The organism is Bacillus silvicola (assembly GCF_050524305.1).
GTDB classification, from domain to species: domain Bacteria; phylum Bacillota; class Bacilli; order Bacillales; family Bacillaceae_G; genus Bacillus_A; species Bacillus_A cereus_AT.
This window is the reverse complement of sequence record NZ_JBNGVC010000002.1, coordinates 287,126-374,934: the sequence shown is the minus strand read 5'-3', so window position 1 is coordinate 374,934 and position 87,809 is coordinate 287,126. Positions and strand designations below refer to the sequence as shown.

Genomic DNA, 87,809 nt, shown 5'->3' with positions numbered 1-87,809 from the left:
CCATATGAACAATGGACTGAACTGTTACATAACACAATAAAGCTGGAACTAGCCAAATACGATTAATTTTCACTTTACGTTCTTTACCTTGCATTAAAACGATAATAAGAATAACAACGATAATATCCAATTAAATTCCCCCTATTTACACGTTTCCCTTTAAAAATTATATTCTCCTTTCTTTATTCCATACTTGAAATGCAATAGCCACTTTTAATTGTAAAATATGGAATGTAATCTTTCATCAGTCTTAAGCATTATTTATAAAAGTCAAAAGACGTACTTTTTACTCGTACGCCTTTTAATACCTTTATTCAAAACAAGTATATCCATGAACTCGTTTAAACTTTTAGTTATCAATAGATTCTACACCTTTAGAATTAGCCTTATCTAATACTTGAATGTTAAATTTAGCAGCTATTTTTAAAGCCATTTTATAAATAATAAATCCAAGAATAGAACCTAGAACATTACAGGTTACATCATCAATATCAGTAATGCGACCCCATCCACTAAATAACGACTCAATTAATTGTAATAATTCAATACAAACTGATATAACAAAACCTAATAAAATTATATTTTTGCTCTTTTTACATGTATCCCATATTATTGGTGCTAAAAATCCTAAAGGCATTAATAATAAAATATTCCCGCCTACATTCCTTACGATTAAACTAGTCATAAATAGGACATCACCATCATAAGCACTCCCTATTTGACCAATATCTTTAATAATTGATGCAAAGGGGATAATATTGACTGAACGACTAAGATTTTCAATCCTAGAAGGAAAGCCAATTGGTAAAGGGAATAAAGTTACTGCAACAAGCATACAAATGTATACTACAAATAGAAAACTAATTAATTCTTTCCACCAATTTACATGCTTTTTATTTTTCATCCCAATTAAAATACTTCGTACAATCAAATAACAGATAACTCCCAAAACAATAAACACACTACCGCTGATCATATACAAACTGCTAACACATCCCTTCAGATCAATATCAAAACTGTATATCATCATTTTTATATATAACCATACGAATTACAACTTAAATATTCAACTGAAAAATTTACGTGCGTATAATTTGATTTTTATCTGTATAGAATTACAGTCCATTAAAGAAAACCTTCATTTTGTAAATTTAACGAAGGTTTTTAATTTATTGCTTATCACGCATTAACTAAAATATTTTTCAAAGCAGATACAATCATGAACCCGTTTAAACTTTTGCCTTATCTCTTCTTTATTTTCACCTGTGTAATGAGCAAATGTTTGAACCGGATATAACTGTTTTATATTACTATTTATTACACCTTTTATTTCGTCTGTATGATCGGAATAAACATGTAAATATGAATCTACGTTTACAAATTCGTTCTTTTCATACCATCCATGTACCCATAGATCGTCCCTAGTCCATGCTTCCAGTCGATTTAGCTTAAGTTCTTTAGCTATCTTTTCTGCTTCATGTAATAGTTGATCACCAATTTTCATTCTACGGAAATCTGGATGAACTGCAATATGCCAAATCATACCGCCAAGACCAGTTCCTCTTGAGCAAACAGTACGTTCTTCTAATTCGTATTCAATATCTATCAAACCCACTATTTGATTTTCGTGTACAGCTACTAATTCAATAGCAGGATTTTCATATTTTTCTTTCTCTCTAAATACGTTATCATAATATGCTGTATCTAAAAACGATAACGCACGGCAACGTACCCAGCCTATTTCGTCTTCTTTTTTATATGCTCTAATTTTTATATCCATGTAATTAAAAAGCTCCTTCTATTTCTGTCATTAATTTTTCGGGTCCTACTCCTTTATTTGATGGAATAACTAATGTAATTCCTAAGTCTGGATATATGGCCGAGCGAAAACTAACGCCTGGATCATATCCCATTACATGATATTTAAAAATGGTATTCTGTTTTTTCTCAATCCATATTCCATAACCGTAAGACTGGCTATTATTCACCGAAATATGAGGAGTTAAAAGTAAATTTGTAAATTGGTGGCTTAATATTTCATTGTTAAATAGAGCCTTCCAAAATTTCAACATGTCTGGTGCGGTAACGTAGGCACCGCCATCAGCACCTCCCTTAATAGGTATAGAGTATGCATTTGTTCTCCATTTTTGATTATTCCCATCTTTTATATATCCAAGGGCTGTATCTTTAGGTAAACTATCTAAAGAAAAATAACCCGAATCATTCATGACAACTGGAACAAATATATTCTTTTCTATATATTCCGTAAATTCAAGTCCTGACTGTTGTTCTATAATTAATCCAAGTATGATAAAACCTGCATTGTTGTAGTGAAACTTACTTCCTGGGGCAAACATCATATTACTGTTTTGGAATAATGGTAAAAAGTCTCTTAAACCTTTTAATAGATACATAGGCGTTTTCTCCCAAAGATCCTCGAAATTATCCATAACACTTTCATCAAAATAATCCGGAATACCAGAGCTATGCGTTAAAAGTTGATGTATTGTAATGTCTTTATCGAAGTTTGGAAATTCAATACTTAAACAATCTGTTAACTTTGTATGAAAAGAAAGTAAACCTTTCTCAACGAGTTGACATATGCCGATTGCAGTGAATATTTTACATCCTGAAGCGATTCCAAATCTTGTTTGTAGTGTATTGGTTATACCTTCACTTCGGTTAGCGTATCCAAACGAATTTTCGTAGATAATGTCATTTTCTCTTTTTATTAAGATTGCCCCGGAAAACTCTAATTCTTGGTGTAATTCTTTGACAATTTTCGCAACCACATCATTTGTATTGATCATGACAACCACCCTTATCATCCAATAATGTTCTTCCACCTAATTATTTTTCAATATATAGATGGAAGAACCCTCTTATTACGTGCCATCAATTGTAAAAAAAAGAAAAATTATTTCGAATCTATTGATTCTGTTGAATATACCTTGGACCTTGAAGATAATAAGGTAAACGCACACAATATAATAGTAATAAGTAGCATTACCAATACTCCTACAATGACTACAAGTTGTATAGAAATGAATTGAGTTGCAACGCCGAACAGAATCGTTATAAAAATGGTTATTGCCGCAATAACAAGCCCATATATACTTCCGATCCGTCCCATCATATGAACAGGAACATTATTTTGATAAAATGTATAAAATCCTGTATTTGCATATGCCATAGAGAAAGATAAAATAAAGAATCCGATAGCAGCCATTAAAAACTCATTTGAAAAGGCATAAATCAAATATCCGATTGCAATGAATAATGATCCGATTCCAATTAGAAATGAAGGTACTAATTTTTTTGATAAAATTGTATTTGTTATGGCTCCTAAAATAAAACCCGCTCCAGCGATACTAACTAAAAAGCCATACTCACTATCTGTTAACAATAAAATTTCTTTCGCAAATGATAGTTCAAGTGAATCATTTGCGGTAGCTAATACCATCATCCCTTGGAATAAGAAGTAAACACATACTATATACACAGATTTTTTGCTAAAACTTAAAACTATGTTCCAATCTTTTTTTAGTAAAGCTAGAGACAATTTATCACTTGATGTATTAGAATCGTATTCTTTATCAAGATTAGGTAAAAGTAATGTAATGAACCCTGATAACAGAAATGCTATAGCATTCATATATATTGCAAAATTTGGTGTATTCGCTATTAAAAATATTCCCGCTACCGCTGGACCAATTAAAGATGCACCAGACCCTATTAAACTACGTAGTGAGTTGAAACGTTGTCTTTGCTCTACTGGAATTAATTTCGTCATATATGTCATAGCAGTTGGTTCATAAATCGCACTGGACATACTTATAAAAAATACTAAGAGGTAGACAATCCAAAGGGATGGAACTAAAGGTAAAATAGCAATAAATACTGCTCGATATATATCGAGGTGAATCATTAACTTTCGTTTATTTAAACGATCAATCATACTTCCTGACCAAGCGTTTGTAAATAACGTGGCTAATGGCTTTATCACATATAAAGTAGCAACAGCTAAGGCTGATCCGCCCATATTATAGACAAGTACATTAAGTGCTATTAGGTAAATCCATGCACCTAAATTTGCAATACCAACTCCGGACAGTAGTAATAAAGGATATTTCCAATCTTCAAGTATTTTTTTCACTTTAGGCACCCGCTTTCTAAATTGTTTTAAAACAATAAAAAAATCCCACCCCCCAAGACTTTTTAGTCTTAGGGACGAGATTTATCATCGCGGTGCCACCCTAGTTTGTTAATATGTCACCATATTAACCTTATCAGGTACTGCATTGCATTCATGCTTATACCTTAGCTCTATAACGGGAGCTACCGTCACACCATCCCCACATAAAAGGTTCCGATGTGCTGCTCAGAGGCTTGGTTCAATAAAGAATTTTTACTCCTTTTCAGCTAAATGGAGCTCTCTGTGAAAAATTCATTTTATTTACTCTTCTCTTCACTGCATTTAATGTTTTCCATATTATCACAAGTTTATTTAACTGTAAATAAAAAATAATCAGTCTTTTAAAGAGGTGTCTTTTTTGATTTTCGTCCAATTTGATAAATGTTTTATTTAATATTTTTCTAAAAAATACGGTGCGTGAAATTGCTTGGAATTGTATCAAAAAGAGCCTATTATCTACAGGCTCTTTCAAAATCCCTATTAATTTGTATTAGCTTCTGCTAATGGTTGTAACGGCGGTTCTAAGTCTAGCATTAAAGTATCTCCTTCTTGTAAGTCTTGTCCTTTTTCAATACTTTGACTTGTTACATATCCTGTACCGGTCGTTTTTAAATCTAATTTAAATAATTTTGATAAATACATAACATCGCGCATTGACCAACCTTTTAGGCTAGGCATTTTCACATTATTTCCTACTAGAAATATACGATCTCCTTCCCTCATTATTTCACCAGTCTGTGGATATTGTTTTATTATCTTTCCTTCTCCTAATAATACTGGCTGAAGTTTATCTTTTTCTGCCATATCCTTTATTACGTTTATCGATTGGTTCACATAATTTTGTACTTTTATTTCAGTTTGTTTAGTTGCATCTGCCATTTGTTTTTCTGTATATGGTTTCACTTTTAAATATTCTAGACTATTTTTCATAACTGGTTTAAAAATTTCAGCAAGAGGCTGGGCACCGTACTCATCGCCCTTTAATTTCGGTTGTTTAATAGCTAAATATACGACTAGCTGCGGATCATCAATTGGAGCCATTCCTAAGAAAGAAAAAATATAATTTTCTTTTCCTTCCATATATCGTCCATTTTCAGGATTGGGGATTTGCGCTGTTCCTGTTTTACCGCCAATTGAATAACCATCAATTTTATACATCGTTCCCGTTCCTTTTGACGAAGTTATTACTCGCTCCATTAAGCCTCTTACCTTTTCTGAGGTTTCTTTTTTTATCGGATTCCCAATTTCTTTAGGTTGATTTTCCATAATAACTTGTTTATTTGTTGGATTTACAACCTTATCAACAATATATGGTTGCATCATTTTTCCGTCATTTGCTATAGCTGTGGCTGCTTGTACTATTTGAATAGGAGTTACAGTAGAGCCTTGGCCGAAAGAAGTAGTAACTTGTTGGATTTGAGTATTTAACAATAATGTATTTTTACTTTCTCCAGGCAAATCTATACCTGTTTTTTGATTGAAACCAAATTTATTCATATATTGCTTGAATTTATTTGGTTTCAGTAATTGGTCTTCTAAAATAGAAAAGGCGACGTTCGATGACCTTTCAAACCCTTCATCAAATGTAATTGAGCCCCATCCATATCCACCATTATGATCTTTGATTTCTGCTGAACCAACTGCGTATTTTCCTGATTGGAAATATTCTTTGCCATTATATACACCTTCATTAATTGCGGCAGCTAATGTGAATACTTTCATTGTAGATCCTGGTTCGTATGCATTCGCAATTGGATCATTTAAAAAATATTCAATGTCTCCTTTGTTAGGATTATAACTAGGCTTACTAGACATTGCTAAAATTTGCCCGGTTTTTGGATCCGCTATAATACCTATTAACATAGAAGGCTCATAGTGTTGTTGCGTTTTATTCATTGCTTCTTCTAAAAAACTATCAATTTGTTTATCTAATGTGAGATATACGTTGTTCCCATTTTTAGCGGGTTCTACTTTTCCTATGTCATTTGTAAGTGGGATTCCTTTTCGTGAACCTACATATGAAACATTACCATTTGTAGAGCGCAAATATTTATCTAAACTTTTTTCGAGCCCAAATTTCCCCTCCGCATTACCTTTATCGTCTGGTCTTGCAAAACCAAGTATATACGAGGCGAAATCTTCATTTGGATATACTCTCGCTTTTTCTGTTGTGAAAGATACACCTGGTATTTTCAAATTATTAATTTCTTCCTTCGTTTCTCTAGACAAGTTACGTCCAATTTTACCAATTTCAACTTGTGTACGTCCTTCATGAAAATTTTTCATGATCTCTTCTTTATCAACCTCAAGCGCATCTGCTAAACGTTGTGCAGTATCTTCTTTATCTTTTAATTTATCTGTTCCTTTTAAATTTACAACGATGCGATATGTTGTTGAGTCTTGGACTAATACTTTACCGTTTTGATCATAAATCGTCCCGCGATTTGCCTCCAAAACTCCATTTTTGTTTTGTTGATCATTTGCAAGATCCTTTACATTAACATTATGTACGACTCCTACTGCTTGAATATAAAATATACGTAAAAGCATAATAAGAAACAAAACAATAAAAGCAATCATCATATATCGAGCGCCTTTATTCGTTTGAAGTTTATGCATATTTATCTCCTTTCTTTTCCAATGTATTAATGTAAAGCTGTATTTCTAAATATGTTCTTTATTGTATTAGATACTATATTTTTCGAAGTTTTTTTAGTAATTCCTCTATAACAATAAGAAAACTAGCTATGTTGTTATCTGTTTTTTCGTATTTTATATTTTTAACATAAAAATACGGTAAGTGAAATTTAAGAATCTTCAAATAAAAAGAACCTACAAAAAGTAGGTTCTTTTTATTAAGCTATATGGTTATATTTCGCTAAAAAAGGAATTCGTTTTGCTACTAGTGCATACATTTTGAAAATAAAACTTGCTAACGGTTCAAATATACGTGCGCCTTGCATTACTAATCCACTTGTAATAAATGTTAAGAACGCAGCACCAATTATATCTAGAGGATAATGAACGCCTACGTACATGCGTGATACACCGACTAATATTGCCCATATTAACGCGATATACTTAAGTTTTTCTCCTCTAAGAATAAATACGAAAGCAATCGAAAATACGAGTACAGAATGATCACTTACAAATGATGAATCTGCTGCATGTGGTACTAATTGATTTACATGATGTGTTATAAAAGGACGCGGATGATAATAAACCGCATGTATAAGAACATTTACTAACAATGCAATACTAACTGAAATTGTCGTATATAACACTGTATATTGTTTTCTAATTGCATTTTCTTTCTTTCCATTATTGAACCATAGGATAAGCATGAATAGAATGGCTACATATGGAACACTATTTGTAATAGCAATCATTAGCGAATCTAATAGCTTGGATGATCCAGCAAAGTTATTAATCCATTGAAATACTGTGTAATTCATATTACTCTCTCCTTATTATTTCTCATTGTACTTTAAATAAAGATACAAGTTCTTGATTTACACAGTATACAACATCAATATGAAAATGGGCTTAAACTTTTCTCATCTAATTCTCATGTTATTACTATTCATTTGACAATCGTGTAACTATTTACAAGAGCTAAGTATGTATAAAGGTTGTAAAACATTTTAAATAGTATGGTAAACACTTTATGCATGAATATAATATTTAACATGTTCATTTAAATATAATTTCTCTGAAATCATATTTTTACTCCATACGAAGGGCAATATTACCGAATTGTTCTCCTTGCTGCATTCGATTTAAAGCTTGAATTGCTTCTTCTAATGGATATACTTTATCAATGATGGGTTTAATATTATGTTCCTCTATAAAATGAATCATCTCATTAAATTCTTCACTGCTCCCCATTGATGTTCCCATAATATCGATTTGATTATAAAATAATGCTCGTAACGGTAATTCAATTTTATCTCCTGAACTTGCACCAAAATTAACAATTCTTCCGTTTGGTTTTAATACATCAAAATATTTCGAGAAAGTCGCCGGACCTATACTATCTATAATTAAATCTACTTTTTCTCCATGTAAGCACTCTTCCCAATTACCAGAACTATTAAAAGAAAAGTCTGCTCCATATTTTTCTGCAGTCTTTCTTTTGCTCTCTATCCTTGAAGTAACACTCACCTTTGCTCCAATTGCTTTAGCAAATAACATAGCAAAAGTTGCTACACCACCGCCGATTCCTGGAATTAGAACATGTTCTCCAGATTTCAATTTCCCTTTTGTAAAAAGTGCTCTATATGCAGTTAATGCCGATAAAGATAACACACCAGATTCTTCCCACGTAAGATATGATGGCTTTTTCATTACATTTTCAGCTGGCACAATAACATATTCGGCAAACGTTCCATCTGCTGGTCCACCTAACACTTCAGGTAACGCTGGTATTTCGTGAGTATTATTCCATCCAATACTAGGATTTATAATAACCTCTGTATGTAGTGTGATATTTGAAACACCTTCTCCTAATTCCGTAACAATACCTGCACCATCTGATCCTAAAATTAATGGTAATTCCATTTCTTTTCTATTATTCATAATAAATAAATCACGATGATTTAAACCTGCTGTTTTTAATTTCACTTTAACTTCCCCAACATTAGGTGTTATCTCAGCTGATAATTTAAATTCTAAACCTTCTAATCCTGTTTTATGTTGATGTACAATAGCTTTCATTAATTATTCCCCCTTAATACTTTCAATGTACTAGAAATATCGAAATAAATAAATTTTTTTGATTTCTAAGCATCAAAAAAGGAGGAAATACAAATGTATTCCTCCTTTTAAAGAGTTTTTTCAAAAAGAATTTTATAAACTTAGCTATTAATGAGTAGTATAAGGAAATGTAATCGTAACAATTGTTCCTTCATTTTCTTTACTCTCTAATTGAATAGTTCCGTTATATTTTTCTACAAGCCGTTTTGCAATTGATAATCCTAGTCCATTGCCACCTTGTTTACGACTTCTCGCTTTATCAACTCGATAAAAGCGGTTAAGAACAAAAGGTAAATCTGCTTCAGGTATGCCCGCTCCGTGATCTATTATACTAATTTTAATTTTGCCCGATTGTATACTTGATTCGATGCAAATATACTTATTAGCTTCTTTCGTATACTTGACCGCATTATCCATTACAATAATAATAATTTGTTCTAAGTAAGATGATGGGATTGAAACATAAGCTTCATCTGTATCCAATTTCAGATCAAATTGAAAGTCAGTTTGCAGTACTGCAAAGTTTTGCGTAACTTGTTTCAATACGCTATTAACATGGACTCGTTCGGCTGCTACTGGATGCATCTGTTCTGATTCAGCCCTTGATAGCTCTAGCAGTTCTGAAACTAATTTATTTAATCGATCTACTTCTTTTAAACTGGATTGAAGGGATTTATCCAATACTGCTGGATCATTTTTCCCCCATCGATTTAGCATCGATAAGTGCCCTTGAATAATTGTTAATGGTGTTCTTAATTCATGCGATGCGTCTTCTACAAACTGCTTTTGCTGTGTAAATGAGGTTTCTACTTCATCCATCATTTCGTTAAAAAGAATTGATAATTTTGCGAGTTCATCATTATTTTCTCGTACTGGAACCCTTTCATTTAGTCCGTTTTTCTTAATACGCTTCATCGTTTCTGTTATGTTTTGAACACTCGATAAAAGCTTTTTCGTTATAAGTATTCCACCTAAAAAACTAAACACTAATCCACATAGTCCCGCAACAACCATTACCACTAAAATTATTTTTAATAAATGATCAAATGTCTCTAAGTTTTTCGCAAGCTCAATAGTTCCAGTGAATTTTTTTGTTTGAATGGGTATGCGCTCAACTAATATTCGATCCTCTATATGTCTTTTTATAAATGATTCATCTTGCGTAACCATTTTGGGCTCTATCCATGCTTCATTAAAGTCTCGTGAAACAGTAACAATAGGTTTTCCATCTCTTCCTATAATACGAATCATTTGATGCTTATCGATCATGTTGTTTAGAAATTCTTTACTATTTTCAAATGTTTTGCTCGAGAGCGTATCATTTTTATCTTGAAAATATGCCGCTATTTCTGTCACTTGTCTGTTTATTTGTTTCTGTTCATAATCTATAGTCCACTTATTAATTACAATGAATTGTAATGCGCTATACAAAATAAACAAAATAAACACTAGTGTAGTGGACCAAAGTGTTAATTTCCACTTTATAGGTAAATTTCTAATTCGGTACATAATGTTTTTTATCATTTCATTATATATCCAGCACCGCGGACTGTTTGGATATACTCCTCCTTATCTACACTATGTAACTTATTACGTAAATAACGAACGTACACATCAACGATATTTGTCTCAACCATTGCATCATATCCCCATACTTGGTCCAGTAAAATATCACGGGTAAGAACTCGATTAATATTTTTCATAAACATAAGCAGTAGCTCGAATTCTTTATTTGTAAGTTCAATTTCTTCATTTCCTTTAGTTATAGTTCGAGATTCAATCTGAAGCTGTAAATCTTTAAACGTAAGAAATGATGTGTGCTTTTGCTCTGTAGTTTCTTCTCTTCTAAAAATAACCCTCATACGTGCTAAAAGTTCTTCAATCGCAAATGGTTTTGGAAGATAATCATCCGCTCCACTATCTAAGCCTGTCACACGGTCCATAATACTATCACGAGCAGTCAACATAATAATAGGTGTATTTTTAGTTGCCCTTAGTCGACGACATACTTCCAGTCCATTTAATCCTGGTAACATTAAATCAAGTAAAATGAGATCATAACTTTTTTCAAGTGCAGCTTCTAATCCCTTTCTTCCATCAAGTTGTATATCTACTTTATATCCTTCATACTTTAATTCTAGTTCTAAAAAATCTGCCAAGCTTTCCTCATCTTCAATAATTAATATATGTTGCAACGGTACTTCCTCCTATACGATTAAATGAATAAGTAATCCTATTCCGAATATAATTGCGATGATTTGATGTACTTTTCGATACATCATCAATTTTGTTTTCTGATTAGATTTCTGTAAAGTAAAGCCTGCAACCCCTAATGCTACTAAGGATAAAAGAGAAAATATACCACTATATATTAGTATTATATGACGACTTCCTTTTATTAAAAAGTAAATGCCGTGAGTAGTCGTAACAGCTATTACAGCGTATCCAATTAATACGTGAAACTGTTTTATGAAAAGGTATAGCTCTTTAATCATTTTAAATCCGTGCATATTTTTTTTCTTTAAAAATAACCATATTTGACGTAAGAACCATAATGATGCAGCTATAATTGCCCCGTATTCACCTAAAGAACCTAATTTCTTATTTAGCCATTGTACATTTAATACATTCCCGTACAAAACATTAATAAATAGCAATTCTACACTGCAAACAATAATAGTAATACCAATTATTTTAACATACATATGAACATATTTATTTCTTAGTATCTTCTCCATTTTTAAATCCCCTTACTTATAAAGGCTCTGTAACAAGCAGTGTATCAAATAAAAAAGAAAGGAACATGAGAGAATGATTAAAATAAAATGAGAATTTCAAAATGACTTACATCTTGTATTAATCCTTTTTAGCTAAAACTATTATTTTTTGAATAAACGGGGCTTTTGCAGTTGTATATGAAACACGATCAAAAGGATATGTAGTAGCAAGTCTTACTTTTAATTCGCTATATTCTTTTCGTGCCCATTCATGTTTTATGAGAAAATCTCGAAATAATAGGTTGTTCCTCCATTCTTCACTATTATAAATATAAACATGTAAATGGTGAGTACCAGCTCTCCATTTCCCTTTTCTAAAAAAACGCCAATTCGGTGTTTCTTTTGGGACATATTCATATCCAATTTCTGCAAGGTTTTCAGTCCAATTTTCAGTAATTTGTAAATTAGTTACGCCAATCATCATATCAATAAGAGGTTTAGCTCCTAATTCTTCTACTGCTGTACTTCCTATATGCTCAATAGCAATAATTTCTTCCCGCAACAAAGAAATGAATTTCTCTTTTTCTGTTACATATTCTTCATGCCATTCGTTTTGATATGGTTTAATTAAAATTTGTTGTTCCATTTTATTCTCCTCCTAATAGTATTTATCATTATATTTATAAAATTTCACGTTATTAACATAGGGATTCCGCAAAAATGTGTCGAATAATGCAATATACAACTTAATTATAGTAAATACGAGGTGAATAATGAAAGATATTCCAGTTGAAATTCAGTTAAATAATGTAACATTCCAATTAAAAGAACATCATAATTTTGATTGGCTTATGAAATTAGGAACAGTATTTACCGTTTTTGATCAGCAAGATTCAGGGTATATAAGTTTCGGTGTTGAAAAGAATGGGGAAAAGAAATTTATTAAATATGCAGGAGCATCAACTGTTGCATATGAAGGAACTTCAGATGCAGCTATTATTAGGTTGAAAAATTCAGTTACTATATACCATGAATTAAAACACAATTCTCTTATAAATTTAATTGAACACTACCCTGTACAACAAGGATATGTTTTAATTTTTGATTGGTTTGATGGTGAATGTCTTCACCCGCACTGGAGTTTCCCACCTCCAGCGAAATATATTAATCCTAGCTCACCATTTTATAAATTTAAGCATTTATCTATTAAGGAACGCATCGTATCATTGAATTCTATTTTTTCTTTCCACACTTACGTAGAACACAAAAACTATGTAGCTATTGATTTTTATGACGGTAGTATTTTGTACAACTTTAAAACGAATGAAACAAAAATTTGTGATATTGATTTATACAGTAACAAACCGTATGTAAATAAGATGGGGCGACTGTGGGGGTCCTCGCGTTTTATGTCACCTGAAGAGTTTCAACTTAATGCTATAATAGACGGGAAAACTAATGTATTTAATATGGGGGCTATGGCTTTCGCACTATTAGGTGGCGGGCAAGATCGTTCCTTTATGAAATGGGAAGCTAGTGAAGGCCTATATGAAGTAGCATACCGTGCTGTAAATGAAAATCGTAGTGAGCGCTATGCGTCAATGGAAGAGTTTAATAATGTATGGTTAAAAGTCTATAACGCTGAAAAGTTTTAAAAACTACATACATTATAAAATGAGTATATAAAACTTGTACTTTTATAATGTATAATACATATGGGATTGAAATTCAGGATAACGGGGCATGTATTATGAACTTTGTTTACATTAATCAAAATGTTTTAAATAATCTTCTATATATTTTAAGTAGTATATTTGTTTTTTATTTTATTTATGATAGTGGATACTTTAGGAAGAAATATAAGAAATTGCTTATCATTCTTTGTACGAGCATCCCACTAATTTTATGTATGCGGTACCCCATCTATATGGATGAAAATTGTATTCACGATTTAAGACAAATCCCCTTTTTAATTGGTACACTTTATGGTGGATTTCCTGTCGGTATTGCATTACTCATGATTTTATTAATAACACGTTTTATGTTTTATGGTTTTAGCCTGTTAACAATCATTGTGTATGGAATGATGTTAATAATTACAGTATTCGCATCATCAAAATTTAATACATACAATAGAAAAATGAAAGTAGCTTCATCCATATTTTTAACTTTTTTCCTTGCATTGTTTACAACAGTAATTGTTTTAACTCTATCGGATTTTGAAGTGAATAATTTGTACATTATTTATTTCATTCTATTACCAACTATTTTAATATTATTTATGGTCTATTTTAATGAAGTTTTAAAAGATGCAATATGCATGCGATCAAAATTAATAAAAGTTGAAAAAATGGAGATTGTCAGTCAACTCGCTGCAAGTATTTCACATGAAGTACGGAACCCTTTGACGGTTGTAAAAGGATTTACACAACTTTTAAAAACACCCAATATAACTCAACAATCCAGAGATGAATATATTGAACATATACTTGAAGAGTTAAATCGTGCACAGGCAATTATTGATGATTACTTAACTTTTGCCAAACCTGCTTCAGAAAAACTAGATCGTATTTCAGTTGAGCACGAGTTACATCGAGTTATTAAAATGATATTGCCTTTATGTAATATGAATAATATTAATATTACACAAGAGTTCTCTGAGGGAATAATTATTGGTAATACACAGCACTTCCATCAATGTTTTTTAAATTTAATAAAAAACAGTATAGAAGCAATGCCAAGTGGCGGTAATCTAATTATATCTGCAACTGTTAATAATAATAAGGTCATAATACGGATTCAAGATAGTGGAATTGGAATGTCGCAAGAGCAAATTAACCGATTTGGCGAACCATATTTTAGTACAAAAACGAAAGGTACTGGTTTAGGAACAATGGTTGCTGTAAAAATTATCGAAACGATGCGAGGCACATTGAAAATCCGAAGTGTTATAAATAAAGGAACTACTTTAACAATCACATTACCTAAATGTAGTAATGAGGAGATTTCGTATAATAAATGAAAAAGGAGCTATTAAGCTCCTTTTTCATTTATTACGATACAAAAAGTACCTACTATGTTTTTTAAGTTTACATTTTGTAGAGACTAATTAGAAATTAGTATCCTCAGCCCCAACAGCTGCATCCAACAATTATTAATAAAATAAATAACACAACTAATAAAGCGAAACCTCCACCAAAACCACAAGAACCACCGAAACTCATGTTTTTTCCTCCTTTTGGTTTGAAAACTAATAGGTAGTTGATTTTTTTAACTGGTTCGTATTATACAGTATGTGTATCTCCCATTTTTGAGCATGTCTTCATAAAAATTAGTAAAAGCACTTTATTGAGAGTGCTTTAAAATGGGTACCAGAAACTTTGGAATACATTCAGCTTTAAGTAAATTGCAATAACCAAAATGATAATACCAACAAAAAGTGTGATGTAATCCTCCTTTTGTGCGTTCTTTGCATAGTACCACGTTCGTTTATCCTTTTTTCCAAAACCTCTTAAATCCATTGCATTTGAAACAGTATCAATCCTTTCTAATGAATGAATAATAAGTGGCCAAAAAATTAAAACACGGTTTTTCATACGAATCCACAAGCTCGCTTCTCCTTTTTCAAAAGGTACGCCTCTTGCTTCCTGTGCGTGTCTAATGATTATATATTCAGATTGAATGCTTGGTATATAACGCAGTGCAATATTTATTGCATATGTAATTTTATAAGGAACAGCAAATTTATTTAAGCTGCTCACAAATTCACTTGGATGAGTTGTATAAATAAAGAGAAGTGTAAATGGTAATAACGTAAAATATTTCAATGAAAGTGTAGCTGCATAAAATAAAGTTTCATATGTAATTGTTGCATAACCTATATAAAAAAAAGAGGTATACGATCCCGTTAATTCCGATCCATGGGTGGGCGTAATAAAAAGAATCATAACGGAATTTAATAAACTAAATGTAAATATAACGCTGAAAATAACTATTATTTTACGCAATTGAATTTTTGCAATTAAGAGGCCGATACATCCAACAATAAATAAAATTAGCAATATACGAAAATCAAAAAATAAAAAAGTAAGTGTCATACAAAATATAAATATAGATAATTTAATTGCACCATCCATACGATAAAAATACGTATTATGCATATTCCTCCCTCCTATTAGCCTCAATATAGAGTTTCACAAATGTTTCTGGAGTTGGAATTCCGCTTAATTTAGCTAGTTTTATTAATGAAATCTCCCGTAGATTAGCTCTTTGTAACATTTCTTGATCCCCTAAAACAGCAGATACAGTATTGTCCGCAATAATTTTCCCTTCATGCAGAACTACCGCTCGATCTGCATATTCTAAAGCAAGATTCATATCGTGTGTGATAATAATAAAGGATATGCCCCTTCCAGCCAATTTTCTAATAAACGACATAAACTGTTTGTAATGGTAATAATCTTGTCCAGCTGTCGGTTCATCTAATACAATAATTTTTGGGTTTGTTATAAGTACAGATGCAATAGTAAGCCTCTTTTTTTGTCCATAGCTTAATGCCTGAATTGGCCAGTTACGAAATGGATATAATCCACAAATTCTTAAAGCTTTTTCGACTCTTGTCTCAATCTCATCTTTAGAAACCTTTTTTAATTTTAATGAATATGAAACCTCTTCTAAAACAGTAGGCTGTGTAATCATTTGATTTGGATTTTGCATAACGTAAGAAATAACTTCCCCGCGTTTACGAATAGACCAAGAATTAATATTTTCTCCATCGAATGTTATTCTCCCATTCTTTGTTTTATTTATTCCTATAAGAGTATGAGCTAATGTCGATTTCCCTGCTCCATTATGACCCAATAACGCTACTATTTCTCCCTCTCCTATTGAAAGGTTGATATCTTCTAAGGCTGTATGTTTGTTATTGTACGTAAATGATAAATTTTCTATCTTGCATAAAGCTTTTTTAATATATTTATTTTTTGATGAAACTTGCTTCTGCATCCAGTTTTTTAATAGGCTATGAACGCCTGCATTACGAAGATTTTCAATTGGAAATACCCTAACATTATTACTGTCAAAATTTAATTTCTTTAGCGCCTCTATATAAATAGGTTCTCTTAGTCCGATATTTGGTAATATATTAGAATTTAAAATACTATCCGGTGAACCAATGGCAATAACTTCTCCCTCGTCTATTAAAATAATTTTATCTAAATCAAGGTTTAAAATTTCTTCTATTCGATGTTCAATAATTACAATTGTTTTATTATATTTCTCATGTATATTTTTAATAAGTTCTATTGTATTCAAACTACATGCAGGATCCAAATTAGCTAACGGTTCATCAAATAATAATATATCTGTATTTGTCGTTAGCAGACCTGCAAGAGAGACTGTCTGTTTTTGGCCTCCTGATAATTCATGTGGACTTTGTGTATGAAAGTCCTGCATGCTTACCTTGTTTAAAGAATCCGTAACAATCTTTCTCATTTCTATTTGATTTACACAATCGTTTTCTAATGCAAATGCTACATCCTCTTCGACAGTAAGACCTATAAATTGTGAATCTTGATCTTGTAATATTGTCCCTACGTGTTTACTCTGTTCAAAAACACTACCTTTTCTCGGGTCCTTTCCAGCTATTAAAATGTTACCGGTACTTATCCCTTCGTAAGAAAATGGGATTAGCCCATTTATACAATGCGCTAATGTTGACTTACCTGAACCACTTCGTCCAGCGATAAGTACCTTTTCCCCAGGATATATTTGAAATGTAATATTTTTTAAAGTAGGCTGCATGGCATGCCTATATTGAAAGGTAAATTGTTCAAAAGAAATAATTGGTTGCATGTATTCATCCCTACTTTTCAATTTTTAAATGTGTATGTTTCTTATTTGATTTCGCTAATCCGATCGTGATTGGTAAGCCAAGAACTAAAAATACGATAACGTCTGCAATTGTTGCGCCTAGTACTTGTATAACTATTTTGTCAAACGGTTCTCCCATCCCAATAATATCGAATGCTCCAGCAAATATAATAGCAATGACAATACCAATTAACCCTGCAATTGCAAAATAAGAAATATCACGGTTATTATACGTTCCATGTTTTACACTAAAACCAACTCTTTTTTGTATGAGTCCCATTGCAAAACCAATAATACCTGAACTAATAACCCATCCCCACCAAATACCCCAACCAGCGATCGTATCTGTAACGGTATGACCGATGAGTCCTATTAAAAGTCCTGCTACCGGGCCAAATAACGCTCCAAAAACTGTTAAAATAGCCAATGCGGGTTTAATAAATGTATTCGGTGCGATAGAAAATCCCCAAAGCCCTAATACCCCGTATAAAGCTGCTCCAATTCCAATAGCTACTACTAGCTTTGTCGTTAATTTGTTCATTACAATTCCCCTCTCGTATTATTCAACTTTTAATACTCTATATTTCTTTTGAAAATAAATTATGCATCGACACTTCCTTTCTATACAACAAAAAATGACCTCTTAAATAAGAGGTCATTTTCTTTCACGTACAAGAATCCCCTTATCTTTCAAAAGACACATAATGTCCTCTGCGGAATTAGCACCTTCCTATGTAATTACATAGGGGTTGCTGAGGCTTCATAGGGCCGTTCCCTCTACCTCTCTGGATAAGTATTAATTTGTAATTCGTATTATGGCACTAAGAAAGATAAATTTCAACACTTTTCTAATTATTTTTATTTTTTATTAAATAGTGCATTCAAATCATTGTATTCTTATCGGAATTATGAAATAATAAATTCAAAATTGTTACAGGGGGGAATGTATGATGAAAGTAATTGGTTTAATTGGTGGGTTAAGCTGGGAATCTACATCACTATACTATAAACATATTAATACTCTAACACTCTCTCAATACGATCAAAATGCGAAGCTAGTTTTATATAGTATGGATTTTGGAGAAGTAACTACTTTATTACAAAACCATCAATATGAAGAAGTGAAAAACAAATTAGTCACAGTTGCTAAAAAGGTTGAAAAGTCCGGGGCGGAATGTTTACTAATGTGTTCAAATACGGTCCATTTATTTGCTGAGGAAGTAGAACAAGCAATATCAATCCCACTTCTTCATATCGGTGATGTAAGTGCTAAAGAAATGGTAGAACAGAATATAAAACGTATCGGACTATTAGGAACAAAACAAACGATGGAACAAGATTTCTATACATCAAGACTAGCAAAATATAACATTGAGACAATTATCCCAAATGACGAAGAAAGAACTTTTATCCATCACGTCATATTAAACGAATTAAGTAGAGGCATTATTTCAGGAACTTCAAGAGAGAAACTAATACAAATTACCAATTCATTAATTCAAAACGGTGCGGAAGGTATATTACTAGGCTGTACTGAAATACCATTGCTTATTTCCCAAAATGACCTTACTGTTCCTGTTTTTGATACTGCTTTTTTACATGCAAATACTGCTGTACAATTTGCTGGATAATAATATAAAAGCATAAAGGTAGATCCTCTATGCTTTTATATTGTCCGAACTATTTATTTAAAAGAGCATCAATAACTGCAATGGCTCTTTTGGAACCGCCACACTCTAAAAAACTTTCATTCAGTTTTCGAATGCCATGTTTATACTTTTTATTTGAAAGAACATCTGTTACCGCCTCTTTTAAAGTTTGCACATTAACATGCTCTTTCAATAATCTATGTGCTGCCTCAAGCTCAGTTAATCTTTGCGCTATCATAGGTTGATCTTTATCATGTGGTATTATCACAAATGGGACATTGTAATAAATTGCATCGTGCACACTATTCATTCCACCATGTGTAATAAAAACATCTGCTTCACTTAATATTTCTGATTGAGGTACGTAAGGGGCTATAATAAAGTTGTCTGGTGCTTGCTTAATTTTTGAAATATCATTTCTATCACCGATCGCCATTACTACAATCCCTTCGAAATTTGAAAAAGCATCAATACAAGTATTAAAAAATGGTTCGAGCCCTTCAAGAAGTGTTCCCATTGAAATATAAATAACTTTCTTTTTTGAAAGCAATTCAAGTGGAAACTTTGCATTTGTTTTGCGCTTTATAATACTCGGTCCAATAAAAACATTGTTTTCTCCGAACGAATCGCTATTAGGTTGAAAATAACGACTTGTATACACGAGACTAATATCTCCCTTATTATGCATAAATTGAAGATTATTTTTGGGCTTTACTCCAAATTCATGTTCCATTTGATACAGTAACTTTTCAGAGAGTTCATCGGGTTGGAATTGTATTTCTGCATTTGGATGAAAAGGCAAGGTTTCCAATAATTCTGGTGGAATTAAAAATATAGGAGAGGAAACTATGCCTGGAACTTGTAAATATTCCTTTACTAACTCTCCGGCACCAAATATATCATAAACTACGAAATCAAAATTTATGCTTTTACATAATTCTTTCGTAATTTCTAATATATATAAAGAAGTTTGAACATGTACATGAAAGAAAGATTTTAATCCATATGAAGTTTCATTATCAATAGAAATCTCCTTTAATAAATCCGGATGAGTATGTACAATAGCCCCCAAAACTTCAAGCCTTTCCTTAAAGTTTTCCGTTGTAATATAGTGTACGTTATCTCCTCTTTCAGTAAAGGCCTTTACTAAACTTAATGTAGGATTTACATGTCCCTCTGCAGGAAAATTAATTATTAAAATATTCAACACGTATTTCTCACTCCTTACAATTCAATGTTCTTATTAATCGTACTGTTATTATTACAAGCAATCTTCCTCTAATAGTCCCAATATGCTTACTACTTTAGGTTGATAAATAATTATCAGTCATCGGAAAAGGCATCTACATAAGTAGATGCCTAACTGTGATAAGGAGTGTTCTGTGAGGTTAGGATAAGCTTTTCTGCTTGTCCTATGCTATCAATATATGAATTATTTTATAAAACGTGAATAGTTAATAGAATTATTTTAACCATTTTATTTGATCAAATGGATAATATACCATTTTCACTTTACCTATTACATGTGACTCATCGATAAGTCCAAGTGTATTCCTACTATCTTTACTATGATTTCGATTATCACCTAATACAAATAATTTATGCGAGGGAACTTTCATTTCTCTAAAGTTTGAAAAATGATTTGATACTTGTGACATATCTAACTGTATATACAACTCATCTCGCTTTTTACCGTTAATATATACCACATCGTTTCTTAATTGTATGTTATCCCCTGGTAATCCAATAATTCGTTTCACGTAGTATGTAGGCTCGTCTTCTTTTTTTATTATTACAACATCACCATGATGAAAAGAAGAAAAATAAACACTAGCCTTATTAACTAGTATGCGATTATTTTCATTCAAAGTAGGTTGCATCGAAATTCCCTCTACCATACAAAATAAAAATGACTTATTAATAATAATAATTCCTATTATAATTAAAATATAGCTACATATTTTTCTCCAATCTTTTAGAATCAATTGCTTCATATATACCTCATTTCTAATCTATTCGTATGTAAAAACGTCTCTAGTTCATATAAATGCCAGAGACGTTTCGTATATTTTAATTCTCCTTAGAGTCATCTATTTTTGGTGCTTCGCCAGTTAATCGCTTATTTTTTAAATCAAAATAAGCATCTAAAACTTCTTTTCCAATATCAGAGTTAATACCAGACTTATCATTTATAACCCATGGTACTACAACGGAAAATGCTACTTCTGGATCATCATATGGCGCATATCCTGCTAATGTTAAATTATAGCATTCTCTACGATTGCCTTTCTCATTTCTCCCAATATCACTTTCTCCACCGTATACAGTCTGTGCAGTTCCTGTTTTTCCAGCTGGTTTATAGGGTGCTTTTTGGAACGCCCTTACTCCCGTTCCATCCCCTTCTTGGAATACTTTCCTAAAGCCTTCTTTTACTTGATTGATATATTCTTCTTTCATATCAATTCTATTTAAAACAACGGGTTCTATTGATTGTACTACTTTACCGACCTCATCTTTTTGAACGGTTTGTTCTCTAATTTCTTGAAGAATTTGTGGTTTCATACGATACCCGCCATTTGCAATAGTTGAAATATATTGTGCAAGCTGAAGTGGTGTATACGTATCATACTGACCAATAGAAAAGTCTAATAAGAAACCTGGCTGATTATCTTTTCTCCCAATTTGCCCCGCTGTTTCATTCGGTAAATCAATACCTGTTGGAACACCTAAACCAAATTGTCTGAAATAATATCTCATCTTATCAAAGTATTCTTGTTTAATATCTAGTGAACTGTTCTTTACATAATCCACACCGGCAATTTTTAATGCTGTGTTAAACATATAAACGTTAGAGGAAACTTGTAAAGCTCTTAGGTCATCTATATCTCCAAAATCTTTCCATGACTTTTTCTCCTTAGTTCCTTTAAACTTCATAGGTGCATCATAAAAATGTGTTCCCGGTGTTATAGCTTTTGTTTCAAATCCGGTTAATACTGTAGCACCTTTAACAGTTGATCCAAGCTCGTATGAACTTGTCAGCGTACCTAAAGCGTAATCTTCTACTTCCATTTTCCCATCTTTTTCTACAAGTCTTTTCCCAGCCATCGATAATACTTGGCCGTTTTTCGGATTCATCATTACAACGAAAGCACGGTCTAACATTGATTCTGAACCTTTATATGCCTTTAATATTTTTTCTATACTCTCTTCTACTTTTTTCTGTAATTCCATATCAATTGTTAACGTTAAATTCTTGCCGCTTTTCCCTTCAGAAACTGTCTCCGTTCTAATTGTATTACCTTGTTTATCAGCAATACTTCTTACTTTTTCTTTCGTGCCATGAAGTACATCTTCGTATTGCTGTTCGATGTAACTTTTCCCGACCCGGTCATTCCGGCTATACTCCCGCACTAAATAATAATCTAATCGTTCACGTGGTAATCCCTCATCAGCATTCGAAACATTTCCAAGGACTGAACGGAATAAGCCATCATTTACATAGAGCCGTTCCCAATCAACTGATGCGTCAACCCCAGGGAGATTTGCTAAATTTTCGCTAACCACAGCATATTCCTTTTCACTAACATCTTTTTTTATAATTTGAGGTACCATTTGATAACCTGAAGTCATTTTACTTTTAATAGCTAACACTTCTATGTCTTTTGCTGTTAATTCTTGAAGATTTTTTTCTGTAACTCGCTTTCTTTTTAACTCTTCTATTTTTTTGTCTAACTCTTTTCCGTTAATATCCTTTACTCTAAACTTATCTATTTCTTTTTTAGATACTAAATCTTGAGTAAGTTTTGGATTTAACTGCATCCAAAAATCTTTCTTATCCGTCTCGGTTAACTTATCTATATCTTCTTGCGGCATTTCAATTATTTCTGCAAGTTGTCTTGCAGTTTTTAGCATTTCTTCCGATTTTACACCTTTCACCTTTGTATATGTAATCGTACGTAAAGACTTATTGTCCACCACTGAATTCCCTTCACGGTCATAAATTTTGCCGCGTGGTACTGTAAGACTAACAGTTGCATTCTCTCTTTTTTCTACTTCATTCTTATATGTTTCTCCATCGAAAATTTGTACTTTACCTAACTGGATTATAATTCCAGAAAATAATAAAAATACGCAAAAGAATAAAATATTTAACCGTATAGGTAGGGCTCTACCACTCTTTTTCTCTTTCTTTTTCACCCTGTCATAATCTCCTCCTTACAACATTTTTAATATTTTTTAGCTCTCTATATTAAAAGTAATGTACAATTTCCACACATTACTTTGTACGTATATTAATATAACGTTTAAAACTTAATAGAAATTAAAACAAATATAAAGAAAAAGTAAAGTTTACTAAATTAAATATAAAAATACCCAAGAACAAAAGCTTAGCTTTGTTCTTGGGTATTAAGTATTTTAGGAGTTAATATTAGAACGTATTGAAATACATCTATCATCACAATTTGATAGAGATTGTTTACTCTGAATTTTCGGCAAGTAAATAGTTACAGTTGTCCCGACGCCAACCTCACTCATTATACTTATTGTTCCTTGATGACTTTCAATAATTTTATAACTTAACATCAATCCAATACCGGTACCCTTTTCTTTCGTACTATAAAAAGGTTCACCTAATCTTTTAATTCTTTCTTCAGGTATTCCTATTCCTTCATCTATTACACTAATAATGACACCATTTTTATGTATTTCTTTTATATGGATTGAAATTTTCCCACCATCTAGCATTGCTTCAATTGAATTTTGCAAAATATTAATAAATACTTGTTTCAATTGATTTTCTGAGCATTCAATGATTATCTCCTTGGAATCTGTAAATAGTTCAACTTGAATATTTGTCATGATTGCTTTTGTATTAATTAGTGATACGACATTTTTAAAAATTTGATAAATATTTTTCTTTTCTGTATTTATTTCATCAGTTTTAGCAATCGACAAAAACTCTTGGAGGATTGCTTCTATTCTTTCTATTTCGGAAAGCATAAGGTCAAAATATTTTTCTTGATCTTCTTTATTAATTTGGAATAACTGTATAAATCCTTTAATTACAGTTAATGGGTTTCTCACTTCATGAGCTACACCGGCTGCCAATTGACCAATTGCCGCAAGTGTATCTGATTTATTTAGCAATTCTTCTGCCTTTTTCCGCTCTGTAATATCACGTACAATAATCATAATTTTATCTTGTAATAATGGTAAACATCTAGCTTCAAAGAAATCGATACTTCCATTAAGTGTTAGAGGATATTCTACAATTACATTCTTTCCTTCTTCTTTCAATTGGCGAATTGCTTCTTGAAATTGCTGCGCTACTGCAGATGGTAATATTTCGTAAAACTTCTTTCCCATAAAAGCTTCTGCGGGTACGTAAAATTTTGTAGGAGATCCTGCTTTATAATCTATAATTGTCCCATCATCTTCTGTTAAAAAACATAAATCTGGTAAAGCTTTAAAAATTAATTCTAATTCAGAAGTTTGTTGTATTAATTGCTCTTCTATCGCTTTTAAATGTGTAATATCTACACCAACAGCCCAGTAACTAAATCCTTTTACAGGAAACTGCTCTGATATATTGGACCACATTATCGTTTTAATTTCTCCATTTTTACATGTTAAACGCATTTCCCAATCTCTAAAATTTTTTCCGCAAGTCAAAAATTTATTTTGTATTTGATTGCGATAATTATGGTCAGGATACAGTAATCGAAGTGCGTCTGGATTTCCAATTATTTCTTCAGAAGTATAGCCTGTTACAATCTCACATTCTCGATTCCACAAAACAAAATCTCCATTGTAGTCAAGCGCATCAACCATAACGGGCATATTTTGTAAGATCGTATGTAATTCTTCCTCTTTTCGAGAAAGTAACGATGTATTTTGGGTTTGAAATACTTTTTTTTCCCCGTCTATAATGAGGTTAGAAAGCATTTCGAAATATTTTTTACAATGGAAGATTTCGCTTTTTTCGGACCATACAACAAAAGAGCCTAAATATTGATTGTATAAGAAAATGGGGATTTCAATTTTGGGAAGTTTACATACTTTCATTTCATTAATTCCAAATGAAAATATACATTCGTTTTCAGCATCAAGAAGTTGATGTGATATGTTGGTTAAATTATAAAATTGTTCTGCCATGGTTTCTATTGTACTCACATCAATAAGTTCCATTAGCCGCGCATTCATCCCTTTTTCACCTCTATATGTAAAATTTATACAAATTTAAAATTCATACTTCTCCATTATACGAAGAAAGTGTGCATAGGTATATAGCTGTAGAATAATTATTCAAACAAATTCTATTTTTCAATTAAAAACAGAAAATTATATACGTATGAAGTGAAACTTAAATCAATAAGTGTTATTTATCCCTCATACATTATTAGCCACACGAATCGTGATTATATAAACAGTGCGAATCTCACTTAACCTCCTTACGTCCACCAAGTTTTCATATGTGAGTCTTACGCGCCACTAGTAGCGGTATTAAAACACAATAAAAGTAAAGTTCATAAAATTTTCACAATTAATATGAAAATTATAAACATTTATTCCAATATATTCTATATAATGGAGTGTAATAAGGCTTCTATGAATATCATAGAATACCTTACCCCTAATAAAAAGAAAAAAAGAATCCTACTTGGATTCTTTTTTTCTTTTTATTACATTACAAATTTATATAAAGCGTGTGCAACACCATGTTCTTCATTTGATAACGTCTCGTACTGACAAATTGCCTTTATTTCATCTACTGCGTTCCCCATCGCAATTGATATGTTTGCTTTTTCCATCATCGATACATCGTTTAGCCCATCACCTATCGCTACAGTATTTTCAACTGGAATATTCAGATGTTCTGCTAAAGTATATAATCCATTTCCTTTTTGAGCGTCTCGGTGATTAATCTCTAAATTATGCCAATACGAAGATGTAATTGCTAAATCAGTATTATGCAGAAACGCTGCTTTTAACTTTTTTAATTTTTCTATGTCATAAGAAAATGGTAAAAGCTTATGCACATGTATATCAGTTTCTACAATTGGTTTACAACTTTTCGCACTATGAAACGCTGTATGCTCAAGGTATAAGGCTGCGATTGTTTCTAACTCTTTCAAGTCGAAATTTTCTTTTGAATTCTTCACATATTCAATCTCATTACGCACACTCTCTACTCCATAATCTGGTACATATACACCTTTATTAGTATAAAGCTGATAATATAAGCCATTCTCTTCAAGATAGTCTACAATCTCAAGTGCCTGCATATTTTGAATTGGATATCTCTTCATCATTTTTTTATCTTTATATATAAGTGCACCATTTTCCGCGATAATTGGACAATCTAAATTAACTTCTAACAACAATCGTTCAATGTCGACGATAGAACGTCCTGTACAAATTGCAACAACATGACCAGCTTCCTGACATTTTCGAATTGCTTCTGCATTTTCTTTACTAATCATTTTATTCCCCGAAAGAAGAGTTCCATCTAAATCAATTGCGATTAATTTCATTATTTCTTCACCACTTTCTATAAATACACGAGTTCTTATTAAACGAAAGGTATCGTTTTCATACTGATCTCGTGAAGTACTCCTTATTTATAATTTATGAAAAGCGTTTCAGGTCAAGAAATAATTCAAAATAAAATCAAAAGCTTTTCTTTTTAAAGAAAAGCTTTTGATTTTAAACTATGAACTATAACTAATATATTTTGTCTCACACATGTACACATTCTTTTCTTCAGTTGGGACATATATTATAAACTTTTCTAAACGTTTTCCGTAAACATGAATTGTGACAACGCTTTCATTTTCGGATATTTCAAGAATATGACAATCAGCTGGTGGAATGACTTTATCTGTTTCGCCTTCTCCCAAATAAAGATTTCCTGTATGCGTTAAATAAACAAGTGAATTGTCAAGCTGCTTAGTTTGTATAAAGTTCTGCACCATTATCCTTCCTGTAAAAACGCCTTCTACTCCCCATGTACCATCATGATCATGTAAAGGAGTAGATTGTCCATCTTTCCATACAAGAGCTAATACTTCAAAACGATTTAAAGGATCTTCATATAACAAGTGTCGTGCATACTGAGCCGAATTCGCCTTCTGTTTTTCTAACGGAAGCCATGTTTTCTTTTCTAAAAGTTCTTCTAGTAATTTTTCAATTTCACACACGATTTGTTCTTCCAATAAATCACCATCTATTAAATCAGTTACAGCTTTAATAAATGTTTGAAACGTTTTACTCCCATTGCACGTTAACATAAGCATCCTCCTCTACTCTTTTTCCACACACCTCCATACTATAAAACACATTAAAATTTTACAATTGAGAAATAAAAAACAAGGTACAATACAATGTACCTTGTTGAACGTTTTATTGAGTTTTTAAGCGAATAGGTGAGTGTTTTAAGGTTTGTTCATTTTCCAATATACATTTTTCTAAATTGAAAGATGGAGCTAACTCTATTTTTTCAAAAGCATTTATAAAGGTACTTAATGCAATCTCAGCTTCTAAACGTGCAAGTGGTGCCCCTAAACAAAAGTGAGGCCCTTTACCAAAAGTTAAATGCTTTTCATTTCCTGTTCGGTGTAAATTAAACTTAGAAGCTTGTGAGAATTTTTTCTCATCTAAATTTGCTGCACTAACCCACGCAACAATCATCTGATCCTTTTTCATTAAAGGTCCAAATATATTTGTATCTTCTGTAATCCTCCGAGCTAATGTAACAGGAAATCGATAGCGTAACACTTCCTCAATTGCTTTTGAAACTAATTTAGGCTCTTTACTTAATTCTTTATAAATTCCAGGTGAATCCACTAAAAAACAATAAAAGCTATTTATTATTAAATTTGTAGTTGTTTCATTACCAGCCGCTAATAAACCTAATGAAAAAGTTACAATTTCTTCATCAGTTAATCTTTCACCTTCATATTCAGCTCGTATTAAATCTGAAATAATATCATCGGTCAAATGATATCTTTTTTCTTGAACGATTGGAAGCAAATACGTTTTAAATTCATTTAACGCAATTCCTTTTTCTACATCCAAATCGTTAAATCTTTCTTTACTATATGGCATAAATAAAATATCAGACCATTCTTTAATTTTTTTACGGTCAGTTGTTGGCACTCCTAATAAATCGGATATGACGGTAACAGGTAAAGGTGCAGCAAACTCTTCAACGATATTAACCTCACTATATTTTCCTATATGTTGTACAAGTTCATTTGCGATAGACTGTATTCGAGGTCTCCACTGTTCTAAACTTCTTGGAGTAAATGCTTTAGAAACAATTGAACGTACATTACGGTGTTCTGGCGGATCTGTAGAGTTTATATTTATTCTAGTTTCTAAAGGAGGGATTGAGAATTGTCTCCGCTCCCTTCTACTTGAAAATAAGCGATAATCTGATAAAACTCGATTTACATCATTGTATAAAAAAACATTCCATACATCCTGCTCCTCATCATAATGAACCGGATGATTCTCCCTCATAAATTGATACCACTCATACGGATTCCACAATTCTTCTTTTGTTTTCAGCTTTGAAATTTCATGAACTAAAATCACATTTTCAAGCGAAGCCATAGTTCTTTCCTCCCTTTTCTTTTACAATAAAAGTGTTAGGTCGGTAGTTCAAAGTTGTATAATTTAACATATGTTATTTTAACATATGTTAAAGAAGATTTTTTATTGGAGAACTTGAGAAATATATAAGGGGGATTTTTATGTACGTTGATATTTTACTACTAGCTGAATTAACGACAGGACCAAAACACGGCTATGAAATAAAGAAAAATATTCAAAATCGGTTAGGTGAGAATTTCGAATTAAATCATAACACACTTTATCCCGCTCTTCGGCGCTTCGAAAATATGGGTGCTATAACGAAAAAAATACATAAACAAGTCGGAAAGCCAAACCGAAATATGTACGACATAACTGAAACAGGGGAAGAAATTTTTTATGAAATACTAAGAGAGTTTCCTGAAAAAATTGCGACAAATAATACTGAATTCCTTGTGCGTATCGCGCTCTTCGAAAAACTTGATTACGAGGCTAGAAAAGAAATTTTGACTACGCGCCAAAACGTGCTTCGAGAACAACTTACAGCCATCCAATCCCTTGACGTTGTCTCACCTTTTATTACAGAAGTTGTTGAATTTACTAAATCACGTATTGAACATGAATTACATTGGATTATATCTCTTATGAAGAAAATATAAAAAATAACAAGAAAAGTAAAAAATAATGAATGAAAATGAGATTTATTATCAATACTATAATTAATAAAAGGGCAACCTCGATTTGGCTACCCTTCAAAAATTTATATTTCTGGATCGAAAGTTTTGCAATCTGTTTCTTCCGTTGTAGATGCGTGTTTACCTTTATGACTTACTACATAAATTGCATCTGCACTACATTTATTACCGTTAGCCCAAAATTTACAGTTGTTTACTTCACATAAAACGTCTTGTGCCATAGTATCACACCTCCTTGTTCTATTATCATTAACAAAATTCGGAGGTATGATACTCTTTGCCATGCATTTTTTATTACCTTTTTAGCTTCTTAATAATTCTATATCTCCTCGTACAATAGCATCGATATTTTCTGTTATCTTCTCAATGTCAAAATGCCACCATTGTATTTGCAATAATTCTTCTATTATTGCATTTGAAAATCTCTCTTTTATTTTATTTGCAGGGTTTCCACCAACAATTGTATATGGTGCGACGTCTTTAGTCACAACAGATTTAGCTGCAATTATTGCACCATCTCCTATTTTAATTCCGGGCATAATCGTTGTATCCATACCAATCCAAACGTCATTTCCTATAACTGTATCTCCTTTATACGGTAAATCAGACAAATCCGGTGTGAATTTCTCCCAGCCATTCCCAAAAATATTAAAAGGATACGCCGAAAATCCATCCATTCGATGATTCGCTCCGTTCATAATAAAGGTAACTCCAGATGCAATACAACAAAACTTTCCAATAACGAGACGATCTCCGATGAATTCATAATGATATAATACTCGATCTTCTAATGTTTCCCCCTGTTTTGCATCATAATAAGAATAGTCACCAACAAGTATATTAGATTTCGTTATTGTATTTTTTATAAAATGAACGCTTTGATTTCCTTCAATTGGATATTTAACATTTGGATTAGGATTCATGTTGCACAGCACTTCCTTTACCATTCATTTCACTTTCTACTGCTATTACTGGCTTTAAATTGTATATAGGTAAAATAAACAATAATCCAATAACAAATAGTAGAGCCGTCCCCTCATACATCGTACCTAATGAAAACATCTCCTTTAATGAACCAGCTATACTCATCGTTACTACCATTGAACCGGTGAATAGTGGACTTAAAATGCCATTTACTCTACCAATAAAATCCGTATCACTATTTTGGATAATAAGTGTATTTATCCCTATTTGAATACACGGTAGGGCTAAACCACTAAAAAGTTGTGCTGTAAGTGTCACCCATAAATTTGTGGAGTAACCTATAATACCAATACCAATTGCCTGACCAAGCATACCGATAATTAACATCTTTTGCGGGGCCACATTTTTCGCAAATACCATCGCTAAAGCTCCGCCAACAATCATCCCCGCACCATTGACTGTTAGTAACCATTGTAAGCTCTCTTTTGATAACCCTAGTTGTTCTGTCACAATAAATATTCCAAGCGGCTGAATAAGCCCTATACCTAGTCCAGCTGCCATAAAACAAAACCCTAGCAAAGTTAATGTTTTTTTCTTTTTTACATATTGAATACCATCAATCATTTCCCGTAATAGAGTTATTTCTTTTTTCTCTGCTTCGTTTTCAAGATCTTTCGGAAGAAATAACAATACAGCTGCCGCAAGTAAAAATGCGATACCTGTTATGATGATTGAAATATAGATTCCAAAACTGTGAAAGATAAATGTTCCAAGAATCGGCCCTAACACCATAAATATTGCAAATATCGTTTGATATATAGACATTGCTAATTGAATTTGTTCCGTTGACAAATGCTGTTTAAACAACTTCATTCCAGAGGGCTGGGAAAACTGCGAAAGGATTGCAGAGATTAGCGTCACAAAAAACACGATTTTCCACGTTCCAAACATAAGAGTAATTAATACAGCGAATACTGAAATAGCACTTAACGTTTCACACCATATCATTGTCCTCTTCGGCTTCCACCTATCAGCAAAAGTTCCACCAATGAATGAAAAAATAAAAATTGGGGCGAATTCAGCAACTGAAATCATTGATATAGCGAAAGCATCACCTTTCGTCATTTCCATAACATACAATAATACCGCAAAGTTTCGAACCCATATTCCTATTTGTAAAAATAATGCTGATGCAAGAATTCCCTGTACAAATCGATTTTTTAAAACTTGTGATACCCCATGATTTTGTTTCGTTTCTGCAGTCGTTGACATAAAAAAGCCTCCTATTTCGCATACTGAACAGGAGGCAGCACAAACTATATGAAAAGACTATATTTTCACGACGTGAAATACATCCCTTTTCTATAAAAATGTACATACTAATCCTATTCAGAAGAATATTTCGTTTTTGTAACGAAGATCTTTTAAAATAGAATTAGTTGATCATTGGGATGTTTTCACCCTTCCGTTTCGAATTTAAATAACACATACATACTCTATGTAAAACATTTTCAATGTATGCATGTCTCATTTTAACTATTCTAGAAAGTCAAAGGCAATTCCTCTAAAGAACGCATTAAATAATTGCCTTGCCATTTAATGTCTTCACGATCGCCTTTTATTTGTAATTCAGGCATCCGTTTAAATAGAGTAGTAATAGCAATCTTTGCTTCTAACCTAGCAAGTGGAGCTCCTAAACAAAAATGGCTACCATGTCCGAAAGCAATGTGACGGTTATTCTCACGTGTAATATCAAATACTTCTGGGTTTTCAAATACTGTTTCATCACGGTTTGCTGAAGCTAATGCGATAATAACCATATCTCCTTTTTGGATTGTTTGCTCGTGAATTTGAAAAGGCTCAGCTGCCCATCTTGCAGTTGTAACCTCAACGGGAGAATAATATCGTAATCCTTCTTCAATAGCTGAATCAATTAATTTTGGGTTATCTTTTAATAACTGTAATTGATCAGGATCTTCAAGAAGTGCTAATACCGTATTTGTAATTAAATTCACCGTCGTCTCATGGCCCGCTACGATAAGTAACATAATCATGGAATATAGTTCCGGAGCACTAAGTTTATGTCCTTCACTTTCTGCAAGTATTAAAGCACTGACCAAATCCTCTTTAGGATCTTGTCGCTTTACATCAACTAAATATTGAAGATATGTAATAAATTCAGATAGTTGCTTTTCAGTTTCTCTTATTTCATCTGGCGTTTCTGGAGAAGCGATGACAGCATGAGACCAAATTCTAAATTTCGCTTGATCCTCTTTTGGAATTCCTAGCATCTCGCTAATTACAATAATCGGTAATGGGAATGAATAATCATCCACAAGATTTAATGTACCTTTTCGCTCTATCTCACTTATTAAATTATCCGCTATTCTCTGAATTCTTCCGTCTAATTGTGTAATCATCTTCGGTGTAAAAGCTTTTTGAACTAAAGATCGTAAACGACTGTGGTTAGGTGGATCTGAATTTAACATGTGCGTAGTTAAATGATCACTATTGTCAACGGAAAGATACATATTCTTTGTATCTTGAGGAAACACATTTGCCAGATCTTTTTTTAAGCGATTATCTTTTAAAAGTGGCAGAGCATCTTCATATCTTGTAATAAGCCACTCCGCACCTAATTCATTTTTATTTACAAATAGGACAGGTTGCACTTTTCTTGATTCTTTATAAATTTCATAAGCATCTTCTTTAAAATGAGCTGAAGCTAAATTAATACCATCTTCTATTCTTAGTCCAACTTTATTTTTCATTGACATTGTATTCCCTCACTCTCATTTTTTTTTGAAAACCAGCCAACATTTGCATTATACTCTAATAAAAACGTGAAAATTGTAAATTTTTAATCAAAATCTTACTTCCTATATTGAAAAATAAAAAAGTGAGAAAGTATAATCTTTCTACTCTCTCACTCTTCTTTATGCAAAGCACATAAAATTACTAATTTGTTGATATCGGTAACTTACTTTACGACGTCGGCCACCTTGCCAAGTGTATCCCGAGACTCCGTTTCTTCTAACTTCTGTCGGAAAGAACCATAAGTCTCTTCCGAAAGGCCCAGGACGATGTAAACGTAAATATCCCCATCTTCCTAAGCAGTTACACATCCATGATTTCATATTGCCAGCTTGTGCAGGCGAAGCAAATGTTGACGGTAAAGACGGAGCTTGTGATGGTGGTGGTGACGTTGGCGCATCTTCCGCATCATCTGGTCGATAATCTTCTAGTTCAACCTCTCTAACTTCGATATCAGGTTCATATCCGTATTGTTGTGGATTATAATACATTGTTTGATCATATGGATAGTTTTGTTGGTTATACATATTAATAAATCACCTTCTTTTCATTCATTACCTTTAACATTCATATGTGATATGACACCTATAGGAAGCTTATGTATAGCCCAAATTCAACTAAAAAAATAAAGCTTGTAGTTTTAAAACTACAAGCTTTTTCATAAACGGAATGTATTTATTATTTTCTCAACTTCACACTATAAAAACGCATTTCTTCTAGTGAACCTTCAAATTCAAATGTATGTTGTTTAACTAATGCTTTCAAGCGATATTCTAAAAAGGTATCCCCCACAAGTTGTTCGACATGGCCAAGCACTTCCCCAATTACTCTCGGGGCTTTAAGGAAGTCTTTATCCGCACCTATTCTTTTTGCGCATTCAATCATAAATGGATCAAGATAGTCTTCTTTCACTGAATGTACTTCATTGTCTTTCCAAATTCTTAATAACTCTGTACTATTCGATAAACTATCCCATTCATGTTCAAACTTTTCTCTAGTCTCTTTAGTTAAATATGATAACTCTACAGAATTCCTTATGAAAGTAGCTAAACTTTCGGGCGGCAATTCACCCGTTCCACGTATATCATACTCTTGTTTTAATATTTCTCTGCTCGCTTCAGATGTATTAATTATACGAATATTTTTCTTATCTTTTAATTGAGCCATTACAAAACAAAGGCCTACATGTTCATGTGCGTTATTCGCCTTCCAGATGGTAATTGGTGTTTCATTTGGAATAGAATGTAGTTCTTCTAAAGTTTCCATAAAATTCATTAGATATTCTTCTTCAAAATAACCATCATAAGTAGTTAGATTGTTTAATAACCATTGCTGTCTTGCTAGTTGCCCTTTATTCGTATGTAATTGGTGTATCGGTCCAATTGAAAAGAATTCAGAGAATGAAACAACACTCTCTTCAAATAGTTCTTCTTGACTTAACATATGTTTTAAACATCCGCCTGTTGATTCATCGAAAGTGATATGAATATGTGTACTTTCTTTTACATTTCTTTTATAGGATATATCATTCGTCAGCTGCTTAGGTATACTCATCAAGTGTTTAATCGTATCTTCACTATAGTTCTCTTCTAATAAATCTAATTGTATAAGGAGACTTTGCAGTAAATGTTTCGCTTCATCCTCATACATTTCATCGACAACATTTTTAATTTTATCTATCATGTAAATCCCTCTATTCATTACTAAAATAACGTAAGTTATAGTGTATCATATATTTTCACTTGATTATTACTAATAAAAACGTAAGAGATAAAAAAGACAAAGAGGAATATATAAAATAGTATCCATTCTAGCAAAGTGTGTATCTTTTTTCGTTTAAAGATACCCAAATAATGAAACTCACCAATTACTCTAATGAAAAACACAATCATACAAATCCAGGAACCCGTTTGAACTATTACATGAGGAACTGCAAAATGAACAACATCTGCTTGTTGTAATAAAATTATTGCTGCCATACTATAGTAACACAATGAATAATGTCATTCTTCCACGAGGCGTAAACGCTTTTTCTCCACATTTAGTTAGAATAACACTATTTATCCCCTACCTACCTCCGAAGGCCCAATAAACATGCAAAAAACTAACTAAGAATAATATACAAGCATATATATAATAAGTATTTTTTCTCCCATTATTTTATTGAAGTCCCTATCTTTAAAATATGCTATAAATCCCTCATTAGCAACCTATATTTAATTACATAAAAAACCCCTTAATGATTAATCGATTTTAAGATAAATCATTAAGAGGTTACTAAATTTCATTATGCATTATATCTACTTCTTCGGCGTTCCATTCTTGTTTGCCCTTGAACAGTGCCTTCACTGTATTGCTCTATTTGCTCTGTCATTTCATATTTCGCAACTGTTTCTTCGTAATTACGCTCATGAACTCTTTCTGGTGTTTTATGTTTAGATACTTTTCCACGAAATTTAAATAATTTCAATTTAAGTTTCGGTAATCTTGGAAGACGAATCTTAAACGATAGCCTTTTACGATTCTTTTTTTGCTTAAATAAATTATTATTTTCTTTATTAGTGCCTTTCTCTTTACGGTGTATTAACATCGCAAGTAATCCACCTAATATAAGTCCTCCAACTAAAAGGAGAATATATAAGTAATGGCCTGTCATTAAACTCATCATACGCTCAAGTATGATTAATGACTGTACTTCTTTTATATCCCATAGTAAAGCGGCCCATAATGAAAATAATCCCAAAGTAAGCCCGTATGTACGAAATCGGAATAAACATGGAATTAACGCAATGCAAGCAGCGATTTTCGCGTTCGCTATTATTGAATTTGTTGAAATATCCTGATTCCAAATGACTAACAGTAATGTAATAAATGGTGCATACGCTATCCAGCTACATATTCGTGAGTACATCTTTTTAGCAAAGTAACTTCCAAAACTAGTGAAAAATAATAATCCTCCAATAAATAACGATTGTTCTAAAGGGACTTGCTTCATAACACCTGCAACCGGAAAGAGGCCGCTCAGTATCATTAATAGCACATCTAATTTCTTCACAATTCCCCATTCCTTTCAAATTTTTTTCAGTTTCGCAAAATATAAAGTTCATCATATTTGAAAAACCTTTGTGATATTTCTAAAAAACATCTTAATCCCGAAAGTAAATAAAGTAAATATGAAAACGAAAATATACATGACAAAGCATAGCTATATTTACAATAAAAAATGACAAATCCTGCTTATTATTACTAACAGGATTTGTATACTATTATTTATATTAATATCAATCCATTTTCTTTTTCCATAATTATTACATCTTCATCTAATTCGTCATTGAATTCTTTAAACTCCCTTGAATCAATATCAGTAGTATAATTTTTAATTAATTTAGCCATATGCATTACATACGTATTATAAATATTTTGTTCTGAGAGCGAGGTTGATTTACAGCACATGTAATGTATCATTTTGGCGATTTCTTCTCTCTCTTCAGATTTTACACCAAACGGGATAATTTCGAGTATGTACTGCTGTGTTATCTCATTACAATTTAATTCGTATGCAGCCGTACTATAGTAAATTCCCAGTTGATCTACAAATAATCTCGTTTCATCCATAACATACTTTTGGTCTCTAACAATATAATTCGGTACATCTGAGTTAGTATTAATTCTAATTATTTTTATATCCTCTTTAAAATTTGAGATTATTTCAGGTGAAACCTCAATGTTAACGCTTTTATTTCGCAAATCTTCTATCCAATGTTTCCTCATATTTGCATCTACAACAAAATAAACTTCTTTGTTTTGTTTATGTGCATCTTGTAAAATTTCAACTAATGTCTCTGACAGAAATTGTTTAAAGTGGGCTCCTATATCATTCCTTTTTGATGGTTGTGGTAAAAACACTTTATTATTACCTATATTTAATAAAGTATGATCAATTGTACCCCATTCTTCTTGACCATATAATTTATATAATATTTCTCTCCCATTTATTTTTGAAAAAATAGGTAAGAAATCATATTTAGACATTTTTTCAACTGATAAATTTACAATTATACCTGGTAATTTTATCTTATTCCAACTACGCTTCAAGAACCCCTTTTGTTCTAACAAACTAAGAATAGCGGTAATAATTTCTTTTTTAGATACACTTTGTCCAATAAATAAATTAATAAAAGCTGAAATACGTTGCGTTCGAACGAATCCTTCCCTAATAATTTGCTTTGGATTAATTTTTTCACGGCCATTAAAAGTTTTTAGTGCAATTAATGCTAGTTTCATTCCATTTTGCTCTCCTGCTGTAGCATGTACCGCTTTTACAACATCGTCTACAAGTTCCTTTTTATTTTTATGGCTATATTGCATTCTATATGGATTTTGTAATACTTTTTCAATGTTATATCTTACTATTTTTAACAACACCGGATAATCCGCATTTAATACATAGGAGGAATCTCCATTTTGCGCTAAAACTATTTTGCTATCTAATAACGCTTGCTCTATCTCTATTACTATATCATCTGACCATACTTCTAACGTAATTGAATCTAATTCCTTTGGGGTAATTAAAGGTAATAACTCATTCTCATTATTCGTTAATACACTTTCACATTCTGGAATTAATGTGAAATATGGGAAGGTCAGTTGGAATTCATTTAAAAGCTCCTTTTTTTCTCTTACTTTTATACCAAGTTTTATTTTTGTCCCTTGAACTTTATATATGTTTTCGTTATATGGAAGAAGCACTCTTTTATTTGTTCCTCTAATATACTCTTTTGGACATTGGAGAATGTGTTCTAATTTAACTTCTCCCCCTATCCTATACTCATCTTTTAAATTTCTGAAACGCTTAATCCACTTTATTCCTTTTTCAGCTTGTTGCACTTTTAATTTTACAAATCTTTGCTTTTTCTTATTTGATTCAAATTCAGGAGTTGAAATAAGTATTTGGCTTCGCTTTCGCCCTAAAAGTATAGAAATATCTTTATGGTTATATTGCTGATAAAACCGTCTAATTCCGACTGATACTTTTAATAGTGGACTATTTTCACCTCCACGAGTTATGTATTCAAACCGATATACATAAGCGAAATAATCCTGTGTTTCTTCATCCTTAATTGGCTCAGACATCGCTTCAGAAACATGTTGGGATCGCAGTGGTGAAAAATATACTTCTTCATCATTCTTATTTTTCATACGTAAAGGCTGTTCGCAAAAGATATGTGTAACAAGAGCTGGTACCCATTTAGGAAACGTTTTTTTATCATGTAATACTGGTAAATTACTAATTAAATCATACTGCCATTCTAAATGTGGTTGATCTATTAATTTATTCGGTTTCCAATCATGAATAACTTCATACCAACTTTGAAAAATATAGTCTAACTGTTCTTGTCTCATTGGTTCTTTTGCTACAATCCAAGGTGTATCTTCCTTTAATATATATGGATTATGCTGAATGAATAATATATCAGAAAACATATCATACAATCTTTCATTTACAAGTTTTAACTTACTCGTTAATAAAAATGTTCTATAATGTATCTCTACAATCTCAAGCCATTCAATAGGAAAGTAAATATACGATACTTTCTCATTATAGAGGGGTTCTACTATATTTTTAAATGTTAATAACCGTAATTTTTCCATATTAGTAATACTTCCTCCCTTAATTAATATTAATCATGAATAATACTAGAAAATTCACCAATATTTTTAAGCATAAACGAATCAAATTTAAACCAAGCATATTTCAGGAATAAATAAATCAAATTATTTAAATAATACATTATAAAACTGAATTAATAAAAAGTTACCCTTAAACATATAACTACCTCCTTATGTTATTTTTTATATTATAAAATCATTATAATAGATTATTTTGTTTTATATCTATAATTCACAAAATATTTACATAAATAAAACATAAGAAAAGGTATCGCCTCTTCATATAGCGATACCTTTTCTATACTCTTTATGAAATAACACCTTTAACTTCTTCATTCACTGGCCATTTTTCTAGTGTATATGCCATTTCCCAAAATGAATATTCATATTGACTACTAATAATAAAATGTTGTCTCATACGTTCACGGTCTGCCTCTGTTACTTTTTCAGCGATAGTATCTAATCGTGTGATTTGCTCTTCTACTAATGTACGGAACCAATCTGATCCATAAGCAGAAATCCACTCTTTATAAATTGGCTCTTCTGGCTGACACTCTTTTAAACGTTCACCAATTTCATAATATAGCCAATAACAAGGTAAAATAGCTGCAATAATATCCCCTAAATGACCTTCATACGCAGCACGATACATATGTGAAGTATACGCATATGCAGTTGGTGCAGGTAGGAAATTATCTTTTTCTTCTTTCGTAACGCCTAATTTTTTAGCAAAATTCTCGTGTAATGATAATTCTGCTTCATATGTATTTTGAGCATGGTGCGCCATACGAGCTGTCGTTTCTAATTCAAGAGCCTTTGCAGCTCCTAAAGTTTGTACTCTAGCAAAATGACTTAAATAATATGAATCTTGAAGTACGTAATAACGGAAACTTGCTAAATCTAACGTACCTTCACCAAGTTTTTTTACAAAAGGATGATTAAAACTTGCTTCCCAAATTGAATCTACTTCTTTACGTAATGATTGTGAAAAAGTCATTTAAATCCCTCCAATAATTTATAAAATATAAGTATTTATCCCATTTATTAAAGCTGTAAAATAAAAAAACTTTCTTTACAGGCGTAAAGAAAGTGAAATTGACAGTATTTATTCATTAAATAACAATGTCTTTCCCACTTCCCTACGCTGGCATTAACCAGATCAGGTACTAAGAGTCTCAAAATTTCATTTGATCTCAGCCTATAAAAGGCCCCCCTAGTGGATAAATATTTTATTTTCGTATTCATCATAGCACAATCTATAAAAGTGTCAAAATTAAAAACCTTCATTTTTCCTAACGTGTAATGAAGTTTGTATAATCATATCTAATAGTTCACTATATTTAATTCCCGCAGCCTCTGCACTTTTTGGCAGTAAACTTGATTGTGTCATCCCTGGTAATGTGTTAACCTCCATTACATATGGAATTCCGTCCTTCACCATCATATCAACCCTTGCATAAACACTACATTTTAATGCTTTATAACAAGCCAGTGACGCTTTATTTACACGTTCCTGTACTTCAGCTGGAAGTTCTATAACTTCTTCAACTGTACTAGCATCATCATATTTTGCATTGTAGTCAAAGAACTCAGCAGCATGTCGAATCGAGATGATAGGTAACTGTTTTCCATCAAAAATGGAACATGTAATCTCCTCACCCTTTATATACTTCTCAATTACTACTTCTGAATCCCATTCGAATACAGTTTCCAGCATTGAAATCAATTCATTTTTATCCTTGACAATCTTTACTCCAACACTGGAGCCGCCAGAGTTAGGTTTTACTACTAACGGAAATCCTAACTTCTCTAACTCTTCAAGGTTTAGATCCTCCATTTTTGTAAGTTCAATCCAATCGGGTGTTTCTACTCCTTCATAACGTAAAATCTTTTTTGAAAGATTTTTGTCCATACATATACCGCTAGATAACATATTGCTACCACTATAAGGAATACCTAAACTTTCAAGCGTCCCTTGAACAGTACCATCTTCTCCGTATTTTCCGTGTAATGCTAGCAATGCAAAATCAATGTCTTTCGCTTTTTCAATTAAATCCATTTTTTCATTTAACGTAATTGGAACTATTTCATACTTACTCTTATTTAAATGTGCAATCATTTCATTTCCAGTCATAATTGATACTTGTTTTTCAGAGGATACTCCTCCCATAATAACGCCAATTCTCATCTTCTCATCTCCAAATTTCATTTTTTAATGTATCACCAATTATTTGAATCCCGCTAACTATTTCCTTTTCTTTCAAACGTGAAAAGCCTAATCGGAAGGTATTCGCTCCCCCTCCATCAGAATAAAAAACATTTCCAGGAGAAAACGTTACACCTTTCTCATAACACTTTTGTAAAAGTGTGCGGGCATTAATTTTTTCTTCTAACTCTATAAATAAATGAAGTCCACCATCTCCAGTCATTCTTTTAAACGGAATGTACTGATTACATGCCTCAACAGCTAACTCATATTTTTTCTTATAAACAGATCTTGCTTTTTTTAAATATTTTTCAAAATATCCTTCATGTAAATATTGAAACAGTACAGCTTGATCTAACGTAGATGTATGAATCGTTCTTGCCCTTTTTACACTTTCTAAATAATGTATCAGTTCTTTATCTGCAATGATCCAACCTACACGTAAACCAGGGAAAAGTACCTTTGAAAAGCTACTAATATAAATCACATTATTACCGGCCCCTGCAAAAGTTAATAATGGCGCTAAATGTGAACCTGAATAACGTAATTCTTCATTAAATCCATCCTCTATAATAGGAATCTTATATTTTGAAAATAATCTCATCAATTCCGTTCTTTTCTCTGAACTCGTAACAATACCGGTTGGATTATGATAAGAAGGAATCAAATACGCAAAATCAAAATCTTTTTCACGTAAACTTTGTTCTACTTCATTCGTATCAATACCATCATCATTCATATTAATCCCATGAACTTCAAGTCCATGTAAGCGAAAAAGCTTCAGTGCAGCATGGTGAGTTGGATTCTCACAAATTACACGCCCTGATTTTTTCGATAAAGAAGATAGTACAATATCTAACCCTTCCGTAAATCCATTTGTGATTAGAATATCTTTGTTCGAAATATCTACACCTTTCATTTCCATGTAATGAAGTAAATAATTCATTAACGGTCTATAGCCTTTTGCATATCCGTAGTTCAATACAATATCCCCTTCAATGGACATACGAGTAAGAAAAGCTCTTTTGAAATTTTCTACATCAAATAGCTTTTCATCCGGGGCTATACTATTAAAAACAATCATTCCTTTTTCCCAGCGAACACCATGTTTCATTAAATCTAATTCATCCGCTAATGCGGTAACTGTATTGAGTTTATTTTTCCAATCTATTTCAACAGACGAAGTGTTAGAAATATCAACCTTCGCAACAAAATTTCCTTTTCCTTTAACTGCATAAATGAGTCCTTCTTGTTCTAAATCCGCATAAGCAGAGAGCACTGTATTTCTGCTCACTGATAATAATTCACTCAGTTCCCTTGTTGATGGGATTTTTTGGTTCCCTAACAAATGCCCTTTCATAATCATCTTTTTTAAATAATCTTTCAATTGAATATAAACGGGACGATCTTTTACAACTTTAAAATCCTTAAACAATTCCTAACCTCCTGCAATCATTTTTGCATATTTATTTCATTCTCAAAAGGTCCACTACATATGTATTTTTTATAAAGGGCGGTACGGTCTTATAAAGTGAAACTTTAATTAGTGAGGGGTTCATCCCCCCACTAATTATTAGGCTTCACCAATCGGGCTTTTACTGCTCACAAATAGCGGGATAAATCTTTACGATATAAGTTAATTACATCTTTTAAAGCAGCAGCTGCAGCTCCGCGTGGATTAGAAGCTCCACCAATTGTAGTAATTTGCCCCATTGTATCTGTAAAGAATGTTATTCCTTTTTCTGTTCCATTGACTTTTGCTAGCGGGTGATCTTTATCTATTTCGCACGGTTCAACATTTAGATTCACATTGCCTTCTCCATCTTTATGCGCCGATGCTATTAATTTAATAATTTTATGTTGTTCCTTAGCATTTCGAATTTGTTGTATTGTAACGTGTTCAATTCCTTGTACATATATACCTTCAAGCGTATTCTCTACTCCCATTAAACTGTTTGTCAAAAGTAACAATTTACACGCACTATCCGAACCACTTACATCTAATGTAGGATCCGTCTCGGCAATCCCTTTATTTTGCGCTTCTTTCAGCGCTTCTTCAAACGTAATATCACCTTCATACATTCTCGTTAGAATATAATTTGTCGTGCCATTTAATATTCCATCTATTTTTTCAATATTGCAACCAGCTAAACTAAATTGTCCAATATCTAAAGTCGGCAGTGCCGCGGCAGTTGCCCCACTATATCGTATTCGTACATTCGCCATTTTTGCTGCTTCATTTATTTCTCTCCAGTTTGTAACAAGTGCACCTTTAGAAATTGCAACTATATCCATATGTTTCTCAATCGCTTGTTTTATATATTTTTTTCCCGGATTTCCATCTTTAAGATTTGTAACGGTTGATTCTACCAATACAGTGCCACTTATCCCACTTGTTGCACGTTCCTCCGGATGATGTTCTAAATATTTTTCAATTGCAGCAGTACCGCCACCATACGTTAATAAATGATGAATAGATAACCCTTCCTCATTATGTATTGCAACATTTCTACCTAATACGCCACTTACCACTAAATTTATTCCATATGTTTCATTTATATATAAATATTTTTCATTTAATAATTTTATAAACTCTCTTCCTACTGTCCCATATCCAGATAATACAATTTGAATTTTCATAATATCCCCCCATATTTTTCTACCAAATCCCTCTTTCAATATAATATAAAGCGCTCTCGAATTCCATCGAGAGCGCTTTATATTATCTATTTCGGTAGACGTGATAACTTTTCTGCAATTGTTCTATAAAACTCTTGAATATTAGAAAAACCTAATGTGTCTGAAACGCTTAATCCTACCATATCGAGATGATCCCAATTTGCTTTCGTTTCGATATGATTCCATTTTCCGATTTGCAAAGACCCATTACTACTTACAACAGTATTAGACGAAGGTGCAATCATAGAATTTGTATTTACTACACCGTCATTTTGCCACCAAGAAGTATCTATTAATGGTCGGTTTTCTTCATATCTTGCATAAGATCCTAAGAAGAATGCATTCCCCATTAGCACTTTATTCATCGTTATATGTGGTAGATGCAAACCTGTTATAGGTACTGCTTGCGATGCATGTCCACTATAAGATAAGTAATATACATCCGATTGCGTCTTTACCCAATTATTTAACTCCTTTGCTCCATCAGTACTTAAATCCCATTGACTAATGTCTTTTGTATTTTCCCAAATTGAATTATTTAAAATACGATCAGTATATTGGAAAAATGACTCTCCAGCATTCTTTTTTATACCCCATTGATCCAATTTAAAATCATATAATGATAAATTATTGTTTCCATTTAAACTTGCAGCTGCAATTAGTAAATCTTTAACAAATGGTAACAGAAGACTTCCGTCCGCGAGTGTTGTACCATTGTGAGGAGTTGCTAATGTTGTAACACTATGAACATATGATTTACCACCCTCAAATAGTGGCGATATCTTTGCGTTTGGATGATTTTTCACGTAATTCTTTTCTTCATAACTTCCTTCTTTTAACAACTGCACTAAAGTTCTCGTCGTTTGTCCACCCATGCTATGCCCAACTAAATGAACTTTATTAGTTTCACTCCAATTCGGTGCAAATCCACTATAAGTTCTACCAAAACGATTATGTCCATGTTTCTCAGCATGCGCCGCTCCATAATCTACTGTTCCACCGTTAATTTGCGCATATAATTCACATGCACGATCCCAGTTACTAGATACAGGCCCAACTGCTGCAGTTTGAACTATATAACCATTTCTCTTTAAATCTTCCTGTATATCATGAACACCACCCCAATATTTAACACCTAGCATTTCCTCTCTACCCCATCCAGCAAATCCATTCACTAAAATAATAGGATAATTATTTTGTTGTCTCTCTTCTGCATAAGTTGTTTTCGCAGCGACTGAGCAAACAGTCACTAACGCAAAAAAACATATTTTTATAAATAATTTCCCCATACTTTCTCCCCCCCAATAAAACGCTTACATTTTTCTATAAAAAAATATACACATTTAGTTTTTCAACTTAAACATAATGTAAAGTATTTTATATACGATGTATATATAGAAAACATACAAAAATGTTGATAAATATTAATTCAAATAAGCATTTAGTTTTTACAATACAACTTATAAATCTTTTTATTCGAATTTACAATTTAGCATAGTTTCCTTATGTTAAATTGATTTTATAATCATAAGAAAACTAATTTCATTGCTTGAAAGGAGGAAAACAGCATGTACATCGGATTAAACATTCATACATTTTCTCAACCTTCTAAAATAACTCCATCTAATTTTGAGCATAATACTATCTCTTCTACTAAGATTGAAGATAAGAAATCCAATGCTCCAATCAAATTTGATATACGTTCATCTGAAAAAGAAATGAAACAAGCAGAGCATAAATTTAACGAATTGGATTTATGGAAGATGTTGAAAGATAAAGGTGTTCCTTTATGGATCATACTTGAAATGCTACAAAAAGTCCGTAAAGAAAAAGAAGTTCAAAATAATTCAGTTCAACATTCAAATGCGATTGAAGAAACAAGTGAGACTCGATTAAATGAAGTAATGTAATGAACGGCCTATAAACTAAAAAGAGTTCGAGGTTGATAAAGTTTCTATCAACCTCGAACTCTTTTTTAAGATTTTTCTTCAATTGTTACAAACTGAAAAGATACTTCTCCTTCCAAACCTTTAATTAGCTTTTTTGCTTTAACATTTTCATTAACTAATGTATTATCTGTCGACATTTTAGGTTTTTCATCACCTAAAGATTTTTTCAGATGAAGAAGGTGCATTTTCGTTTCATTTGCTTTTATTTCTTTATATACACCATTTTCCGCTACAATCACATACCATTGTGTTGGATAATTACGTTTGTTTCCTATCCAAGCGTCACTATTATATGTAACAGGAATCTCTTCCTCTCCTAATTCAATACTTTTTAAAGTCTTTTCGTCTTCTTGTGCAAACAATAGCGAACCATCATTTGGGAATTTTGGTAACGTATCTATAATAAAATCGGATCCATTTTCTCGTTTACGAAAAACCTTTGCTTTAATTAATGCTTGTGCTGTAGATTCATTTAAAATTAATACCTGTCCATTTCCAACTTTACCTTTTTTCACAGAAAACACTTCATTTTCTTTCGTAATTTCTTGATAACGATTAATAATTGGTGAAATTTTATTTTCATCTCCAATGATTAATAAACCGTTTGCAGGAAATGGATTTTCCTTTTTAGAGCATGCACTAAAACTTATTAAAAATAGTATTGTTAACATAAAAATAGTTAAAGTTCTTTTCATCGCGTTTCCTTTCATCATACAGTTCATTTTTTCACATACTTTTGTGTAGTCTTACAAGCTAATATACTCTATTGCTCCATAACTTTATAAAGCTTTTGTAGGTAACGCCAACGAGTGATAAAGAAGTATAAAACTTGTATACATATAAATGAAATTAAAATAACGATAGAGCTATTTATTATAGAAAAATCGACTAATTGTTGTAATGCCATATAGGCGACTACAGTATGAATCACTGCAATGATAATCGGTAAGAAGAACATTAATACTAACTGTCTCGTTACAACTCTTTTTAACTCTCGTTTACTTAATCCCATTTTCGAAATCATTTTATATTGTTGTTGATCACGGTCCAAATCAGTATATAATCGGAAATAAATAAAACTAGCAGCAAATGTAAAGAAAACGATTCCGACTAAAACACTTGCCATAAGTAATAAACCATTCTTTTGCTTTGCCTCCAACAAGTTTAATGTTAAAGCTTCAAAGTAGAAATCTCTGTCCCTAAGATCTTTATCGAATACATTCTTTAATTGATTTGAAATCTCTTTCGTTTTTATCCAATCATCTACAACAAATCCGTAAGTACGATGTTGAATATTTTCATCTTTTGGATTACTCGTATGCGGAATTTCATCATACACATGATCTTGAACAGCAATATAAATACTACTAGGATCATGTGGTAAAACTAAATTTCCCACAGTTTTTTTCACACGAAATGTCTTTGTCCAATCTCCTTGAATGACTTCAATATTTTTTTTATAGTCACCATTTTTAAATTCTTGTTTTTGTGACACCCTCCCAGGGATTAGTAAAATTTCATCTTCTTTTTCAATCGTTTCTTGTTGGTACCCGAGTGCTCTCGTAAGTTCGTTATATTCACTTAATTTCAATACATTTACGTTACTTTCTGTAAATTTATTTGAAGATGAAGCCATTCGATACGGAATATTTGCATCCTCAAGATGTTTTTTTAGAATAGAGAGATGTTTATCTACCAATTTGTTGTTTTCAGAGCTTTCATACAGAAATGTATATGGGTTTGTCATCCATACTAAATTCCTATTACCAAGAGCAGCTGTTGTACCGATTGCGGTAAATGCAACTGCTGAAATAATAGATACAATGAAAAACATCGTTGCGTTATCTTTCATACGGTAAATTAATTCTGAAAATGTTAATATATTTGTTCGCTTTAAAAAGAATGATTCACTCCTTTTAGCAAGATACAATATATACACGCTACACTGTGTATATAAAAAGTACGTTCCTATAATGACTAGAAGTACACCCATTCCGAGCGTAATAAAATTAGTACTTGGGATAAAGCGAAATACTGAAATATATCCATAGCCTATACTAATTAAAGAAAGTAGCGATAATAGAATAGAAGCTTTCGGTTCAGGCTTTGGCTTTTCCTCTGCTTGAATAAGTTCCACAAGTTCCGTTACTTTTATCATTTTAAAAGTAACAAGCGAAACAATTAAAAATAAGAAAAAAAATGTGATGACTGTTAATAATACCGCCTGTACTGGTATATAAAAAGGTAAACCATTACTAATCATTAATACACTTGCGCTTATCAATAACACTAGTTTAGAAAATATGAGTCCGATGAAAATCCCTATACAAATTGACCCAAGTCCAATTAACATATTTTCAATTAATAATAATTTCTTAAGTTGCCTCATTGACATTCCTTGCATCATTAAAATGCCAAATTCTTTCTTACGTGTTTTTAAAAATGAACTTACTGAATATAAAATAAAGAAAAATGAAAATACAAAAATCAAGCCTTGCGAAATTGTAAATCCTAATGTTCCAAATGCACTTATTGTTGTACTCGTCGATTTTAATTCCCCTTGTAAATCAGGATGAAATAATAAAAGGGCATACGTAAAGAAAATCATAATAGAAAATGCACAACTTAAAAAATGGGCAGCGTATGTACGCTTATTACGAAAAATATTATTAAATGCGAACTGACGAAAAGTCATGCCTTTTCCCTCCTAACAAAGAAAGGACATCCATAATCTTTTGATAAAAAGTTTGCCTACTTTCACCGCAATAAATTTCGTTATATAGTTGACCATCTTTAATAAATATAACTCTACTGCAAAAGCTCGCTGCATACGGATCATGTGTAACTAACATCATCGTTGCCTTTTCTTCTTTATTAAGGGTATCTAGCATCTCCATTACATCATTTGAAGATTTAGAGTCTAAATTCCCTGTAGGTTCATCTGCAAGTAATAATTGCGGCTTATGAACGATCGCGCGAGCAATTGCTGTTCTTTGAGCTTGTCCCCCTGATATTTCAAACGTTCTTTTACTCAATATATCTGTAATGTTTAATTTCTCTGCAATTTCTTCCACTCGTTTGTTCATTTCTTGTACAGAAACACCATCTAATGTCATTGGCAATACGATGTTTTCTTTTACTGTAAGTGTGCTAAGAAGATTAAATGATTGAAAAACAAATCCTAATTTTTTTCTACGGAATAAAGCTAAATCTTCTGATGTCAACTGGAAAGGATTTGTACCATTTATTAATATTTCTCCCGATGTTGGTGAATCAATAGTAGATACCATATTTAATAATGTTGTTTTCCCACTACCTGATGGCCCCATAATTCCTACAAATTCACCTTCTTGAATTGATAAATCAATATCTACTAATGCTTTAAAAGGTATTTTCCCTTTATATACTTTACTAATACTTTTTGCATGTAAAATTTCCATTTATATTCTCCCTTCATTTGCACTGCTTACTATAAAGTGTAAATGAATTGTTTTATAGCTCATATTGATTCATCTTTCATTTATCTTACACGCTTGTAAGATTTCTAAAAAAACAGATAATAAATCCACTTTCAAACTATAATCGATGTATATCTATCTTATAATATTTGTATAGTGGTATGAAATACAATGCTTCTTATTTCTAGTCGCTGAAACAACTTGTATTCTTTATTAGCAACATGCAATATATTATAAAGAATAACTATACAACTTCAAAACAATGAATAACAACTTATACTTCACCAGTAAAATCAAAAAGTAAATAGCACGTAAAAAAGCTCAGAGTTTTAACTCTAAGCTTTTTTACAATTTCATTGCATTATAGCTCCCTTTAAAGAGCAATATTTTTTATCCACTCTGATTTACTCAATAGATAATGATTATATAGTTGGTTTTCTATCATCTGTTGGCTCATATAAGTAAACCCGCATTTTTCAATAACTTTATTTGACGGTACGTTGTTAATTAAAGCAATTGCGTTAAGGACATCTACATTTGTATTTTTAAACAAATAATCAATTAACCCTTTAGTCACTTTCGTAGCGTAACCATTATTTTGATACTCGCTTGAAATAGCATACATAATTTCTCTATTCGGTAATGGAAGTTCTTCTTTAATACCTGTACAGCACCATCCAATAAATTCATTTGTATCTTTTATAAATACTCCCAGTTTTAAAAAATGACCGTCTATGTTTGATGAATTTGTAGCAGCATCAAGAAATACTTTATTTTCTGGTATTTCATAATTTGTAACCCAATTTACCCGTTGTTCTTTTGTTGATTTCCAGTCTGGCAAAAACTTTTCTATTTCCGGTTGATTCGATATTTTATAAATACTCTCCGCATCTTTGATGGAAAATTCTTGTAAGTATATATCACCACAATCTATTCTAAATAACTTAGTCAAATTTTCTTCTCCCATGATAATCCCCCTTAATCCCGTGTAAAATTCAATTGTTATAGCTACCTCCTAGCTAGAGTGAGGTAGCTATAACTTTATTAAAGTGCCTTAATCTGCTTCGTAAGTTCTATAAATCGTTCGTCAAGTTCTTTATATCCCTTGTCCTTAGAAGTTAAAAAGCTTAATTTACCTAATACTTCTTGTCTCTCTGTTTCTAACGTTAAACGTAGCTCTTCAATTTCATCTCTTGTTTTAGTAGGTTCTTCTAGCTGCTTTTGTATCGTATTGTTTAAAAACACGAGTTTTGTGTTAGTTGTTTTCTCTAGAAAATATCGATCGTGGGAAACGATAACGAGTGTTCCGTTGTACTCAGCTAATGTATTTTCAAGTTGTTCACGTGAAGGAAGATCAAGGTGATTCGTAGGTTCATCTAGAATAAGTACATCTTTTTCATCCAAAATATAAGCCATTAGCTTACATTTTACTCGTTCACCCATACTCATATGCTGAATCGGCTCTTTCCATTGAGAAGCTTGGAACCCTAAATGTTTCATTAAATTTTGTACTTTTCCTCTTTCTTCAAACGTCTCTTTAAAAAATAAATTTTCTGGTGTTTTATCAAGCGGTAAATCAAAAACTTCTTGTGTTAAATAACCGATGTTTGCAGATGGTGAAATCCATACTTCTCCTTGCACAGTTTCCGTTCCCATAATCATCTTCAATAAAGTTGTTTTCCCGCTACCATTCGGCCCAATAATCGCAACCTTCTCACCGTGCTGAATTGTAAAATTAACGTTTTCAAATAATGTCCGATTGTTAAATTCTTTCCGCAATTGTTTTACTTCTAAGAAACGTTTTCCTACTTTTTTACTCGCTTGAATAGAGAATTCAACTGAATACTCCTCTTTCACACGTTCTACTTTCGTTTTCTCCAGCTCTTTTTCGAGACGTTTTCGTTTTGACTTCACTTGTGCATCCATTCGCTTCGCCTTTACACGATAGAATTCTTTCACTCCTTCTTGTTTTGTAGACTGCGCATGTGCCTTTTGTGACCATGAACTTAATTCTTTTATATGAGTTTCTACTTGTTCTATCTTTTTTTGTTGTTTTTCATATTCACGCTGCTGCGTCATTCTTTTATGCTCACGAGCTTTCATATAACTCGTATAATTCCCGCTATGGTCAATTAATTTCTTATCCTCAATTGACCATATTCTTGTTGCGACAACATCTAAAAAATATCGATCATGCGATACGACGATAACTGTACCTCTCATATTTTTGATTTGTTTAATGAGAAATTCCGTACTCATCTCATCTAAATGATTTGTCGGTTCGTCTAATATTAATACATTAGGATTTCCAGCAAATCCTTTTGCTAATCGAACTTTTAGCTTTTCACCACCACTTAAAGTTAGAAAATCGTTCGTTGGCACGCCCCATTTTGCAAGAAGCTCGGCTTCTTTTGCAATCATATCCTTACTAACAAAAGATTCTTTTTCTTGTTCAACATATGCTGTTGTCATATTCATTTGCATCCATTCAACAGTACCTTTTGATGGTTCAATCTTCCCATTTATTAATTGAAGTAACGTTGATTTACCAGCCCCGTTTTTACCAATTAATCCGATAATATCCCCTTGTCTTACTGTCACATTCATTTTCTCTAACAAAGTATTTTCCTTTATTTCAACATAAACATCATTTAATTTTAATAGTTCTTTCATAATACCGATCCCTTTCATTAAGGGAGAATAAAAAAATCCTCCCAAATAAATTTGGCAGGATTAGTCGTTAAAATATTTATACCCAAATAAGCTATTGCGCAACATAAATAGCAATACCGTTGTATGGAAATTGGGCAGACTAATCCTATTTTTTAGAAATTGAAATTTATTTCATTTCAACATTTAAAAATAAGATTAGTTAATCATCGTCCACCCATCATTCCTTTCCGTCGTTAGTAACCATATTGTACCATGATAGTACTGTATGAGTAAATGCAATTATATGTGCTATTATAATGATTGCTTTCTTCTAGGTCTATTTATCATTTCTTAACTTCATATGAAACAAGCATACATTACACTTGTTGTACTACTCCTTTAAATTTCTCTAATAATAAACTTCTACGCACTACCTCTTATATAATTTTTATATAAATTTATGATTAATTTTATATTATACATACTACATTTCAGTTCTTATAATAAAGTTATCATTTTTAAGGAGGGATTCTACAATGGAATTTAGCAAACTCGGAAACAGTGGATTAACAGTAAGTAAGATTGCATATGGAAACTGGATAAACCATGGTGGAAAAGTAAATGAAAATACTGCAAATGATTGTGTGAACGCCGCACTAGATGTCGGTATTACAACCTTCGATACTGCTGATGTTTATTCGGACACTATTGCCGAGGAAGTACTTGGTCGCTCTTTGAAAGGAATACGCCGAGAAAGTATAGAACTTTGTACAAAAGTATGCCATCCGACCGGACCTGGAAAAAATGATCGAGGTTTATCACGAAAACATATTATAGAAAATTGTAATGCATCGTTACAACGGCTACATACAGACTACATTGATGTCTATTATGCACATCGATTCGATACAACAACTCCTCTTGAAGAAACAATGTTAGCTTTCTCAGATCTTGTAAGACAAGGTAAAGTCCTTTATTTAGGTATAAGTGAATGGACATCGGAGCAAATCACACGCGGTGCAGCACTTGCCCGAGAATTGAACATTCCTCTTATTGCTAGCCAGCCTCAATATTCGATGTTGTGGCGAGTGATCGAAACAGACATAATACCTACATGTCAACGTGAAGGACTTGGTCAAGTTGTTTGGTCTCCCCTCGCACAAGGTATTCTCACTGGAAAATATCAACCAGGTAAACCAATCCCTGCCCAATCACGTGCTAACTCGGATGCTGGAAAACCGTTTTTTGACAAACTGGTGCAACGTTGGATGAGTGATGATGTGCTTACTGCTATCCAGAAACTTAACCCTATTGCACAAGAAATTAACCTTACCCTATCTCAACTCGCAATTGCTTGGGTGTTACAAAATCCAGCTGTTTCTTCTGCAATTATTGGTGCTTCAAATCCGGAACAAATAAGAGAAAACGTAGTTGCTACTAGTGTTAAATTGCAACCTGAAATTATGAATCAGATTGATAGTGTATTAAAAGGTTTCGCTGAGTATGATCCTAGCAAAACAGGTTGAACCATGAGTAAGTTTTACCTATAAATAAACACCCTTTCCCAACTTCCCACAGCCCATCCTATAAAGATGGGCCTTTACTTTTCAAATTCAAGTTGTGAAGTCTTATAAATCTCTCTAACAACTGCTAAGAAGTTCTCGAGAACGACAGACTTTTCATCTTGTCTCCATCCAGCGTATAAGTTTATCTCCGGTGTATGTTCCTGAATGTCTTTATACATGACTCCCGATTTTTTATAACTTTCCACCGATGATGGAACGACAGAAATCCCCATTCCTGCTGCAACTAAATTAACAATCGTCTGCATTTGAATTGCTTCTTGAACAATATTTAAACTTACTCCATGTTCCCAAAAGTAACTAATAATTAAATCATAAAAGTTAGTACCGAAATGACGAGGAAATAAAACAAATGGTTCATCTACTAGTTCTTTAATAGAAATATTAGGTAACGAAATTAATGGGTGGTCTTCATGTAAAACCAATTTTAAACGTTCTTTAGAACAAACTTCAGAAGACAATATTTCATTATTCTGCTTAGAACGAATAAATCCAATATGAATTTGTTTTTCATAGAGTGCTTTTATTTGCTGGTCTGTTGTCATCTCGCGTAATATAAGCTGAATGTTAGGAAACCGTTCTCGAAATGTTTTTAATATGTTTATAACCGTTTCTGTAGAATCGACAAAACCGATGATTAAATGCCCGATTTTTCCTTCCTCTACAAGCTGAGTTTCTTTAATCGTTCTTTCTACTTGAAGTAGCGTTTGTCGCGCACCTTCTAAAAATATTTTCCCAGCATCGGTAAGCTCAACCATTCTCTTTGTTCGATGAAAAAGTTGGACCCCTAATTCATCTTCTAATTTGCGAATTTCTTGGCTTAAAGGAGGTTGCGCCATCATAAGACGTTCTGCTGCACGACTAAAGTTTAATTCTTCTGCTACTGTTATGAAATATCTCATTTTACGAATATCTATTTCAATACACTCCTTTCATTAACAAGTAATAAAAGACTCTCTTTTATCTTTAACGGTATCGCTTTGCTTCTCTTATGTAAATAATCTTTCATTCTGGAAATTTATCAATGGTACAAAATAAGGCTAAAAAACTTTAAATATAAGTTTTTTAGCCTTAATCACTTTTACACATTACAAAATTTAATTCGTACAACGGTACCTTTACCAACTTCTGAATGGATCTCTACATTATGTCCTAATTGTTTTGTAATCTCATATACAAGATATAGTCCCATCCCCGTTGACTCTTTAAAATCTCTACCATTTTCTCCTGTAAAGAAAGGTTTAAACACTCTTGGTAAATCTTGCTTCGGTATCCCTACGCCACTATCGGCAATTTCAAGTACAATATTATTACCTTCCTTACAAGCTTTCACTTTAATCTTTTCTCTACTACCTGATGAGTATTTAATTGCATTCGATATAATTTGTCCAATTAAAAATTGTAACCATTTCGCATCACTTTCTACAGTAATACCCTTATCAATTTCAAGCTCTGGATATACGAAATTCCGGATAAAAAAGCGTTTGTGTTCATGTACAGAATCATTCACTATTTTATGTAGTTGTACTCTTTCTACATAAAAATCTTGTGTAAATGCCTCTAAACGTGCGACATACAGTGCCATCTCTAACCCCTTTTTCAGCCTATCTGTTTCCTCATTAATACTTTCAAAGCGCGGATCCGCTTCATCTTGTGTAATTAATTCTATTACAGATAAAGGTGTTTTCATTTGATGAATCCACTGATTCATAAATGTTAAATGATCATTATTTTTTCTCTCTTGTAACTGGAGCTGATTTTGATAATGTCGATATTGTACTTCGAGCAAATCTTGGAGAGCAGTAGATAAAACTGCAAAATCAGATTTTTGAACAGATTCATCCAAAGATTGCAACGGATTTGCTAAACGCTCATAAAAAGATCGATGTGTAAAATAACGAAATACTAAATAACTTACCATAAAAAAAGCACCTAAAAACATTGCATATAATGCCGTTGAAATATGATTATGCCCATCAAACCAATAAACTAAGAATACGGCTAATAGTTGGATCGCAGTAAAACAAATAAGGGGTATATGATCACGTATAAACAACCTTATCATTTTTCCATACCAGTATCCCAAGTAATATGCAATCTATATCCAACACTACGAATTGTTTCAATTGCTCCTTCAATTTGTAACGTTTTTAACTTTTTACGCACACGTGTTGTATTTACACTTAATGTATTATCATCTACATAGGATTCACTATCCCATAATTTATTTAATAATACTTCCCTACTCACAACACGCGGATAGTTTTTCATTAACATCTCTAATAAAATGGCTTCGTTTCTCGTTATATCAATCTCTTGATTCCTAAGTTTTAATACAAGTCTTTCGGGATATAAACTAAGACCTTGTTGCTCAACCATTCGTTCTTCTAATTTCGGTGCATAGTCTCCATAAGCACGTCTTAAATGACTACGAATTTTCGCCATTACAACTTCATAATGAAACGGCTTCGGAATAAAATCATCGCCACCATTTTCTAACGCCATAACTTGATCCATCGTACCTTCACGGGCCGAAATAAATAAAATCGGACATGTAGAAACCCCGCGAATTTGACGACACCAATAGTAACCATCAAAACTTGGTAAATTAATATCTAATAAAACTAACTCTGGTTGTTCTTCTAAAAAAATGTCTAATACATTTTGAAAATCTGATACAATAATTCCTTCATAACCGTATTTCGCAACATATGTTGATAAAAGCTCCGCAATTTTCATATCATCTTCTACAATCATAATTTTGACCATTTCTGAACTCCTTTTTGATCCACAATATCAAATATACTTATATAAATACTACCTCTTTTCACAAAATCCGTAAAATAGAAAAAGGATACTTTTGTATAGGAGTATCCTTTTTCTATTTTTTCTTATTTAATATGAAATTCACTTAGAGAAAATCCTAACTTCTCCACATATTCTCTTCCTAGTTCCATCCGCGCCGTTTTTAGTGGATCCACAACTTGGCAAACTTTTAAATTACCTGCTGCTGATAATAAAAGAGTTGCATCAGCTTTAGACATTTCTAATTCTTCATGTAAAAATGTTACCATATTACGTACGGCGCGATTAGCTGCATCATCTAACAATTTCTCTGAAGCAATCGTCATTATTTTTCCTTTTTGAATAGCCATTGGTAGAGGCCATTGCTTTCCTTTTATAGTTTGAACAGTTACAGTTACCTCACCAGCAACTTCAACCCCGCTAACACCAATTTCACCATCACCCATCGCTGCGTGTAAATCACCTAATGCTAAAAGAGCACCAGGAACATTTACAGGTAATAATAACGTTGTCCCTTCCTTTATCTCTTTACAGTCCATATTCCCACCGTGATCATGCGGTGTACCACATGAAATACTCTCTTCTTTCGGCGCAGTACCAATTACCCCGATCATTGGATTAATCGGGATTTGTAGTTCACTTGAAAACACAACATATTCATTATGTATTGAGACGACTTTCACTGTATTTTCATTTAACTCATCACCCATTACACCAAGATTCGCACCTGTAGTTAAAACGCCCTGCTCTGCAATTTTAATCTTTTCAATCGTTACAACTAATATATCACCAGGTTCGGCCCCTTTAATATATACTGGACCAGTCGCTGGATTAATCCGGTTCCAATCTAATTCTTGAAATACAACATCTTCGGAATCAATTTGATTTTCAAAGCAATCATATGTTTCAAATACAAGGCGACTCCCAATTTCTACTTCCATACATGGTTTATTTTCTGGTGACATTGCGTAAATGCTATGTTCTTTATGAATTCGATACATATTATCTCTCTCCTTTTATATTGGTCTACAATTACTAATTAGCTTTTTTCATAAAAGCTCCTTTTAATAATTAATGAATTTACATATAGAAAAGCACTTAGCTTATTTTCATACATACACTCTTTACTATAACAGGTAAAGAAAGGTGGTATTACAATGCCCCTTATTCCATACAACGAAAGTGACGTTGATTTACTAGCACGTTTAATCCGTGCTGAAGCTGAGGGCGAAGGACGACAAGGTGAACAACTTGTTGGCTGCGTTGTCGTAAATCGTGTGTTTTGTGATTGTTTAGATTTTAAAGAGCTTCGATCTGTGCGTGATGCAGTATATCAAAGCCCTGGCGGATTCGAAGCAGTTCAATACGGTTACTTTTATCAACGGGCCCGTGAATCAGAAAAAGAAATCGCAAGAAAAGTTTTACAAGGTGAATGGCGCTGGCCAGCACGATGGGCTCTTTGGTATTTTCGTCCAGTTGGAGCTTGTCCACCCGAATGGTATAATCAGCCGTTTGCAGGGCAATTTAAAAGCCATTGCTTTTACGAACCAAGTGGTGATGAATGTCCAAAAATGTATTCAAGATAGTAAAAATTAAGCAACGCAAGTACTTATTCTATTGAGTACTTGCATCGCTTTTAACTATATTTTAGAAATCTAATAATGTGACGAATTTTCTTGCGCCTACCACATGTATTAATAACGGTATACGTGGACCACTTGATTGGTTCATAACGAGCCTATATATAATGGTAAATAATTGTTTTTGATTTTCTTTCATTATCTTTTTATTTTCATGATGACAAATCGAATACAATTGTTCCATTAAGTTAGAGTAATCGTTATTAGAACGAAGTATTTTGCAAACTTCTACTAGCCATTCTTTCTGCCTGTCATCTAATGTGTTGTAAAACTCTATATTTCTCTCTTGATTTACTGTAATTAATTTTTTAGATTGAAAGTTTCTAATCCAATACTCCACCCGATTACTTATTGCAATCATTTCAGGTAATGCATAACTTCTATCTGTTTTTTCTAATATACCTTGTAAAATAGATGAATCAAAATGTAATAATGGTAACGTTCCTGCTACTTGATTAAACTTTGGATACTCTTTAAATCGGCTATCAAGTCTAGAAAGTTTAATTGCATCAAATAAATCTTCATTTTTGAGTGTTTTATTTTCATAACTGTCCTTCAATCTCTCATACTCTGTATAATTGCGAATCACATCTTCATCAAGTCCAATATGAAAAGCTGCATCAGGCTTATATTTTGCAAACATAAAAAGAATTACTTCTGGTACATACACTTTTAATAAGTCGCTAGGTATAATACTATTCCCTGAAGAACTAGACATTTTTTCATGATTACCTTTAATACCAATGAAATCATAAGCAATGTAATGAGGCGCTTCACGATTAAATATTTCCCTTGCAATTTCTTTTGATACATTGTAACTACCTGTTTCCGATGAATGATCTCTTCCGCCCGGTTCGAAAATAACATCCTCTATCATCCATCTCATCGGCCAATCGATTTTCCAATTCAGTTTCATTTTATTTGTATTTAATACTGATAATTCATTTTGATTTCTACATACACATTTATACTGAACTGTTTTTAATACTTCATCAAAATGTGTAATAGTTGTTGCATCTTTCCCGCAGCTCTCACAATATAACGTAACGGGATAAAAGTTTTCTCTATCTTCTTCTCGATGTATTCCTGTTTTAAAGCCCATTAAAATATCATATATTTCTTTTCTTTTATACAAAGACTCTATTATGTTTTCATTATACCTTCCGCTTCTATATTCAGCATGTTGATAAATAAATTCTACTTCAATTCCAAATGCTTGAAGCGATTTTTCAAACTCTTTTTCAAAATGCTCTGCGTACGAATTATGACACCCATACGGATCAGGAATATCACAGTATGGCATACCAATATATTTTGCAAAAGAAGGATCAATATTTTTGGGAACTTTTCTAAACCTGTCATAATCATCCCATGAAAATATAAAACGAGTCTTTTTCCCTAAATCTTGAAGCGCCCTTACAACAAAATAAGTCGTTACTATTTCACGAAAGTTACCAATATGAACCGAACCAGATGGACTAATTCCAGATGCGCAAACAAAAGTTTCTTTGTTGGGATGTTTTCTAATTAATTTATGTGCCACTTCATACGCCCAATGCATATACTCACCTCAATTGTATTTTTGTTTTCACATTTTCAGTTTTATACAATAAAAAAACTCCCACCCCCAAGATTATTAATCTTGAGGACGAGAGTTATTAGCTTCGCGGTACCACCTCAGTTTGTTAATACGTCACCATATTAACCTTTTCAGGTACGGCAAAATATGCTTATACCCTATCTCTATAACGGGAGAACCCGTCGCACCATCCCTAAACAAATTAGTTCCTTGCGCAGCTCCAAGTCTTTTTTCGTTAAGATGTTTAACCGCTCTTTCTCAGCTACCAGAGCTCTCTGTATGTATTCATTCTTAACTACTCTTCTCTTCAATGCTATTTTGAATATTAGTTTTTACATATGATAATTTATAACGAATACATTGTCAAATTTTTCTGAACGAAAACAAATAGCATATAACTATCTAAAAAAATGTTTTATCGCTTCCAGTTGAATTTTATGACTACATTCATCACAACAATATTTCCCCTCCGGATTTCTCTTGAATTCCCTATATTTTCCGCTTCCTTCGTATACGCGAAATACATTTTTACATGAAAAACAGACAATTTCATAAAACATCATATGCATTTCCCTCCCCATGGCTATACGCTATTTTCGAATTACGTGATAAGGCCCTCTTTTCTTACACTGGAAATCTTAATTTTATTTCAGTGAAAGGTTTACCTCTCTTCTTATCGAACTTTATATATAGCTTTAATGAATAGAGGTGAAACATATTGCTCAGAAATATAGAATTAGTCGTTGATGCTAAGGCGAATTTAGGGGAAGGTCCTTGCTGGGATGAGAAGAAACAATTATTATACTGGGTTGATATTATCGAGAAAAAATTATGTCTTTATAATCCTGTTAAAAAAACAAACCGAGCGATCACTCTCGACCAACAAATCGGTTGTGTTGTTCCATATACGAACGATGAAGTTTTAGTAGCAATGGAACAAGGCTTTTATTCTCTTAATCTTGACACAAAAATACTTACACATATTTATGACCCTGAACCAGATTTATTAGAAAATCGCTTTAACGATGGAAAATGCGATCCAGCTGGCCGCTTTTGGGCGGGCACTACAGACTTATACGGTATTAATGCTGCTGGTTCCTTGTATTGTTTAAACAATAATTTCAACGTAGATAAAAAAGTTGCACATGTAAATACGTCAAATGGTATAGCTTGGTCCCCTGATCATACATTTCTTTATTTCATTGATACACCTACAAAAAAAGTAGTCCGTTTTCATTATGATATACATACTGGTGTAATTAGCAATCCAACAGATGTTATCATCTTCCCTGAAAATGAAGGTATACCCGATGGCATGACAATTGATGTAGAAGGTTGTTTATGGATTGCACATTGGGGAGGCTCGAAGATTACTAGATGGAATCCCTTTACTGGAAAACAGATTTTAAGTATTCCGATTCCTGCTTTATATGTAACGTCGTGTACATTTGGAGGACCTAATTTGACCGATTTATATATCACAACAGCCCGAACAAGAATGACGGATGCGGAATTAAAACAGTACCCACATGCTGGTGGTATATTTCGAATTCAAATGAATGTTAAAGGTTGTCCAACCTATTCATTTCGCCATGAAACTATTGGAGCTGAAACACTATGAACAGAATCGATTACATAAGACAAGAAGAGAAAAAATATCACGATCTTTGCTATGAACAATACAAATTATTCGAAGCAGGATCTTGGCTGTATAAACCTGTTAAAACAGTTATGGACATGCTGAACTATTTTGAAGGACAGAAAGACCTACAAATACTTGACCTTGGCTCTGGTGTCGGTAGAAACAGTATTCCGATTGCACAAAAAATCACGAATAATGGCGGCACTGTTACTTGTGTTGATCTACTCGAAACGGCTTTAATGAAGTTACAAGTTTATAGCAAAGAATATGGTGTATTTGAATACATAAAAACGGAACATTCAGCAATTGAAAACTACTATATTGCCTCTAATACTTATAATTACATCATTGCCGTATCAAGTTTAGAGCATGTCAGATCAATAGAAGATTTTAAAAAAGTGCTTCACTCTATGAAAAATGGAACAAAGAGTGGTGGTATCAACTGTTTAATAGTCAACTCTAACATTCAAGAAATTGACTTGGAAACGAATCAAGAATTAGATGCTTTAGTTGAAATTAATCTTTCTACTGAAGAAATGATACTTGTACTAAAAAGCGTTTATACTGAATGGCAAGAAGTAAAAATTGAAATTAAAAGTTTATCGTATGATATTGTACGTAACGGAAAACACATTAAATTAAAAACGAATGCGATTACTTATGTCGTTCAAAAAATGTAGTATATGCGAGTGGGGACAATCTTTATTTTATCCAGTCACCACTCGCATATTTATGTAAAGTTTATTCCATTGTAATTACAATTTTCCCTCTAGTATGCTGACTTTCACTCAAAATATGAGCTTCTCTAACTCCTTTTTCATTAAACGGAACAACCTTACTAATGATTGGTTTAATTTTTTCAGCTTGAATCAAACCTGATAATTCGTATAATTGCTTTCCGCTTGGTTTTAACCATAAAAATCCTGATTTTATCCCTTGTACTTCATGTACCGGTTCATGAACGATAGAAACTAGAACACCACTAGGCTTAATAATTTGAAAACTTTTCTCTTGTACTTCTCCGCCGATTGTATCTAACACAATATCATAATCCGATAGTAGCTCTTCAAATTTATCTTTTTTATAATCAATAATGAGGTCAGCACCTAAAGACTTTAAAAACTCTTCATTTTTACTACTTGCAGTTGTAGCGACAAAGGCCCCAAATGATTTCGCGATTTGAATTGCAAAACTACCTACTCCACCAGCTCCAGCATGAATTAATACTCGATCATTTTCTTTTATTTGTGCGTAATCAACAAGACTTTGCCAAGCTGTTAGTCCTGCAAGAGGTATAGACGCAGCTTCTTCAAAACTAATATTATTTGGCATATGTGCTACTAAGTCTGATTTCACTGTAATGTATTCAGCATAAGAACCTTTCCCTATATTTTCTGGTTTCGTAAACACTTTATCACCTATTTTAAAATGGTCCACATCTTCTCCAACTTCTTCAATTACTCCAGCAACATCTAAACCTAATGTAATTGGAAATGAAAATTGCAGCTTCTCTTGTAATTCTCCCTTTCTTATTTTCCAATCAACAGGATTGACAGATGTTGCATGTATGCGTATTAATACTTCATTACATTTAATAACCGACTTTGGAACTTGTCTTTCTTGTAATTTTTCAACACTACCATATTGATCAATAATAATTGCTTTCATTTCCTCTCCTCCTTTCTGTTAATTTTAATAACTAACAATTATTTTTCAAAATTTTTCGTCTTAAATGATAATAAATATGTTTGGAAGTGATATTTATCTCTACTAATTAAGTATTATGAGTGCAAAAAGCATGTACCTAACTTTAATACAATTTAGTTTCCGGATAAGAAACAACAAAATTTTTATTTTCTTTAATTTTTAATGAAACGGAGAGTGTACTATGAGTGAACAAATTTTCAAAGTAAACGGTATTAATTTATGTACAGAAAGCTTTGGCAATCCTAATAACCCAGCAATATTATTAATTATGGGAGCTACATGTTCAATGGTTTATTGGGATGAAGAATTTTGTGAAAGGTTAGCTAGCACAGGAAAATTTGTCATTCGCTATGATAACCGTGATGTCGGGCGCTCTATTACATATAAGCCTGGGACTTCCAATTACACTGTAGCAGACATGGCTGAAGATGCAATCGGGGTACTCGATGCGTATCATATTGACAAGGCACACCTTCTGGGCATGTCATTAGGAGGTATGATTGCTCAAATTGCTGCAGTAAAACACCCAAAAAGAATTTTGACCTTAACATTACTAGCAACAAGCGTTATTGGATCTGATAACAATACTCGTGATTTGCCTCCAATGGATGAAAGAATTTTGACACATCATGCTAATGGTGCAAATTTAGATTGGACAAATAAAGATGTTATAGCGAAATATTTAGTTACAGGATCACGTCTACTCTGTGGGCCAAAGCGTATATTTGATGAATCAAGAACTTTGAAACAAATAAAACAAGAAATAGAACGTGCTAACAATCTATTAAGTATGTTTAATCACGCCCTCCTAACAGGTGATGATTCTTATGAGGGTATACTTAAATCAATACTGGTACCAACTTTAGTAATTCATGGTACGGACGATACAGCTCTTCCACTTGAACATGGACTCGCACTTATTGACGAAATTCCGAACTCAAAGCTATTAACCCTTGAAGGTACAGGACATGAGAATCACCCCGATGACTGGGATAAAATTATTAAAGCAATTTCAGAACATATATCCTATATAAGATAAGGATAACTTTTAGAAGGGGCACAAATTGTTTTGTCCCCTTCTATTTATAGATATTACGATACAATAACAAAAACCCATCACTGCATTCGTATGTATAGTGATGGGCTCTACCTATTTTTTTATGTTTAAAAAAATGGACAATCTAACTGATCAACAGATTCCCACGATTTTTTTTTTACATTTTCGGTGGATTTACTAGTTTCTAATGGTACGTTTTTAAATGGATTCATTTCAACTTTTAATAGAGATGATGGTTCTACATATAAAGAAAAAACATGGCTACTTGGCAAGGTTTTTGATACATCAATATCTCCTACTTGTTTAAATAATTGCTGGGCTGCAAAGAAAAAGAAATTAGTTGGATTAGATTGTTTATTAAGCCAAGCAATCATTTCAGGCGATACTGATTTATTAATATTAATTTTCACTCGATCACCACGTTTATATCGCCTAGATCGCATACTTCCACCAACTAACTTATCGTTAAGTTTGTAAACCCTAACTCTTTTTGCTTATGCTCTCTATATTTTGGCGAGCATGTGTATACTAATAACCCACGAGCATTTGTAAATAACGGGTTATCTACAAAAATCACATTTTTCAAGCGTCCTTTTTGTTTTAAAATCATTTTCAAGCTATTTTTAATAATAACTGCGCCCCCACCGTAAATAAATACATATGGATCGTCTTTCATATCATCAATTTTGTTAATAATATCTGTTGCGACACGTGCAGCTAAACCTAAAAACGCTGGTTGCGATTCCTCAACTAACAATGCATTTCTCGGGTGTTTTTCATTTAAATAAATTTGGTTAAATTCTGTAATACTATCAATTGTTTTCGTTGGATATTTCCGATTCCATCTTGTAATAATTTGTAGTAACGTTTCTTTTACACCGTACGATAACCCTTTACTTAATTGCGGACGGAAATTTACCCCTAACGAAACAACTTCTTCGGTTGTCCCCGCGCCAATATCAAAAGATAATAATGTTTTATCAACAAAATCAATTTCTGAAACTTGATTTTGTTCACATTCTATTTTATGTTTCACAACATTTCCTTCTTCATCATATACAATGCCCCACGTCCCAGAAGCGCCTTCAGGTAGGCATTTACAAAACTCAATAGAAACATTAATCGTAACATCCCGTCCGTTCGGATAATGGAAAACAACCTTATGATTTCCCATATAACGTTTTGCATTTTCAGCAGCGATTTCCTGTGTAATAAGCTGCATAGGAAGAGCGACAGATAAATCATAACGAATATTAATATGACTTGAAGTTGGACTTTGACGCATTGCACTTATCGCTAAACCAGAAAGGATTGTAATAACCATTAATTCATCCGTTGATTTATTTGATTTCTTCTCCACTTCAGTACCTTTTAATTGATCCTGAATCACTTTTTCTCCAACGATGTATCGTACATTATTTAACATTAGCGATGGAGAACTAATGGTCACGTCAATGTGATTCTCTAATTCTGATAATGAGACATCTCCCTCATCTAACAGTCCTGTAGGCTCTCCTATATATAAAGAATAAATACTCGGGATAAAAATAGGGTCCTGCCCTTTCACCATTAACTTCAAACCGTTATTTCCTGCATCTGCACCAGCTTTTAAAAGAATAGACATAACTACCCCCTAATTTAATCTGACATCCCTTCCAAATATATGCGAGCCCACACTTTTACATTCAAATGTTATTTAATTTTTTATTTATCCAAAAACAAAACATCATAAACATTCACTTCATATGTAAAAAATATTTGACATGAAACTTTTCCGATTTTATACTATGGATGTAAAGAGTTTTTTACAAAGGTGGAGGTGCAATTATATATTGAATACTAAAAAAACTATTTTTGTAATCATAATTTTTTCTTTAATCGCTATACTTGGACATGGCACATATAAATACATAACTGAAGGTTCAATTTTGGGCGGGACTATTTTCGCTGCCTCTTTAATACTTAGTAAATTAATTAATCATATTACATGGGGAGATCCAAACGGAGTATCGGAAGAAAGTCAAGATGAGATGGGACAACAAATTACATATAAAAGCTTTAAAATTTCTTATTTTGTACTTATGTGTATGATGTTTCTTATTTTAATATTTTCAGAAGGATTTTCATCCCTATTACTCGATGAAATAAAGAACCTTCCTCTATTTATAGCACTTTGTTCTTCCTTCTTTATTTATCCTATCATTGAACTCATTGTCGCAAAACAATATAAATAAAAAAGTGGTTTTCTGTAAATAGAAAACCACTTTTTTAATACATATCTTCCGCTATTGCTTTTAACTTATTCACAGTCCGCCAATTCCTTACTGTAGCTGGCCTATGTAATTTTTGAAACTGGTTCATTAGTTTAGAATTCCGAATGCTTTTTTTGAAAAACAAATACACTACTCCTCCTTCAATATGGCAATCTTCTATTTCACTTTTAATCGTAAGCAACTGATTACTGTCTTCTTCAGAAAGTGGATTAACTAAAAAGGCAACATGTATGCTTTCTCCTTCTAACAATAAATCGGCTTCATAAGGGCACGTTTTTATAATATTTATAAATTCATCTTTTGTTCTTAACATGACTGGCACATCGAAATCAAAAACATTTTTAATTTCACATTCAATTCGTTCCTTTAAAAAACTTATCCCTTCTTCTGACTCAAACACTACATTTCCACTTTGAATATATGTTTTCACTTTTTTTAACCCTATTGATTCAAAGACTTTTTTCAAATCCAACATTTTGATTACTTTATGTCCACCTACATTAATTCCTCGTAGTAGTGCAATATAAATTGTCATAACAACACACCTCACATTTTAACAGTCCTAAAAATCGGATATATTTACATCTTCATATTCCTCGGATATTTGCATTGATTTTTCTAACATATCACGTAATAAAAAAACTTACTACATGATTTTCTTCAAGAGTAAGCTTTGTTATCTTATTATGTCGTTATAGGTAAATGTAATATGAATTGTTGTCCGATTGGTCCCATTCTTCTAAACCCTTTATCTTGAAATCCAACTTTCTCATATAACTTTTGTGCCGGAATATTTTTTTCATTTACAGCAAGAATTACTTCATTTATTATTGGATAATAATTTATTACAAAGTCTTGTAATAACGCCAATGATTTTTTAGCATATCCTCTCCTTTGTTTATTGTGATTAACAGAAAAAGAAGTTTAAAGTATGGCATCTTTATTTTCTGTAAACTCCTGTACTCTGTCACCCGTTTGTAATGCAAAAACACCGACAGGTACTCCGCTAAAGTCCAAAATAACAACTACATTTTTAGTTCGATCATTTTTCGCTTTCTCCAGTAATTCACCTGGATTCGCTGTGAATCGTACTTGTTCACTTGGTAAACTAAATGATTCTATTCTCTCTTTATACTGCTCCTTATACGGAACTAATTGTATTTCCCCTGTATGTATGTTCATGCTTAACTCTCCCATTTTTTATCAAATTAACTTAAACCTTGCTGTGTTTTAGACTGCACTTTTCCATCCAAAAATGTTATTTCAGCAAATGATTTTGGATTGATTCCTTTCCAAGCAAAAATTTGTTTAATTTGTGTAGAATGTTCTACCCCTTCTTCTATGAGTAAATCCCCTTCAAAACCGATTAATTCTTTCACTTCTAAATAAGTCATTCCTTCATTAATATTTGAGAAATGATTTATATTAATAGACTCTTGCTTTTTATTTTCCGTTATTGTAGAAGACGTAGCCGTTTTCTTCTTCACTTCTTTCTTCTGATCACACGCTGTCATACTGAAACATATGCATAAACTACCTAATATGAATGCGCTTTTTTTCATCATAACGGTTGTCCCTCCCCTCATTATTAAACCATATATTCCTTTGAAAATAAACTGAATATTAAATCTTACAGAAAAATCCCGTACAATTTAGTACGGGATTTTCACTATTTTTTCAAATGGTTATTTGACTGATCTTCTTGTTCTTTTCGTAGTTCTTGTTCTTCATCTTTTGGTAATTGTTTATCATTATCTTTAATTGGATTCGTTTCTCTATTTTCAATCATATCATTTGGAACTTGTGGCATTACTCGGCCAACAATTGCTGCTAATTCATCAAGTATACCCTCACCAGTTTTACCATTCTTAATTTGCTTTCCTATTTGTTTTAATCTTTCATACGTATCAACATCTGCTACAACGACTGCATTAGCACCATTGGGATCATTCTTCAAACTTTCTGCAACAGAATACTTAATTGACTCCACACGAGTTCGATCAAGTTTCGCTTTTACATCAATACCTACAACAGCATATTTCCCAACTACTACTGCTGTCGCATCGTTTACACCAGGTATACTTGCAGCTAAAGATGCTAAATGATCAGCAGCTTTTTCGTTTGGCTTATTTGATTTATTCGTATACGTAACATTTTTCATCGAAACATTTTTTTGTTCTGGCTTTTCATTAGGATTGTCTTTTTTCCCAATACTACATCCAGTAATAACGAAACAAAGCATTAACATATATATAATGATTTTCATTATTTTCACCACTTTATCATTGATGTTTAATCATAAATTTTTTCAACAGCTTGCATCTTCTTCACTTTTTCTTCTGCTCCATTATTTGCGTTAATGAAAATTTGGTACGTATCTTTCCCTAAAGTACCAATAAATTCATAACAAAGTACTTCATTATGCAAGTCATTTACTACTACAGCTTTACGTTCTTCCATAACTTTTACATCAGGGTTAATTTTCTTTCTCGCCTCAGCAGCAGTTAGTTTCGCACTCGGAATTGTTCGTTTTTGATGCGATGCTAAATATTCCTTTGCGGAAAAACCAACAATCGACCCATCATCTAAAGCAATTTTCATTTGGATTGCTTCTGGATAAATACGCATTCCATTTTCATTTACAACGTACGTAAACACACCGATATTATCATATTGAGAGCTATCAAACAGCTCCATATTTGTAAACTTATGATCCTTTAAAAATGCCAATCCTTTACTTCCTGCATCATTTAAACTAATTTTTTGCTCTTTAATTTCTCGGTTATTCATTACCCAAATTGGATATCCACCTTTTCCGGTAATATCCATATAATACTCATTGTTCGTTGCTGGATCTTGAATTTTCACACTGTAGAATGATTCTTTTGCACCTTTTCCACTTTTCTCGACTTCTACTTTTTCATTCCCTTTTAAGTTTAAAAATGATTTCGCGATTTTTTCCGCTTCCTCTTTTGAAATAGCCTTTCCTTCTGCTTCAAATCCACCTTTTTTATTCTTTTGTGCACTTGTAAAAGTCGGTCCGAAGTTTGTAGAAGAGTATGACGTTACATTCTTCTCAACTGTTTTTAATCCATCAATAATTGTGTTATCTGCTGGATCTCGATTTGAAGCAAGTGCCATCTCTACGTCCATCCAGCGTAAATTGTTTTTCAACACCAGATGCTGCACTTTTCTCAGTTCATCTTGTATATTTCCTGCATTTGAATATAAACCTTGTAACGTTTTATATTCTTGATCATTTAACGGTTCTTTTTCTAAATCACGAACCGCTGCACGATAACTAAAATCACCGATATTCGCTAAAAATTCTTCCGTTTTATTAAACGGCATTAATGTTAATGGTAGTTGCCCTACATCTGAACGGGCTTCGGATGTTAAACGCCAAACATCTGCTAATGCTGGTGATAAAGATGAACGTGAATTCATCGCAAGCGTTGTTCCGATTTTATCGTGTAATAGGTCAACCTCATACGCTAAATCATGAAACGCACGCTGATAACTATTTTCCGCTCTAATTAATACCGCATTCTTCTCTTGATGCTCTTTATAGCCCCAATATCCTGTTCCGACTACACCTACTGTTAATAGTACAATGATAATACCTCGTAACATGTTTCCACCTCCGCTCTATTTACAGAAAATATGTTTACCGATTTTTTTAATTTGTGGACGAGTCCAAATCCATTTACTTGTCGCAGTATCTGGATTGAAATAATACAGTGCATTCCCTGTTGGATCCCATCCATTAATCGCATCTAATACAGCCTTTTTCGCTGTTTCATTTGGAGTTAAATAGATTTGTCCATCCGCTACTGCTGTAAAGGCTCTCGGTTCAAAGATTACACCGGAAACAGTATTCGGAAACGATGCGCTTGTGACACGATTTAAAATAACCGCAGCCACTGCTACTTGTCCTAAATATGGCTCACCACGTGACTCTCCGTATACAGCGTTTGCCATTAGCTGAATGTCATTTTGAGAATAACCGTTTGGAACATTTGTCCCTTTACTTTGTGGGGGTTTATTTTCTTGTGCAGTACCACCGCTATTCCCTTTATTAGTTGTAGTACCTTTATTAGCAGTCGACTTATCATACTTTGTTGCCTTAACAAGCATTTGCTTCGTTTTAGCCCCCGCTAAACCATCAATCGGCAATCCGAATTTTTGCTGAAAATTTCGAAGCGCCCAATATGTACCCCAGCCGAAAACACCATCTACTTTTCCTGTATAAAATCCGTTATATTTCAAACGAGATTGCAATTCAATGACATCTTCTCCAGATGCACCTCTTTGAATCACTTGATTAGAAAAGGCTTCTACATTTTTTATTTGCATACTACTTACGATTAAAGATAAGCCAATAAAAGTAAGTAAAGCTGCTACCTTCAAAAAACCTTTTTGACGCATATGTTTCCCTCCTTAATTACAGAATGAATTCATGGTTATGTTTTGTAAATGTGAAGCTTTTATGTAAAGAAGACAAAAAAAGACAAGCTTATACGCTTGAAGATATATGCACACAATATAAAAAAGAATAAAAGGAGCTTATTATGAAGAGACTTTTCACACGTACTGCATTTATAATCTTTTTAATAACAACTTGTTCAAATATATATACTGGCCCATCTATAGTTCACGCACAACCACCCTATGCAAAATGGGGTAAACTAGCCGTTGAAAAAACGAAAGAACTATATCCGAAAGCTGAGATTATCGATTATCTTCATATAGGTAGAAAACCAAAAACTGTTCAAATAACAGTTGAAAAATTTAAATTGTGGCTGCGTGAAGATGGAAAAGAGTATGGTGTTTTTGTAGATGTAGAGTTTGATACGAAAACAGAGAAATTTTTAAAGATGTCCTTTCAGAAGACAAGTCGGTAAAGTAAAACTTTAATCAATATGGGGTCCTATCCATAGCTGTTTATGGCCTACACCCATCAGATTTTCAAAAGTTAAATCAAAAAAACCTCCGTCTTTACTTACTGACAGAGGTTTCTTTATATACACATTCGAGATATGCTGGTATTTCATTTTCTTGTATACTAGCAATTTCGCTAAAGGATTTTCCGTTTTCTAATAAAGTCCGAACAATCTCCCATCCAGCAAAGTATGCTTCTCTGTAATGATTAGTTGTACCTTTTCCGAAAGTAAATTTCATGGAGTATTCCGGAGAAGACTTATGTAAATACGGATAAATTCCCGTTAAAATTTTATTCCTTACATTTTGACACGAGGAAAACCAACCTTCGTTACGTTCAATATAATATTCATCAGTATGTTCTGGGACTATATATTTACCAACTTGAGTCGCTAATCCTTCTTGTAATACTGTAGAACCTATTGTACATTTCCAACTATTTGAAAAATCCGCTGTTTTAGCATGCACAATATGCGTTAATTCATGTGCTATCATAACACGAGATTCAGAAGTACCGTTTTCAATTGGTAAACATAAAGCGATTCCCCCATCATAAGTTGGGGCTACAAAAGGATTTTCATCAAAAGCACCTACAAAATATACTACCGTTATATTCATATTTTCTGTACAATTTAAAAGTTCTTTTACTTCTTTTAAATATGTCTTAATAATTTGCAGATTTGGTTCCCATTGTATTATGTATTCCATCTTTTCTTCGTATTTTGGCCAAGCGCTTCTCAAAAGCTCTTTCGCTAACTGACTTCCTTCTTCTCCAGGAGGGACAGCCGCAAAATTGTAGTGCGCCTTCCACTGTTCCCAACGTGTTTCTTCATCTATTGTATCTTAACTAGCAAGAGTATAAAACTCTAAAAACTTTGGTATCAAATTTAAAATTTCAATCTTATCCAACGGCAATCTCTCCTTTTCTTATTGCTTAATTCGCCCTATATAATACAACCCCTTCCAAAAAGAAATCCCCCTTTAATAAGGAGGATTTCTTTTCAACTTTAAAGTTCGATTTCCTAACATTTTTACTAAGACACAAATAGCCCCAATAACAACAGCTATCCCTATACTATATAAGAATACTCTACCATATCCACCTATTCTCGGATCGAGAAATGGATATGGGTACCAATTAACATATGGACCTCGTATTAAACTATATAAAACATATAAAAGCGGGAAAATAAGCCAACTCGCAGCCTGTTTCCATGTAATGGTCTTTGAAGGTGGATTTATAACCCAATCTAAAATCATTGCTAATGGCATGATGTAATGAAGCACAGTATTTACCCACGGTATCGGTGTTTGAAGTGACTCTTCTAATCCCCTTAATAACAAAAAATAAATAAGTCCCGTTGTCAGTATGTATACTGTAGCTGCGCCGCGAAGAACTCCAAACTGCTCGGAACGTCCAAATAAAGCTGTCCCCAAACTACTTAATAGAAGAATTACCGCCACTAAAATATTGCTTTCAATTGTGAAGTAACTAAAAAAATTAACTGGATTGAACGGTTTCACTTGTGCCCTTGTAACAAATTGTGTAATAAGTGCACTAAACGCTAGAAGACTTAAAGAAAGTCTATAAATTGCTATCATTTTTGCACTTCTCATAACATACCTCCTTCCGCTTCTTATTTATGATTGGCATTCTCTTTTATATGCTCTATAAATAACTTTAATGGTACGAGACCACGTTTAGGCATGTGACTACTAATTACAGCTACGAGCTCTAACTGCGGAATGATAATAATGTATTGCCCTCCGTATCCCATAGCAAAGTACATACAATACGGTATGTGAAATCTTTCGTCATTTAATACCCACCAGTGATACCCATATGCCCCGACATGTTCATACGTTTCAAATAGAGCTGTACTTGATTGCTCTAACCATTTCGATGATACAATTTCATTTCCCTTCCAATATCCATTCTGCAAACATAATTTTCCAAACTTTAATAAATCTATAGATTTCATTTTCATACCGAATCCGCCGACATATGTACCTTGCGGGTCTTGTTGCCACTCATATTCCGTAATGTCTAACGGCTCAAATAAATATTTTTTGGCAAACTGCTCTGTCGACATACCAGTTGCTTCTTGGATAATATAACTAAGTAAATGTGAAGAGCCTGAATTATAATTCATTTTCGTACCCATATCTTCAATGAGCGGCTTTTCTAAAATATATTGCACCCAGTTTTTTGATTCTACAAAGTCATTTGGGAAAACGACCCCATTCCCAAACTCTTTCCAATCTTCTCCCGTTGTCATCGTTAATAAATGATAAAGCGTTAAATCCCTTTTTTCCTCTGATACATTTGAAATCCATGCTGTGATTGGTGTATGTATATCATTTATACATCCTTTATCAATTGCTATGCCAATTAAAATGGATACGATACTTTTGGTAATCGAATTAATTTTAAATAACTCATTTGCACAGTCTATCGTTTTATAGTACTCGGTCGTTGCTTCCCCCTTTTGATAAACAAGAAATGTATTCACTTTTTTCTTTTCAAATTTATTTTGTAATTGCTCGAAATTCAAGAAATCTTCCTCCATCTAAATGATTATGTAATATTTGTAGTTCATCTCGTTCTCTCTATTAAATCATATTTGTTTTTAAAACAAAAAAATAAACTTGCCAGCATTTAATAGCTGACAAGTTTATTTTTATAATTTCGTTCGAACGTTCCAAAGCTCTGGGAAGAAGCATTGATCAAGCACTCGCTTTAAATAAGATACGCCAGAAGAGCCGCCTGTTCCCATTTTATGACCAATAATTCGTTCTACCGTTTTCATATGACGGAAACGCCATTGTTGTAGCCAGTCTTCAATATCAATTAATTTCTCTGCAAGCTGATATAAATCCCAATATTTCTGCACGTCCGCATACACTTCTATCCAAGCCGCTTCTACAGTTGCATCCTCTTCGTAAGGCTGTGTAATGTCACGATTTAACACATCTTTATGAATGGGGAAACCTTCTTTAACAAGCGCCTGTATCGCAACATCATACAAACTTGGTGCATGAAGTGCTTTATGAAGACGAGCATGTAATTCTGGATCTTTTTCATAAATCTTTAATGCATGTGGTGTTTTATAACCAAGTGCATACTCAATCATTCTATATTGATACGATTGGAAGCCTGAAGCTTGACCAAGTGAATCACGAAACTCAATATATTCTGATGGCGTTAATGTCGCAAGAATATCCCAAGATTGAATGATTTGTGACTGAATTTTTGATACGCGTGCTAACATTTTAAAAGCTGGTGGTAATTTATCTTGTTTAATAGATTCAATCGCCGCATTCAGTTCATGTAAAATTAATTTCATCCAAAGCTCACTCGCTTGATGGATGACGATAAATAACATTTCATCATGATGGTCTGATAATCTTTGTTGACTAGATAATAATCTATCTAGCTGTAAATACTCTCCGTACGTCATATTCTCCTTAAAATCCGTATGAATCCCTTTTTCCATAATTACCTTTTCATTTTCTTTCATATTAGCCAAACGCCCCTTTGTGTTCATTTCTACTTATATTGGTCTAATAACAGCTCGAACTGGACTCCCATCCGCATCTGTTAATGCAAGTGGTAATGCAATAAGTTCGTAATCGCCGTCTACTACGTGATCTAGTACGACATTTTCTAAAATGTGTATTCCATGTTTAAATAATTGATGATGCGCTGCTAGTTCTTTATCATCTAAAGGATCAACAGAAGGTACATCTACTCCAATTAAACGAATACCCTTACTTGAAAGAAATGGTGCAATATCAGCACGTAAATACGGGATTTCTTCTGGAAACTCTTGCGCTTTTCCATGTGAAGATGTACGTAACAATAGTCGCTCTACACCTTCTAAGTTAAAACTTTCTAATTCTTTTTTACCGATACTCTCCAGCCCTGAAACATCGATAACTCGTGCTGTACCTATAAATACATCTATATCTAAATCTAATACCTTCTTACCGTCATTATCAAAATGAAAAGGTGCATCAATATGAGTACCTGTATGAATGCTCATCGTTAACTTTCCGACATTTACTGAACCACTGTTTTCTTTTGACCATGAAACTTCATATGAAAAAGATGTATCCCCTGGCCACGTCGCGATATCATTATTTAACGGTTGCGAAATATCAATCCACTGCGATGTTTTCATGCTTACGCCACAACCTCTCGCTTATTTTCAAACTTTTTATATTCTTCGTCTTTCATAATGTTCTTTAAAATTTGTACAGAGTTCCATACTTCCTCATACGTATTGTATAAAGCAACAGGCGCAAGTCTAACTCCATTTGGAGCTCTAAAGTCAGGAATAACCCCATTTGCTTTTAACGCTTTACAAATACGTGCCGCCTCAGCATGTTCTAAATAAATATGCCCGCCTCGTTTTTCATCCTCTAATGGATTTCCAATTGTAAATTCAAAGCCTTTTAATTCATGTTCAATTAAATCAAGCATATATCTCGTAATATGTAATGATTTTTCACGTAACTTTTCAATGTCAGCTTCTTTAAAAATTTCAAGAGAACCGATTAATGGTGCAGTACTTAATACGTGAGGTGTCCCTATTTGATAAGCTCCAGCATGGTCAGCCGCAGTTAATGAATGCTCCATATCAAATTGCTTATCTTTTCTAGAACTAAACCAACCAGATAATCCTGGGAGTCTATTAAAGTGTTTATTATTTACATAAAGGCCTGCAACACCACCAGGACCTGCATTTAAATATTTATAATTACACCATATAGCGAAATCTACATCCCACTCTTTAAAATGATGCGGAATGGAGCCGATTGAATGACATAAGTCAAAACCGATATGAATACCACGCTTATGAGCTTCAGCTGTTAATCGCTTCATATCAAGAATTTGTCCACTCCTATATAGTACAGAAGGCAATAATAGTAAAGCGATATCATCGGTCATCGCATGAATAATATCATCTTCAGAAAGTGTTCTTCCATCTCGGCTTTTCACTCGTACTAAATGCTCATCTGGATCTAAGCCTTTTAAACGAATTTGACTCTGAAGTGCATAAATATCTGACGGAAAAGTTAATTCATCCGCAAGAATTTTTGTTCGTATTCCTTTTGGCTCATAAAAAGTCGCAATAACTTGATGTATATTCGCAGTCGTGGAACCGGTTACAATCGTTTCTTCCGGTAAAGCCCCAATAAGAGGTGCTGTCAATTCACCCAATTTCTCCGAAAGGAAAAACCACGGATGCTCACCTTCAGTCCATCCATCAATCCCAAACTCTTTCCATGAATCTAGCAAGGTAAGTAACGATTTCTCTGCTCTTTTTGAAAGTAACCCTAAAGAGTTACCATCTAAATATATTATTCCTTCTTTTTTATAAAATTCAGATTGAAAATCTTTCAGTTCATCATGTTTATCACATTCAAGCGCATACTCATAAGTTGGTTGAAATGGTTCTTTATACATGGTGTCACCTTCTTTTAATTTTCTTTTTATTCTAACTAATTGAAATATATCACTTAAATTGATATAACGTCAATGATATTATGTCAGTTGACTTTATATACGAACTTCTTTTACAATAAAATTATATTTTCAGATATTTCAGTATAAAGAGGTGATTCCTTGAAAAATTCTACTCTTTCAACAAGAAAACACCGCTCCTTAGAAACAAAAAAGAAACTATTACATTCCGGTTATACTATTTTTATAAAAAACGGATTTCAGAAAACTACAATCACGCAAATTATTAAACATGCAGAAACTGGTTATGGAACAGCATATGTATATTTTAAAAACAAAGATGCTCTCCTCATTATTTTGATGGAAGGTGTGATGAATCGCTTTTATGATATTGCAGATCGCTCCTTTTCCCCTCAAACAAAGTTAGAAGCATGTGATATGATTCAAAGTCAAGTTAGAGCATTCTTACAATTAGCGGAAGAAGAACGGGATATTTTGCAAGTTGTCGAAGAAGCAATAGGATTATCAAGAGAGATAAGTCAAAAATGGGATGAGATTCGTGAACGCTTTATAAAAAGTATTACACAGGATATTACTTACTCTCAAGAAGGTGGCTTGGCGCAGCCTGAATTAAATAAAGAGATTGTAGCACGTGGCTGGTTCGCGATGAATGAAACGTTTCTTTGGAAAATCGTACAAAATGATAAAGAGCTAAATTTAGAAGAAGTTGTACATACATTGACAGTGATGTATACGACAGGTCTATATAAATAGCACACCATTTATTCATAAGGTGTGCTATTTTACATCTATAAAAATATTTTATTGGGATACGGTAATGCTAGAGGTGGCTTTTCAGATAAAGGGAAATATTTTAGTTCTACAGATTCTCCATCAACTGCTTTTAACCCACCTCCGATAATTTCACACTCAAATACAACAACAATATACTCTACTTGATCCCCATTCGAATATGTATGACGAAACTCTTTCCCTCCAAATACCCCTTTTTCTTTTTTCACTTTTATTTTTAATCCTGTTTCTTCCCACACTTCTCTAACAACCGCTTCTTCTGGTGTTTCTCCTGGTTCGATTGCCCCTGCTGGCAAACTCCAGTGTTCTCCTCCAGGATATTGGAATAAGATTTCCCCCTGCTCGTTTTTAATAACAGCAGCTATACTCGGCATAAAAATAAGTTCAGATCCTAATTTTTCACGAAGTCTTTTATAATATAATGACATTGGCATTTGATTTTCTCCCCCCACAATAAATAACTGTATTTTCTAACAATTATTATATAATATTATTAATATCAACTTCTATAAAGAAAGGAAGATCAAATGTCACAAGAGAAACCAACAAATCAGTTTCTATCGTTTTTATCCGTTACAAAAAAGCCTGTAAGTTTAAATTTTTTAAATGAACTTGTTAAAGCTCATCAAGAGAAAGTAAAGTGGGAAACTCTTACTAAAATAATTGACTGGGAAAAAGGTAATGAAACAAGTAATTATTTTCCTTCCATTGAGACATACATAAACCGTATTACAACAAAAGGTCTGGGGGGTACTTGTTGGACGTGCTCGATTGGATTCCATTGGTTATTATCAAACCTTGGTTTTGACGTTCATTATTTGTATATGAATCCCGGACATTTATGCTTACGCGTTAACTTAGAGCAGCCTTACTACGTTGATGTTGGTTACTGTGCACCTTTATTTCAAGCTTATCCACTATATGAATCATTTCAAGTAAGTAATGTAAGAGAGACTTTTTCTTATGAAGTTTCAAATAATAGGATTGAAATTACTAGAGATCCAGGTCCAGCAAAAATCTTAAATACAGAGCCAATACATTTAACAAGTATGAAAGAACTCATTAAAAAGTCTAATGACTGGCATTCTTCTCCTGTATTAAAGAAAATTCAGATTTTCGGTTATATCGATGGCATTCCAACTTCTATTAATGATAATATTTTAAAACGATATTTCCAAGGTAAGAAAAGAGAACATAGCCTTACCTCTTCTGAACTTGCTTATTGGATAACAGAAAGATTTTGTATTGATAAAGAAATGTACCAAACAGCAACTAATATTTTTAATGAGAAAACTTCAAAAAAATAAACTGTTACTCAACATGTTAAGTGACAGTTTATTTTAAATATTTTATTAACGATACAATGATACAAAATAGCGATGTAAGTAAAAACAACAACCCCATATTCTTATTCTCTTTTTCCTCCTTCTTAACGTTTTGTATCCCCATACCAGCAAGCATAAATCCTAACAATAATTGCAAAATAAGCATACTTTGCTTCGAGTCATCATTCCAACTGTAAATAGAATAGCCCATTATAATAATAGCGAGTGTGAATGTGGTAATTCTAATCATAAAAACACCACCTATTTGATTCTATTGTTTTAACCTACTCACCATTCCAACAATAAACTTATACTCAGCTCTACTTTTTCTTACTTTCTTAAAGCCCTCTTTCGTATCAAAAATAAAACACGTTTTCCGAAGCCAAATGCGTACGTATAAAGACTCAAAATAAATTGGTTTTATAATTCCTCGTTCCTCAAATTCAGTTCCATCTTTATTTTCAGTTTCCGTTCGAACGAACCACCTATTTCCGATACCAATTTCAATATACTTCACACGCTAACCCCCTTCAGGAAATCTTCTTTCTAATAATTCTATTATTTCCCTGGCAAGCGCACATTCCGACAGAACGTGAGCCCACAAAGAAAAAGTAGATTACAAAAATCTACTTTTATAGCCTAAATTTTTGCATACGTTTATAAAATGTACTGCGTGGCACATCTAATAGTTTTGCAGCTAATGAAACATTTCCGTTCGTCTTTTCTAGCGCTTCAATCATACTATCACGCTGTATTTTTTCACGGAAATTTAATGTATGTTCTGTTTTATTTTCAGCTTGCAATTCAAGTTGATGTTGATTTCCCATCATTGTTTGTAATAAAAAAGAGATTTGTTTTTCGCATATTTCCCGTCCTTGCGACAAAATGTAAATACGTTCTAATACATTTAATAATTCCCGAATATTTCCGGGCCATGTATGCTGTGAAAATTGCTTACAAATACTCTTTGGAAATACGATATTCCACTTCTTTCGTTCGCAAAAATGTTGTATGAAATATGGAATATCTTCTTTTCTCTCCAATAATGATGGAACATATAGCGGATAAACATGTAAACGATAATATAAATCTTGACGGAATTTCCCTTCTTCTACTAAACGTAGTAAATCTTTATGTGTTGCAGTAATAATACGAATATTTACTGGTACTTCTTTTGAACTTCCAATTGGTGTTACTGTTCGCTCTTGTAAAACGCGCAATAGCGCTACTTGCATCTCTGGTGGTATTTCACCAATTTCATCTAAAAATATTGTTCCTCCGTCTGCTTGTTCGAATTTCCCTTTATATCCTTGGCGCCGCGCACCTGTAAACGCTCCTTCAGCATAACCGAATAATTCACTTTCCATTAATTCTTTCGGTAATGAACCGCAGTTAACAGCTATAAAAGGACCCTTTTTTCTTGAACTATTTTCATGAATCGCTCTCGCTACATATTCTTTCCCTACACCTGTTTCACCACATACATATACACTAGCGTCAGTTGGTGAAACAAGCTTAATTTCTTCTAAAGTATGTTGAAATACGCTGCTTGTCCCAATAACTCCAGGAAAAGTAATGCCGTTTATAAATGGGAAATTAGAAAATAAATTCGCCTGTTTATTTTCCTTTAAATAAATACATTTCCCAATCATTCTATCATTACTATATACTGGTACTTCTAATTTAGATTTCAATCCGTTGTGTATTAAATCTTCAAGTTTCATTCGTGACCAATTACATACTCGTTCGCGAACCCTCTTGCTCGCAGAAACGATAACATCGCGATGATTACAAATAACAACTTGTTCATCACTGTCAATTACATCTAAAAAACGATGGATTAAGTGTAGCTCATTTTGATGCACTCGAATACTACATTCACGTTCAATCGCATGTGCAATCGAAGTTACCATACCGAGCATATATGGATGCGAAAACTCAATTGGACAGGAGAAATCTAGAACACCAATTAATTTCCCATCATCATTATGAATGGGAGCGGCCGCACAACTCCAGCTATGAGATGCGACAGAATAATGCTCTGTACCACTTATCATAATAGCCTCTTCAATCTCTAACGCTGTTCCTATCGCATTTGTACCAATAGCTGCCTCCGTCCATTTCACACCTTCAATGAAATTAATATGTTTCGCTCTTTTCAACGTTTGCTGATTTCCACTTAACGATAGAACGTAACCATCTGGATCAATTAATAATGCCATCATTTGCAGTTCATCAATGGTTTTTCTCATATTTTGTATTTGAGGTATTGCTATATCAAGGAAGATTTCACTTTTTTTCTTTTGACCCTGAAAAATATTAGAAGACAAAATTTTCTGACCTTTATTCATATGAGGATTCACATTTGCTCGTTTACATCGGTGCCATGATTCTGAAATTCTTTCGTTTATACGGTTCGAATCAAGGACTCCTTCATCAACAAACTTTTTCCATGTATGTAAGTAGAACGGTGAAGCTAACATTGTATCATCTCCCTTTTAATTGTTTTGGAGATTTATAAAACATACTTTTATTATAAAACTGAATAAAAGCGTTTTCAATACAACTAGAAAGATGACACAAATATGTTAATGATTTGAATATCTTAATGCGTTTCTTTATTCTTTTTTAGTAGCACTATATTTTGTATAATGGATCCAAAGAAAATACATAACCAAAACCACTTTTGCGGATTGTTATTTATAAAGAAAACTACCATCGCTATTGCGAATAAAATAGTGGCTGCTAAACTAGTATATAATTTCGTTCTAATCCCCATTAGACTTCACTCCCTATCATTTTACAGTGCATAGTAACTCTTCATTTTTCATCTCTAGTATGTACTCTCGTAAAACATATTCTTTCCCGCCATGTTTTTCATACCAATCATGTATTCTTTTAACATGCATCTTATCACTTCTAATTTTCATTTCAATTTCTTCATAATCTTCATATCTATCATATTCCCATATTGCAAATACTTCAGTCGTGCCATCATTATTGCCTTTCATCCAGCGTCCTATTAGTCGAGAGCCATGCTTTAACTGATTAGGTAAATTAGTATTATTAAAATGAGCATTAAATACTTCAATAAATTCATTTTTTACTATATAGTACTTTCTTCTGTAAAACATTCCACTACACCTCTTTTATGAAATGTATTAATAAACCTTCCCATTACTACCGTATTATAATACTTCCCATCCGATAGCCTTTTATCATTTTTCAGTATACCTTCTACTTCAAAACCTAATTTTTTATAAAGGTGAATGGCTTTTTCGTTTGTCTCTAACACTTGTAATGATATCTTTTTCACTTCATTTTCATCAGCCCAATGAATAGATTGTTGCAATAGAATCTTACCGATTCCATATCCCCAAAACTCTCTTAAAATACAAACACCAAACTCTACTTTATGAGATAATCTCTTCAAATTTGATCCTTCACATCTTGAAAATCCTACGATTTGGTTGTGCACTTCTGCAACTAAAAAGAGATTCTTCAGTTCTTCACTATCTGTTTTTATTATTTTTTGAAACCCTACCTTATCTATAAATCCCTCTCCAGCTTCTCTATCCATATTTTCAGTTTCACCATCGATCTGAACTCTAATTTTCGCTAACTGCTCTGCATCTGTTTCAGCTGCAGAACGAATTGTATAAGTTAATCCATTTATATGAAACTCTTGTCCTTTTATAATCATTTCAAACTCCTTTTAAACGCAGTCTATTGGTGCTATCAAAATTTCTTTACCTTGTTTCTCAAATTGTTGAATCGTTTCTTTACTAGCCTCTTCATCTGTTATTATAAGGTCAATTTCTCTCAGTGACTCTCCTTTTATAAAGCAGTTTATTCCGAGTTTATTATGAGGAGCTAAACAAATGTTTCTTCTAGCAATTTTACTTACTGTTTTTCCAAAATAAGCAACTTCCGGCGTTGCAGTGCTTATACCATTCGATGAAATGCCGCCACCTGTAGAAAAATACAGATCAATTGAGAATCGACTTATCAATTCTGAGGCAAGTGTATCTGTCATATTTCCTGATGGTTTCACTTTTCCACCAATTAAGTACGTATCTACATTCTTATACTCCCGTAACTTACTAGCAATTTCTAAAGCATTCGTAATCACTGTAAATGATGTTTCAGGTAAATACTTTAACATCGCATAATGAATAGATGCCCCGCCAATAAAAACGGAATCTCCTTCTTGTATGAATGATGCAGCAACTTTCGCAATCGCTCCTTCATCTAGTGAACTATTACAATAACGTTTCGATGGTTCGGCAGCTAAATTCCTTACTCTAGCAAGTTCGATTGCACCTCCATGTGTTCTTTTTAACAAGCCATCCTTCTCCATAATAGACAAATCTCTTCTTATAGAATCAATAGACATATCGAAACTTTCCGCAAGATCTTTAGCAATTACCCTTCCATCTTTCTTAAGTAACTCTAAAATTTTCTCTCTACGCTCTTCAGTAAACATCTTCCCACCACCGTTATTGAAGATTCAGAAATTTTATCTTTATTTTCATTATATGCATGCTTTTTCAGTTTTACAATATTTTCAATTCTTATTTTTTCCGCTTTATACAGGTTTTCTCCTTCTTTCTATCCCATTACATTCAACACCAAATAAATGTACATTTGCATATTCTATTAAAATACTTCTATTTACCTCCTTGTCGTTGTAAAATTATTCCTATGTTTTACTTTTTAATACAGAAAGGGATTACTATGAAATCTATAATTAAAGTAACTTGTACAGCATTATTATTTACAGGAATAATGGCAGGATGTAGTGAAAATACTGCACCAAAACATGAAAAGAGCGCTTTTGAAAAAAATGCAATGCACTATGGGGAAATATTTAAAAACGAATACTATAGAGCAACAGTTGAAAATGCAAAATTTGAAAAAATAGACAAAGAGTGGCGTCTTACTGCTCGTGTTACAATTAATAACGCTCGTGCTGACGGACAAACAATAGATCTTACAGAAATAAAATATTTCATAAAAGATGAAAAAACTGGTGGAAAATACGAAGGTGAATTTATATAAAATGAGAACGCTGAAAAGGTTCCATCTGAGTTCTCTTTAACTACTGACATTGTATTTAATATGAAAACTTCACCAAAAGATTTAAATAATATGTATTTGTACATAGATAGTAAAGTTGCTCCATTAACAAATACATATTGGAAGCTTGATAATCTAGTATCAAAATAAAAAACAGTCTTAAATGACTGTTTTTTTGTTATCAAACTTGTAAATTTCAGCAAAAGAAACTCTCTTTATTATAAATTAATATACAAATAACTAAGTTATTTTTTCTCAAGCAATACATCTTTTGCACAAATCGTTACTTCTTCAAATGGGCAATCAAATAACACACCCAATTCAAATCCATTTTCAGTAAGTGCTATTTCATGACACATCCACCAAGCACCTTCAAATTTTTTCGGCATAGAACATTCCGTAACTCCTTTAAAAATAAGTCGAAGCTTTTCAAAATCACTAAAACTACCACTGCAATCTAAAATAATAATTAGCGTATCTTTTGATTTTTTCTCTACTGATTTGACTACACTGTCATGTAGTGAGTATTCATGTAGTTGAACGACATTCTGTGTGAGTTTTTCTTTTATAGAATTAAAATTTTCTATATAAGCTTGTTCTAAATCATTCATTCTTTTCTCATAATCTATTGTCCACTCAAGCATAAGTTTCTTTAATTTTTCCGATGGGTATTCTGAATTAATTGTATTGTCATGAATGTATGGATGTAGTGACTTAGGTAGAAACTTTAATAAATCTTCTTTCTTTTCTTCCACATCTTCTCTCAAATTTTGCTTATAATCCATTCCTACCTTTTCACTCTCTCGCAACACCTCTTCCCATTCTTCTAATGTTTCTGAGAAAATTAAAAATCCAGATACTTGCATTTCTTTATACCAATCTTTATTGAAATACTTCAATGGCTTTCCTCCTATAACATTTAAATATCCAATAAAAAAGATATATATTTATTATATCATTCCAATAACTATTTTTTCTAAAGAAAAAATGCAAAACTGTAAATATTACGCCTCTCATTTCTAAAACTTCATAACATTTACAATAATCAATAATTAAAATGCATTTTAGATTCACCTGTACAAAAATCCAAACAAAAAGGGATGGTTATATGTTGAAGAAATTAATAGCAGGGACATTAGTAGCGGGTTTTGCATTAACTGGTGGACTAGGAGTAGCGGCTTTAAAAACTTACCTTCTAGCTGGAATGACAGAATTTCTTCTGTAAGCACAGCATCACCTTCTGCAAGTTATTCAACAACACTTTGGGAGCATACTTCTACACAAGGATATGGAAAAGGTGTTGTATTTAAACACGCTGATTGGTATGGTAAAACTGCTAATTTAGCTCCTGAATGGAACGATAAAACTTCAGCTATTGACGTTAAAAAGTAATAGGGTATTTAATTTCTTCTATAAAAATTCAAACCACTATTCTCTCATCCATTTAGAGAATAGTGGTTTATTATAATCCCATTTAAGCATGCACAGCATGTCCTACCGCTTGCAATAACGCTTCGTGAATTGCTTCAGATAAAGTTGGATGCGCTGCAATATAATCTCTCATAATATCAGCGGTAACTTCCGTATGAATCATTACAGTTCCTTGTCCGATTAGTTCGGTTGCACGAGGACCGATAATAGAAATCCCAACAATTTCTTGGTACTTCGGTTCCACAATGACTTTTACTTTACCCGTCTGTTCTCCAATAATAAGCGCTTTTCCGTTTGCTGTAAAAGGAAATTCTCCGATAAGAATATCACCAAATTGCTCTCTTGCTCCTTTTTCACTTAAACCGACGCTAGCAATTTCTGGAGCTGTATAAATACAGCGAGGTACAGCATGGTAGTTTACTTTCACATCTTCTCCGCTCGCGTGTAATGCTGCTGTCGTTCCTTCATGGAAGGCAACGTGAGCAAGCTGAATTCCACCAATCACATCACCTGCTGCGTAAATATGAGATACATTTGTTTGCATATGTTCATTCACAGAAATTCCTTTATTTGAAAATTGAATGCCTGCTTTTTCTAAATCTAATTCTTGTACACGTGGTTTTCGGCCTACAGAAACGAGAACAAATTCTGGATTGGCTTCTTGGATACTTCCTTCATATTCAAATGAAGCCTGCTTCTTATAATTATTTAATCCTTTTAAAGCTGCTCCTGTAAATATTTCTACTCCATCATTTTCTAGTTTCTCTCTTAATATATTTGCAATATCTTCATCTTCACCAGGTAATAATTGCGGTGCCATTTCAACAATCGTAACTTTTGTTCCAAGCCGACTATAAATACTTGCAAACTCGCAACCTATTACACCACCGCCAACGATTAATAATGATTTCGGTATATTTTCTAGGGACATCGCATGGCTACTATTTAAAATCCACTTCCCATCAAATGGAGCAAAAGGTAATTCAGTTGGTTCTGAACCTGCCGCTATAATGAACTGTTCTCCATCTACTACATCTTCCTTATCACCGTGTGTAACTCGCACACGGTCATCCGTTTCAAATTTTGCTTTACCTTGTATAACTTTTATTTTATTTTTCTTCATTAAATATTGAATTCCTTGGACGAGCTGCGATACGATTTGTGATTTCCTCGCTTGTATTTGCTTCCAATCAATTGATATACTTCCTTTGTTAAGCGTAACTCCATAATTATTCGCTTTTCTCACAATATCATGCACTTCCGCACTTTCTAACAAAGATTTTGTAGGCATGCAACCAACATTTAAACAAGTCCCGCCAAGATCAGCTTCATCAATAAGAGTGACATCTTTTCCATTTTGAGCCGCGGTAATTGCCGCTACATAGCCAGCAGGGCCGCCACCAATAACAACTAAATTACTCATTCTCTCACCTTCTCTTTATAAAAGAATTGTTACAGGTTCTTCTAAATAACGTTTAATTGTGCGTAAAAATGCAGCTGCTGGTGCACCATCTAATACACGATGATCGAATGTTAAACTTAAAGGTAACATACTTCCTTTTCTTAATTTTTCCCCTTTATATACTGGAACATGTTCAATTGCCCCCACACCTAAAATACCAGTTTCAGGCGTATTTAATACTGGTGTGAAATATTCAATTCCAAAGCTACCTAAATTACTAATTGTAAAGGTTGTTCCTTGCATATCATCACTACTTAAACTACCTTTTCTTGCTTTTTGTGCAACGTTTTTAATTTGTTTAGATAACTCTACTAAAGATAGATTATTAGCAAAGCGAATAGCCGGAACGACTAATCCTTTTTCTATTGCGACCGCCATACCTAAATGAACATGTCCAAATTGATGGATTGCATCATCTATATAAGCGCTGTTCATTTCTTTATGCTCCCCAAGCGCTAATACAACAGCGCGAGAAACGAGATCCGTAATAGTTAGTTTGTTATCGTATCTTTCTTGTACAACTTCCGCTATTTCTTTATGTAAAGCCACTAAATCTGTAACATCTACTTTCATCGTTAATGTTAATTGCGCACTATTTTGTAAGCTTGCATGCATACGGTTTGCGATTGCTTTCCGCATACCAGTAACAGGAATTACTTTGCTTTCTTCTTGTTCTAGTACTTCTGGAATTGTCACTCTTTCTTCAAGTGCTTTTAATACATCTACCTTTGTAATTCTTCCGCCAGGACCTGTACCAATTAATTCCCTAATATTAAGATTTTCGGTTTTTGCAATTTTCTTCGCTACTGGAGATATTTTGACCCTTTGCTTCACCATTTCTTTCGCATATGGTTCTGGATGTTGTACATTTTTAGGTTCTGGATTAGGTGTTTTTTCTTCTACAACATGAATATTTTCATGAACCTCTACTTTTTCATTCGGTTTACCGATGTAGCAAATTATAGTACCAGGTGGAACTCCCTCATCTTCACTTACAGCTATATCAAGAACAGTTCCATCAGCTGGTGCTTCTATTTCAGTTTCGATTTTTTCTGAGTTAATACTAGCAATTAGTTCACCTTTTGCTACATGATCGCCCGCTTTAATATTCCAGCTCGTAATAATACCTTCTTTCATCGCCATACCTAACTTCGGCATTACAACTTCTACA

At 32.8% G+C, this 87,809-nt stretch carries 85 protein-coding genes, 5 pseudogenes, 2 riboswitches and 2 other annotated features (1 of these 94 cut by a window edge); of the genes and pseudogenes, 16 read left to right on the top strand and 74 right to left on the bottom strand.

From position 1 onward, the window contains the following. The 12 genes and pseudogenes from ACP6L7_RS09010 to ACP6L7_RS08955 form a co-directional block, all read right to left on the bottom strand. Positions 1–130: pseudogene (locus ACP6L7_RS09010) on the bottom strand (DUF1453 domain-containing protein); the annotation flags it as partial. 219 nt (positions 131–349) lie between these two features. Continuing rightward, positions 350–982, bottom strand: a complete 633-nt coding sequence (locus tag ACP6L7_RS09005) for a VanZ family protein (protein WP_141533397.1) — start codon at positions 980–982, stop codon at positions 350–352. A 204-nt stretch (positions 983–1,186) separates the two neighbouring features. After that, entirely contained in the window at positions 1,187–1,780 is a 594-nt protein-coding gene (locus ACP6L7_RS09000) for a GNAT family N-acetyltransferase (protein ID WP_097829301.1), read from the bottom strand. 4 nt (positions 1,781–1,784) lie between these two features. Continuing rightward, on the bottom strand, positions 1,785–2,810 hold the full coding sequence (locus ACP6L7_RS08995; protein ID WP_097829302.1) for a serine hydrolase domain-containing protein: 1,026 nt from the start codon (positions 2,808–2,810) through the stop codon (positions 1,785–1,787). Positions 2,811–2,917: 107 nt separating this feature from the next. Beyond that, positions 2,918–4,156, bottom strand: coding sequence for an MFS transporter (locus ACP6L7_RS08990; RefSeq protein ID WP_097829303.1), 1,239 nt, complete (start codon positions 4,154–4,156; stop codon positions 2,918–2,920). A gap of 67 nt (positions 4,157–4,223) precedes the next feature. Then, positions 4,224–4,481 (bottom strand) — a binding site (T-box leader). A 194-nt stretch (positions 4,482–4,675) separates the two neighbouring features. Continuing rightward, on the bottom strand, positions 4,676–6,814 hold the full coding sequence (locus ACP6L7_RS08985) for a penicillin-binding protein (RefSeq protein ID WP_097829304.1): 2,139 nt from the start codon (positions 6,812–6,814) through the stop codon (positions 4,676–4,678). Positions 6,815–7,050: 236 nt separating this feature from the next. After that, complete coding sequence (locus ACP6L7_RS08980) at positions 7,051–7,650, bottom strand: undecaprenyl-diphosphatase (protein WP_097829305.1); 600 nt, start codon at positions 7,648–7,650, stop codon at positions 7,051–7,053. Between the two features lie 271 nt (positions 7,651–7,921). After that, positions 7,922–8,911, bottom strand: a complete 990-nt coding sequence (locus ACP6L7_RS08975; protein ID WP_097829306.1) for a zinc-binding dehydrogenase — start codon at positions 8,909–8,911, stop codon at positions 7,922–7,924. Positions 8,912–9,058: 147 nt separating this feature from the next. Beyond that, positions 9,059–10,474 carry a sensor histidine kinase gene (locus ACP6L7_RS08970; protein WP_097829307.1) on the bottom strand — a complete coding sequence of 472 codons (1,416 nt, stop codon included), beginning with the start codon at positions 10,472–10,474 and terminating at the stop codon, positions 9,059–9,061. Further along, a complete protein-coding gene (locus ACP6L7_RS08965; protein ID WP_097829308.1) occupies positions 10,471–11,145 on the bottom strand; it encodes a response regulator transcription factor in 675 nt (224 codons plus the stop codon). Before ACP6L7_RS08965 ends, ACP6L7_RS08970 begins: the two co-directional genes overlap by 4 nt. 12 nt (positions 11,146–11,157) lie before the next feature. Continuing rightward, entirely contained in the window at positions 11,158–11,688 is a 531-nt protein-coding gene (locus tag ACP6L7_RS08960) for a hypothetical protein (protein ID WP_097829309.1), read from the bottom strand. A gap of 118 nt (positions 11,689–11,806) precedes the next feature. Further along, positions 11,807–12,313: a GrpB family protein gene (locus ACP6L7_RS08955; RefSeq protein ID WP_097829310.1), complete on the bottom strand. Its 507-nt coding sequence runs from the start codon at positions 12,311–12,313 to the stop codon at positions 11,807–11,809. 127 nt (positions 12,314–12,440) lie between these two features. Here ACP6L7_RS08955 and ACP6L7_RS08950 point away from each other — a divergent pair, with 127 nt between their 5' ends. Both ACP6L7_RS08950 and ACP6L7_RS08945 read left to right on the top strand, forming a co-directional pair. Beyond that, entirely contained in the window at positions 12,441–13,322 is an 882-nt protein-coding gene (locus ACP6L7_RS08950) for a protein kinase family protein (RefSeq protein ID WP_097829311.1), read from the top strand. Positions 13,323–13,369: 47 nt separating this feature from the next. After that, a complete protein-coding gene (locus ACP6L7_RS08945) occupies positions 13,370–14,689 on the top strand; it encodes a sensor histidine kinase (protein ID WP_141533396.1) in 1,320 nt (439 codons plus the stop codon). A gap of 103 nt (positions 14,690–14,792) precedes the next feature. Here ACP6L7_RS08945 and ACP6L7_RS08940 read toward each other — a convergent pair whose 3' ends face one another. From ACP6L7_RS08940 to ACP6L7_RS08925, 4 genes are all read right to left on the bottom strand, one after another. Then, the gene (locus ACP6L7_RS08940) at positions 14,793–14,891 is read right to left on the bottom strand and encodes a YjcZ family sporulation protein (RefSeq protein WP_016115012.1); all 99 of its coding nucleotides are present in this window, start codon (positions 14,889–14,891) and stop codon (positions 14,793–14,795) included. Between the two features lie 135 nt (positions 14,892–15,026). Next, positions 15,027–15,827 carry an energy-coupling factor transporter transmembrane component T family protein gene (locus ACP6L7_RS08935; RefSeq protein ID WP_097829313.1) on the bottom strand — a complete coding sequence of 267 codons (801 nt, stop codon included), beginning with the start codon at positions 15,825–15,827 and terminating at the stop codon, positions 15,027–15,029. Then, positions 15,820–17,520, bottom strand: a complete 1,701-nt coding sequence (locus ACP6L7_RS08930) for an ABC transporter ATP-binding protein (protein WP_097829314.1) — start codon at positions 17,518–17,520, stop codon at positions 15,820–15,822. Before ACP6L7_RS08930 ends, ACP6L7_RS08935 begins: the two co-directional genes overlap by 8 nt. Positions 17,521–17,530: 10 nt before the next feature. Then, positions 17,531–18,079, bottom strand: a complete 549-nt coding sequence (locus ACP6L7_RS08925) for an ECF-type riboflavin transporter substrate-binding protein (RefSeq protein WP_097829315.1) — start codon at positions 18,077–18,079, stop codon at positions 17,531–17,533. Positions 18,080–18,218: 139 nt separating this feature from the next. Next, a riboswitch (SAM riboswitch) is annotated at positions 18,219–18,334 on the bottom strand. A 151-nt stretch (positions 18,335–18,485) separates the two neighbouring features. Here ACP6L7_RS08925 and ACP6L7_RS08920 point away from each other — a divergent pair. Next, the gene (locus tag ACP6L7_RS08920; RefSeq protein ID WP_141533395.1) at positions 18,486–19,169 is read left to right on the top strand and encodes an aspartate/glutamate racemase family protein; all 684 of its coding nucleotides are present in this window, start codon (positions 18,486–18,488) and stop codon (positions 19,167–19,169) included. Positions 19,170–19,218: 49 nt separating this feature from the next. Here ACP6L7_RS08920 and ACP6L7_RS08915 read toward each other — a convergent pair whose 3' ends face one another. The 7 genes from ACP6L7_RS08915 to ACP6L7_RS08885 form a co-directional block, all read right to left on the bottom strand. After that, entirely contained in the window at positions 19,219–20,397 is a 1,179-nt protein-coding gene (locus ACP6L7_RS08915; protein ID WP_097829316.1) for a macrolide family glycosyltransferase, read from the bottom strand. Positions 20,398–20,650: 253 nt separating this feature from the next. Next, positions 20,651–21,181, bottom strand: a complete 531-nt coding sequence (gene lepB, locus ACP6L7_RS08910; RefSeq protein WP_097829317.1) for a signal peptidase I — start codon at positions 21,179–21,181, stop codon at positions 20,651–20,653. Between the two features lie 76 nt (positions 21,182–21,257). After that, on the bottom strand, positions 21,258–23,384 hold the full coding sequence (locus ACP6L7_RS08905) for a peptidoglycan D,D-transpeptidase FtsI family protein (RefSeq protein ID WP_071772640.1): 2,127 nt from the start codon (positions 23,382–23,384) through the stop codon (positions 21,258–21,260). A 219-nt stretch (positions 23,385–23,603) separates the two neighbouring features. Beyond that, complete coding sequence (locus ACP6L7_RS08900; RefSeq protein WP_141533394.1) at positions 23,604–25,391, bottom strand: PAS domain-containing sensor histidine kinase; 1,788 nt, start codon at positions 25,389–25,391, stop codon at positions 23,604–23,606. A gap of 479 nt (positions 25,392–25,870) precedes the next feature. Continuing rightward, entirely contained in the window at positions 25,871–26,722 is an 852-nt protein-coding gene (locus ACP6L7_RS08895) for a Cof-type HAD-IIB family hydrolase (protein ID WP_097829320.1), read from the bottom strand. A gap of 177 nt (positions 26,723–26,899) precedes the next feature. Further along, positions 26,900–27,478, bottom strand: coding sequence for a cysteine dioxygenase family protein (locus ACP6L7_RS08890; RefSeq protein ID WP_097829321.1), 579 nt, complete (start codon positions 27,476–27,478; stop codon positions 26,900–26,902). Positions 27,479–27,590: 112 nt separating this feature from the next. Then, entirely contained in the window at positions 27,591–28,805 is a 1,215-nt protein-coding gene (locus ACP6L7_RS08885) for a cytochrome P450 (protein ID WP_430529024.1), read from the bottom strand. 140 nt (positions 28,806–28,945) lie between these two features. On the opposite strand from ACP6L7_RS08885, the gene ACP6L7_RS08880 reads away from it, so the two are divergent. Beyond that, entirely contained in the window at positions 28,946–29,443 is a 498-nt protein-coding gene (locus ACP6L7_RS08880) for a PadR family transcriptional regulator (RefSeq protein WP_097829323.1), read from the top strand. A 101-nt stretch (positions 29,444–29,544) separates the two neighbouring features. On the opposite strand, the gene ACP6L7_RS08875 is transcribed toward ACP6L7_RS08880, so the two are convergent. The 14 genes and pseudogenes from ACP6L7_RS08875 to ACP6L7_RS08810 form a co-directional block, all read right to left on the bottom strand. Then, positions 29,545–29,700 carry a DUF1540 domain-containing protein gene (locus tag ACP6L7_RS08875; RefSeq protein WP_071746091.1) on the bottom strand — a complete coding sequence of 52 codons (156 nt, stop codon included), beginning with the start codon at positions 29,698–29,700 and terminating at the stop codon, positions 29,545–29,547. Positions 29,701–29,781: 81 nt separating this feature from the next. Then, the gene (locus tag ACP6L7_RS08870; RefSeq protein WP_097829324.1) at positions 29,782–30,402 is read right to left on the bottom strand and encodes a Vat family streptogramin A O-acetyltransferase; all 621 of its coding nucleotides are present in this window, start codon (positions 30,400–30,402) and stop codon (positions 29,782–29,784) included. Continuing rightward, positions 30,392–31,675 carry an MFS transporter gene (locus ACP6L7_RS08865; RefSeq protein WP_097829325.1) on the bottom strand — a complete coding sequence of 428 codons (1,284 nt, stop codon included), beginning with the start codon at positions 31,673–31,675 and terminating at the stop codon, positions 30,392–30,394. Before ACP6L7_RS08865 ends, ACP6L7_RS08870 begins: the two co-directional genes overlap by 11 nt. Before the next feature lie 269 nt (positions 31,676–31,944). Continuing rightward, positions 31,945–33,180, bottom strand: a complete 1,236-nt coding sequence (locus ACP6L7_RS08860) for a cytochrome P450 family protein (RefSeq protein ID WP_097829326.1) — start codon at positions 33,178–33,180, stop codon at positions 31,945–31,947. Positions 33,181–33,339: 159 nt separating this feature from the next. Beyond that, a complete protein-coding gene (locus ACP6L7_RS08855; protein WP_000282706.1) occupies positions 33,340–33,744 on the bottom strand; it encodes a hypothetical protein in 405 nt (134 codons plus the stop codon). Positions 33,745–33,895: 151 nt separating this feature from the next. Next, on the bottom strand, positions 33,896–34,900 hold the full coding sequence (locus tag ACP6L7_RS08850) for a DUF1835 domain-containing protein (RefSeq protein ID WP_097829327.1): 1,005 nt from the start codon (positions 34,898–34,900) through the stop codon (positions 33,896–33,898). 55 nt (positions 34,901–34,955) lie between these two features. Then, a pseudogene (locus ACP6L7_RS08845) lies at positions 34,956–35,350 on the bottom strand (DUF3995 domain-containing protein). Positions 35,351–35,504: 154 nt separating this feature from the next. Continuing rightward, positions 35,505–36,272, bottom strand: coding sequence for a DUF3959 family protein (locus ACP6L7_RS08840; protein ID WP_097829328.1), 768 nt, complete (start codon positions 36,270–36,272; stop codon positions 35,505–35,507). A 215-nt stretch (positions 36,273–36,487) separates the two neighbouring features. Beyond that, positions 36,488–38,869, bottom strand: a complete 2,382-nt coding sequence (locus ACP6L7_RS08835; RefSeq protein WP_097829329.1) for an RNaseH domain-containing protein — start codon at positions 38,867–38,869, stop codon at positions 36,488–36,490. Between the two features lie 325 nt (positions 38,870–39,194). Then, positions 39,195–39,884, bottom strand: a complete 690-nt coding sequence (tenA, locus tag ACP6L7_RS08830) for a thiaminase II (RefSeq protein WP_097829330.1) — start codon at positions 39,882–39,884, stop codon at positions 39,195–39,197. Positions 39,885–40,006: 122 nt separating this feature from the next. Beyond that, a riboswitch (TPP riboswitch) is annotated at positions 40,007–40,112 on the bottom strand. A gap of 48 nt (positions 40,113–40,160) precedes the next feature. After that, positions 40,161–41,075 carry a D-alanine--D-alanine ligase gene (locus ACP6L7_RS08825; protein WP_097829496.1) on the bottom strand — a complete coding sequence of 305 codons (915 nt, stop codon included), beginning with the start codon at positions 41,073–41,075 and terminating at the stop codon, positions 40,161–40,163. Positions 41,076–41,079: 4 nt separating this feature from the next. Continuing rightward, a complete protein-coding gene (gene pdxR / locus ACP6L7_RS08820) occupies positions 41,080–42,528 on the bottom strand; it encodes a MocR-like pyridoxine biosynthesis transcription factor PdxR (RefSeq protein WP_097829331.1) in 1,449 nt (482 codons plus the stop codon). Positions 42,529–42,695: 167 nt separating this feature from the next. Beyond that, positions 42,696–43,733 (bottom strand): homoserine dehydrogenase, encoded by a 1,038-nt coding sequence (locus ACP6L7_RS08815; RefSeq protein ID WP_097829332.1) that lies wholly within the window; start codon positions 43,731–43,733, stop codon positions 42,696–42,698. Positions 43,734–43,819: 86 nt separating this feature from the next. Further along, entirely contained in the window at positions 43,820–45,061 is a 1,242-nt protein-coding gene (locus ACP6L7_RS08810; protein WP_097829333.1) for an esterase/lipase family protein, read from the bottom strand. Positions 45,062–45,340: 279 nt separating this feature from the next. On the opposite strand from ACP6L7_RS08810, the gene ACP6L7_RS08805 reads away from it, so the two are divergent. Further along, entirely contained in the window at positions 45,341–45,682 is a 342-nt protein-coding gene (locus tag ACP6L7_RS08805; protein ID WP_097829334.1) for a DUF3914 domain-containing protein, read from the top strand. A 65-nt stretch (positions 45,683–45,747) separates the two neighbouring features. Here the strand turns inward: ACP6L7_RS08805 and ACP6L7_RS08800 are convergent, their stop codons facing one another. The 5 genes from ACP6L7_RS08800 to abc-f all read right to left on the bottom strand — a co-directional run bounded on the left by ACP6L7_RS08800 (position 45,748) and on the right by abc-f (position 51,852). After that, complete coding sequence (locus ACP6L7_RS08800; protein WP_097829497.1) at positions 45,748–46,416, bottom strand: lipoprotein BA_5634 family protein; 669 nt, start codon at positions 46,414–46,416, stop codon at positions 45,748–45,750. 68 nt (positions 46,417–46,484) lie between these two features. After that, on the bottom strand, positions 46,485–48,416 hold the full coding sequence (locus ACP6L7_RS08795) for an ABC transporter permease (protein ID WP_097829335.1): 1,932 nt from the start codon (positions 48,414–48,416) through the stop codon (positions 46,485–46,487). Further along, complete coding sequence (locus ACP6L7_RS08790; RefSeq protein WP_097829336.1) at positions 48,391–49,161, bottom strand: ABC transporter ATP-binding protein; 771 nt, start codon at positions 49,159–49,161, stop codon at positions 48,391–48,393. Before ACP6L7_RS08790 ends, ACP6L7_RS08795 begins: the two co-directional genes overlap by 26 nt. Before the next feature lie 391 nt (positions 49,162–49,552). Further along, entirely contained in the window at positions 49,553–50,146 is a 594-nt protein-coding gene (locus tag ACP6L7_RS08785; RefSeq protein ID WP_097829337.1) for a GNAT family N-acetyltransferase, read from the bottom strand. A gap of 77 nt (positions 50,147–50,223) precedes the next feature. Continuing rightward, the gene (gene abc-f, locus ACP6L7_RS08780) at positions 50,224–51,852 is read right to left on the bottom strand and encodes a ribosomal protection-like ABC-F family protein (RefSeq protein ID WP_097829498.1); all 1,629 of its coding nucleotides are present in this window, start codon (positions 51,850–51,852) and stop codon (positions 50,224–50,226) included. Positions 51,853–52,367: 515 nt separating this feature from the next. Between abc-f and ACP6L7_RS08775 the strand changes: the two genes are divergently transcribed. After that, complete coding sequence (locus ACP6L7_RS08775) at positions 52,368–53,357, top strand: aldo/keto reductase family protein (RefSeq protein WP_097829338.1); 990 nt, start codon at positions 52,368–52,370, stop codon at positions 53,355–53,357. 74 nt (positions 53,358–53,431) lie between these two features. Here the strand turns inward: ACP6L7_RS08775 and ACP6L7_RS08770 are convergent, their stop codons facing one another. The 4 genes from ACP6L7_RS08770 to ACP6L7_RS08755 form a co-directional block, all read right to left on the bottom strand. Then, positions 53,432–54,331 (bottom strand): LysR family transcriptional regulator, encoded by a 900-nt coding sequence (locus ACP6L7_RS08770; protein ID WP_097829339.1) that lies wholly within the window; start codon positions 54,329–54,331, stop codon positions 53,432–53,434. A 164-nt stretch (positions 54,332–54,495) separates the two neighbouring features. Continuing rightward, positions 54,496–55,479 (bottom strand): sensor histidine kinase, encoded by a 984-nt coding sequence (locus ACP6L7_RS08765; RefSeq protein WP_097829340.1) that lies wholly within the window; start codon positions 55,477–55,479, stop codon positions 54,496–54,498. Continuing rightward, the gene (locus ACP6L7_RS08760; RefSeq protein ID WP_097829341.1) at positions 55,476–56,183 is read right to left on the bottom strand and encodes a response regulator transcription factor; all 708 of its coding nucleotides are present in this window, start codon (positions 56,181–56,183) and stop codon (positions 55,476–55,478) included. The genes ACP6L7_RS08765 and ACP6L7_RS08760 overlap by 4 nt, the downstream gene beginning before the upstream one ends. A gap of 122 nt (positions 56,184–56,305) precedes the next feature. Further along, on the bottom strand, positions 56,306–57,220 hold the full coding sequence (locus tag ACP6L7_RS08755; RefSeq protein ID WP_097829342.1) for an acetamidase/formamidase family protein: 915 nt from the start codon (positions 57,218–57,220) through the stop codon (positions 56,306–56,308). Positions 57,221–57,376: 156 nt separating this feature from the next. On the opposite strand from ACP6L7_RS08755, the gene ACP6L7_RS08750 reads away from it, so the two are divergent. Next, the gene (locus ACP6L7_RS08750) at positions 57,377–57,805 is read left to right on the top strand and encodes a cell wall hydrolase (protein WP_078203319.1); all 429 of its coding nucleotides are present in this window, start codon (positions 57,377–57,379) and stop codon (positions 57,803–57,805) included. A gap of 61 nt (positions 57,806–57,866) precedes the next feature. On the opposite strand, the gene lysS is transcribed toward ACP6L7_RS08750, so the two are convergent. Beyond that, the gene (gene lysS / locus ACP6L7_RS08745) at positions 57,867–59,420 is read right to left on the bottom strand and encodes a lysine--tRNA ligase (protein WP_097829343.1); all 1,554 of its coding nucleotides are present in this window, start codon (positions 59,418–59,420) and stop codon (positions 57,867–57,869) included. 80 nt (positions 59,421–59,500) lie between these two features. After that, positions 59,501–59,758: a binding site (T-box leader), on the bottom strand. A gap of 78 nt (positions 59,759–59,836) precedes the next feature. Then, the gene (locus ACP6L7_RS08740; protein WP_141533391.1) at positions 59,837–60,007 is read right to left on the bottom strand and encodes a DUF2197 domain-containing protein; all 171 of its coding nucleotides are present in this window, start codon (positions 60,005–60,007) and stop codon (positions 59,837–59,839) included. A gap of 149 nt (positions 60,008–60,156) precedes the next feature. Here ACP6L7_RS08740 and ACP6L7_RS08735 point away from each other — a divergent pair, with 149 nt between their 5' ends. After that, positions 60,157–61,059 (top strand): SMP-30/gluconolactonase/LRE family protein, encoded by a 903-nt coding sequence (locus tag ACP6L7_RS08735; RefSeq protein ID WP_071746117.1) that lies wholly within the window; start codon positions 60,157–60,159, stop codon positions 61,057–61,059. Then, positions 61,056–61,760: a class I SAM-dependent methyltransferase gene (locus ACP6L7_RS08730; protein WP_097829345.1), complete on the top strand. Its 705-nt coding sequence runs from the start codon at positions 61,056–61,058 to the stop codon at positions 61,758–61,760. Before ACP6L7_RS08735 ends, ACP6L7_RS08730 begins: the two co-directional genes overlap by 4 nt. Positions 61,761–61,821: 61 nt before the next feature. On the opposite strand, the gene ACP6L7_RS08725 is transcribed toward ACP6L7_RS08730, so the two are convergent. Next, positions 61,822–62,748: an NADP-dependent oxidoreductase gene (locus tag ACP6L7_RS08725; RefSeq protein ID WP_097829346.1), complete on the bottom strand. Its 927-nt coding sequence runs from the start codon at positions 62,746–62,748 to the stop codon at positions 61,822–61,824. A gap of 220 nt (positions 62,749–62,968) precedes the next feature. Between ACP6L7_RS08725 and mleBCA the strand changes: the two genes are divergently transcribed. Next, complete coding sequence (mleBCA, locus tag ACP6L7_RS08720; RefSeq protein WP_098361720.1) at positions 62,969–63,826, top strand: BCA family alpha/beta fold macrolide esterase; 858 nt, start codon at positions 62,969–62,971, stop codon at positions 63,824–63,826. 125 nt (positions 63,827–63,951) lie between these two features. Here the strand turns inward: mleBCA and ACP6L7_RS08715 are convergent, their stop codons facing one another. Together ACP6L7_RS08715 and ACP6L7_RS08710 are read right to left on the bottom strand one after the other, a co-directional pair. Further along, positions 63,952–64,287 (bottom strand): hypothetical protein, encoded by a 336-nt coding sequence (locus tag ACP6L7_RS08715; protein WP_071746121.1) that lies wholly within the window; start codon positions 64,285–64,287, stop codon positions 63,952–63,954. Between the two features lie 11 nt (positions 64,288–64,298). Further along, positions 64,299–65,468: a ParM/StbA family protein gene (locus ACP6L7_RS08710; protein WP_071746122.1), complete on the bottom strand. Its 1,170-nt coding sequence runs from the start codon at positions 65,466–65,468 to the stop codon at positions 64,299–64,301. Between the two features lie 208 nt (positions 65,469–65,676). Here ACP6L7_RS08710 and ACP6L7_RS08705 point away from each other — a divergent pair, with 208 nt between their 5' ends. Next, on the top strand, positions 65,677–66,078 hold the full coding sequence (locus ACP6L7_RS08705) for a hypothetical protein (RefSeq protein WP_097829348.1): 402 nt from the start codon (positions 65,677–65,679) through the stop codon (positions 66,076–66,078). Positions 66,079–66,112: 34 nt separating this feature from the next. Here the strand turns inward: ACP6L7_RS08705 and ACP6L7_RS08700 are convergent, their stop codons facing one another. From ACP6L7_RS08700 to sleB, 6 genes and pseudogenes are all read right to left on the bottom strand, one after another. Beyond that, positions 66,113–66,652, bottom strand: a complete 540-nt coding sequence (locus ACP6L7_RS08700) for a DUF1697 domain-containing protein (protein WP_097829349.1) — start codon at positions 66,650–66,652, stop codon at positions 66,113–66,115. A gap of 149 nt (positions 66,653–66,801) precedes the next feature. Further along, positions 66,802–67,299, bottom strand: a pseudogene (locus tag ACP6L7_RS08695) (GNAT family N-acetyltransferase). Between the two features lie 26 nt (positions 67,300–67,325). After that, positions 67,326–67,682 carry a hypothetical protein gene (locus tag ACP6L7_RS08690; RefSeq protein WP_097829350.1) on the bottom strand — a complete coding sequence of 119 codons (357 nt, stop codon included), beginning with the start codon at positions 67,680–67,682 and terminating at the stop codon, positions 67,326–67,328. 104 nt (positions 67,683–67,786) lie between these two features. Then, complete coding sequence (locus tag ACP6L7_RS08685; protein ID WP_071746127.1) at positions 67,787–68,383, bottom strand: YhcN/YlaJ family sporulation lipoprotein; 597 nt, start codon at positions 68,381–68,383, stop codon at positions 67,787–67,789. A gap of 26 nt (positions 68,384–68,409) precedes the next feature. After that, complete coding sequence (gene ypeB / locus ACP6L7_RS08680) at positions 68,410–69,750, bottom strand: germination protein YpeB (protein WP_071746128.1); 1,341 nt, start codon at positions 69,748–69,750, stop codon at positions 68,410–68,412. Positions 69,751–69,765: 15 nt separating this feature from the next. Then, complete coding sequence (sleB, locus tag ACP6L7_RS08675) at positions 69,766–70,545, bottom strand: spore cortex-lytic enzyme (protein ID WP_098361719.1); 780 nt, start codon at positions 70,543–70,545, stop codon at positions 69,766–69,768. A gap of 143 nt (positions 70,546–70,688) precedes the next feature. On the opposite strand from sleB, the gene ACP6L7_RS08670 reads away from it, so the two are divergent. Next, a complete protein-coding gene (locus ACP6L7_RS08670) occupies positions 70,689–71,021 on the top strand; it encodes a DUF3889 domain-containing protein (protein WP_097829352.1) in 333 nt (110 codons plus the stop codon). Positions 71,022–71,115: 94 nt separating this feature from the next. Here the strand turns inward: ACP6L7_RS08670 and ACP6L7_RS08665 are convergent, their stop codons facing one another. From ACP6L7_RS08665 to kynU, 6 genes are all read right to left on the bottom strand, one after another. After that, positions 71,116–71,766 carry a DUF2268 domain-containing putative Zn-dependent protease gene (locus ACP6L7_RS08665; protein ID WP_141536798.1) on the bottom strand — a complete coding sequence of 217 codons (651 nt, stop codon included), beginning with the start codon at positions 71,764–71,766 and terminating at the stop codon, positions 71,116–71,118. A 273-nt stretch (positions 71,767–72,039) separates the two neighbouring features. After that, a complete protein-coding gene (locus tag ACP6L7_RS08660) occupies positions 72,040–72,675 on the bottom strand; it encodes a Pr6Pr family membrane protein (RefSeq protein WP_097829354.1) in 636 nt (211 codons plus the stop codon). A 20-nt stretch (positions 72,676–72,695) separates the two neighbouring features. After that, positions 72,696–73,613, bottom strand: coding sequence for a serine hydrolase domain-containing protein (locus ACP6L7_RS08655; RefSeq protein WP_097829355.1), 918 nt, complete (start codon positions 73,611–73,613; stop codon positions 72,696–72,698). Positions 73,614–73,739: 126 nt separating this feature from the next. Further along, on the bottom strand, positions 73,740–74,579 hold the full coding sequence (gene kynA / locus ACP6L7_RS08650) for a tryptophan 2,3-dioxygenase (protein WP_097829356.1): 840 nt from the start codon (positions 74,577–74,579) through the stop codon (positions 73,740–73,742). Between the two features lie 33 nt (positions 74,580–74,612). Next, the gene (gene kynB, locus ACP6L7_RS08645) at positions 74,613–75,242 is read right to left on the bottom strand and encodes an arylformamidase (RefSeq protein ID WP_097829357.1); all 630 of its coding nucleotides are present in this window, start codon (positions 75,240–75,242) and stop codon (positions 74,613–74,615) included. Between the two features lie 2 nt (positions 75,243–75,244). After that, complete coding sequence (kynU, locus tag ACP6L7_RS08640; RefSeq protein WP_097829358.1) at positions 75,245–76,531, bottom strand: kynureninase; 1,287 nt, start codon at positions 76,529–76,531, stop codon at positions 75,245–75,247. A 159-nt stretch (positions 76,532–76,690) separates the two neighbouring features. Here kynU and ACP6L7_RS08635 point away from each other — a divergent pair, with 159 nt between their 5' ends. Next, positions 76,691–77,302 (top strand): TetR/AcrR family transcriptional regulator, encoded by a 612-nt coding sequence (locus tag ACP6L7_RS08635; protein ID WP_097829359.1) that lies wholly within the window; start codon positions 76,691–76,693, stop codon positions 77,300–77,302. 35 nt (positions 77,303–77,337) lie between these two features. On the opposite strand, the gene ACP6L7_RS08630 is transcribed toward ACP6L7_RS08635, so the two are convergent. Further along, the gene (locus tag ACP6L7_RS08630; RefSeq protein WP_002147436.1) at positions 77,338–77,775 is read right to left on the bottom strand and encodes an NUDIX hydrolase; all 438 of its coding nucleotides are present in this window, start codon (positions 77,773–77,775) and stop codon (positions 77,338–77,340) included. Between the two features lie 93 nt (positions 77,776–77,868). Between ACP6L7_RS08630 and ACP6L7_RS08625 the strand changes: the two genes are divergently transcribed. Next, positions 77,869–78,648, top strand: a complete 780-nt coding sequence (locus ACP6L7_RS08625; protein ID WP_097829360.1) for an arylamine N-acetyltransferase — start codon at positions 77,869–77,871, stop codon at positions 78,646–78,648. 28 nt (positions 78,649–78,676) lie between these two features. Here the strand turns inward: ACP6L7_RS08625 and ACP6L7_RS08620 are convergent, their stop codons facing one another. The 7 genes from ACP6L7_RS08620 to ACP6L7_RS08590 form a co-directional block, all read right to left on the bottom strand. Further along, the gene (locus ACP6L7_RS08620) at positions 78,677–78,916 is read right to left on the bottom strand and encodes a DUF3953 domain-containing protein (protein WP_097829361.1); all 240 of its coding nucleotides are present in this window, start codon (positions 78,914–78,916) and stop codon (positions 78,677–78,679) included. A 21-nt stretch (positions 78,917–78,937) separates the two neighbouring features. Next, on the bottom strand, positions 78,938–79,183 hold the full coding sequence (locus tag ACP6L7_RS08615) for a DUF3977 family protein (protein ID WP_097829362.1): 246 nt from the start codon (positions 79,181–79,183) through the stop codon (positions 78,938–78,940). A 115-nt stretch (positions 79,184–79,298) separates the two neighbouring features. Further along, the gene (locus tag ACP6L7_RS08610; protein WP_097829363.1) at positions 79,299–81,149 is read right to left on the bottom strand and encodes a sigma-54-dependent Fis family transcriptional regulator; all 1,851 of its coding nucleotides are present in this window, start codon (positions 81,147–81,149) and stop codon (positions 79,299–79,301) included. Between the two features lie 122 nt (positions 81,150–81,271). Next, complete coding sequence (locus tag ACP6L7_RS08605; RefSeq protein ID WP_170961014.1) at positions 81,272–81,445, bottom strand: hypothetical protein; 174 nt, start codon at positions 81,443–81,445, stop codon at positions 81,272–81,274. Between the two features lie 16 nt (positions 81,446–81,461). Then, complete coding sequence (locus ACP6L7_RS08600; protein WP_097829364.1) at positions 81,462–81,800, bottom strand: NIPSNAP family protein; 339 nt, start codon at positions 81,798–81,800, stop codon at positions 81,462–81,464. Further along, positions 81,773–82,369: a GNAT family N-acetyltransferase gene (locus ACP6L7_RS08595; protein WP_097829365.1), complete on the bottom strand. Its 597-nt coding sequence runs from the start codon at positions 82,367–82,369 to the stop codon at positions 81,773–81,775. Before ACP6L7_RS08595 ends, ACP6L7_RS08600 begins: the two co-directional genes overlap by 28 nt. Before the next feature lie 12 nt (positions 82,370–82,381). After that, the gene (locus ACP6L7_RS08590; protein ID WP_097829366.1) at positions 82,382–83,152 is read right to left on the bottom strand and encodes a DeoR/GlpR family DNA-binding transcription regulator; all 771 of its coding nucleotides are present in this window, start codon (positions 83,150–83,152) and stop codon (positions 82,382–82,384) included. 251 nt (positions 83,153–83,403) lie between these two features. Between ACP6L7_RS08590 and ACP6L7_RS08585 the strand changes: the two are divergent. Next, positions 83,404–83,895: pseudogene (locus ACP6L7_RS08585) on the top strand (hypothetical protein). A gap of 95 nt (positions 83,896–83,990) precedes the next feature. On the opposite strand, the gene ACP6L7_RS08580 reads toward ACP6L7_RS08585, so the two are convergent. Continuing rightward, positions 83,991–84,644, bottom strand: coding sequence for a DUF4085 family protein (locus ACP6L7_RS08580; protein WP_097829368.1), 654 nt, complete (start codon positions 84,642–84,644; stop codon positions 83,991–83,993). A gap of 271 nt (positions 84,645–84,915) precedes the next feature. Here ACP6L7_RS08580 and ACP6L7_RS08575 point away from each other — a divergent pair. After that, positions 84,916–85,137: pseudogene (locus ACP6L7_RS08575) on the top strand (hypothetical protein); the annotation flags it as partial. Between the two features lie 82 nt (positions 85,138–85,219). On the opposite strand, the gene lpdA reads toward ACP6L7_RS08575, so the two are convergent. Next, the gene (gene lpdA, locus ACP6L7_RS08570; protein ID WP_097829369.1) at positions 85,220–86,599 is read right to left on the bottom strand and encodes a dihydrolipoyl dehydrogenase; all 1,380 of its coding nucleotides are present in this window, start codon (positions 86,597–86,599) and stop codon (positions 85,220–85,222) included. 15 nt (positions 86,600–86,614) lie between these two features. Further along, on the bottom strand, positions 86,615–87,809 hold the 3' portion of the coding sequence (locus ACP6L7_RS08565) for a dihydrolipoamide acetyltransferase family protein (RefSeq protein ID WP_097829370.1). Its footprint extends 5 nt past the window's final position; 1,195 of the gene's 1,200 nt are visible here — the last part of the coding sequence; its start codon lies off the right edge, out of view; the stop codon is at positions 86,615–86,617.

Bases quoted from the DNA above. Each gene is read 5' to 3' on its own strand.
- ACP6L7_RS09000 (WP_097829301.1), bottom strand. From the start codon at position 1,780: ATGGATATAAAAATTAGAGCATATAAAAAAGAAGACGAAATAGGCTGG.
- ACP6L7_RS08995 (WP_097829302.1), bottom strand. From the start codon at position 2,810: ATGATCAATACAAATGATGTGGTTGCGAAAATTGTCAAAGAATTACAC.
- ACP6L7_RS08985 (WP_097829304.1), bottom strand. From the start codon at position 6,814: ATGCATAAACTTCAAACGAATAAAGGCGCTCGATATATGATGATTGCT.
- ACP6L7_RS08980 (WP_097829305.1), bottom strand. From the start codon at position 7,650: ATGAATTACACAGTATTTCAATGGATTAATAACTTTGCTGGATCATCC.
- ACP6L7_RS08975 (WP_097829306.1), bottom strand. From the start codon at position 8,911: ATGAAAGCTATTGTACATCAACATAAAACAGGATTAGAAGGTTTAGAA.
- ACP6L7_RS08970 (WP_097829307.1), bottom strand. From the start codon at position 10,474: ATGATAAAAAACATTATGTACCGAATTAGAAATTTACCTATAAAGTGG.
- ACP6L7_RS08960 (WP_097829309.1), bottom strand. From the start codon at position 11,688: ATGGAGAAGATACTAAGAAATAAATATGTTCATATGTATGTTAAAATA.
- ACP6L7_RS08955 (WP_097829310.1), bottom strand. From the start codon at position 12,313: ATGGAACAACAAATTTTAATTAAACCATATCAAAACGAATGGCATGAA.
- ACP6L7_RS08950 (WP_097829311.1), top strand. From the start codon at position 12,441: ATGAAAGATATTCCAGTTGAAATTCAGTTAAATAATGTAACATTCCAA.
- ACP6L7_RS08945 (WP_141533396.1), top strand. From the start codon at position 13,370: ATGTATAATACATATGGGATTGAAATTCAGGATAACGGGGCATGTATT.
- ACP6L7_RS08940 (WP_016115012.1), bottom strand. From the start codon at position 14,891: ATGAGTTTCGGTGGTTCTTGTGGTTTTGGTGGAGGTTTCGCTTTATTA.
- ACP6L7_RS08935 (WP_097829313.1), bottom strand. From the start codon at position 15,827: ATGCATAATACGTATTTTTATCGTATGGATGGTGCAATTAAATTATCT.
- ACP6L7_RS08930 (WP_097829314.1), bottom strand. From the start codon at position 17,520: ATGCAACCAATTATTTCTTTTGAACAATTTACCTTTCAATATAGGCAT.
- ACP6L7_RS08925 (WP_097829315.1), bottom strand. From the start codon at position 18,079: ATGAACAAATTAACGACAAAGCTAGTAGTAGCTATTGGAATTGGAGCA.
- ACP6L7_RS08920 (WP_141533395.1), top strand. From the start codon at position 18,486: ATGATGAAAGTAATTGGTTTAATTGGTGGGTTAAGCTGGGAATCTACA.
- lepB (WP_097829317.1), bottom strand. From the start codon at position 21,181: ATGAAGCAATTGATTCTAAAAGATTGGAGAAAAATATGTAGCTATATT.
- ACP6L7_RS08900 (WP_141533394.1), bottom strand. From the start codon at position 25,391: ATGAATGCGCGGCTAATGGAACTTATTGATGTGAGTACAATAGAAACC.
- ACP6L7_RS08895 (WP_097829320.1), bottom strand. From the start codon at position 26,722: ATGAAATTAATCGCAATTGATTTAGATGGAACTCTTCTTTCGGGGAAT.
- ACP6L7_RS08890 (WP_097829321.1), bottom strand. From the start codon at position 27,478: ATGTTAACGTGCAATGGGAGTAAAACGTTTCAAACATTTATTAAAGCT.
- ACP6L7_RS08885 (WP_430529024.1), bottom strand. From the start codon at position 28,805: ATGGCTTCGCTTGAAAATGTGATTTTAGTTCATGAAATTTCAAAGCTG.
- ACP6L7_RS08880 (WP_097829323.1), top strand. From the start codon at position 28,946: ATGTACGTTGATATTTTACTACTAGCTGAATTAACGACAGGACCAAAA.
- ACP6L7_RS08875 (WP_071746091.1), bottom strand. From the start codon at position 29,700: ATGGCACAAGACGTTTTATGTGAAGTAAACAACTGTAAATTTTGGGCT.
- ACP6L7_RS08870 (WP_097829324.1), bottom strand. From the start codon at position 30,402: ATGAATCCTAATCCAAATGTTAAATATCCAATTGAAGGAAATCAAAGC.
- ACP6L7_RS08865 (WP_097829325.1), bottom strand. From the start codon at position 31,675: ATGTCAACGACTGCAGAAACGAAACAAAATCATGGGGTATCACAAGTT.
- ACP6L7_RS08860 (WP_097829326.1), bottom strand. From the start codon at position 33,180: ATGTCAATGAAAAATAAAGTTGGACTAAGAATAGAAGATGGTATTAAT.
- ACP6L7_RS08855 (WP_000282706.1), bottom strand. From the start codon at position 33,744: ATGTATAACCAACAAAACTATCCATATGATCAAACAATGTATTATAAT.
- ACP6L7_RS08850 (WP_097829327.1), bottom strand. From the start codon at position 34,900: ATGATAGATAAAATTAAAAATGTTGTCGATGAAATGTATGAGGATGAA.
- ACP6L7_RS08835 (WP_097829329.1), bottom strand. From the start codon at position 38,869: ATGGAAAAATTACGGTTATTAACATTTAAAAATATAGTAGAACCCCTC.
- tenA (WP_097829330.1), bottom strand. From the start codon at position 39,884: ATGACTTTTTCACAATCATTACGTAAAGAAGTAGATTCAATTTGGGAA.
- ACP6L7_RS08825 (WP_097829496.1), bottom strand. From the start codon at position 41,075: ATGAGAATTGGCGTTATTATGGGAGGAGTATCCTCTGAAAAACAAGTA.
- ACP6L7_RS08815 (WP_097829332.1), bottom strand. From the start codon at position 43,733: ATGAAAATTCAAATTGTATTATCTGGATATGGGACAGTAGGAAGAGAG.
- ACP6L7_RS08810 (WP_097829333.1), bottom strand. From the start codon at position 45,061: ATGGGGAAATTATTTATAAAAATATGTTTTTTTGCGTTAGTGACTGTT.
- ACP6L7_RS08805 (WP_097829334.1), top strand. From the start codon at position 45,341: ATGTACATCGGATTAAACATTCATACATTTTCTCAACCTTCTAAAATA.
- ACP6L7_RS08800 (WP_097829497.1), bottom strand. From the start codon at position 46,416: ATGAAAAGAACTTTAACTATTTTTATGTTAACAATACTATTTTTAATA.
- ACP6L7_RS08795 (WP_097829335.1), bottom strand. From the start codon at position 48,416: ATGACTTTTCGTCAGTTCGCATTTAATAATATTTTTCGTAATAAGCGT.
- ACP6L7_RS08790 (WP_097829336.1), bottom strand. From the start codon at position 49,161: ATGGAAATTTTACATGCAAAAAGTATTAGTAAAGTATATAAAGGGAAA.
- ACP6L7_RS08785 (WP_097829337.1), bottom strand. From the start codon at position 50,146: ATGGGAGAAGAAAATTTGACTAAGTTATTTAGAATAGATTGTGGTGAT.
- abc-f (WP_097829498.1), bottom strand. From the start codon at position 51,852: ATGAAAGAACTATTAAAATTAAATGATGTTTATGTTGAAATAAAGGAA.
- ACP6L7_RS08775 (WP_097829338.1), top strand. From the start codon at position 52,368: ATGGAATTTAGCAAACTCGGAAACAGTGGATTAACAGTAAGTAAGATT.
- ACP6L7_RS08765 (WP_097829340.1), bottom strand. From the start codon at position 55,479: ATGATAAGGTTGTTTATACGTGATCATATACCCCTTATTTGTTTTACT.
- ACP6L7_RS08760 (WP_097829341.1), bottom strand. From the start codon at position 56,183: ATGGTCAAAATTATGATTGTAGAAGATGATATGAAAATTGCGGAGCTT.
- ACP6L7_RS08755 (WP_097829342.1), bottom strand. From the start codon at position 57,220: ATGTATCGAATTCATAAAGAACATAGCATTTACGCAATGTCACCAGAA.
- ACP6L7_RS08750 (WP_078203319.1), top strand. From the start codon at position 57,377: ATGCCCCTTATTCCATACAACGAAAGTGACGTTGATTTACTAGCACGT.
- lysS (WP_097829343.1), bottom strand. From the start codon at position 59,420: ATGCATTGGGCGTATGAAGTGGCACATAAATTAATTAGAAAACATCCC.
- ACP6L7_RS08740 (WP_141533391.1), bottom strand. From the start codon at position 60,007: ATGCATATGATGTTTTATGAAATTGTCTGTTTTTCATGTAAAAATGTA.
- ACP6L7_RS08730 (WP_097829345.1), top strand. From the start codon at position 61,056: ATGAACAGAATCGATTACATAAGACAAGAAGAGAAAAAATATCACGAT.
- ACP6L7_RS08725 (WP_097829346.1), bottom strand. From the start codon at position 62,748: ATGAAAGCAATTATTATTGATCAATATGGTAGTGTTGAAAAATTACAA.
- mleBCA (WP_098361720.1), top strand. From the start codon at position 62,969: ATGAGTGAACAAATTTTCAAAGTAAACGGTATTAATTTATGTACAGAA.
- ACP6L7_RS08715 (WP_071746121.1), bottom strand. From the start codon at position 64,287: ATGCGATCTAGGCGATATAAACGTGGTGATCGAGTGAAAATTAATATT.
- ACP6L7_RS08710 (WP_071746122.1), bottom strand. From the start codon at position 65,468: ATGTCTATTCTTTTAAAAGCTGGTGCAGATGCAGGAAATAACGGTTTG.
- ACP6L7_RS08700 (WP_097829349.1), bottom strand. From the start codon at position 66,652: ATGACAATTTATATTGCACTACTACGAGGAATTAATGTAGGTGGACAT.
- ACP6L7_RS08690 (WP_097829350.1), bottom strand. From the start codon at position 67,682: ATGATGAAAAAAAGCGCATTCATATTAGGTAGTTTATGCATATGTTTC.
- ACP6L7_RS08685 (WP_071746127.1), bottom strand. From the start codon at position 68,383: ATGAAAATCATTATATATATGTTAATGCTTTGTTTCGTTATTACTGGA.
- ypeB (WP_071746128.1), bottom strand. From the start codon at position 69,750: ATGTTACGAGGTATTATCATTGTACTATTAACAGTAGGTGTAGTCGGA.
- sleB (WP_098361719.1), bottom strand. From the start codon at position 70,545: ATGCGTCAAAAAGGTTTTTTGAAGGTAGCAGCTTTACTTACTTTTATT.
- ACP6L7_RS08670 (WP_097829352.1), top strand. From the start codon at position 70,689: ATGAAGAGACTTTTCACACGTACTGCATTTATAATCTTTTTAATAACA.
- ACP6L7_RS08665 (WP_141536798.1), bottom strand. From the start codon at position 71,766: ATGGAATACATAATACAATGGGAACCAAATCTGCAAATTATTAAGACA.
- ACP6L7_RS08660 (WP_097829354.1), bottom strand. From the start codon at position 72,675: ATGAGAAGTGCAAAAATGATAGCAATTTATAGACTTTCTTTAAGTCTT.
- kynA (WP_097829356.1), bottom strand. From the start codon at position 74,579: ATGAAAGAAAATGAAAAGGTAATTATGGAAAAAGGGATTCATACGGAT.
- kynB (WP_097829357.1), bottom strand. From the start codon at position 75,242: ATGAAAACATCGCAGTGGATTGATATTTCGCAACCGTTAAATAATGAT.
- kynU (WP_097829358.1), bottom strand. From the start codon at position 76,531: ATGTATAAAGAACCATTTCAACCAACTTATGAGTATGCGCTTGAATGT.
- ACP6L7_RS08630 (WP_002147436.1), bottom strand. From the start codon at position 77,775: ATGCCAATGTCATTATATTATAAAAGACTTCGTGAAAAATTAGGATCT.
- ACP6L7_RS08625 (WP_097829360.1), top strand. From the start codon at position 77,869: ATGTCACAAGAGAAACCAACAAATCAGTTTCTATCGTTTTTATCCGTT.
- ACP6L7_RS08620 (WP_097829361.1), bottom strand. From the start codon at position 78,916: ATGATTAGAATTACCACATTCACACTCGCTATTATTATAATGGGCTAT.
- ACP6L7_RS08610 (WP_097829363.1), bottom strand. From the start codon at position 81,149: ATGTTAGCTTCACCGTTCTACTTACATACATGGAAAAAGTTTGTTGAT.
- ACP6L7_RS08605 (WP_170961014.1), bottom strand. From the start codon at position 81,445: ATGGGGATTAGAACGAAATTATATACTAGTTTAGCAGCCACTATTTTA.
- ACP6L7_RS08600 (WP_097829364.1), bottom strand. From the start codon at position 81,800: ATGTTTTACAGAAGAAAGTACTATATAGTAAAAAATGAATTTATTGAA.
- ACP6L7_RS08595 (WP_097829365.1), bottom strand. From the start codon at position 82,369: ATGATTATAAAAGGACAAGAGTTTCATATAAATGGATTAACTTATACA.
- ACP6L7_RS08590 (WP_097829366.1), bottom strand. From the start codon at position 83,152: ATGTTTACTGAAGAGCGTAGAGAGAAAATTTTAGAGTTACTTAAGAAA.
- lpdA (WP_097829369.1), bottom strand. From the start codon at position 86,599: ATGAGTAATTTAGTTGTTATTGGTGGCGGCCCTGCTGGCTATGTAGCG.